Origin of the sequence: Mycobacterium sp. smrl_JER01, from assembly GCF_048513595.2 — a bacterium.
Taxonomy (GTDB): domain Bacteria; phylum Actinomycetota; class Actinomycetes; order Mycobacteriales; family Mycobacteriaceae; genus Mycobacterium.
Map to the genome: position 1 here is coordinate 1 of NZ_JBLXXK020000003.1, position 115343 is coordinate 115343.

Annotated in this window: 90 protein-coding genes, 9 pseudogenes and 1 other annotated feature (1 of these 100 running past the window's edge); of the genes and pseudogenes, 41 read left to right on the forward strand and 58 right to left on the reverse strand. The window is 63.5% G+C overall.

Annotation, left to right across the window (positions count from 1 at the left end):
* Positions 1–524: 524 nt before the first annotated feature.
* Positions 525–821 (reverse strand): hypothetical protein, encoded by a 297-nt coding sequence (locus ACNUDN_RS29480; RefSeq protein ID WP_431961332.1) that lies wholly within the window; start codon positions 819–821, stop codon positions 525–527.
* 438 nt (positions 822–1259) lie between these two features.
* Here ACNUDN_RS29480 and ACNUDN_RS29485 point away from each other — a divergent pair, with 438 nt between their 5' ends.
* Positions 1260–1484, forward strand: a complete 225-nt coding sequence (locus tag ACNUDN_RS29485; RefSeq protein ID WP_431961334.1) for a hypothetical protein — start codon at positions 1260–1262, stop codon at positions 1482–1484.
* Between the two features lie 110 nt (positions 1485–1594).
* On the opposite strand, the gene acs is transcribed toward ACNUDN_RS29485, so the two are convergent.
* The 5 genes from acs to ACNUDN_RS29510 form a co-directional block, all read right to left on the reverse strand.
* Entirely contained in the window at positions 1595–3577 is a 1983-nt protein-coding gene (acs, locus tag ACNUDN_RS29490) for an acetate--CoA ligase (protein ID WP_431961336.1), read from the reverse strand.
* A gap of 103 nt (positions 3578–3680) precedes the next feature.
* A complete protein-coding gene (adh, locus tag ACNUDN_RS29495; protein ID WP_419125389.1) occupies positions 3681–5204 on the reverse strand; it encodes an aldehyde dehydrogenase in 1524 nt (507 codons plus the stop codon).
* Between the two features lie 355 nt (positions 5205–5559).
* Entirely contained in the window at positions 5560–5787 is a 228-nt protein-coding gene (locus ACNUDN_RS29500) for a hypothetical protein (RefSeq protein WP_419125390.1), read from the reverse strand.
* An 87-nt stretch (positions 5788–5874) separates the two neighbouring features.
* Positions 5875–9294 (reverse strand): pyruvate carboxylase, encoded by a 3420-nt coding sequence (locus ACNUDN_RS29505; protein WP_419125391.1) that lies wholly within the window; start codon positions 9292–9294, stop codon positions 5875–5877.
* Positions 9295–9446: 152 nt separating this feature from the next.
* A complete protein-coding gene (locus tag ACNUDN_RS29510; protein WP_419125392.1) occupies positions 9447–11000 on the reverse strand; it encodes an amino acid permease in 1554 nt (517 codons plus the stop codon).
* Between the two features lie 56 nt (positions 11001–11056).
* Here ACNUDN_RS29510 and ACNUDN_RS29515 point away from each other — a divergent pair, with 56 nt between their 5' ends.
* Both ACNUDN_RS29515 and ACNUDN_RS29520 read left to right on the forward strand, forming a co-directional pair.
* Positions 11057–12376: an IS256 family transposase gene (locus ACNUDN_RS29515; RefSeq protein WP_419121378.1), complete on the forward strand. Its 1320-nt coding sequence runs from the start codon at positions 11057–11059 to the stop codon at positions 12374–12376.
* Positions 12377–12854: 478 nt separating this feature from the next.
* Positions 12855–13754 carry a LysR family transcriptional regulator gene (locus tag ACNUDN_RS29520; protein ID WP_419125393.1) on the forward strand — a complete coding sequence of 300 codons (900 nt, stop codon included), beginning with the start codon at positions 12855–12857 and terminating at the stop codon, positions 13752–13754.
* Positions 13755–13852: 98 nt separating this feature from the next.
* Here ACNUDN_RS29520 and alr (ACNUDN_RS29525) read toward each other — a convergent pair whose 3' ends face one another.
* From alr (ACNUDN_RS29525) to ACNUDN_RS29575, 11 genes and pseudogenes are all read right to left on the reverse strand, one after another.
* Positions 13853–14989 (reverse strand): alanine racemase, encoded by a 1137-nt coding sequence (gene alr / locus ACNUDN_RS29525; RefSeq protein ID WP_419125394.1) that lies wholly within the window; start codon positions 14987–14989, stop codon positions 13853–13855.
* Positions 14986–16392, reverse strand: a complete 1407-nt coding sequence (locus ACNUDN_RS29530) for a DegT/DnrJ/EryC1/StrS family aminotransferase (RefSeq protein WP_419125395.1) — start codon at positions 16390–16392, stop codon at positions 14986–14988. Before ACNUDN_RS29530 ends, alr (ACNUDN_RS29525) begins: the two co-directional genes overlap by 4 nt.
* A gap of 68 nt (positions 16393–16460) precedes the next feature.
* Positions 16461–17384 carry an NAD(P)-dependent oxidoreductase gene (locus ACNUDN_RS29535; protein ID WP_419125396.1) on the reverse strand — a complete coding sequence of 308 codons (924 nt, stop codon included), beginning with the start codon at positions 17382–17384 and terminating at the stop codon, positions 16461–16463.
* Positions 17385–17442: 58 nt separating this feature from the next.
* Complete coding sequence (locus tag ACNUDN_RS29540; RefSeq protein ID WP_419125397.1) at positions 17443–18399, reverse strand: PDR/VanB family oxidoreductase; 957 nt, start codon at positions 18397–18399, stop codon at positions 17443–17445.
* A gap of 167 nt (positions 18400–18566) precedes the next feature.
* Positions 18567–19064 carry a Rieske (2Fe-2S) protein gene (locus ACNUDN_RS29545; RefSeq protein ID WP_419125398.1) on the reverse strand — a complete coding sequence of 166 codons (498 nt, stop codon included), beginning with the start codon at positions 19062–19064 and terminating at the stop codon, positions 18567–18569.
* A 2-nt stretch (positions 19065–19066) separates the two neighbouring features.
* Positions 19067–20203 (reverse strand): amidohydrolase family protein, encoded by a 1137-nt coding sequence (locus ACNUDN_RS29550; protein WP_419125399.1) that lies wholly within the window; start codon positions 20201–20203, stop codon positions 19067–19069.
* On the reverse strand, positions 20203–21330 hold the full coding sequence (locus ACNUDN_RS29555) for an amidohydrolase family protein (protein ID WP_419125400.1): 1128 nt from the start codon (positions 21328–21330) through the stop codon (positions 20203–20205). The genes ACNUDN_RS29550 and ACNUDN_RS29555 overlap by 1 nt, the downstream gene beginning before the upstream one ends.
* A 27-nt stretch (positions 21331–21357) precedes the next feature.
* Positions 21358–22833 (reverse strand): aldehyde dehydrogenase family protein, encoded by a 1476-nt coding sequence (locus ACNUDN_RS29560; RefSeq protein ID WP_419125401.1) that lies wholly within the window; start codon positions 22831–22833, stop codon positions 21358–21360.
* 51 nt (positions 22834–22884) lie between these two features.
* Positions 22885–23793, reverse strand: coding sequence for a 3-hydroxyisobutyrate dehydrogenase (gene mmsB / locus ACNUDN_RS29565; protein ID WP_419125402.1), 909 nt, complete (start codon positions 23791–23793; stop codon positions 22885–22887).
* A gap of 182 nt (positions 23794–23975) precedes the next feature.
* A pseudogene (locus ACNUDN_RS29570) lies at positions 23976–24260 on the reverse strand (integrase core domain-containing protein); the annotation flags it as partial.
* Positions 24261–24419: 159 nt separating this feature from the next.
* Positions 24420–25919 (reverse strand): PucR family transcriptional regulator, encoded by a 1500-nt coding sequence (locus tag ACNUDN_RS29575; RefSeq protein ID WP_419125403.1) that lies wholly within the window; start codon positions 25917–25919, stop codon positions 24420–24422.
* A gap of 91 nt (positions 25920–26010) precedes the next feature.
* Here ACNUDN_RS29575 and ACNUDN_RS29580 point away from each other — a divergent pair, with 91 nt between their 5' ends.
* The 3 genes and pseudogenes from ACNUDN_RS29580 to alr (ACNUDN_RS29590) form a co-directional block, all read left to right on the forward strand.
* Positions 26011–27252, forward strand: coding sequence for an NAD(P)/FAD-dependent oxidoreductase (locus tag ACNUDN_RS29580; RefSeq protein ID WP_419125404.1), 1242 nt, complete (start codon positions 26011–26013; stop codon positions 27250–27252).
* 16 nt (positions 27253–27268) lie between these two features.
* Positions 27269–27655, forward strand: a complete 387-nt coding sequence (locus tag ACNUDN_RS29585) for a Rid family detoxifying hydrolase (RefSeq protein WP_419125405.1) — start codon at positions 27269–27271, stop codon at positions 27653–27655.
* A 95-nt stretch (positions 27656–27750) separates the two neighbouring features.
* A pseudogene (gene alr, locus ACNUDN_RS29590) lies at positions 27751–28908 on the forward strand (alanine racemase); the annotation flags it as partial.
* A gap of 11 nt (positions 28909–28919) precedes the next feature.
* Here alr (ACNUDN_RS29590) and ACNUDN_RS29595 read toward each other — a convergent pair.
* Positions 28920–29045, reverse strand: a pseudogene (locus ACNUDN_RS29595) (transposase); the annotation flags it as partial.
* 69 nt (positions 29046–29114) lie between these two features.
* Between ACNUDN_RS29595 and ACNUDN_RS29600 the strand changes: the two are divergent.
* Both ACNUDN_RS29600 and ACNUDN_RS29605 read left to right on the forward strand, forming a co-directional pair.
* Positions 29115–29327 (forward strand): annotated as a pseudogene (locus ACNUDN_RS29600) (acyl-CoA dehydrogenase family protein); the annotation flags it as partial.
* Positions 29328–29435: 108 nt separating this feature from the next.
* Positions 29436–30569, forward strand: coding sequence for a sigma-54-dependent transcriptional regulator family protein (locus ACNUDN_RS29605; protein ID WP_498450175.1), 1134 nt, complete (start codon positions 29436–29438; stop codon positions 30567–30569).
* 348 nt (positions 30570–30917) lie between these two features.
* Here the strand turns inward: ACNUDN_RS29605 and ACNUDN_RS29610 are convergent, their stop codons facing one another.
* The gene (locus tag ACNUDN_RS29610) at positions 30918–32237 is read right to left on the reverse strand and encodes an IS256 family transposase (RefSeq protein ID WP_419121378.1); all 1320 of its coding nucleotides are present in this window, start codon (positions 32235–32237) and stop codon (positions 30918–30920) included.
* 126 nt (positions 32238–32363) lie between these two features.
* Positions 32364–32645: pseudogene (locus ACNUDN_RS29615) on the reverse strand (hypothetical protein); the annotation flags it as partial.
* 269 nt (positions 32646–32914) lie between these two features.
* Between ACNUDN_RS29615 and ACNUDN_RS29620 the strand changes: the two are divergent.
* Complete coding sequence (locus tag ACNUDN_RS29620; RefSeq protein WP_419125407.1) at positions 32915–33409, forward strand: hypothetical protein; 495 nt, start codon at positions 32915–32917, stop codon at positions 33407–33409.
* A gap of 323 nt (positions 33410–33732) precedes the next feature.
* Here the strand turns inward: ACNUDN_RS29620 and ACNUDN_RS29625 are convergent, their stop codons facing one another.
* On the reverse strand, positions 33733–34389 hold the full coding sequence (locus tag ACNUDN_RS29625) for a TetR/AcrR family transcriptional regulator (protein ID WP_419124346.1): 657 nt from the start codon (positions 34387–34389) through the stop codon (positions 33733–33735).
* Positions 34390–34550: 161 nt separating this feature from the next.
* On the opposite strand from ACNUDN_RS29625, the gene ACNUDN_RS29630 reads away from it, so the two are divergent.
* From ACNUDN_RS29630 to ACNUDN_RS29665, 8 genes are all read left to right on the forward strand, one after another.
* Positions 34551–35144 carry a TetR/AcrR family transcriptional regulator gene (locus ACNUDN_RS29630; protein ID WP_419124347.1) on the forward strand — a complete coding sequence of 198 codons (594 nt, stop codon included), beginning with the start codon at positions 34551–34553 and terminating at the stop codon, positions 35142–35144.
* Between the two features lie 100 nt (positions 35145–35244).
* Positions 35245–35679 (forward strand): DUF6188 family protein, encoded by a 435-nt coding sequence (locus ACNUDN_RS29635; protein WP_419124348.1) that lies wholly within the window; start codon positions 35245–35247, stop codon positions 35677–35679.
* A gap of 50 nt (positions 35680–35729) precedes the next feature.
* Entirely contained in the window at positions 35730–38744 is a 3015-nt protein-coding gene (locus ACNUDN_RS29640) for an MMPL/RND family transporter (RefSeq protein ID WP_419125297.1), read from the forward strand.
* An 817-nt stretch (positions 38745–39561) separates the two neighbouring features.
* Positions 39562–40296: a hypothetical protein gene (locus ACNUDN_RS29645; RefSeq protein ID WP_419124349.1), complete on the forward strand. Its 735-nt coding sequence runs from the start codon at positions 39562–39564 to the stop codon at positions 40294–40296.
* Positions 40297–40345: 49 nt separating this feature from the next.
* Positions 40346–41590 carry an ImmA/IrrE family metallo-endopeptidase gene (locus tag ACNUDN_RS29650; protein WP_419124350.1) on the forward strand — a complete coding sequence of 415 codons (1245 nt, stop codon included), beginning with the start codon at positions 40346–40348 and terminating at the stop codon, positions 41588–41590.
* Between the two features lie 26 nt (positions 41591–41616).
* Positions 41617–42825 carry a tyrosine-type recombinase/integrase gene (locus ACNUDN_RS29655; protein ID WP_419124351.1) on the forward strand — a complete coding sequence of 403 codons (1209 nt, stop codon included), beginning with the start codon at positions 41617–41619 and terminating at the stop codon, positions 42823–42825.
* Positions 42809–45043: a tyrosine-type recombinase/integrase gene (locus ACNUDN_RS29660; protein ID WP_419125408.1), complete on the forward strand. Its 2235-nt coding sequence runs from the start codon at positions 42809–42811 to the stop codon at positions 45041–45043. Before ACNUDN_RS29655 ends, ACNUDN_RS29660 begins: the two co-directional genes overlap by 17 nt.
* Positions 45040–45468 (forward strand): DUF6262 family protein, encoded by a 429-nt coding sequence (locus ACNUDN_RS29665; protein ID WP_419124352.1) that lies wholly within the window; start codon positions 45040–45042, stop codon positions 45466–45468. Before ACNUDN_RS29660 ends, ACNUDN_RS29665 begins: the two co-directional genes overlap by 4 nt.
* A gap of 282 nt (positions 45469–45750) precedes the next feature.
* On the opposite strand, the gene ACNUDN_RS29670 is transcribed toward ACNUDN_RS29665, so the two are convergent.
* The 7 genes from ACNUDN_RS29670 to ACNUDN_RS29700 all read right to left on the reverse strand — a co-directional run bounded on the left by ACNUDN_RS29670 (position 45751) and on the right by ACNUDN_RS29700 (position 51311).
* Entirely contained in the window at positions 45751–47640 is a 1890-nt protein-coding gene (locus ACNUDN_RS29670) for an AcrVA2 family anti-CRISPR protein (protein WP_419125409.1), read from the reverse strand.
* Complete coding sequence (locus ACNUDN_RS29675; protein ID WP_419125410.1) at positions 47627–48049, reverse strand: hypothetical protein; 423 nt, start codon at positions 48047–48049, stop codon at positions 47627–47629. Before ACNUDN_RS29675 ends, ACNUDN_RS29670 begins: the two co-directional genes overlap by 14 nt.
* 26 nt (positions 48050–48075) lie before the next feature.
* Complete coding sequence (locus ACNUDN_RS29680) at positions 48076–48528, reverse strand: hypothetical protein (protein ID WP_419125411.1); 453 nt, start codon at positions 48526–48528, stop codon at positions 48076–48078.
* 671 nt (positions 48529–49199) lie between these two features.
* On the reverse strand, positions 49200–49556 hold the full coding sequence (locus ACNUDN_RS29685; protein ID WP_419125412.1) for a hypothetical protein: 357 nt from the start codon (positions 49554–49556) through the stop codon (positions 49200–49202).
* 46 nt (positions 49557–49602) lie between these two features.
* Positions 49603–49902, reverse strand: coding sequence for a hypothetical protein (locus ACNUDN_RS29690; protein ID WP_419125413.1), 300 nt, complete (start codon positions 49900–49902; stop codon positions 49603–49605).
* Between the two features lie 473 nt (positions 49903–50375).
* Positions 50376–50954 carry an HD domain-containing protein gene (locus tag ACNUDN_RS29695; protein ID WP_419125414.1) on the reverse strand — a complete coding sequence of 193 codons (579 nt, stop codon included), beginning with the start codon at positions 50952–50954 and terminating at the stop codon, positions 50376–50378.
* Positions 50955–51098: 144 nt separating this feature from the next.
* Positions 51099–51311: a hypothetical protein gene (locus ACNUDN_RS29700; protein WP_419125415.1), complete on the reverse strand. Its 213-nt coding sequence runs from the start codon at positions 51309–51311 to the stop codon at positions 51099–51101.
* Positions 51312–51996: 685 nt separating this feature from the next.
* Here ACNUDN_RS29700 and ACNUDN_RS29705 point away from each other — a divergent pair.
* Positions 51997–52482 (forward strand): DUF6283 family protein, encoded by a 486-nt coding sequence (locus ACNUDN_RS29705; RefSeq protein ID WP_419125416.1) that lies wholly within the window; start codon positions 51997–51999, stop codon positions 52480–52482.
* A 255-nt stretch (positions 52483–52737) separates the two neighbouring features.
* On the forward strand, positions 52738–53175 hold the full coding sequence (locus ACNUDN_RS29710) for a histone-like nucleoid-structuring protein Lsr2 (protein ID WP_419125417.1): 438 nt from the start codon (positions 52738–52740) through the stop codon (positions 53173–53175).
* Positions 53176–53331: 156 nt separating this feature from the next.
* Here ACNUDN_RS29710 and ACNUDN_RS29715 read toward each other — a convergent pair whose 3' ends face one another.
* From ACNUDN_RS29715 to ACNUDN_RS29780, 14 genes and pseudogenes are all read right to left on the reverse strand, one after another.
* Positions 53332–54288: a hypothetical protein gene (locus ACNUDN_RS29715; RefSeq protein ID WP_431961347.1), complete on the reverse strand. Its 957-nt coding sequence runs from the start codon at positions 54286–54288 to the stop codon at positions 53332–53334.
* 53 nt (positions 54289–54341) lie between these two features.
* Positions 54342–56309 (reverse strand): ATP-binding protein, encoded by a 1968-nt coding sequence (locus tag ACNUDN_RS29720; RefSeq protein WP_419125419.1) that lies wholly within the window; start codon positions 56307–56309, stop codon positions 54342–54344.
* 382 nt (positions 56310–56691) lie between these two features.
* Positions 56692–56862, reverse strand: coding sequence for a hypothetical protein (locus ACNUDN_RS29725; RefSeq protein WP_498450176.1), 171 nt, complete (start codon positions 56860–56862; stop codon positions 56692–56694).
* Positions 56863–57002: 140 nt separating this feature from the next.
* On the reverse strand, positions 57003–57257 hold the full coding sequence (locus ACNUDN_RS29730; protein WP_419125420.1) for a hypothetical protein: 255 nt from the start codon (positions 57255–57257) through the stop codon (positions 57003–57005).
* Positions 57258–57265: 8 nt separating this feature from the next.
* Complete coding sequence (locus tag ACNUDN_RS29735) at positions 57266–57508, reverse strand: hypothetical protein (RefSeq protein WP_419125421.1); 243 nt, start codon at positions 57506–57508, stop codon at positions 57266–57268.
* Complete coding sequence (locus ACNUDN_RS29740; RefSeq protein ID WP_498450177.1) at positions 57505–57873, reverse strand: hypothetical protein; 369 nt, start codon at positions 57871–57873, stop codon at positions 57505–57507. The genes ACNUDN_RS29735 and ACNUDN_RS29740 overlap by 4 nt, the downstream gene beginning before the upstream one ends.
* Positions 57874–58194: 321 nt before the next feature.
* On the reverse strand, positions 58195–59025 hold the full coding sequence (locus ACNUDN_RS29745) for a zincin-like metallopeptidase domain-containing protein (protein WP_431961350.1): 831 nt from the start codon (positions 59023–59025) through the stop codon (positions 58195–58197).
* 13 nt (positions 59026–59038) lie between these two features.
* Entirely contained in the window at positions 59039–59428 is a 390-nt protein-coding gene (locus ACNUDN_RS29750; RefSeq protein ID WP_419125424.1) for a hypothetical protein, read from the reverse strand.
* A 235-nt stretch (positions 59429–59663) separates the two neighbouring features.
* On the reverse strand, positions 59664–60326 hold the full coding sequence (locus tag ACNUDN_RS29755) for a hypothetical protein (protein ID WP_419125425.1): 663 nt from the start codon (positions 60324–60326) through the stop codon (positions 59664–59666).
* 243 nt (positions 60327–60569) lie between these two features.
* Positions 60570–65249 (reverse strand): helicase-like domain-containing protein, encoded by a 4680-nt coding sequence (locus ACNUDN_RS29760; RefSeq protein ID WP_419125426.1) that lies wholly within the window; start codon positions 65247–65249, stop codon positions 60570–60572.
* 257 nt (positions 65250–65506) lie between these two features.
* Positions 65507–65944, reverse strand: a complete 438-nt coding sequence (locus tag ACNUDN_RS29765; RefSeq protein ID WP_419125427.1) for a DUF4192 domain-containing protein — start codon at positions 65942–65944, stop codon at positions 65507–65509.
* A 20-nt stretch (positions 65945–65964) separates the two neighbouring features.
* Positions 65965–66339 (reverse strand): DUF4192 family protein, encoded by a 375-nt coding sequence (locus ACNUDN_RS29770; protein WP_419125428.1) that lies wholly within the window; start codon positions 66337–66339, stop codon positions 65965–65967.
* Between the two features lie 265 nt (positions 66340–66604).
* Entirely contained in the window at positions 66605–67510 is a 906-nt protein-coding gene (locus ACNUDN_RS29775; RefSeq protein WP_419125429.1) for a helix-turn-helix domain-containing protein, read from the reverse strand.
* A gap of 177 nt (positions 67511–67687) precedes the next feature.
* A pseudogene (locus ACNUDN_RS29780) lies at positions 67688–68005 on the reverse strand (transposase); the annotation flags it as partial.
* Between the two features lie 315 nt (positions 68006–68320).
* Here ACNUDN_RS29780 and ACNUDN_RS29785 point away from each other — a divergent pair.
* The 3 genes and pseudogenes from ACNUDN_RS29785 to ACNUDN_RS29795 form a co-directional block, all read left to right on the forward strand.
* Positions 68321–69549, forward strand: a protein-coding gene (locus ACNUDN_RS29785; RefSeq protein WP_419120833.1) for an IS3 family transposase whose coding sequence is annotated in 2 segments (ribosomal slippage) — positions 68321–68633 and positions 68633–69549 — 1230 coding nt in all. Because the reading frame shifts where the segments join, the coding sequence is not laid out codon by codon here.
* Positions 69550–69592: 43 nt separating this feature from the next.
* Positions 69593–70833 (forward strand): IS3 family transposase gene (locus ACNUDN_RS29790; protein WP_419125430.1). Its coding sequence is split into 2 segments (ribosomal slippage): positions 69593–69878 and positions 69878–70833, totalling 1242 coding nucleotides; the frame shifts between segments, so codons are not numbered across the junction.
* Positions 69868–69984 (forward strand) — a sequence feature (AL1L pseudoknot). (Overlaps the previous gene by 117 nt.)
* 24 nt (positions 70834–70857) lie before the next feature.
* Positions 70858–71268: pseudogene (locus tag ACNUDN_RS29795) on the forward strand (transposase); the annotation flags it as partial.
* A 49-nt stretch (positions 71269–71317) separates the two neighbouring features.
* On the opposite strand, the gene ACNUDN_RS29800 reads toward ACNUDN_RS29795, so the two are convergent.
* The 3 genes from ACNUDN_RS29800 to ACNUDN_RS29810 all read right to left on the reverse strand — a co-directional run bounded on the left by ACNUDN_RS29800 (position 71318) and on the right by ACNUDN_RS29810 (position 77834).
* Positions 71318–74734 (reverse strand): pyruvate carboxylase, encoded by a 3417-nt coding sequence (locus ACNUDN_RS29800; protein WP_419125431.1) that lies wholly within the window; start codon positions 74732–74734, stop codon positions 71318–71320.
* A 564-nt stretch (positions 74735–75298) separates the two neighbouring features.
* The gene (locus ACNUDN_RS29805) at positions 75299–76018 is read right to left on the reverse strand and encodes a gamma-glutamyl-gamma-aminobutyrate hydrolase family protein (protein WP_419125432.1); all 720 of its coding nucleotides are present in this window, start codon (positions 76016–76018) and stop codon (positions 75299–75301) included.
* A 448-nt stretch (positions 76019–76466) separates the two neighbouring features.
* Positions 76467–77834: an aldehyde dehydrogenase family protein gene (locus ACNUDN_RS29810; protein WP_419125433.1), complete on the reverse strand. Its 1368-nt coding sequence runs from the start codon at positions 77832–77834 to the stop codon at positions 76467–76469.
* A 377-nt stretch (positions 77835–78211) separates the two neighbouring features.
* Here ACNUDN_RS29810 and ACNUDN_RS29815 point away from each other — a divergent pair, with 377 nt between their 5' ends.
* Together ACNUDN_RS29815 and ACNUDN_RS29820 are read left to right on the forward strand one after the other, a co-directional pair.
* Positions 78212–78985, forward strand: coding sequence for an SDR family NAD(P)-dependent oxidoreductase (locus ACNUDN_RS29815; protein ID WP_419125434.1), 774 nt, complete (start codon positions 78212–78214; stop codon positions 78983–78985).
* Between the two features lie 481 nt (positions 78986–79466).
* A complete protein-coding gene (locus ACNUDN_RS29820) occupies positions 79467–81269 on the forward strand; it encodes a helix-turn-helix domain-containing protein (RefSeq protein ID WP_419125435.1) in 1803 nt (600 codons plus the stop codon).
* Between the two features lie 64 nt (positions 81270–81333).
* On the opposite strand, the gene ACNUDN_RS29825 is transcribed toward ACNUDN_RS29820, so the two are convergent.
* A protein-coding gene (locus tag ACNUDN_RS29825; RefSeq protein WP_419120833.1) for an IS3 family transposase occupies positions 81334–82562 on the reverse strand; the annotation gives its coding sequence in 2 pieces (ribosomal slippage) (positions 81334–82250 and positions 82250–82562; 1230 coding nt in all).
* A gap of 197 nt (positions 82563–82759) precedes the next feature.
* Here ACNUDN_RS29825 and ACNUDN_RS29830 point away from each other — a divergent pair.
* The 5 genes and pseudogenes from ACNUDN_RS29830 to ACNUDN_RS29850 all read left to right on the forward strand — a co-directional run.
* Positions 82760–83479 (forward strand): annotated as a pseudogene (locus tag ACNUDN_RS29830) (transposase); the annotation flags it as partial.
* Positions 83480–83539: 60 nt separating this feature from the next.
* Positions 83540–83950, forward strand: a complete 411-nt coding sequence (locus ACNUDN_RS29835) for a transposase (RefSeq protein ID WP_419125436.1) — start codon at positions 83540–83542, stop codon at positions 83948–83950.
* A gap of 222 nt (positions 83951–84172) precedes the next feature.
* On the forward strand, positions 84173–84421 hold the full coding sequence (locus ACNUDN_RS29840) for an aldehyde dehydrogenase family protein (protein ID WP_431961356.1): 249 nt from the start codon (positions 84173–84175) through the stop codon (positions 84419–84421).
* Between the two features lie 226 nt (positions 84422–84647).
* Complete coding sequence (locus ACNUDN_RS29845; protein ID WP_419125438.1) at positions 84648–86012, forward strand: glutamine synthetase family protein; 1365 nt, start codon at positions 84648–84650, stop codon at positions 86010–86012.
* 177 nt (positions 86013–86189) lie between these two features.
* On the forward strand, positions 86190–86426 hold the full coding sequence (locus ACNUDN_RS29850) for a transposase (RefSeq protein WP_419125439.1): 237 nt from the start codon (positions 86190–86192) through the stop codon (positions 86424–86426).
* A 40-nt stretch (positions 86427–86466) separates the two neighbouring features.
* Here ACNUDN_RS29850 and ACNUDN_RS29855 read toward each other — a convergent pair.
* Positions 86467–87695, reverse strand: a protein-coding gene (locus ACNUDN_RS29855) for an IS3 family transposase (RefSeq protein ID WP_419120833.1) whose coding sequence is annotated in 2 segments (ribosomal slippage) — positions 86467–87383 and positions 87383–87695 — 1230 coding nt in all. Because the reading frame shifts where the segments join, the coding sequence is not laid out codon by codon here.
* Positions 87696–88007: 312 nt separating this feature from the next.
* Here ACNUDN_RS29855 and ACNUDN_RS29860 point away from each other — a divergent pair.
* The 4 genes from ACNUDN_RS29860 to ACNUDN_RS29875 all read left to right on the forward strand — a co-directional run bounded on the left by ACNUDN_RS29860 (position 88008) and on the right by ACNUDN_RS29875 (position 94119).
* A complete protein-coding gene (locus ACNUDN_RS29860) occupies positions 88008–89561 on the forward strand; it encodes an APC family permease (protein WP_431961359.1) in 1554 nt (517 codons plus the stop codon).
* A gap of 858 nt (positions 89562–90419) precedes the next feature.
* A protein-coding gene (locus ACNUDN_RS29865; RefSeq protein WP_419120833.1) for an IS3 family transposase occupies positions 90420–91648 on the forward strand; the annotation gives its coding sequence in 2 pieces (ribosomal slippage) (positions 90420–90732 and positions 90732–91648; 1230 coding nt in all).
* A gap of 78 nt (positions 91649–91726) precedes the next feature.
* Positions 91727–92842: a hypothetical protein gene (locus tag ACNUDN_RS29870; RefSeq protein ID WP_419125440.1), complete on the forward strand. Its 1116-nt coding sequence runs from the start codon at positions 91727–91729 to the stop codon at positions 92840–92842.
* A complete protein-coding gene (locus tag ACNUDN_RS29875) occupies positions 92839–94119 on the forward strand; it encodes a hypothetical protein (protein ID WP_419125441.1) in 1281 nt (426 codons plus the stop codon). Before ACNUDN_RS29870 ends, ACNUDN_RS29875 begins: the two co-directional genes overlap by 4 nt.
* 453 nt (positions 94120–94572) lie before the next feature.
* On the opposite strand, the gene ACNUDN_RS29880 is transcribed toward ACNUDN_RS29875, so the two are convergent.
* The 4 genes from ACNUDN_RS29880 to ACNUDN_RS29895 form a co-directional block, all read right to left on the reverse strand.
* Complete coding sequence (locus tag ACNUDN_RS29880) at positions 94573–96168, reverse strand: integrase (RefSeq protein ID WP_419125442.1); 1596 nt, start codon at positions 96166–96168, stop codon at positions 94573–94575.
* Positions 96169–96513: 345 nt separating this feature from the next.
* Positions 96514–97350, reverse strand: a complete 837-nt coding sequence (locus ACNUDN_RS29885) for a phosphoadenosine phosphosulfate reductase family protein (protein ID WP_419125443.1) — start codon at positions 97348–97350, stop codon at positions 96514–96516.
* A complete protein-coding gene (locus ACNUDN_RS29890; RefSeq protein ID WP_419125444.1) occupies positions 97347–97778 on the reverse strand; it encodes a hypothetical protein in 432 nt (143 codons plus the stop codon). The genes ACNUDN_RS29885 and ACNUDN_RS29890 overlap by 4 nt, the downstream gene beginning before the upstream one ends.
* Entirely contained in the window at positions 97775–98662 is an 888-nt protein-coding gene (locus ACNUDN_RS29895; RefSeq protein WP_419125445.1) for a hypothetical protein, read from the reverse strand. Before ACNUDN_RS29895 ends, ACNUDN_RS29890 begins: the two co-directional genes overlap by 4 nt.
* A 327-nt stretch (positions 98663–98989) precedes the next feature.
* Here ACNUDN_RS29895 and ACNUDN_RS29900 point away from each other — a divergent pair, with 327 nt between their 5' ends.
* The 5 genes and pseudogenes from ACNUDN_RS29900 to ACNUDN_RS29920 all read left to right on the forward strand — a co-directional run bounded on the left by ACNUDN_RS29900 (position 98990) and on the right by ACNUDN_RS29920 (position 103024).
* A complete protein-coding gene (locus tag ACNUDN_RS29900; RefSeq protein WP_419125446.1) occupies positions 98990–99520 on the forward strand; it encodes a hypothetical protein in 531 nt (176 codons plus the stop codon).
* A gap of 56 nt (positions 99521–99576) precedes the next feature.
* Complete coding sequence (locus tag ACNUDN_RS29905; RefSeq protein ID WP_419125447.1) at positions 99577–100035, forward strand: hypothetical protein; 459 nt, start codon at positions 99577–99579, stop codon at positions 100033–100035.
* Positions 100032–100889 (forward strand): RAMP superfamily CRISPR-associated protein, encoded by an 858-nt coding sequence (locus ACNUDN_RS29910; protein WP_419125448.1) that lies wholly within the window; start codon positions 100032–100034, stop codon positions 100887–100889. Before ACNUDN_RS29905 ends, ACNUDN_RS29910 begins: the two co-directional genes overlap by 4 nt.
* Positions 100890–100898: 9 nt before the next feature.
* Positions 100899–101621 carry a Csf3-related protein gene (locus ACNUDN_RS29915; protein ID WP_419125449.1) on the forward strand — a complete coding sequence of 241 codons (723 nt, stop codon included), beginning with the start codon at positions 100899–100901 and terminating at the stop codon, positions 101619–101621.
* Between the two features lie 589 nt (positions 101622–102210).
* A pseudogene (locus ACNUDN_RS29920) lies at positions 102211–103024 on the forward strand (IS701 family transposase).
* Positions 103025–103130: 106 nt separating this feature from the next.
* Here the strand turns inward: ACNUDN_RS29920 and ACNUDN_RS29925 are convergent.
* The 4 genes from ACNUDN_RS29925 to ACNUDN_RS29940 form a co-directional block, all read right to left on the reverse strand.
* Positions 103131–103793: a hypothetical protein gene (locus ACNUDN_RS29925; protein ID WP_419125451.1), complete on the reverse strand. Its 663-nt coding sequence runs from the start codon at positions 103791–103793 to the stop codon at positions 103131–103133.
* Between the two features lie 97 nt (positions 103794–103890).
* A complete protein-coding gene (locus ACNUDN_RS29930; protein ID WP_419125452.1) occupies positions 103891–104265 on the reverse strand; it encodes a hypothetical protein in 375 nt (124 codons plus the stop codon).
* Positions 104266–104296: 31 nt separating this feature from the next.
* Positions 104297–105100 (reverse strand): hypothetical protein, encoded by an 804-nt coding sequence (locus ACNUDN_RS29935; protein ID WP_419125453.1) that lies wholly within the window; start codon positions 105098–105100, stop codon positions 104297–104299.
* Between the two features lie 96 nt (positions 105101–105196).
* Entirely contained in the window at positions 105197–109369 is a 4173-nt protein-coding gene (locus ACNUDN_RS29940; RefSeq protein ID WP_419125454.1) for an FtsK/SpoIIIE domain-containing protein, read from the reverse strand.
* Positions 109370–109444: 75 nt separating this feature from the next.
* On the opposite strand from ACNUDN_RS29940, the gene ACNUDN_RS29945 reads away from it, so the two are divergent.
* Positions 109445–109723 (forward strand): hypothetical protein, encoded by a 279-nt coding sequence (locus ACNUDN_RS29945; protein WP_419125455.1) that lies wholly within the window; start codon positions 109445–109447, stop codon positions 109721–109723.
* A 9-nt stretch (positions 109724–109732) separates the two neighbouring features.
* On the opposite strand, the gene ACNUDN_RS29950 is transcribed toward ACNUDN_RS29945, so the two are convergent.
* Positions 109733–110920, reverse strand: coding sequence for a PPE domain-containing protein (locus ACNUDN_RS29950; RefSeq protein ID WP_419125456.1), 1188 nt, complete (start codon positions 110918–110920; stop codon positions 109733–109735).
* A gap of 123 nt (positions 110921–111043) precedes the next feature.
* Here ACNUDN_RS29950 and eccB point away from each other — a divergent pair, with 123 nt between their 5' ends.
* Both eccB and ACNUDN_RS29960 read left to right on the forward strand, forming a co-directional pair.
* Complete coding sequence (gene eccB / locus ACNUDN_RS29955) at positions 111044–112714, forward strand: type VII secretion protein EccB (RefSeq protein WP_419125457.1); 1671 nt, start codon at positions 111044–111046, stop codon at positions 112712–112714.
* Positions 112715–112726: 12 nt separating this feature from the next.
* Complete coding sequence (locus tag ACNUDN_RS29960; protein ID WP_419125458.1) at positions 112727–113440, forward strand: hypothetical protein; 714 nt, start codon at positions 112727–112729, stop codon at positions 113438–113440.
* A gap of 540 nt (positions 113441–113980) precedes the next feature.
* Here the strand turns inward: ACNUDN_RS29960 and ACNUDN_RS29965 are convergent.
* Positions 113981–114940, reverse strand: a complete 960-nt coding sequence (locus tag ACNUDN_RS29965) for a hypothetical protein (protein WP_419125459.1) — start codon at positions 114938–114940, stop codon at positions 113981–113983.
* 39 nt (positions 114941–114979) lie between these two features.
* Positions 114980–115343 carry the final stretch of a hypothetical protein gene (locus ACNUDN_RS29970; RefSeq protein ID WP_419125460.1) on the reverse strand. Its footprint extends 2030 nt past the window's final position, so the window shows 364 of its 2394 coding nt (coding positions 2031–2394); its start codon lies off the right edge, out of view; the stop codon is at positions 114980–114982.

Consider the following 115343-nt stretch of genomic DNA (forward strand, 5'->3'; position numbering starts at 1 on the left):
CCTTAACCGAGTTGGTGGTTGTGTTGTGTTGTGCGACAAGCCTTTTCGTTGTTACCGTGACTGGTCCGCTTCGGGCTTCGCCCTTCGCTCTGCATGCTCGTATCTGCTTGCATTACAACACTTTTCATACTTGACGTGAATGCGCCTGCGGCGCTACTGAATACCCTTATCTTACTGTCCATTTCGGAGCACCGCTAGGCTTCGCCTAGCTAACACATTGTGTACCAACATATTTCATGTATAGCCCCCAATCTTCGATTGCTCATCAATACGCTTGCCTATCAGCATCTTTCGTCAAACACCTACCAATAGCAGCGAGGTGAGGTGGCCGCGCGCGCCGCAACCACCCCACCACCGCCCCTCAATCCATCAACACACAACAGACCCGGGCTGGCTCACGCCCGACACCACCAGCGCGGCCGCGCTGTCCACATCCCACCGCGGCGAACGCAAAGAGAGAGAAAGCGAATACGGCAATCGTCGCGCTGGAGTGGAGGTTTGCGTCCTGCCAATCCTGACACCGGTCACGACTTGTCGCCGTGCGACCGGCTGCTGCTCCAATGTTGATCGTTTTCAACATCGGATTTGCGGATAGCCGGGTCACCCATTTCAGTGGCAGTGGCCTGCACTCCGGCGAGGACGCTCGTGGTGACTCGATGGGCACCGGCTCGGCTGAAGCCACGGGCGCCCCGGCTTACGAACAGCTGGACCGGGCTGGCGAGCAAAATACCGACGAAAGAAGAGTCGATGGCGGGCAGCTCGCCGCGCTCGATCGCGGCCTGCAGGCGGTCTTCCAAGCTCTTCAGCCGCCGATCGAACACCCGGGGCGCTCCTAGACTTTTCGTGGGCGCCATTTCCCCTGTTCAGGAATGTTTCTGTTGAGCGGCAACGCTATCGGCGGCATGTCTGGGTGAATTGAAGGACGCGCACGCGGTGTGCCTCTAGGTTTCGGGGTTACCACACCAACCGCAACCACAAGGACGATCCGCGTGCGCGTCAGTACTGCATTTAACCGTCTGCTGCAGCTCCCCGGAGCCACGGTCACCAAAGTCACTATCGGCGAGCGTGATTCCACCGCACCCTGGCCGACGAATGGGCCTACGCCCGGCTCTACACCAGCGACGACCAACGCTGGGCTTTCGGTACACGTTGTATTGGACAATCTGTCGGCACATTCCACTCCTGAGATCGCGAAGTGGTTGACGCACAAGGATCGTCGCAGTTGGCACATGCATCCGACCCCGACCTAAAGTTCGTGGTTGAACCTGATCGAGCGATGGTTCAAAGAGCTCACCGACAAGCGTCTGCGCCGCGGAACCTTCACCAGCGTCGCCGAACTCTGCGAAGCCATCACCACCTGGGCGGCCCACTGGAACGCCGATCCCAAACCCTTCATCTGGAAGGCCACTGCCAAGGACATCATCACCAAAGTCCGACGCGGCAGAGCCACACTCCACCAGATCAATACGCAGACGGGCCACTAGGTGACCATCCGCACCGCCCGCTCACGCAGCTCCGGCGGGGGACTCGCCGGGGGGGGACTCAGGTATCGATCATTGCTCCCATCATTCCTTGGCTGCACTCAAATTGAGAGCTATTTGTTGGCGCGGATGGCCTCGAACACTCCGGGGTCGACCAGCGTCGAGGTGTCGCCGAGTTCGCGGCCCTCGGCGACGTCGCGCAGCAGCCGCCGCATGATCTTGCCGCTGCGGGTCTTCGGCAGCTCCGGCACGATGTGGATCTCGCGGGGTTTGGCGATCGGTGAGATCTCCTTGGATACCTCGGCGCGCAGGTCGTCGACCAGCTTGTCCGGCTCGGTCTCGGCGTGGTGCGCCTTGAGGATCACGAACGCGCAGATGGCCTGCCCGGTCTGATCGTCGGTGGCGCCGACGACGGCGGCCTCGGCCACCCCGGTGTGCCCGACGAGCGCGGATTCCACCTCGGCGGTGGAGATCCGGTGCCCGGAGATGTTCATGACGTCGTCGATGCGGCCCAGCACCCAGGTCTCGCCGTCGCTGCCGTAGCGCGCGCCGTCGCCGGCGAAATACCAACCCTTGTCGGCGAACCGGGACCAGTAGGTGTCCTGGTAGCGCTCCGGGTCGCCCCAGATGCCGCGCAGCATCGCCGGCCACGGCTTGTCCAGCACGAGGTAGCCGGTGGCCTGCTCGCCGTGCTCGGCGCCGATCCCGAGTTCGTTGCCGTCGTCGTCGACGACCTTGGCCGAGATGCCGGGCAGCGCGCGCATCGCCGAACCCGGCTTGGCGTCGCTGACCCCGGGCAGCGGCGAGATCATGATGGCCCCGGTCTCGGTCTGCCACCAGGTGTCCACGACCGGCGTGCGGTCGCCGCCGAACACCAGCCGGTACCAGCGCCACGCCTCCGGGTTGATCGGCTCGCCCACCGACCCGAGCAGCCGCAGGCTGGACAGGTCGTGCTCGAAGGCGAGCTCGCGGCCCCACTTCATGAACGTGCGGATCAGCGTCGGCGCGGTGTAATAGATTGTCACGCCGTACTTTTCGATCACCTGAAAGTGGCGATGCTCGTCCGGGGAGGCGGGCGTGCCCTCGTAGACCACCTGCGTGACGCCGTTGGACAGCGGCCCGTAGACGATGTAGGTGTGCCCGGTGACCCAGCCGATGTCGGCGGTGCACCAGAACACGTCGGTCTCCGGCTTGATGTCGAAGACGTAGTGATGGGTGTAGGAGGCCTGCGTCAGGTAGCCGCCCGTGGTGTGGACGATGCCCTTGGGCTTGCCCGTGGTGCCGGAGGTGTAGAGCAAGAACAGCGGGTGCTCGGAGTCGAACGCCTCGGGGGTGTGTTCGGTATCGGCCTTGGCGACGGTCTCGTGCCACCACAGGTCGCGGCCCTCGGTCCACGGCACGTCGATCTCGGTGCGCCGCACCACCAACACGTGCTCGACCGGGCTGTCCTCGCCCAGGCCCTCGATCGCCTCGTCCACCCCGGCCTTCAGCGACACGGCCTTGCCGCGGCGGAACTGCCCGTCGGTGGTGATGACCACCTTGGCCTTGGCGTCGTCGATGCGGGCGCGCAGCGCCGAGGCCGAGAAGCCGGCGAATACCACCGAATGCAGCACGCCCAGGCGCGCGCACGCCAGCATCGCCACGATGGCCTCGGGCACCATCGGCATGTAGATCGCGACCCGGTCCCCGGCGGTCAGCCCCAACTCGGTCAGCGTGTTGGCCGCCCGGCAGACCTCGTCCTTGAGTTCGGCGTAGGTGATGTCGCGGGCATCGCCGACGGGTTCGCCCTCCCAGTGGATGGCCACCCGGTCGCCGTTGCCGGCCTCGACGTGGCGGTCGACGCAGTTGTAGGCGACGTTGATCTTGCCGCCCACGAACCACTTGGCGAACGGCGCCTCCGACCAGTCCAGGACCTCGGTGAACGGCGTCGCCCAGGACAGCCGCTGCGCCTGTTTCGCCCAGAACGCCAGCCGGTCGGCCTCGGCCTCGTCGTAGAGCGCGGCGGTCGCATTGGACTGCGCGGCGAACTCCGGCGACGGTGGATAGCTGGCGGGGTGGCTGGGGGCGGTGTTTTGGTCAAGTGTGCGCGTGTTCACGGCTCAGCAATATCCTTGGTCGAAGTGAGAGGCAATGGTGCGGGGCTAGCTGCAGAACCGCTTAGCGAGCGGCCCGCAGCTAGCCCGTTCTCGGTTGGGCCGGTCAGAAGAAGCCCTGGGCCTTGTCGCTGTAGCTGACCAGCAGGTTCTTGGTTTGCTGGTAGTGGTCGAGCATCATCGCGTGGTTCTCCCGGCCGATGCCGGAGTGCTTGTAGCCGCCGAACGCCGCGTGCGCGGGGTACTGGTGGTAGCAGTTGGTCCACACCCGACCGGCCTTGATGTCGCGCCCGGCCCGGTAGGCGGTGTTGCCGTTGCGGCTCCACACGCCGGCGCCCAGTCCGTAGAGGGTGTCGTTGGCGATGCCGATGGCCTCGTCGTAATCGGAGAACGACGTGACTGCGACGACGGGACCGAAGATCTCCTCCTGGAAGATCCGCATCTTGTTGTTGCCGGTGAAGATCGTGGGCGCCACGTAGTAGCCGCCGGCCAGGGCGCCGCCGAGTTCGGCGCGTTCGCCGCCGGTGAGCACCGTCGCGCCCTCGCTCTTGCCGATCTCGATGTAGGACAGGATCTTTTCCAGCTGGTCGTTGGAGGCCTGCGCCCCGATCATCGTCTCGGTGTCCAGCGGGTCGCCCTGCCGCACGGCCTTGGTGCGCACGGCGGCCATGGCCAGGAAGTCGTCGTAGATGTCGGACTGGATCAGCGAACGCGACGGACAGGTGCACACCTCGCCCTGGTTGAGGGCGAACATGGTGAAGCCCTCGAGCGCCTTGTCCTGGTAGTCGTCGCTTTCGGCCAGCACGTCGTTGAAGAAGATGTTGGGGCTCTTGCCGCCCAACTCCAGCGTCACCGGGATCAGGTTCTGGCTGGCGTACTGCATGATCAGCCGGCCGGTGGTGGTCTCGCCGGTGAACGCGATCTTGGCGATCCGGGGGCTCGACGCCAGCGGCTTGCCGGCCTCCACGCCGAATCCGTTGACGACGTTGACGACACCGGCGGGCAGCAGGTCACCGATCAGCGACATCAGGTACAGGATCGAGGCCGGGGTCTGCTCGGCGGGCTTGAGCACGATCGCGTTGCCCGCGGCCAGCGCGGGGGCCAGCTTCCACACGGCCATCAGGATCGGGAAGTTCCACGGGATGATCTGCCCGACCACGCCGAGCGGCTCGTGGAAGTGGTAAGCGACGGTGTCGTCGTCGATCTGCGACAGCGACCCCTCCTGCGCCCGGATCGCGCCGGCGAAGTAGCGGAAGTGGTCGACCGCCAACGGGATGTCGGCGTTCAGCGTCTCCCGGACCGGCTTACCGTTGTCCCAGGACTCGGCGACGGCGATGGACTCGAGGTTCTCCTCGATGCGGTCGGCGATCTTGTTGAGGATCAGGGCGCGCTCGGCCGGCGAGGTCTTGCCCCAGGCCGGGGCCGCGGCGTGGGCGGCGTCGAGGGCCTTGTCGATGTCGGCCTCGTCGGAGCGGGCCACCTCGCAGAACACCGCACCGGTGACCGGGGTGGGATTCTCGAAGTACCGGCCCGCCGCCGGCGCCACCCACTCACCGCCGATGAAGTTGCCGTAACGCGACTCGAAAGCCATCAGTGCATCAGCCGCACCAGGCCGGGCGTAAACAGTCATGCATTTCCCCCTTAACGGTAAGTGAACTGATTGGTGTGGGTCAGCCATGGGCTTCACGTAGGTTACGCCAACACACGTTGCGAAAAGGTTGCGTTAGACGGCGTCTCTCTGTGTCAAGAGTGTGGCCTTCCCCCGTGACCGTGGAGGCATCAGCTATAAGGGATCGAGATGTCAGAGAAACGGAAGAAGTACGACCGGGAGTGCGTCTACATCCGGGCGTCTTCTGCGGTGAGTCGATCGATTTCGGTGATGCCCTTGTCTCTCAACGAATCTGCGAGTCGGTCCCACTCTTCCTCGTTGAAGTCGCGGGCACGGGGATGGTGAATCGCCTGTAAGGCGATTCACCATCCCTAAGCTAAAAGCCGCCTCTGCGGAGTTCATGCGCCGCCCGCAACAACAGCGCCCGCTCCGGGCGAGGTACATAGGCCTTGAGCCGTCCTTCGACGATCTCGGCTACTCGATGTAGGAGCAGCGTGCGAGACATGCCGAATTCAGGCAGCACTTCATCTTCGGGCGGTCCACCGTAGGGCGCCCACATCACGAAGAATTCGAGCATCGTTCGGTCGAATGCATCAAGGACCATGGTCGCTGGGTTCCGTCATCTCGCGCTATCCATTCGAGTTAAGGCTGCGTAATGCGCACGTGATCAAGGCTTCTCGCAGCGTGACCGTCAATGGTGCAGGGTCACCAGCAGGTCGCCGCCCTCGACCTGGGTGGTGGTCGATACCGCAACGCGTTGCACAGTGCCCGCCGCCGGGGCGGTGATCGCGGCCTCCATCTTCATCGCCTCGATGGTGGCAATGGTCGCCCCGGCCGCCACGGTGTCCCCGGCAGCCACCGCAACGGTGACCACCCCGGCAAACGGGGCCGCCACATGACCAGGATTATTGCGATCGGCCTTCTCCGCAGCCGGAACCTCGCTGGCCACACTGCGATCACGCACCGTGATCGGACGCAACTGCCCGTTCAGAATGCACATCACCGTACGCATGCCCCGCTCATCGGCCTCAGAGATCGCCTCCAAACCGATCAGCAACTGCACCCCACGATCCAACTCGACCCGATGCTCCTCGCCATAACGCAGCCCGTAGAAGAACTGATTGGCACTCAAACCCGAGGTGTCGCCGTACTCCTCGCGATGGGCCTCGAACTCCTTGGTCGGCCCCGGGAACAACAACCGATTCAACGCCGCCTGCCGCTTACGCCCCGGCGCCGCCAACAACACCTCATCCTCGGCCGAGAGCTCCTGCACCGGCTTGGCCGGGCCCCGACCCTCAAGAGCCTTGCTCCGCAACGGCTCGGGCCAGCCACCGGCCGGCTCCCCCAACTCCCCACGCAAAAACCCGATCACGCTGTCGGGAATGTCGACGCGCCCCGGATCGGCAGCAAACTCCTGGCCACTGATCCCCGCACCCACCAACGCCAACGCCAAATCCCCAACCACCTTGCTCGAGGGGGTCACCTTGATCAACCGGCCCAGCACCGCATCGGCCCCGGCATACGCGGTTTCGATGTCCTCGAACCGATCCCCCAACCCCAACGCGATCGCCTGCTGACGCAGATTGCTCAACTGCCCACCAGGAATCTCATGGGTGTACACCTGCCCCGTCGGAGCCGGCAAACCAGATTCAAACGGCGCGTACACCTTGCGCAACGCCTCCCAATACGGCTCCAACTCACACACCGCACCCAGATCCAACCCGGTGTCGAACTCGGTGTGCGCCGCGGCAGCCACAATCGAGGACAACGCCGGCTGACTGGTCGTCCCCGCCAACGGCGCCGCCGCCCCATCCACCGCACTGGCCCCGGCCTGCCACGCCGCCAAATACGTCGCCAACTGCCCACCCGCGGTGTCATGAGTGTGCACATGCACCGGCAAATCAAACCGCGACCTCAAAGCACCCACCAACGTCGCCGCCGAAGCCGGACGCAACAACCCGGCCATATCCTTGATCGCCAACACATGCGCACCCGCATCAACGATCTGCTCGGCCAACCGCAGGTAGTAATCCAGGGTGTACAGATCCTCGCTGGGGTCACTGAGGTCCCCGGTGTAGGACATCGCCACCTCGGCGATCGCCGTACCCGTGGCGCGCACCGCATCGATCGCCGGCCGCATCGAGGACACATTGTTCAGCGCATCGAAAACCCGGAAAATATCGATCCCGGTCCGAGTGGCCTCATCGACAAATGCGCTCGCCACCAAGTCCGGATACGGCGTGTACCCCACCGTGTTGCGGCCCCGCAACAACATCTGCAAACAAATATTGGGCACCGCCTCCCGCAGAGCGGCCAACCGCTCCCAGGGATCCTCCTTCACAAACCGCAGCGCCACATCATAAGTCGCCCCACCCCAACACTCGATGGACAACAACTGCGGCATCATCGCCGCCACATACGGCGCCACCTTCAACAAACCAGTCGACCGCAACCGGGTAGCCAACAATGACTGATGCGCATCACGAAACGTCGTATCGGTAACCCCCACCGCCCCGCTGTCACGCATCCACGCTGCAAAACCCTCGGGGCCCAACTCGATCAGCCGCTGCTTGGAACCCGGCGCCGGCACCTCAGTGAGATCCAGCGGGGGCAACTTGTCCTGCGGATACATCGTCGACGGGCGTTCCCCATTGGGCTTGTTCACCGTCACATCGGCCAGATAATTCAAGATTTTGGTGCCGCGATCGCCCGGGGTGTGCGCGGTCAGCAACTGGGGCCGGTCATCGATGAACGACGTGGTGACCCGTCCGGCCCTGAAATCCGGATCCTCGATCACCGCCTGCAAGAACGGGATGTTCGTCGACACCCCGCGGATCCGGAACTCCGCCAACGCGCGCCGAGCCCGTGACACCGCCGAGGAGAAATCCCAGCCCCGACAGGTCAGCTTCACCAACATCGAGTCGAAATGCGCCGAGATCTCCGCACCCAGATTCGATCCACCATCCAACCGGATACCGGCACCACCGGGCGAGCGGTACGCGGTGATCCGGCCGGTGTCCGGGCGGAAACCATTGGCCGGGTCCTCGGTGGTGATCCGGCACTGCAACGCCGCCCCGCGGATCACCAAGCTGTCCTGGCTCAACCCCAGATCGGCCAGGCTCTCCCCCGCCGCGATCCGCAACTGCGAACCGACCAGGTCCACATCGGTGATCTCCTCGGTCACCGTGTGCTCCACCTGAATCCGCGGATTGCACTCGATGAACACGTGATGACCGCGCTCGTCGAGCAGGAACTCCACCGTGCCCGCACAGCTGTAACCGATCTGGCGGGCAAAAGCCACCGCATCCGCGCAAATCTTTTCCCGCAGCCCGGGACCAAGATTCGGCGCCGGCGCCAACTCGATCACCTTCTGATGCCGGCGCTGCACACTGCAATCCCGCTCGAACAGGTGCATCACATTGCCGACGGTGTCGGCCAGGATCTGCACCTCAATATGGCGCGGATTGATCACCGCCTGCTCCAGATACACCGCCGCATCGCCGAACGCCGACTCCGCCTCCCGCGAAGCCGCCTCGACCGCCTCAGCCAGCGCAGCCGGATCGCTCACCCGGCGCATACCACGCCCGCCACCACCGGACACCGCCTTGACGAACAACGGGAATTCCATATCCCGTGCCGTCGCGACCAATTCATCAACCGACGACGACGGCGCCGAGGACGCCAACACCGGCAGCCCCGCCGCCTTCGCCGCCTCGATCGCCCGGGCCTTGTTCCCGGTCAACTCCAAAACCTGCGCCGACGGACCCACAAACGTGATCCCCGCCCGCGCACAGGCATCAGCCAGCTCCGGGTTCTCCGACAAGAAGCCATAACCCGGATACACCGCATCCGCACCCGAATGCCGTGCAACCCTGATGATCTCATCCACGGACAGATACGCCCGCACCGGATGACCGATCTCACCGATCTGATACGACTCATCGGCCTTCAACCGGTGCACCGAATTACGATCCTCATACGGATACACCGCCACCGTCGCGATGCCCATCTCATAGGCCGCACGGAACGCACGGATCGCAATCTCGCCACGATTGGCGACCAGCAGCTTGGAAATCCGTTGGTTGCCGTTGGAGTTCACATATTCGGTCATAATATGTCTTTCGTATTCTCTCGTGGCGTCGTGCACCAGCACGTGTCGGTTGAGCCTGGTACACATCCACGCCGGCCCGACTACTCGGCGCGCAGTCGTCAGCCCTGCGCCTCCGGGACTGCCGAGGCACAGGGCTGACGAGACTTGCGTGGCTATCTGATGATGGTGGTGTCGATCGAGTCGATTTCTGCTTCGATCGTCGCGTCCACCTGCGACCCGAACGACAGGTCCTCCGGTGTAGGTGGCGTGGTCTGCCTCCGCTTGAGAAGTTGATATCCGACCACGAACACCGCGGCCCAGATCGGCAGGGCAAACAGCGCGACCCGCTGAGAGCTGTCGAATCCCAGTAGCACCAACCCAAATAGCAGGAAGCACAGGGTCGCCCAACACAATGGCTTGGCAAACGGTAGACGGAAGGTAGCAGCAGGCACCTCGCCGCGGGCTACCCGCCGACGGTAGACGAGGTGACACGAAATGATGACTCCCCAGGACCATAGTGCGCCGAGGGTGGCGACAGCGGAGATGTAGGCGAAGGCCTTGTCCGGCACCATCGCGTTGATCACCACCCCTATCAACATCATGGCACCGGAGGCGATGATCCCGATGGCGGGCACGTGCCCCTTATTGGTCTTTTCGAACCGCTTCGGTGCCACCCCATCGGTCGCCAGCTTCTTGAGAAGCCGGCCGTTGCTGTAGAGCCCAGCACTACACGACGACAGCGCCGACGAAATCACCACGAAGTTCATCACGCTGGCCGCAGCCGGCAGGCCGATCTGAGTGAAACCCTTCACGAACGGGCTCTCTGCCTCGCTGAACTGACCCCAAGGGAACAGCGACAGCAGGACGACCAAGGTTCCGATGTAGAAAATGCCTATTCGCCACGGTACGGAGTTGATCGCCTTGGGGATGACCTTTTCCCGGTCCTGAGCCTCGGAAGCCGTCATACCGAGGATCTCGACACCTTGGTAGGAGAAAATCACAATCTGGAAGGCCAGGAGAACTGCCAAGAGTCCGTGCGGAGCGATGCCGCCGTGATCCCAGAGGTTGCTAAAGCTGCCCTGCGTGCCGGCCTCTCCGATGTTGAATAGGAGTGCGGCAAGCCCTCCGAAGATCAGCCCTAGGATGGTCACGATCTTGATGGACGCGAACCAGAACTCGGCTTCACCGAAGAACCCGACCTTGGCCATGTTCAATGTCACGATCATGACTAGCGCAATTAGTGCGGTGAGGTACTGCGGAAGATCTGGCCACCAGAACTTCATGAAGATGCCGACAGCCGTCAGTTCGGCCATACCGATGATAGTCCAGGTCACCCAGTAACCCCAGCCGGTGACGAAACCGTAGAGCGGGCCCAGGAACTCCCTGGCGTACTCGGCAAAGCTGCCGTTGACGGGGCGGTACATCAGCAGCTCGCCGAGCGCCCGCATGATGATGAAGATGAAGACGCCGGTGATCGCGTACACGCCGATCACCGCGGGGCCCGCAAACGCGATGCCCTTACCCGAACCCAGGAACAGTCCCACACCGATCGCGCCGCCGATGGCGATCATCCGGATGTGGCGGGTGTTCAGGCCCTGCGCCAGCCCATCCTCGTTCACTGGCCCTTTCGAACCATCTGCTGTCATGCGAGCAATGATCGAAACCTGTGGATGAGCCTCGGTGGGGCGGCGTGAAAGTGGGCGCACCTTCCCGAGGATGATCTTCACGGAATCAGGTATTCGATCAAGACCGGCGTTGGCGCGCTGGTTGGGAAGGTACGCCCATGCTCACGGTAGTTCACGATGCCCAGGACGCCAACGGCGATGCCGGCGGTGCTGGTCGGTCGTTGTTGGATGAGATTGTCCGCGACGGGGCTCGGCAGATGCTGGCCGCGGCGTTGCAGGCCGAGGTCGCCGCGTATGTGGCGCAGTTCGCCGATCAGCTCGACGACAACGGCCACCGCCTGGTGGTGCGCAACGGCTATCACAAGGCCCGTGAGGTGCTGACCGCCGCCGGCGCGGTCGAGGTGAAAGCGCCTCGGGTCAACGACCGCCGTGTCGACCCCGACACCGGCCAGCGTCGGCGGTTCTGCTCAGCGATCCTGCCGGCCTGGGCGCGTAAGTCCCCGCAGATCAGCGAGGTGTTGCCGCTGCTGTACCTGCATGGGCTCTCGACCAGCGATTTCACCCCGGCGTTGGAGCAGTTCCTCGGCTCGGGGGCGGGGTTGTCCGCGTCAACGATCACTCGGCTGACCAGCCAGTGGCAAGACGAGGCCCGCACGTTCGCCGCCCGCGATCTCTCGGGCACCGATTACGTGTATCTGTGGGTCGACGGCATCCACCTCAAGGTCCGCCTGGACCAGGAAAAGCTGTGTCTGCTGGTGATGCTCGGGGTGCGCGCTGATGGCCGCAAGGAGCTGGTGGCGATCACCGACGGGTACCGGGAATCCACCGAGTCGTGGGCTGATCTGCTGCGCGACTGTAAACGGCGCGGCATGGCCGCCCCGGTGCTGGCTGTCGGTGACGGTGCGCTCGGGTTCTGGAGGGCGGTGCGGGAGGTGTTCCCGGCCACCAAAGAGCAGCGCTGTTGGTTCCACAAGCAATCCAATGTTCTTGCCGCACTACCGAAAACAGCGCATCCGTCTGCGTTGGCGGCGCTCAAGGAGATCTATAACGCCGAGGATATCGACAAGGCGCAGCTTGCGGTCAAGGCGTTCGAAGTCGACTTCGGCGCCAAGTACCCGAAAGCGGCCGCCAAGATCACCGACGACCTCGACACCTTGCTGGAGTTCTACCATTATCCGGCCGAGCATTGGATCCATCTGCGCACCACGAATCCGATCGAAAGCACCTTCGCCACAGTGCGTTTGAGAACCAAGGTGACCAAGGGGCCGGGGTCACGGGCGGCTGGTCTGGCGATGGCCTACAAGCTCATTGACGCTGCCCAGGCTCGATGGCGCGCCGTCAACGCCCCACACCTGGTCGCTCTCGTCCGCGCTGGCGCGGTCTTCCACAAAGGCAAACTGCTCGAACGTCCCGCCGACATCACCCCGCCAACAGCACCGTCAGACGGCGATCAGCACACCGGAACGGAGGTCGCCTAAAACACCCCGATCCACAGGTATTGACAATTCCTCGTCATGCATGTGTCCTTTGTTTGAAGCGCAGCGACGATGGACGACCCCCAAAGCCGCGCCATGTCGTGCTATTTGCTTGTTGAGCGCCGCTACCGGATAGCGGAGCTGGCGAACGAGGAACGTCAACTACATCGACGGTGCAGGCACCTGCAGAACGAATACCCTGCTGATCGGTCAACAGTGACAGCTGACGGAGACCCATCTGGAGTCCTAATTGGGCTGGGCCGCAGACTATCTCACCGCGATAGCAGCTGTCGCTCCGCTGGGGCCGGGCTTCGTATCAGGGATGCGTGCGGAACACCTCCTGCTTCGGTTGCGAACAATGGAACTAGTGTTTGAACCTTTGTCAAGACCAGCCGCCATTTGTGTCCGAAACCACTATCCTGCGTACGCCATCGCACAAGCAAGATGGAAAGACGCCCCCACGCCGTGCAAGAATGCACAGGTGGATTTGGGTGATCTTCGGTACTTTATGGCCCTCGCCCGTTACGGTCGATTGTCGGCAGCCGCCGACCGGCTGGAGGTCGAGCACACCACCATCAGGCGGCGGGTTTCCTCCCTGGAAAAATCCTTGGGGACACGACTTTTCGATAAATCTTCGAGTGGTTGGACGCTCACTGTCGCTGGTCAGCGACTGCTCCCCTACGCGACCCGCATCGAACAGGAAGCTGACGCCGCGCAGTGCTCACTCAGAGACGGACAGGAGAGCATCAAGGGCACGGTTCGGATCGTGGCAACTGATGGTTTTGGCAGCTTGGTAGTTGCCCCCGGAATCGCTTCGTTGCAAGCCAGGCACCCTTCCATCGAGGTAGACTTGGTTACCACGAGCCATGTCTTGAGCTACGGGGTCGGCGAGTTCGACATTGCAGTGACAATCGGAGATGTCCCTGAGCGGCGCGGGTTTCAGCAAACCCACCTGTGCGACTACGAGCTCAGGTTGTACGCGACGAACGCTTACCTCCAGAGCAATCCGCCGATAACTTCGCTCGACGATCTGTCAGCTCACAAGATGATCTGGTATGTCGAATCGCTGCTGCAACTGCCGGAGCTTCGCGAACGTGAAAACCAGGAAATCGCGGCTCAAACGAAGATCCTGTTCCGCACTACCAATCTGTTCGCGCAACTGGAAGCCACTGCGGCCGGCGTTGGGCTGGGTTTGCTGCCCTGCTTTGCCGCCCAACACGATTCGCGGTTGCTGCCGGTCCTGCATGATGAAGTCCGGCCACGGCGCAGCTTCTGGATGGTGATGCCGTCCCGGCTGCTGAATGCGGAGTTGATAACCACCTTTGCGGGGCATCTCTTCCAGACTGTGCAGCGACAAAGTCAACGCTTCATCCCAGATTGATCAAGTGAACCTGTCCAACCGACATTCGTCGGGTGCAGGCTGACCTGACGACAGGCTTCATGGGCGCAATTGGCTTGGCCGCCTGACGCATTCGACGATCATCGGTCCTCCGCGCCTTTGTAACGCTTGGCTATGCGGCCCAACAGGGTGACGGCGACTTCCAGCGGACTGCAGCCGAACCACGCTGCCCAGTCCTCCAGCGACACCGTATGCGCACCGGATTTCCCGATCAGAACAACCTCGTCGCCCAGATCGGCGTCGTCGATGCCGTCGAGGTCGACCACAACATGCTCCAACGACGTACCGATGATCGGAGCTCGGCGACCCCGCACCAGCACGTGCATCTGCTGTCCCTCAGCGGGGGCTCGCATGCCTTCTGCGGTGCCCAGCGCGATCACCCCGGTGCGTTCGGCGCACCCGAACATGTAGGGGTTGGTGGTCCCCTCGCCACCCACCGGGTGTCGACCGATGTGGATCAGCCGGGCGTTCAGCCCGGCGATGACCGGGGCGAACCTGCCGGCCGAGGCCAGCTCCGCCGGCAGCGGCGTCAGGCCGTAGAGCAGCTGCCCGACGCACACGGCATTGGTGGGGTCAGGCAGTCCTGCAAGCAATCCCGAGGATCCCCAGATCTGAGTGATCTCCGGGCGGATCCCGTCGAGGGCCAGCCCGTCGATCAGCCCGGTGAAGGCCGCGCTCTCCTCGCGTGCCCAGTCTCGGCCGTCCTCGTCGCCGAACGGCAGGTGGGTGTAGACGCCTTCCAGATGGACCCCCGGCTCCGCGTTGATGGCGTGAGCCAGGTCGTGGGCCTCCGAGACGTGCACCCCGAGCCGACGCAGGCCGCAGTCCACCTTGAGGTACACCGGCACGACCCGGTCCCGCCGGCGCGCCACCTCCACGGCCGCAGCCACCCCTGGACGGTCGTAGACCGTGGGGATCAGGTCGTGCTCGACGAGTTGGTCGAACTGCTCGGGCAGCGGACCACCGAACATGATGATCTTCGCGGTCACACCCGCCTGCCGGGCCGCCACCGCCTCTTCGATGTTGCCGGTCCACAGTCCGTACACGCCGGAGCGCTCCAGTGCGCGGGCGACGCCGACAGCACCGCAGCCGTATCCGTTGGCCTTGATCGCGGCGATCACCCGCCGGTCGGCGGCCAACCGCGCGACCTCGTGGACGTTGTGTTCCAGGGCGGCCAGGTCGATCTCGACCCAGGTCGCAGCAGCTGCGCTGCTCACTGCGCGTCAGCCGCTGCTCGGGCCCGCGGGGATGCCGGCCGGCCCCACAAATCGGTGCCTAGGTGCTCCCCCAGTTCTGCCACGGCTGCGCGCAGCTGTGCCGGATCGGCGTCGGCCTCGGCCAACGCCCGACAGGCGATGTCGGCCAATGCTGGGATGACGGCAATCCCGCCGCCGCGACGCACGAACTCCTGGGTACCGAACCGCAGCGCCGCCGACGGGGACTCCGCAGTCTGCCAGGGCAGCCGACAGTGACCTGCGAAGATACCCGCTGCCTCAAGCCGACGGATCGCCGCCCAGGCGCCGCCCAACCGCCCGGCGTCGATAACCAGTTGGTGGGAGCGGGTATAGCCGCGGTCTTCACCGACCACATCCAGACCGCGGGCCCGCAGCTGGGTTGCGAACTCGACCGCACATTCGATGGTAGGAGCCGCCCAGGCGGGCCGCTGTTCGATCGCTTCGGCCGCTGCCACCGCCAACGGCCCGAGGCGCGACGGGTCATAGTTCGACAGCAATGCCGGGTAGGCGGCCAGCGACATCCGCTCGGCATACTCGGGATTGTTCGTCACTGCCGCCCCGCCGGGAGGGCCGGCGAAGGTCTTGTAAGTGGAGAAGGTGACCACATCCGCGCCCTCGGCGATCGGGTCCTGATAGAAACCGGCGGCAATCAGCCCGGCCGTGTGGGACGCGTCGTAGACCAATACCGCACCCACCCGATCGGCCGCGGCCCGCACCGGACCGATGTCGTGCGGGAACAGGGTTACGCTGCCGCCGATCACGATCAACCGTGGCCGCACCTCGTCGACGAACCGTTCCAGCGCGCCTGCGTCGACATCGAAGTCATACGGTGCGTACGGAAGGTGCGCCACGGTGAGGCCGCGGATACCGGCAGCCCCACCGGAAACCTGGTGACTGATATGCCCGCCGGCCTCCGGAGACAGCACCGCGATGGTGTCCCCGGGCTCCGTGAAGGCAATGTAGGCAGCTAGGTTCGCCATCGTCGCCGACAGATACCGCACTTCTGCGTATTTGCCGCGCAATGCCCGCGCAACCTGGTCGATCGCCAGAACTTCGAGTTCCTCGATCTCCTCGACGGCTGTCTGTTCCTTCTCACCTGGCCAGCCCTGGGCCGGCCGGGTCGACAACGAACCATCATGCAGCGCCGTGACCTCCGGCGACATGATGTTGGTACCGCCGTACAACATCACCCCGTGGTCGATCCGGGACCGGTGGCCGTGCTGCGCACTGGCGACTGCACCGGCCACCCCGGCGGCACCGTCGAGCTTCAACTCGTGCTCCAGCTGCGCCAATCGCTGCTGGGCGGCCGGCGAGGACCACGGCACCATCGCCGACCGGGGCTGCACAGCGCTGGGCGAGTGTAGGCGTGAATCGACGACAGTCATAAAGCTTTCCCTGAGGTGAAATGGATGAGCCGCGCGGCTGCGCGGCTCATGGACAACGACTTCGGATATCAGGCTTCAGCCCCGACTGGCTGGTCGATTTCGGCCGGTGCGGTACGCAGCCGAATTCCGGTGAAATCTTCATAGAACTCGACGACGCTGGTGAAGTCATGATTCCCGCGGCCATCACGTTGACCGATGCTGAAGAGGTCCCGCACCACATTGGTCACCGGGGTGGGCAGCCCCATCCGCGACGCGGATTCCAAGAACAATCCCAGGTCCTTGTGCATCAGATCCAAGGCGAAACGGGTCGGGCGCTCCTCGGTGAACAGCGTTTTGGGGAAATACCCGCTCAGGACTGTGCTGTTCGCAGAGCTGGTGGTCAGTACTTCGACGGCGGCATTGAGATCGACCCCGGCCGAGACTGCAGCACTGAGCCCTTCCCCGAGGGCGGCGATGATGGCGGCGGTGATCTGGTTGTTGGCCAGTTTCAACGCCTGACCGCTGCCGGACTGCCCCACGTGAAATACGTTGGCGGCATAACACTTCAACACCGGTGCCGCTTTCTGCAACGCGGTCTCGGCGCCGCCGACCATGACCGACAGGGTGCCGGCGTCGGCACCTTGGGTGCCGCCCGAGACGGGCGCGTCCAGGAACTCTGCGGCGTTGGCGGAGGCTCGCTTGGCCAGCCGGCGGACGGTTGCGGGGTCGATCGTGCTGTGATCCACGATCACTCGACCGAGCACATCCTCATTGAGGATACGAGTGGTTACCGCTTCCACGATCTTCGGATTCGGCAAGCTCAGCAGCACGATCTCGGTGCCGCGCGCGGCCTCGGCCACCGAGGCCACGGTTTGTGCCCCCGCCACTCGGGCCCGCTCCCCGGCGGCGCCGTCGGGGTCGTGGACCACGACCCTGTGGCCGCCATTGACCAGGTGTCCGACCAGTCTGCCACCGATGTTTCCTGCACCGATCAATGCGACGCGCTTCGTCACCGACCTATCCTTTCTGCCAAAGATTATGAGCGCGCGGGGCGCTCGTGATGTGTGCCGATCAGAGGTCGAGAACCAACGACGGCGTTTTGGCCCGTGCACAGCAGGCCATCAGCACCTCGTTGGACTCTTGTTCCTGCGGGGTGAGGTAGGAGTCGCGGTGGTCCGGAATCCCGTCCAGCACACCGGTTTCACAGCTTCCACAGGTGCCCTCTCCGCAGGAGGTCGGGATATGGACTCCGGCGGCCTTGCAGACCTCCAGGATCGACTGTCCGGACTCGACCCGCAAGGTCAGGTTGGAACTCTCCAGGACGATGTCGAACGGATCGTCAGCACCGTCGAGGGCGCCATCCTTCGGCCGGAAGCGTTCCAGATGCAGGGTGCCGACGGGCCAGCCGCTGGTGGCCTGCTCAACGGCATCCAGCAGAGGGCCGGGTCCACAACAGTAAATGGCCACTTCGGGACGAGGTTCGCCGAGCACCGCAGCGAGGTCGATGATCCCGCGCTGGTCCTGCGGCCAGGTGTCCACCCGGTCGCCGTAGCGCTTCAGCTCCTCGGTGAAGGCCATCGAGTCGGCCTTTCTCCCTCCGTACACCAGCCGCCACGGCGCGTTGCGAACTTCGCAGGCAGCGATCATCGGCAGGATCGGGGTGATGCCGATCCCGCCGGCGATGAACAGGTATTCCCGGGCATCGACCAGCCCGAAGTTGTTGCGCGGCCCACGGATTCGCAACGTGTCGCCCACGGTGAGCTCTTCATGGATCCACTGCGAACCACCCCGACTTTCGGGTTCGCGCAGGACCGCCACCCGGAGCCGCTTCTCGTCGTCGGGGTCACCGCACAACGAGTACTGCCGTTCCAGTTCGGAGCTGATCACGACGTCGATGTGGGCTCCGGGTTCCCACCGTGGCACCAATGCGCCCGTCGGCGAGACCAGGTCGATTGAGACGACGCCATGGGCCTCGGTGATGATTCGGTCGACGAGAAGTTCGATCTCGCTCGTTGCTGAGGTACTCATTCTTGGTTTTCCTGTGCTAATGGTGATGTGCGCGGGTCAGCCGACCCGGACGGCATCGACGCCGATTGAAGCAGCCGCCGCCGATCCGGAGCCGGTTCGGCGGCGGCTGGGGTGGGTGGCCACGATTCCGGCTCCGGGAAGCCGGAATCGTGATTGGGTCACTGCCGCTAGGCGGTGGCCACCGGCTTCTTTCCGGCTGCGGGTCCGACGCCGGCGCGCCTGCGGCTGGTGTCGACCACGATCAAATCGTCTTCGATCTCCACCGCATAGCCTTCGACCACGTAGCCGTCCTTCGCGTCACAGCTGTCGCCGCCCTGGACCACATCGGCGCCGGGCACAACCGCGACATCGTATTTCCGGACCCGATCGTTGGCGGGATCGTGGAACGACTCCCCCGTACGGATGTCGTACTCCCACTGATGCCACGGACAACGGAGCGTGCGCTTCCGTTCGTAACTGATGTCAGCACCGGGGACTTCGGCGTAGGACGCCCCAAAGATGGTTCCGGACGAGCACAGGTCAGCACCCTTGTGGGGGCACTGGTTCAGCAGTGCGAAGAACTCCCCGTCCACGTTGAACACGCCGACGGAACGGCCCGCCAACTCGACGATCTTGCGTTCGCCGACCGGAATGTCCTCGATCTTGCCCACAACATGTTTCGACACAGCTACGCCACCCGGTCAGAGATGCCGAAGAACAACTTGCCGTTGTCGCGAAGGATCTTGTCGCGCAGGGCGGTTGGGAAACTCCGCGGGAATGCGGTCTCCGGGTCGTCGAAGTCGAAGTGCGGGTAGTCCGTCGCGAACACCACGTTGTCCGCGCAGAACTCTTCGATCATCTCCGCGAGATGTTCGGGTTTCTCCGGCTCGTCGATCGGCTGGGTGGAGGTCCAGATGTGATCCTTGATGTACTCCGAGGGCTTGCGCTGCAGGTCGGGCAGCTCGCTACGCATCGTCTCCCAGGTGTAGTCCATGCGCTGGATCAACGGCGCGAAGTGCGCGACGTTGCCCTCGACGAACATGATCTTCAGCTTCGGGAATCGGTCGAACGTGCCGGACAGCACCAGGCTCAGCAGCTGCGACTGAAAGCTCTGCGTGTGACCGGTGTGGTACTCGGTGTGGTACGAGGTCCAGCCCGTACCGGTGTTGGCATGTCCGCCACCCTGCGACAGGTGAAACTGGATCGGCAGGTTCGCCGCCACGGCCGCTTCGTAGATGGGCCAGTACTTACGGGTGCCCAGCGGCTCCAGCGTCTTGCTGGTGCCCAGGATCGACACCACACCAGGGTCCGAACCGATACGCTCGATCTCGGCCACGGCGTAGGCCGGCGACTCCAGGGTCACCGCGATGGCCGCCCGCATCCGCGGATCCGGGTACACCAGCTGCTCCAGCTGCCAGTCGTTGGTGGCCGTGCACAGGGCAGCGGCCAGGTCCTGGTTCAGGGCTTGCGAGGCGGGGTTCAGCGTCTGTCCGCCCGGTGCCAGGCACTGCAGTACACCGAGCTGGATGTTGTGCTTGTCCAGCAGCTGGGTCTGCAGCAGCCCCAGGTCCGATCCGGGGTAGCCCTCCTCCGGCCAGGAGTCTGCACGCATGGCACCGCCGTACATCTGCGGGTACTCAGTGATGTACTGCAGTCCTGTGGTGCCTCGCACCCCGAACTCCTTGATGTACTGCTTCCAGCGGTCGTCCAGATAGGCATCCAGCGCCCCGTCCCGCGGCACCGGATGGATGTCGGCGTCGACGATTCCAGTGTCGACCACCGGCGTCGGCAGGGTTCCGATACGGGTGTTTTCAATCGTTGTCATTATCTAACCGACCCTTCCATTTTTGCGGGTTCCATCAGGTTGTAGAGCTCAAATGCGTTCTGCCGGTATATGCGTTCCAGCAGAGCCGGGTTGTCGGTGCCGTTCTCGATGTCACGCGGCGCCGAATGGTGGCGGTGCGGGTAGTCGCTCGAGTACACCAACATCCGGTCGGACCCCAAACGATCCACGATCGAGTCCAGCCGGCCGGGCTGTTCGGCACCGTCCGACGGCGCCGTCGTCGCGTAGAAGTGCTCACGGATCAGCGAGAGTGTCGACTCCTGCACCCATGGGATGTCCGGACGGTAGCTCTTCCAGAGCTTCTCCAGCTTCCACATGAACGGCGGCAACCAGTTGAACCCAACCTCGCTCAACAGGATTCGCGTCTTCGGGAACTTCTGCAGCACACCTTCGGAGATAATGGAGTTGATCTGCGCTTCCAGGTTGGCCTGCTGCCCGGTGTACCACTCCAGGTGTGTAGCCGGCCAGCCGACCGAGGTCGGGGCTTGCCGGAACACGCCACCGATGTGCAGTGCCACCGGAAGTCCGGCCGCCTCGGCCGCTTCCCATATGGGCCAGTTGATTTCACGGCCGTACAGCAGTTCGGACTGGCCGAGCAGCAGCACCTGCTTGAAGCGCGGGTCGCCGGCCCAGTGGTCGATCTCTTCGGCGGCCGCACGCGGGGTGCCCTGCGGAACCACGATCGAGCCACGCAGTCGCTCGTCCTTATCCAGGAATTCCTCGGCCAACCAGTGGTTCAGCGCACGTGCGTGGGCCATCTCGCGGCGCGGCTGGTGAATTTGCTGAACCGCGTACAGGCAACTGACGATCGCGTAATCGGTGAAACCGTCTGCGAAAACGTCGGCGATCAGGTTCTCCGCGTTGGTGGCCGCGCGACCTTCATCGTCGGTTCGGGCTTCCGGGCGTTGGGCGATGGCCGAGCCGCGGGGGTGGTAGTTCGGCTCATAGGAGGGCGCCAGCTGAGCCACGAGCTGGTCGCCCCAGTACTCGTCCAGGTACGGCAGCAGCGAATGCGGCGAGGGCAGGACCGCATGCACGTCGCAGTCAACCACTGCGGCAAGGGAGTTGGTAACGGTGTCACCGCCAGACGTGAGAACTTGGGTATTCATGGTGGGCTGTTTCCTTGTTCGGTGTTTCTAGTGACTGATGTCGATCGATATGTGCTTGCGTTGGGTAAAGCCCTCGATCATTCCCTCGACGGAGAATTCCCGACCGATACCGCTGCGCTTGAACCCTCCGTATGACTGGCCGAGCACCTGCGCGCCGCCCTGGTTGACCTGCACCCAGCCGGCCTCGACCGCATTGGCGGTGCGAATCGCACTGCCCAGGTTGTTGGTCCAGATGAACGCCGACAGTCCGTAGCTGGTGTCGTTGGCCATCTCGATGACCTCGGCTTCGTCCTCCCACGGGATGACGCAGAGCACCGGGCCGAAGATCTCCTCTTGGGCGATGCGCCACTGGTTGTCGACGCCGACGAAGACGGTCGGCTCGACGAAATACCCCTCCGACAGCGGGCCATCCGCCGGCGGCTTGCCGCCGAGCACAACCTTGGCCTCGGATTGCTGCATCCCCTCTTCGATGTAGCTGCACACCCGGTCGAACTGCTTCTTGTTCACGATCGTCCCGATATCTGAGTCCTCGTGCAGCGGGTCACCGACCTTCAGCTTGCTCAGATGCTCGATCAGCCGCGGCACGAACGAGTCGATGATGCTGCGGTGCACGAACAGTCGCGACCCTGCGGTGCAGGACTGGCCCTGGCGGGCGAAACGCATACCGGCGATGACGCCCTGGGCAACCCAGTCCTCATCGGCATCCGGGAACACGATCTGCGGGTTCTTCCCACCAAGTTCCAGCGACACCGGCACGATCCGGTCGGAAGCGGCTTCCATCACCCGTGAACCGACCGCGGAGGAACCGGTGAACGAGATCTTGCCGACATCGGGATGCGTGATCAGTGCCTCGCCGGCCTCGGTGCCGTAACCGACGATGACGTTCAGCACGCCCGCGGGGATGAAGTCGGCGCAGATCTTCGCCATCTCCAGCACCGCCAGGGGTGCATCCTCCGCGGCCTTGAGCACCAACGTGTTACCGGTGGCCAATGCACACGCCACCTTCATCGCCGCCAGCTGTACCGGCGCGTTCCACGGCACGATCGCGCCGACGACGCCGATCGGCTCCCGGCGGGAGTAGTCCAGGACATGGGAGTTGAGCGGTAGCTGCTCGCCCTTGGCCTCGCTGGCGAGCGAACCGAAGTAGCGGAAAACGTCGACGGCGTACCGGACTTCGCCGCGAGCCTGGGTTTTGATGGCATTGCCGTTCTCGGCCGCGATGATCCGGGCGATCCGTTCGACGTTCTTTTCGAGGACGTCACCAATCTGCTGCAGCAACCGGCCGCGAGCCCGAGGTGCGGTGTCACGCCAGACCGGGAATGCCCGGCGGGCTGCGCCCACCGCGTCGTCGATGTCCTTCTCGTCGCCGCGCGGTACCCGCGCGATGATCTCAAAGTTTCGCGGGCTTTCCACCTCGATCCACTGGCCGTTACGGGATGGAACCCAGTGGCCGTCAATGGAATTGAGGTACTCGCTGCTGAGCGTGGGGGTCAAGATCGACATCTGGTCAGTTCCTGCTTCTATCGATGTGAGGGCTACGGGCTTGAGTCGTCGTCAGGAGACCGACTGCACGACCTGCTCGGTCTCGATCACCTTGATGACCGCCGAGCAGTCCAGTTCGGGCGTGCTGGCGGCCAGATCCTCGACCAGCTCGCGTGCCGCCTTGGCCACGTTCAGCTTCATATCGGCGGTTTGAGCAGCTGCTTCCGCCAGGCCGAGGTCCTTGGCCAACAACGCCGCGGCGAACCGAGCCTTGTAATCGTGGTTGGCCGCAGCGAAGCCGGCCAGTCCGGGGCGCGGGCAGAAGTTGTTGAGAACCCAGCTGTTTCCGGACGAGGTGCTCAGCACGTCGAAAAGGGTCTGGTCGGACAGCCCCGAACGCCCGGCCAGGACGAAGGCCTCCGACAGGGCAACGAGGTTGCTGCCGAACACCAGCTGGTTGCAGATCTTGGCGACCTGCCCGGCTCCGGCGTCACCGCAGTGCACGGTCTTGGTACCCATGACGTCCAAGGCGAACTCGACCGACTTCAGCGCATTCCAGGCGCCGCCGACCATGAAGGTCAAGGTGCCCTCGGTGGCGCCGCCGACACCACCGGACACGGGCGCATCGAGAACCTCGATGCCCAGCCCGGCCCCGGCAGCGGCAACCTCCCGGCTGGTGGCCACGTCGACGCTGGAGCAGTCGACGATGACGCTTCCGCGCTGCAGCACAGTCATCGGGCCGTCCTCAGCCAGCAGCACCTGCCGGACGTGGTCACCCTTGGGCAGCATCGTGATCAGCACATCGGCGTCCTGCGCGGCCTCGTTGACCGACAACACCGGTGTGATGTCGTTCTCACGTGCATGGGCAACCTGGTCGGCGGACACGTCGAATCCGCGGACCCGGTGTCCAGCCTTGGCCAGGTTGATCGCCATCGGCAATCCCATGGTTCCGAGCCCGATGAACCCGATCGTGCTGCTCATTTAATTCCCTGGCCTTTCTGTGATTGACACTCACGAGCCATCATGGATGTGCAATCAACGCACAGGCAACCGTAACTTTCGCCGACTGGCCGTGCACATTTGCACAGCGATGGGCAGCTGATCGATTCCGCCGGTCCGGCGGTCCCTCAGCCGATTAGCTGTTGTGACCTGAGACGTTGTTGTCAGGCGGCGAGCCGGCTGATGGGTGGGTGTCCGCCGAGGGCGGAGTGGCCCCGTTGAGTGTTGTAGCGGTGCAGGAATCGGTCAAGTGCTCGGGTGCGCAGGTTGTTTGAGGTCCAGGGGCGGGCGTAGGCCCATTCGTTGAGCAGGGTCCGGTTAAATCGTTCTGCTTTGCCGTTGCTCCAGGGGCAGCCGGGCTTGATGAATCTGCGTCGCAGGCCCCAGGCGGTACATACCCAGCCCCAGTTGGTGCCGCGGCGGTAGACCAGGGCGTTGTCGGTGAGTAGCCGTCGTACGGGCGTTAGCGTGGGACACGAGGACCTCCTACGGATTGAATGCCAGACACATCCACTCCGTCAGGAGGTCCTCCCCATTTCAAGCAGGCACGCCGTCAACGACCTCTCAGGTCACAACAATTAGCCGGGGCTGAGCACGACCCGTGGCCGTCACGAGTTCCGGCTGCGCAACAGCAGGAAGGCGGCGAGGCGCTGCGCCGGGGTATCCAGACTCGCGCCCACGATTCGCTCGGTCTTCTTCATCCGCATTCGTACGGTGTTGGGGTGCACGTTCAGCGTTGCCGCGGCGGCATTGACGTCACCCCAGTTCTCCAGCCAGGCCAGCAGGGTAGCCGAGAGCTCGGTGCCTTCGGCACGGTCAGCGTCGCGCAATCGCTGCAGCTCGACCTGCACCACAAACTCGACTGCCGTGGCGGCGCGACGCAGCACGATGGTGTCCCACACCTGTTCGTGCGTCGCGGCGCGGAGGTCGAGTTCACCCGCGGCTGCCAGCACCTCGTCTGCCTGCAGCCGGGCCGCGGCCAGACCCGCGGTGCCCGTCGTGATGCCGCTCGCCCCGACGGATCCGGGCGACGAGGATTCTGCGAGATCACGCAACCAGGGCCAGCCTCCCGGCCCGGCTTGTAGGCCCACGATCGCGTAGACGTGAGTACCCACGTCTACCAGCACCGGGTCCTCCCAGGACTTTTTCCGCAGAAATGTCCGCCACAGACTGATGTCTTCGCGGGCCTCGGCGGTTGAGAGCCGTTGCAATGCCACGACTCTGACCGGCCCGGTCGACAATGGGCCGTCGCCGGAATCTTCGCTGACCTCGCCGGAGAGGGCGGCTCGCAGTCGGGCGGTGGAGTACCTGCCGGCCAGCTCCAGTTCGGCGGAGAACCGCACGAGATGCAGCGCGACTGCGGTGCTGACCGCGCTCAGCCGCGCTTCGAGGTGCGGATCGAGGTCATGGTCTGAGATGGCCCAGATCGACCCGATCAGTTGGCCGCCGACGCGCAGCGGGATCACGAGCCGTGGGGCAAATCCGGGTTCTTTCACGCGCACCAGGAACGGGCGCGTCTCGCGGGCGAGTCTCTTCAAGACGCCGCTGGCGCGCAGACGGTTCAGCACATCCGAGGGCACGGCCCGGCCCATGATCGTCGAGGTGCGGGTGTCATCGGCGCGCTGGGTGGTCGCCGAGTAGGCCACCACCCGACTGTGCGCGTCTTCGATGGTGACCGGGGAGTCCAGGATCGTCGCCACGACTTCGGCCAGGCCGAAGAGCCCTTGCTGTTCAGAACCGGCGTCCCCGCCGGCTGGGGTCTGCCGGTCCAGCAACAGTCCGCGCGCGTACCAGATGAAGTGCGACCACTCCAGTTCCGCGTTCAGCGCGGCCAGCGTGACGCCCATCGCGGCACTGTGGGCGCGGGCCTCGGGGTGGATGGGCTGCGGAAGGACGACTGCGGCCGCCTCGGCGCTCGCGGCCGCGTCGACCACCTGCAGCTGCGCAGGGAGGTCGTCGGCACCGATACCGGCGATCAGGGCACCGGCGACCGGCGGTTGCTGATCCCCCCACAGATGTACCGCCGTCACCGTATGCGGACGGCCTTCGACCAAGAGCTTGACCACGCCGGGGCCGAGCGCCTCGCAGAGGTCCACGCCTTGGAACATGACCGGATTGTAAATCCCTCACACTCGGGCGTCAGTGCGGTGTCAGTTCCCAACATGGCCACAACGAACTGCAGGACAGAGGATTTGAGCCGTGAACACGCACAACTCCGTCCCGTTGAAGCGAGTCGCCGTCATCGGAGCCGGCATGGTCGGTCTGTGCACGGCCTGGCATCTACAGCAACGTGACGTCGAGGTCACTGTCATCGACCGCGACGACGTCGCTGCCGGGTCAAGCTGGGGAAACGCCGGCTGGTTGACACCCAGTATCGCCACCCCATTACCTGAGCCCGCCGTCCTGAAGTACGGCGTCCGCGCCCTTTTGAGCCACTCATCGCCGGTGTACGTGCCGCCCAGTGCGAACCCCAAATTGCTTCAGTTCCTTCTCCAGTTCGCCCGCAACAGCACCGCCAAGCGGTGGGAGAAGGCCATGAAGGCCCTCATCCCACTCAATAACGACGCCCTGGCGGCATTCGATGAGATGGAGCTCGATCTGACCGAAAAGTCAGCTCCCGCACTCCCTTTCATCGCGGCCTACCGAAGCGCGGCCGACCGCGAGGTGTTGGTGGAGGAGATCCGCCACATTCGGGCGGCGGGCCAGACGGTCAACTTCGAATTGCTGGACGGAGCCCGCGCACGGGCGCAGGAGCCCGCGTTGTCATCCGACATCACGGCCGCCATCCAGATTCTCGATGAGCGGTTCCTCAATCCGTCAGCCTTCGTTCACTCGGTCGCAGACGCCGTCATCGCTCGCGGCGGCACCATCCTGCGCGATACAGCTGTCGATCACATCGACGCCAGTGCCAGTGGCGTGCGGATCGCCGGACGGCCCTACGACGCCGTGGTGGTGGCGACCGGTGCCCGGATCAACAAACTGGTCCGGCCCTACGGCGTCAAACGCCTGGTGCAGGCCGGCCGCGGATACAGCTTCACGGTCAAGGTCGACAACCTGCCCCGGGGCCCGGTCTACTTCCCCACCCAGCGGGTGGCCTGCACGCCGGTCGGTGACCGTCTGCGGATCGCCGGAATGATGGAATTCCGCGACGTCGAAGCCCCCTTGGACCCTCGGCGCATTCGGGTACTGCGTGACGCCGCCGCCGGGTTGCTGACCGGCGCGCATCTCGACGAGCGTGAGGACGAGTGGGTCGGAGCACGTCCGTGCACCGCTGATGGTCTTCCGCTGATCGGGCGGACGACCAGTCCCAGGGTCTTCATCGCCGGAGGCCACGGCATGTGGGGCATCACATTGGGCCCGGTCACCGGAAAGCTTTTGGCCGAACAAATGACGACCGGCCGCACCCCGGGCGCGCTCAACGCCGTCAACCCCCTCCGCTAAGAGGAAGTCAACCCCGATGACCGAACTTGTCAGCATCGCTTCGACCGCCGCTCCCGCAGCGGTGGGCCCGTACGTTCAGGCCGTCGCGCACCGCGGTGTCCTGTACTGCTCCGGTTCCCTACCACTGAACCCCGCCACCGGCACGATCGACGCAACCGACATCGCCGCCGAGGCCCGTCAATGCCTGACCAACCTGGCAGCGGTGTGCCAAGCCGCGGGAACTGATCTGGACCGAGCGTTACGGATGACCGTATATACAACCAAGTTGAGATCGTTCGCCGATATCAACACCACATATGCCGAATTCTTCGAGGCGCGCTGTCCAGCTCGGACCACGATCGAAGTTGCCGCATTGCCGTTGGGGGCCACAGTGGAGATCGACGCGATCGTCGCACTGCCCTGACGATTCCGATGAGCCGGCCAGTTGTCCAGAAACAGCTGGCCGGCACAGCAGTTTTCGCGATTCGCGACTAGTTAGATTGGCATGATCCCACCGCAATGAACGCCCACGCGAGCCGGCCGCCCGCGCCCCTCATCGAAGCTTCGGGACCACATATCGACGTCAACCTCGACGCCATTGCGCACAACGTCGGCCTGTTGCGCGAGCACGCTGGCTCCGCCGCGGTGATGGCGGTCCTCAAGGCCGACGGGTACGGTCACGGCGCTGTGCGAGTGGCGCAGGCCGCACTGACGGCCGGCGCCGGCAGCCTTGGCGTCGCCACCCTCGGCGAAGCCTTGGCGCTGCGCCATGGCGGAGTCACCGCCCCGGTATTGGCCTGGCTGCATCCTCCCGGCCCGGATTTCGCGGCAGCGCTGCGTGCGGATGTGCAGGTTGCGATCTCCTCCGCTCGCCAACTCGACGAGCTCTTGGCAGCGGTGTACCGTACCCGGATCACGGCGTCGGTCACGGTGAAAGTCGACACCGGTATGAATCGCAACGGCGCTGGGGCAGCAGAATATTCGACATTGTTGACTGCGGTGGCGCGGGCTTCGGCAGCCGGGGCGATACGAGTACACGGATTGATGTCCCATTTGTCCCACGGCGACGATCCGACCCATCCCGCCAACGACATTCAGGCCCAACGCTTGGTCGAGATGCGCGCGCAAGCCAAGCGCCTCGGGGTGAACTACGAGATAGTCCACCTGGCGAATTCAGCGGCCACTATGAGTAGACCGGACCTGGCGTTTGATCTCGTCCGCCCCGGAATCGCCGTATATGGTCAGACACCGCTCCCGCAACGGGGTGACATGGATCTGATCCCGGCCATGACCCTGAGTTGCCCGGTCGCGCTCGTCAAGCCGATGGCGGCGGGAGAGGGCGTGTCCTACGGCCATGCCTGGATCGCTCGGCGGGATACCAATGTTGCACTCCTCCCGATCGGCTACGCCGACGGCGTCTTCCGGAGCCTCAGCGGTCGACTCGAAGTCCTGATCAACGGCAAACGACGGCCGAGCGTCGGCCAGATCTGTATGGACCAGTTGGTGGTCGACATCGGCACCGACCACGATGTGGCCGTCGGCGACCAGGCGATCCTGTTCGGGCCCGGCGATGCCGGCGAACTACGCCCGCAGGACTGGGCGGATGCGTTGGACACCATCAGCTACGAGATCGTCAGCAGTCCACGGGGGCGGCTAACTCGCAGATACCGGGGAGGCGGTTGCCCCGGTAAGGTGCCCTCGTTGATCCCCAAATCTCGCGCCGTAGCGGCGATCGATTTATCGGGACAATCCAATACCAGCTTCACCGCCTCGTCCCGATACTCAGGCGAAAACTTTCGACGTGAATGAGACACAACTTCCTCCTGCAGTAAACAAACCCTACGAAGGATCACTGTCCGTGACGACCCAGGCACCCCAGACCGCCGTGGCCGGTGATCCAGGAAGCCGCCAAGGTGGGCCTCTAGTCTCTCTCCCCCCCCGAACTGTTCGCTCAGCAGGCCGCTGAACCCAGCGGGCTTGGCATGTTGACGTGTTCGAGGAACCGTTCTGGGGTGACGCGGGTATCGCGCTGTCCATCCTGGGCACCGGCCCTTGCTGCAGCGGCCTTGACGGGCACCGGAACTCCCGAGCCGATTGAATCGCCTGTAGGCGTTACGCGGCTGGCTTCGTCTTACAATTGCACGATGAACAGCGGCTGCGGATTTCACGTGGCCGCAAAAGCTTCGGACTAATCAGGAAGTGGTATGCAGGCCCGTCCCATCGATCGATCGTTCGTGGTCGACAGTTGGCGCCGGAGTCGCGCCGCTGGCGTCGATCCCGCCGGTCGCGCTCCTGAGTCGCTCACCACTGGTGACCTGTCCCCGGAACTGCTGCAGTTGGCGAAGCCAGTGGTCCGGACCTTGATGCTTGACGCAACCGCCGACGCGCATATCATCGTGGCACTCTTCGCAACTGATGGCACAATGATGTGGGTAGAAGGCGACGCTGCTACGCGCCGACGTGCCGAGGCGATGAATTTCGAGCGCGGCGCGAATTGGAGTGAGACGGCCGTCGGAACCAGTGCGCCAGGCACTGCTCTCCTCCTAGATCGTGAGGTTCAGATTCGCGGCACGGAACACTACGTGGAGACGGCGCGGACGTGGACTTGTAGCGCGGTACCGTTCCATGATGTTAGGACAGGTGCTCAACTAGGAGCCATAGATGTCACGGGCGATTCAACGGCGGCATCGCCTCTGATCATCGCGCTCCTGCGGGCCACGGCCCTTGCCGTTGAAGGGCGCATTGGCTTGCACTCATCTCCTGCAGCGGTCAACCCTTTGTCGGACCCTCGCATCGAGGTACTGACAGGCCGACCATGTTGGAAGGCGACTGACTCCCAGGGCAATCGATTAGTGGCTCCGCTGACTCGGCGGCACGCAGAGATGCTCCTCTTGTTGAGCCGACATGACACTGGGCTCAGCGCTGAAGAGTTCGCTGTGTTACTGGACGAACGCGACCTCGACCCGGTGACCGTCCGAGCGGAGATGTCGCGCCTTCGTCGCATCGTGGGAGCGAACATCATCCGGTCGTCTCCGTACCGTCTATGTCGCCCAGTCGTAAGCGACATAGACACCGTCCTCAAGGCGTTGACGCTTGGTGAGGTGGCGTACGCGCTCTCCCATTACTCTGGCCCGCTGCTGCCGCGCTCTCAATCTCCTGTCATTTCAGAACTGCGTAATGAGCTCTCCCGAACCATCCGTGACGCCGTAGTAGCGTCCGGAGATGTCAACCTGCTCCGTCGGTGGCTCGAGCTACCTGACGCGCGCAACGACGCCGCCGCTTGGCGGGCGCTGCGGATGCGCGCGCGGTCTAACTGGTCCGCTCCCGGGCCCCCGTAACTCACCTGACGCTCCGTACAGCCAGCCTTGCTCCGATGAGGCTCTGTTGGCCATCGCTGTGGATGAGGATGTCGGCGTCATCGGCGTTGATGACGATGTACTGATGAGAACGCCCCGCTCGCCTGTGGCGAGCGGGGCGTTGGTGATCTTGGTGACGGGTTCCTCGCCTTGTTGACGTGGTGGTCGTCGTGGTGATGCGGATTGGGTTCAGTCGGTTGCTGTTTCGCTGATGGCGATGCGGGCGGACTTCTCCCCGACGATGGAATGCCCGGAGGCGAACGCGGCAGTCAGGGCGTGCAGGGCGAGGTTGTTGACGAGGAATTGTCAATACCTGTGGATCGGGGTGTTTTAGGCGACCTCCGTTCCGGTGTGCTGATCGCCGTCTGACGGTGCTGTTGGCGGGGTGATGTCGGCGGGACGTTCGAGCAGTTTGCCTTTGTGGAAGACCGCGCCAGCGCGGACGAGAGCGACCAGGTGTGGGGCGTTGACGGCGCGCCATCGAGCCTGGGCAGCGTCAATGAGCTTGTAGGCCATCGCCAGACCAGCCGCCCGTGACCCCGGCCCCTTGGTCACCTTGGTTCTCAAACGCACTGTGGCGAAGGTGCTTTCGATCGGATTCGTGGTGCGCAGATGGATCCAATGCTCGGCCGGATAATGGTAGAACTCCAGCAAGGTGTCGAGGTCGTCGGTGATCTTGGCGGCCGCTTTCGGGTACTTGGCGCCGAAGTCGACTTCGAACGCCTTGACCGCAAGCTGCGCCTTGTCGATATCCTCGGCGTTATAGATCTCCTTGAGCGCCGCCAACGCAGACGGATGCGCTGTTTTCGGTAGTGCGGCAAGAACATTGGATTGCTTGTGGAACCAACAGCGCTGCTCTTTGGTGGCCGGGAACACCTCCCGCACCGCCCTCCAGAACCCGAGCGCACCGTCACCGACAGCCAGCACCGGGGCGGCCATGCCGCGCCGTTTACAGTCGCGCAGCAGATCAGCCCACGACTCGGTGGATTCCCGGTACCCGTCGGTGATCGCCACCAGCTCCTTGCGGCCATCAGCGCGCACCCCGAGCATCACCAGCAGACACAGCTTTTCCTGGTCCAGGCGGACCTTGAGGTGGATGCCGTCGACCCACAGATACACGTAATCGGTGCCCGAGAGATCGCGGGCGGCGAACGTGCGGGCCTCGTCTTGCCACTGGCTGGTCAGCCGAGTGATCGTTGACGCGGACAACCCCGCCCCCGAGCCGAGGAACTGCTCCAACGCCGGGGTGAAATCGCTGGTCGAGAGCCCATGCAGGTACAGCAGCGGCAACACCTCGCTGATCTGCGGGGACTTACGCGCCCAGGCCGGCAGGATCGCTGAGCAGAACCGCCGACGCTGGCCGGTGTCGGGGTCGACACGGCGGTCGTTGACCCGAGGCGCTTTCACCTCGACCGCGCCGGCGGCGGTCAGCACCTCACGGGCCTTGTGATAGCCGTTGCGCACCACCAGGCGGTGGCCGTTGTCGTCGAGCTGATCGGCGAACTGCGCCACATACGCGGCGACCTCGGCCTGCAACGCCGCGGCCAGCATCTGCCGAGCCCCGTCGCGGACAATCTCATCCAACAACGACCGACCAGCACCGCCGGCATCGCCGTTGGCGTCCTGGGCATCGTGAACTACCGTGAGCATGGGCGTACCTTCCCAACCAGCGCGCCAACGCCGGTCTTGATCGAATACCTGATTCCGTGAAGATCATCCTCGGGAAGGTGCGCCCACTTTCACGCCGCCCCACCGAGGCTCATCCACAGGTTTCGATCATTGCTCGTTGTTGACCGCACGGGCGTCCTCGGCAGGAGTGAGGTCGGTGATCGAGAGCTGACCGGCAACCTGGTCGCCGTCGGCGTCGGTTCCGTAGAGGGCGTGATAACCGATACGTTCGTCCTCACGCAGTTGCTCATGATGGGCAGCGGCGGTCAACGCCAGGTAATCAATCCCTGTCGTTGGCGGTGGGGTCTCGACGGTCTCGGGTCGGGCTTTCGGGTGTGCGCGGCGGGTGATGGTGTGCGGCACCGCAAACCCGAAACTCTGCTCGCGGTGGTGGGGTTGCCCCCTGATGGTGGACACCTGACTGGTGGGACTGCTGGTCCCGCGGGAAGGATGTCCGTATGTCGGGCAAGCGGAAGAAGTACACCCCGGAGTTTCGGGAGCAGGCGGCCCGCTTGGTGATCGAGACGGGCCAGGCTCCCGCTATGGCGGTACGCCATCACCTGGCACAAAACGAAGTAGCAACACACCACCCCTTCCGTTCACCGAATTAATGGTCAGGTTGGATGAGATGAGTACGCAGTTCATCAGGGAGGAAAACAGTGTCTGACAGTTCTACCGCCGCGACGAACAAAATGGCGTTGTGGAAGAAGCTGCTCATCGGTGTGGGCGTGTTCTTCGTCGCCATGGTGATCCTGGGACTGCTCGTCGGTGAGGACACCGCCGAAGACGAGGGAAAGGGCACGTTCACCGAGCCGACGACCAGCGAGCCGACCACCAGCGAGTCGGAGACCCCTGAGCCCGCTACTCCGCTTCAGCCCGAGCCCGAAGCCGCCGAGGAGTCGGAAGCCCCCACCACCGAGGCGGCACCCGAACCCAAGGGGTTGACCGACGCTGACATCGCCCGCGAGGCAGAGGCATACATCAAAATGAACTGGGGCATGGGAACCGACCAATCATGGCAGTCCTTCGAGTGCACGGCGGGAATGACGTGCTGGCAGCCCTACGTCGTCGGCTTCGAGTTCGCCAACGGCATTCTGCGCCCCACACTTCAAATCGACCGCTCGTCAGCAGTTATCTGTAACGGGCCGCGCTGATCGGGATGTTTGAGCAGTTCGATCCGTTGAAGACATGTGTAAGCCGCGGAGGACGCGGCTGTTCCTTGGTGTACATGTAACCGACGGCGCTGGTGGCGCTGCGTGCTGTCTCATTGCCCAACTGACGTCGGAGATTCGGGACAATCGCTGTGAGACAAGAAACGAGACGCTCCCTGACGCGCCCTCGATCTGGGGCGATGGACCGGAGGGCTGGTCGCCGATTGGCTGTCTCTTTCTCTAGAAACGAGACGGATAGATTGCCGCCGCTACAACTCACAGTCGCCAGGCGCGAAAATCACGGCCTGGCGTCTGCGTTGATCTGTCTACTTTGGTGAGGAATCGCGGGCTGAGGCTGACTGGCCTCCGGGGCGCACGCGTCGATGTGCTTTGAGGAAGTCATCGACGATGTGTTCGCAGTGGTGCCGGCTCATGGTGTGGAGTCCGGTCATGCGTGCGAACGCGAGTGGTCCGACGAGTTGGCACATAGCGAGTTCGATGTCGAAGTCGTCAAGCTCGTCGCGCGTTTGGGGGCTCTGGAGGATGGCGTCGAACGGCTGTCGGTATTGGTCGACGACCTTCGTTCGCAGTGTGTTGGTGTGGCCGGCCTCGTCCCCACTGCTGGGCGTAGGCCCCAGGGATAGCCAGGCCAGGGTGGTGAGGTGAAGGGGCGCGTCGGCGAAGAGCGATGCCTGACGGCTGAGCAGTTCGATCAGCTGCTCTCGCAGAGGAACTGAGCGGGGAGGCGGTGGGGTGACCTGGGGCAGGAGTCGCTCGAAGGTGGCAGCGAGAAGATGGGAGGAACTGTTGAAATGGCGGTAGAGGGTGGTTCGCGCGACCTTCGAGGCCTTGGTGACAGCGTCGATCGTGACCGCCTCGACCCCGCCCGTGCTGAGCAGATGAGCCGCGGCGTCGAGCAGACGGGTTCGTGACCGCGCGCGGCGTGGATCGGCGTCGTCGTCGGGCGATGCGTCTTCGCTCAACGCCGTATCCGTCGACTGAATTGTATGGCCGTTCCGACTCGCATCAGGTTATGGTACCAACGGTAGCGTAGCGATACTGCGCGTCCCATAATCGTGGCTGGTCGCGTCGGCGTGCGCCGCACCCTCGACTGGCCCGCCCCGCGAGAGGCCGAGGACCGCCGATGACGACAGCCGAATCGATCAAAGAAGATCGCTTCGCCGAGGCGCTCCGTAAGCGAGAGATCATCCTTGACTGCACCGCGACGATCGCTTCCAGTGGCGGATACGACGCGGTGAAGATGCGCGCAGTTGCCGATAGCGCAGGGATCGCGGTCGGCACCCTCTACCGCTTCTTCCCGTCGAAGCCGCACGTACTGGTAGCCGTCCTGGCGCGTGAATTCGAACGTATTGGCGCTGAACGAGACTGGACCGCCACAGCGGAAACATCACGAATACGTTTGGCGCAGTTGAACACTCGCCTGTGTCAGGAATGGCGCGCTCGGCCTGCGCTGACCGAGGCCGTGACCCGCGCATTCGTGTTCGCCGATGACAGCGCAAGCGCGGAGGTGGACCGCGCGGCAGGGGTCATCGAGCACCTGATTGGGCTGGCAATCGCTGGCGGGGAACCGAACCCAAGACATCACAGGCTGGCCGCCCTGGTCAGTGATATCTGGTTGGCCAGCCTAATCGCCTGGGTCCGGCACAGCATGTCCGCCGAGGACGTCGCGCTCCGACTGGAGCGCAGCGTCGCGTTGGTCGTCAGCGACAAGGAGTAGCCGTGCAGAACGCATTTCGAAGCGATGTTACGAGAACGATACTATCGGTAGCGTACCGATACTGATAGTATCGTTGCCGTTGCTCGGCGAGAGAGGTCTGATGATCACCCAGTGGATCGAAGCCTGCGAGGTCCAGCGCGTCAGCTTGGTCGGCGGTTTGGTGCTCAATCTCGAGGACTACAACGAGTTGGTCGTCACACGGCCACTGAGGTTGTCACTGCCCCCGGTGGGGGCGTATCCGGCCGAAGACGTGATCGTCGATCCGAATGACGTGCCGGATCATCAGCGTCCGTTGCTGAATTTCGCCGGTAGCGTGTGCACGCTTGCCAGCTGCGACGATGACGGCACCCTGCGTGTCGAGTTCTCCAACGGCTACGGCGTCACGGTGGCTCCCGATGAGTGCTTCACGTCGTGGGAGCTGTACGGCAAACGCCACGGTTACATGGCCTGTCTACCCGGTGGCCGGGTCCGCGTCGTGCGCCATGATGTGCCCGAGAATGACCTGGTTGCCGACCGCCCTGCGGTGCGCCCTTGAGCGTCGACGGCAACGAAGCGGACGCGCACAACGACGACGCCGCTACTCGGTTGCGCGAACGCGCCATTTCGGCTGCCAAGACCTCCGGCGAATACAGCGAGCGTCTCGGCGCGTTGGCTCGTTTCACTGTGCGGCACAAGGCGTTGGTGATCGGCGCCTGGGTTGGACTGGCGGTGATTCTGGCCCTGCTGTTCCCGCAACTGGAAACGGTGGTGCAGAAGCAGTCGGTGCAGCTGATCCCGCAGGATGTCGGGTCCTTCCAGACCCTCGACCGGATGAGCGAGGCCTTCGGCGAGCAGGGCTCCAAGACCATGTTGTTTGTGGCGATGGAGGACCAGTCGGGCATGACGCCGTCGGCGCGGCAACGCTATACCGACCTGGTGTCGCGGCTGCGGGCCGACACCGAGCACGTGCTTCTCGTTCAGGACCTGCTGGCTGATCCGGTGACCGCCGCTCAGGCGCTCAGCGAGGACGGCAAGGCCTGGTATCTGCCGGTCGGGGTGGCCGGCACGCTCGGTGACCCTGCGGCCGCCGAGTCGGTCACCGCGGTCCGCGCCATCGTCGCCGAGGCCTTCGACGGCTCGTCGACGACGGCGAAGGTCACCGGGCCGCCGTCGACGTTCAGCGACCAGATCGCCGAGGCCGAACACGATCTGCTGTTCATCTCCATCGCCACCGCGGGGCTGATCGCGCTGATCCTGCTCATCGTCTACCGGTCGGTGTTCACCGCGCTGTTGCCCCTGCTGGTGATCGGCATCAGCCTGGCCGTGGGGCGCGGACTGCTCTCCGCACTCGGCGAGCTGGGTATGCCCGTGTCGCAGTTCACCGTGGCCTTCATGACGGCGATCCTGCTGGGCGCCGGCACCGATTACACCGTCTTCCTGATCAGCCGCTACCACGAACAACGCCGGGCGCAGGTCGCCCCCGATCAGGCGGTGGAACACGCCACCGCCAGCATCGGCCGCGTCATCCTGGCCTCGGCCGCCACGGTCGCGTTGGCGTTCGCCGCCATGGTGTTCGCCAACTTGAGCGTGTTCGCCGGGATGGGACCGGCCTGCGCGGTAGCCGTCCTGGTCGGATTCGCCGCCACCGTGACACTGTTGCCACCGGTGCTGTCGCTGGCCGCGAAACGCGGTATCGGCGAACCCAAGTCCGACCGCACCCGGCGTTACTGGAACTCGGTGGCCGTGGCGGTGGTGCGCAAACCGGTGCCACTGCTGCTCGTCAGCTTGGCCATCCTGCTGGCACTCTCAGCGGTCGCCATGACGATCACGTTGAGCTACGACGACCGCAAAGGACAACCCGACACCACCGCCAGTAACGAGGGCTATCAGCTGTTGGACCGGCACTTCCGCAAGGACATCGTCATCTCCGAATTCCTCCTCGTGGAGTCTCCGACCGACATGCGCACCGGCATGGGACTGGCCGACCTCGACGAGATGGCCTCGCGCATCGCGCAGATCCCCGGCGTGTCCAAGGTGTCCGGGGTCACCCGCCCCACGGGAGCCCGCCTGGAACAGGCCCAACTGGGCTGGCAGAACGGACAAATCGGCGACAAGATGGCCAGCGCGGTGGACGACGGCAACGCCCGCAAGGACGACCTGGCCAAGCTCACCGGCGGCGCCGACCAACTCGCCGGCGGCCTCGCCCAACTCGATACCACCCTGCGGACCGCCCTGACCCCACTGACGGGAATCCTCGACCAGGCCCAGACCGCCGGACAACAGGTGGACCAGTTCCGGCCGCTACTGAACCAACTCTCGGCCACCGCACCGGCGGTCGACCGGGCGCTGCGTTCTGGTCCGGGGCTGCGCCCCCTCGCCGAGCAGGCCGACGGCGCCATCGCCACCATCGACCCCCTGGTGGGCGCCCTGAACACCTCGCCGTGGTGCGCGACCACACCGCAGTGCGCCCAACTCCGTGACCAAGTCCAAGTCCTCGCGACGCTGCGCAACGCCGGGTTCTTCACCCAGGTCGCCGGGCTCGGCGATCACCTCGGCGAGAACGCATCCGTGGCCGACACCGTGGCCAGCTTCCAGACCGCGGTCACCTCGCTGGACAACGCGTTCGGCGCACTCGGTGACCCCGCCGACCTGGCCGGTAACATCCGCCGACTCCAAGACGGCATCAGCCAACTCGCCTCCGGCGCCCAAGCTCTGGCCACCGGTGTGCACACCCTGGCTGACAGCAACATCGAGATGCTCAGCGGGATGAGCCAGATCGCCACCCAGCTGCAGAACTCGGCGCGCGCCAGCACCGGCTCCGACTCCGCCAGCGGCTTCTTCCTGCCTCCCGACGCCTTCGAGAATCGACAGTTCGCTGACGTCGCCAAACAATTCCTCTCCCGTGACGGCAAGACCGCCCGGTTCCTCATTGAATCCAGCAACGACCCCTACAGCGCGGCCGCCGTGAACTTGTCCCACGAAATGGTCGCCGTCGCCGAGGGCGCCCGGCCCAACACCTCGCTGGCGGAGGCACGAATCTCGGTTGCCGGATTCCCGGCGGTCAACTCCGACATTCAGCGCCTGCTGACCGCCGACTTCATCCAGCTGGCCGCCTCCACCCTCCTCGTCGTGGGTCTGATCCTGGTGTTGCTGCTGCGCGCACTGCTCGCCCCGCTCTACCTGCTGGGCACCGTGGTGCTCAACTACGCCGCATCGCTGGGCATCGGGGTGCTGGTCTTCCAATGGGGACTAGGCTACGAAATCGCCTGGCCCGTACCACTACTGGCGTTCATCGTCCTGGTCGCCGTGGGCGCGGACTACAACATGCTGCTGGTGTCGCGACTCAAGGAGGAATCCACCCGTAACTTCCGCGTCGGGGTCCTTCGCACCGTGGCCACCACCGGATCGGTGATCACCTCAGCTGGCATCATCTTCGCGGTCAGCATGTTCGGGCTGATGGTCGGCTCCATCGCCATCATGATCCAAGCCGGATTCATCATCGGCTGCGGCCTGCTGCTGGACACCTTCATCGTGCGCACGCTCACCGTCCCCGCCATCGCCGTCCTGCTCCGCGAGGCCAGCTGGTGGCCACACCGCCCCATCACCATTCGATCCGGCTAGCCCCCGACACCGAGGCCTACAGTGTGCAGCGGTCGAGGAACTCGGTGACCCACGATGCTGCCGATGGTCGCGACGTTCGCCTCGGCGGTGGTGGGCCGACGACTGTACGTTCCTTCAAGCTGATCTAGTGGACTTTTATGCATCTGGTGATCGTGCTCGGGCGCAGCCGTCGCCTTGTGGGACGGCGTGAGAGACCTTAAGAGCGGTTCGTCGTCGAATCGGTCGCCACGCCAAGCGGCCTCACCCATCGATTTTTCAACCGGGTAGCGACCGTGCAACTGCGGGCGTACACGCAAGGCGCGGAGGTGACCCTACCCGGCAGCCGAGACAGGCTGTGATCACTCTCGTTTCTTTAAAACAGACGGACTTGCAACGACCTGAACGTGGTCCTCATTAGAGGGATGGCTCCGAGGTCGTCTGACCGTCGCACCTTCCAGGCGACGTCGTAGCGGTCGAGATCCTGACGGCACCGCTTGAACTCATCGCCGACGCCTTGCCTCGCACCGCTACCACGACACACGTAGCCAGCTCCCGGGCAACTAACGTCCCATGCGTCACTATCTTCACTGTGGCCACAGTGAAGGAACACGCCCTCCGACCCACGCGGACCGATGGGGGCCATTCGAGTCGTCGGGACGCGGAGCGGCATGCGCGCAACTCGCCCCAGGGCCAGAGTAGGGCGCGACACGCATCATATCGGCAGTTCAGAACCATTTACACATGTATACTTGCAACATGCTAAGCAACGCAGAATTGTCGACCCGGCGCACGGCGCGCCTCCGTAAGGGTGTAGGAAAAACCGTGCAGTATTTCCGCCATGGTGGTTCCGGTGGAGCTGGCGAGACAGCTCGTGGCCCTGCATCGTCTGGCGTTGGCGAGGCTGCTCGGCGAGATTGGCGTGGCGTTCGATGCGTCGCTGGCGCGGTGGTATCCGGTATTTCCCAACCCGATGCAGATTCAGGGCGGGACGTTGTGCCAGGACGTACGCAGTCACGTGCTGGCGATGAACGGCATCGACGCGCAGAGCGCGAAGGCCCCGGCGCCGCCACTAGCGCCAAAGGGCGCCTCATGCGGGCCGGGGTCGACGTTGCGGATGTCCACAGGACCGAGTTCGTCGGTGCGCATCGGCGATGCGGGGATGGCGTGGGCTCGGGTGCGCCACATCAGCCCGCAACGAGCCGCCGATATCGGCGCGTTACCCCCGCAGTCGATGCCCAAGTCCAAGCCGGGCAAGCAGATGTCGCTCGACGCCGGCGAGCCCGTGGACCAGCGGGTGTTTGGTCCGGCGGGGATCGGCGACGATTACGAGCTGATTGTGTACTGGTGGGAGACCCCGGGCCGGTTGTCGGTGGGTGGTGCCATCTTGGCGGTGGTGGCCGATCTGGACACCAACGAGGAGCGGATCCTGGGGTTCGAGCCGTTGCCGCTGGCGATTCGGCCGAAGACCGTTGCCGAGCAGCAGATCGTGGCCGAGGACGACGAGGAAGTGCACGACGACTTCAAGAAGTTCTTGCCGGGGAATGCTCCCGAGACCGGGGAAGCCGAGGCGTAGACGATGAGCTGGTACCGGCCGGGCGCGTGTGGGGACGAGGTGGTCGGTGATGGCGTCGGTAGAGGTGTTCGGCACACGGGTCCGCCAGGCCCGGGTGTTGCGGCGTCTGTCAGGCACCGCGGTGATGGATCATCTGGGTTGGCGCTCTCCGCGCCAGACGCGGTTGGAGCAGTCCGAGACCGCGGCCCTGCAGTCCGCCGATTTCGATCGGCTCACAGCGTTGTTGCGTTTCCCACCAACGTTTTTCACGACCGCCCCGGCGTCGCGGGTGACGGCGCGGGATTTGCTGTTCCGGGCGCCCAAGTCCACCACGGTCACCGAGAAGGAGTACCTGGCGGTGTTCGCCAACGTCGTCGGTGATCTGCTCGGGCAGCTCAATGCGGTGGCCAAGCTGCCCCCGGTGCTACTGGAGCCATTGCCGGCGGGCACCGATGTGGTGACCGCGGCCGCGCAGGCCCGGCGCTGGCTGGGGGTGGCACCCGGGGTGCCGATCAAGTCGCTGACCTACGAGCTGGAAGCGGCCGGGGTGCCGGTGGTCATGCGGATGAAGCACTCACGCTCCACCGGCGTGGTGGACTGGGACACCGATGAGGACGGGCCGGCCGGGTTGTTGACCGAGAAGCATCTGGGGTGCTCGGCGCGGACCGGGGAGTATCGGGAACGGCCGCTGGTGTTGTTGCGGGCGTTGGATTCTTGGGAGCGCACCCGCTGGACGGTCGCCCATGAGATCGGGCATTTGTTGTTGCACCGTTATGGCGATGTCAGCGATGACCAGGAGCGCGAAGCCTCCCGGTTCGCCTCGGAGTTGTTGGCGCCGGCCGAAGTGCTGGCCCGGGAGGTGCCGCCGGTTCCCACGCTCAGCGATCTGGTCGATGCGAAGGTGAGGTGGCGGATTTCGCTGGGGGCGTTGATTATTCATCTTCGTGAGTCGAAGCTGATTGATGAGGTCCGGGCCGATACGTTGCAGCGTCAGCTCTACACGCGGATCAACTCCGAGACCGGGCACACCTGGGGCAAGACCGAACCGGGCTGGAATGCCCGCACCCCGGAGCGGCCTCGGCTGCTGCGCCGGTGGATGGAGGAATGCTATGGCTCGGTCAGCGTGGAGGCTTTGGCCGCCCACGACCTGATCTATCCCACAGACTTGTTGGCCGACATCCTGGCCGGCCAGCGTGAGGCCCCCGCCAGGGTTGCCGCGGCCCCGGAAACCGCTTCGGCGGTGCTCGATGACGAGGCGATCCTGGACCGCGGGGACACGGTGGTGCAGCTGCGCCGGCCTCGCCGGCAGGCCTAGCACGGGATTGCGGGGGCGGATCGGGGATGGCACGGACACAACGGATCGCGCTGACCGATGCCCCGGACACCTACACCGTGCTGGGCCCTGATCACCTGCCGATCGAGGCGGCCGAGGAGTACCTGCAGTTCCTGCGCGATGACGGGTCCTCGCCGAACACGGTGAAGGCGTATGCGGCGGGCCTGGCGGCGTGGTGGACGGTGCTGGAACACACCGGCACCGACTGGCAGGACATCAGTACGAGCTTGTTCGGGCAGTTTCTGGCCTACCTGCGCACCGGGGACCTGCCGGGGACCGCCCGGATCGGGGCCCCCGAGGTGTGGCTGGGCACGGCGAGCACCCAGCTGCGGGCCGCGGCGGTGCTGGCGTTCTACCGCTACCACGCTGATGCCCATGGGCTGGCAGGCCCGTATCAGCGGCTGTTCACCAGCCACGGCAAGCGATCACGGTCACGGTATATCCCGATGCTGGCCGGGGTCGGCGCACCGCGCTCCAAGGACCGGCCCATCTACACGGTGCGCAGCGGAAACAAGTCCGCCACTCCGGTGCTGCTGCCCACCCAAGTGGCTGCGATCCTCGATGGCTGTGCCACCCAGACCGGACAGGACTGGTCGGGGCCGCCCTCGGGGCTGCGGGACCGGCTGTTGTTCGCGGTGCTCGCCGAGACTGGGATGCGCCTGGGTGAAGCGCTATCGTTGCGGCACCACGATTTTCATATCGGTGCCGGTGGGACACCGTTCATCGACGTGGCCTCCCGTCAAGATCATCCGCGCGGGGCCCGCGGCAAGACGCTGCTGGCCCGGCGTATCTACATCGGTGACGACTTGGAGGCGCTGTATTCGGCCTACGTGTGGCATCTGGTCGACCAGGGCGCCGATCTGGAAGTGCCCGACCTGGACACTCACTTCGTCTTCGTCAATCTCACCCACGGGCAGCGTTTCCGGCCCATGCGTGCCGAAACCGTCTACGCCAAAATCGATTCGGTGACCAAACGTGCCGGCGGGCTGTTACCCGACCGGTGGTCACCGCACTGGCTGCGCCACACCCATGCCACCGCGCTGCTGCTTTCCGGGGCCCCGCCGCACGTGGTGATGCGCCGCCTGGGCCACGCCGATATCCAGACCACGCTCTCGACCTACGGATGGGTCACCGAGGACGCCGAGATGCGCACCCTGGCGCAATGGCGCAGCTACGTCGCTGGCTGGAAAGGGCTGCACCATGACCACACCGACTGACCCGCCCGCACCCACGCTGGCCCCCGCCCCCGCGGCGGGGTCATGGGCGATCCAGTGGGCCCAAGTCCCCCCGCCGTGGCACCGACCGGTCTATGCGATCTACAGTGCTCCGTTCGATCAGGTGTTTCTGCGCAACCAGTTCTACCTGCAAGCACACCGCGCCGGAGCCGCGCACGATTTCGCCCCGGACGCCCCTGCTCGGTTCGGCGACGAGATCGCCTGGTGGGTCTGGACGTGCTGGGACCAGCAGCTACGCAAGATCGAACCCTCCCTGCTGGCCTGGCTGACCCGCACCCTGCCGGCCGCGATCGACGAACACCGCACCCGCACCGGAAGGGCACCGGTTAGCATCGCCGACCTGGACCCCAACGCCGTGCTCCGCCAGGCGGTCTTGACCTTTCAGCGCCGCAACATGCGGCTACCCTCGGCGGGATCGCGGCGCAACATCCGCCACGTCATCGAGCATCTGCACCTGTGGGTATCGGTACGCTGCACCGATACCCCGTGGTGGGAACACGACATCTGGGATCTGCGCACCGACCCGCGCATCCCGCGCCGCGACCACGAACCCCGCCACGACACCGCCGTGCGGCTGCGCGATATCGAACCGGCGTGGCTACGCGAAGGGCTGCGGTTCTGGCTGCGCAGCGCGTTGACCTACGACCTGCTGGTCTGGTCCTCGGCCGCCGACCGGGCCCGCAACTTGGGCTCGCAACTCGGCCGGTTCGCCCGTGACCACGGCCATCATGATGATCCGCTGATCAGCACCGATCCTGATCAGCTGCGCACAGTGTTCCTCGACTATCTCGAGTACCTGCGGTCCCCAGCCGCGGCCACCCAGTCTGAGCGCCTCACCCCGGATACCGTGGCCACCCTGCAAGCCCAAACCCAAGCGTTCTACACATTCATGCACGACAATGCCGCCGACGCGGCGACCGCGACGGCCAACCCCCGCTGGCGCGATATCACGCTGACCCACACCGCGCTGTGGTCACCACTGCACGCGCCCAAACAGCGCCGCCGCGAACGTGAACTCACCTGGTATGCCACCGCAGACCTGCAGCGCATGCTCACCTATCTCGACGTCCTGGCGGCCCCCGCCGGGCACAAAGTGGTGCTGACCAAAGCCGACGGCACGATCACCATTGCCGCCGGCCTCGGTGACCCCCAGGCTGCCCGGATCTGGCTGCTACAGGCCCTGACCGGGCGCCGGGCCTCGGAAATCCTGATGCTCGACCATGATCCGTTGCAAGCCATCCCGGGCCAGGAACGCCCCACCGACGCCGATCCAGACACGTTCGTGGCCCGGCTGCGCTACCAGCAGACCAAAGTCGACGACGTCATTCCCACCATCCTCGTGGAGCAAGCCATCGTCGATATCGTCACCGAGCAGCAGAGCTGGCTGAAGACGACATACCCCGACCTGGCGCCCCGATACCTGTTCCTCGGCGTGAAGAATCAGCACCGCGGCCAGCAGCCCCGTTCCTACAACACCTACCGCACATCGCTGGCCAAGCTCGACGACTGCCACGACCTCACCGACAGCGCCGGGCGACCACTGCGCTTCACCCAAACCCATCGGTTGCGCCACACCCGGGCCACCGAACTGCTCAACGACGGTGTCCCGTTCCACGTCGTGCAGCGCTACCTCGGTCACAAGAGCCCTGAGATGACCGCTCGCTACGCAGCCACCCTGGCTGCCACCGCCGAAGCAGAGTTCCTCAAGCACAAGAAGATCGGTGCCCACGGCACCGATATCTCCATCAGCCCCAGCGACATCTATGAGATGACGCAGCTCGGTGCCCGCACCGACCGGATCCTGCCCAACGGTGTCTGCCTGCTGCCGCCGCTCAAACAGTGCGACAAGGGCAATGCCTGTTTGGGCTGCGGTCACTTCGCCACCGACGCCACCCACCTCGATGAGCTGCGTCAGCAGCACGCCGCGACCGAAGCGCTGCTGGCCGCCCGCCGTGACCAGTATCGCCGACGAAGCGGACGCGAACTCGGTGAGGACAACATCTGGGTGATCGAACGACGCCGTGAACTGCGATCGTTGGAAGCGATCATCGAACGCCTGTCGGCTACCGGAGACGAAGAGGCGGTATCCGGAGCCGGCACCGGGGTGGGAAAGCGCCTGCCGCTGCTACAGATCCAAACCCGTGGCGCCCATCAGTCCGCCCTCGATAAGGCCCAGCAACCCCGCACCACGGCTCAATGACCGCTGCCCGCTCCACCGCCGGCCTCAGAAAAGCCAGCGCCAAAAGCCGCAACGACGCCCGCCGCAAGATCAGAAAAGCGCTACGCGAGATGCAACGCGCCGGAATGACGATCAACCCCAACGCAGTCGCCCGCCACGCAGGGGTCGCCCGCAAAACGATCTACAACCACACCGACCTCTTCGACGAAATCCGCGCCGCCTCCGCGATACCACGGCCAACGATCGCCGCAACCGAATCCGAGGCGCCCATCCGCGGATCCTCGGTGGATGCCGCTCTGCGCCAACAACTGCGGACACAGAAGCGCCAATACGACAACGACATCGCCGCTCTCAAAGCCGAAATCAAGGAACTCAACCAGCAGCTCGCGGCCGCTCACGGCGAGATCCACCGCCTACGCGGCAATGGCACCGCCAACAACAGCTGATCGAGCCACATCATCGAATCGCACAGCAGCCCGCCAAACCGCCGTCACGCCGGTTACACCGTTACCGATAACAATGTGTCACTCGGTGATCCTCGCCCTCAAAACCCCAATCGGTAACTGTCTTACACATAGCAATTCCCGTTACAGATAACGCAGAAAGCCCTCGGAGAGAAAGCATCCGAGAACATGGCATCGTTCATCGGCTTCTCTGATGAGCCGTGGGCACAGGAAGTGGATTGGGTGGAAGTGATGGACGGTGCGGGCGTGCATGTCGCCCAGCATTCAGTCACGCGGCGCTAAACCTAGCCTCGGTGATCTGTGTGGCCGGTGTGTGACCATCCCGTCGATGGCCGAGTCCGATTTCGTGGGGGCAGGCAGGCGATAGATCTGCGGCCGGTCGGCTCCCAGCCGGCCGGCGTTGACCATCGCCGGTGCGATCCGGACCCGGCGGGTCTGCGTGCGCCCAGGCCCAAAATGCTGGCGTCGCCAGTGACCGCGGCGTCGATGCGGAGCGGTCGTGCGCCCGGTCGGCTCCCCTTTGGCTGTCTGCTTCGGATCTGCCGTCGCCGTCACGTTGAGCACGTGCACCGCATCGTCAGTCCGTTTCCCTGCGCCTGGTCCGGCCGCAGCCGATTCCTGCTCGTCGTCTCCGCGGGTGTGTCCGGGACGGTGCCAATCCGCCCACGCTGCTACGGCTGCAGCGTTGGCGACGAGATTGGCGTAGCTCGTCGTGTTGCGGGCTGCCGGGATCACCCAACGGCCCAACACGCCACCGGCTGACCTCGACGGGATGGTCACACACCAGCCAAACAGATCATCGAGGCGGCCGTGTGCGTCGGCAAGCAGCAGGACGGCCTCTATGTGCGCGCCGCGCGCGGCGATGGCATCCCACAGGGTCGGGAGCGGTGACTGGAAGTTGTTGGTGGCGCCGATCATCATCTCGCGGCCGTCCGGCAGTTTCTTTGACGAGCCGACCAGGTGATCGATCCACCGCATCCGAGGATCGTCACGCAGCACGCCGTTGTCGATGGCCGGCAGCCGCGCCGGCTCGGCGAACGTAACCAGCACCTGAGCGAACGGCATTCGCAGGTCTTCGACATCCTCATCCGACAGAGGTTCGGAGTCCAGGTAGGCGATGGTATGCCCCGGTGGCAACCAGAATGGCACGGCAGCGGCCGCCGCCACGGCGAGCCGGCCGTTCGTCACAGTCCGGTGCCGGCCCCACGCACCGACCGCCGACACCGCGTACCACGACTGCATCGCGGCGGCGTCAGCCGGCGACGGATACGGCGAACTGCCGGCCACCAGAGACGGAATCTGGGACTGCGCCGCCGACGTCACGTTGTGCTGCAGACTGTCCATGAACGCATCGGCAACCATCTGCGCCCCCGCCGCGGTGGCCGCCTCGCGAAGCGCTGCAGAACCGGTCGACAACTCGGTCGGCGTCGGTACTGCGGTCGGCGCATCGACGGTCACCGCCGCATCCTCGGGACACCCACCCAGCATCCGGGATACCGGATGACCGGGATCGGCGGCGATGTCTAACCACGGCGGTGGTGACTTGAAAGCGATCAACGCGGCCGTGTCTTCCGCCACGATCTCCATGTAAGCGTCCCACTCTGGGCCGTCGACATCGGTCACATCGTTGGGCAACACCGTGCCCATCGCGTAGGCGACCGAATTCGCCAGCGCCATCTTCTGCTCGACCGTAAAGTCCAAGGAGGCACCTTGCCGGATGCCACGCGCCCGCTGAATCGCCTCGGTCTGAACCGAACTCAGACGTGTGGATACCACCCCCTCGGTCAGATACGCACGGTCGCCGGACAGGATCGCGTAGAACGACTCCGGCCCAAACCTCTCCCAACCCCAGTCAGCGATCCGCGACCAGTGACGAGCCAACTCCTGGGCAGCCTCGTCGAGCTGGCGCGCCGCCACGCGAATCGCATCGCGGTCGGAGGCGATTCGCTGCAGCTGCGGCGCGCACACCGCATCCCTGGCGCTGATCGCCGCACTCAAGTCTGCACGCAACCGGGCATCCAACTCGGCGCGTTCGCGCATCGTGACCAGCCGCGACTGCTCCTCCCTCAGCTGGGCTCGCACCCGCGCCAAATCGGTCGCCAGCCGCGCCGCATCCTGATTGTTCTTGCGCTGCTTGTACTTACCCCTGGCCATCGGCCACGCCTTCCTCAGGCAGAATGCTGTGCAACCCCGCCGTTGTGAGATCGCGAGCCACCTCGAAGCGGCGCGCTCGGATCGCGGGCAGTCCCTCGACGATCGCATCACGGTGCGCGAGCACGTGCGCCGGTGCTTCATCGAGCAGCTCCGCCACGCGCTCCACACTGCGGGCGATCGTGTCGATGTGCCGCCAGCGCTCGTGGAACTCCGCGATGTCGGCACTCACCTTCTCGCGAGCCTCCTCCAACAGCGGATTGGTAACGGCATCGCGGTCGCGGAGGGCCTGCGCCGTAGCCGACCGCAGAGCGTCTGGATTGGCGAGACGCTGCTCCAGATCGGTACGTTCCTTGATGGTGACACGCACCTGCTTCTGCAGCTGCTGCAACTCTTCGCCGCCTTCTGCCATGGCTTCCCCTCCCAACACCCACACACCTATTTGTCTGTGGAAAACTCGAATGGGCCTAGCCGCTCGCTCTGGCCCCGCCAATCACTGACATCACTCGCCCGCGCGTCTTCACCGGAATCAGCCACGGCTCCATAGGTGCGGCTATGGTCGTGGTCAACGTCCGGCAGGGCCGCAATCTGGTCGCAGATCCGGCGCTCAGCGGCGTAGGCGGCTTTCAGCGCGTCGGCGCTGAGTCTGTCCAGAGCGGCCTGAAGCTCCGCGACACCATCCCCTGACTGGTCCGCGGAGGCTTCCTCGGCGGTAACCGGCACACCGAACGCCATATTCGTCTCAAGCACGATCGTTTGGAGTTGTTCAAACGTGAGGGACTTCGCGTCGACCTCGCCCGCTACTTGCGACAGCTTGCGGAACGCCGCGGCGCGTGCCGCTTCATATGCCGGCGTGCCGGATTCGGCCGCCAGGTCATCGTCGTAGCTCACGGCTATCAGTCCTCCTCGTACCTTTAACGGGATGCCTCGTTGCGGAAGAGGTGGAATGAATGTCCGGCCATCAACGGCTTTTGCTTCCTCGATACACAGTTGCGTGCATACTGTTCGGCGTCACTGAGTTGGTCCTGGCTAGCCCCTGCGGCCGCCGCATGCTCTCGCAACTTGGCTGCGAGCGAGGCCGGCTCACTGCTCGTCTCGGTACCGAGACAACTCCAGTAGACCGCAGCTCCGTAGAGGTCGAGTGCCCGTTGAAAGCCTGCGAGGTTACCCATTTTTCTATTCCATTTCTGCCGATATGCGTTGAGCGCCTTTGCTGAAACGCCTGTCCTGTTCATCCCTCTGATGAAGTCCTCCGCAGGTTACGCAGTAGCCGTTCTGGACGGCGTGCTCAACTCCGTTCGGGCTCAGCCATGTCCCGGTCCACGGATCACTGTTGTTGCGCAACTCCATCTCCCTGCGTTATCTTCCTGCGTTGTGTGGACGGTAGTCCTGGCTTATTGGGTCACCGGACGCGTCGGGATGCACTCGGCATCGGCTGCACCCCTCGGTGCCGGCCTTGGGGTTCGTGTGCGACTTCACGCCCGACCATCCGCAGGAAGTCATCGGATCATCGTTCTGCGATTGTCGCACCGGGAGCCGACAATCTCCCGGCTTCAGCCGTGCTAGTTGTGGTGTTCCGCAGCGCTGGTTACGCGACCGCTTCCTGACGCGCGAGCCGGGCGGTATCCGGAGATGGTTCGTTCTTCGAGGATCCAGTGGCGTGACGGATAGGTCGCTCGGACGGCTTCCAGCGGTCCTGTAATGCCGACGACAGCGGCGAACCGCTCGTCTTTGGGGGTCGCCCGGTACTCAACGAGCGCGGCATCGGGGGCATCGCTGGATTGGGCGTACCGCACCAGCTCCCGCCGAATAACTGCTGTGAGGGTCTCGCCGTTGCGGGATGCTGCAGTGGCTGCGGCATCCCATTCACTATCAGGCACGCGCAGCGATCTGCGCGGTGTGTGCTCGTCGGCTGGCATGGCAAACAGTGTTGCATCTGTCATGACACAAAGTTGTCTCGGGTACTCAGAGATCGAAGACACACATATCCGATCTGCGGGTGACGTTGACCACCTCTACGGGCCTCTCGCAGCCATGCGGCCGCGGTAGGGCGTGGCGGGCGTCGCCCCGTAGCTCGCCCATGTTCTTGGCGGTGGACAGAAACGTCTTGTCAAGGCTGAACATGACAAACCTGCCGTCCTCGTCGACCTCAATGACGTCACCGACCGCCTCCAACTCCTCGATGACGATGTCCATAGGGACGGCTCCGTCGAGGTGGTAGCGCCCAACGGCGTACCAGTGCATGTCTTCCGCCGTCAGGGCCATGATTCGGCGTCCCCTCTCCCATATCGCGCACTGTTTGTCATGACACATTAGCACTGTTTGTCATGACACTTGATCGCAGTTCCGTGCAGATTGTCATGACAGCTCGAATCTTGCGGAGACGTAGGCGGGGCTTAGCACCGAGCTTTGTGCAGCGGGGCGGACCGCCAAGGACGCGGCGGTCGATCTCGCCCACCGCAGTGGCACGACATCTTTCGCCCACAGTTCGTCAACGCCGGCGTTGCGCCTCCGCCGCCGCATTGCGCAACCCGGTTGCAATCACCGTGTGAAGGCCGTCCCCATCCAACTTATCTGCGTAGTTTCGTGCCTGCCTGGGCGTCAGCACAACATCGTTCGCAGTTCCCAGCGCCTCGTCAGGACCGCGGACCGTAACGCAGCCCGGGCGGCATCTAGATCAATAATCAAGCACCCTCCTCGTCATTCCACACCGGCCGATGACCGGAACCTCCTGGCGGTCAGCCACACTCGGACTCGCTCCTCATCTTCATGGCCATGGCGTTGAGGACACGGCAAGACTGCGCGACAAGGATTGCGCCCGATTGTGTGATGGCACGATGGACGGGATGGTCAGGCGCGTATCTCGCGAGCACTTCGCCGATGCGGTCGGCCGGCTGCACCATCGCGCCATCAGGGCCGGAGCACAGGTCCGCGCAACTTAGTATGGACAGCTTGGTTGCATCGGGCACTGGGTAGCCGGCCAGGACGGGCCCCAACCCGCGCTCACGTGCTTCGAAGGCGGCGCCCGAGTGATGTGCGACAAGGCCTATAACCGATTCTGGAATAACGTTCCGAGTAGACCTGTGCCGTCGCAGATAAGCAGCTCCATCGAGCGGGTGGAACCCTGTATCCACAAGACCAGGGGCGTACCCGATGTCGTGCAGCCATGCAGCACAGATGATCTCAGTGGCGGCTTCCGGCGCCAGCGCGATCGCCAGACGGGTGGCTGTCGCAGCAACGGCCATGGTATGCGACCACCGCCGCGGCAAGGAGTCCGCGAGAAGCTCTTCGGCGATCCGCTTCGCCATCTCGCTCATCGCGCCTGGATCCTTCTTCATCTCTCGCCTTCCGAGGTCACCGCTATCTCACTTATTGCAGGGCGGACGCCATACCGCGGAGGCACGTCACCCATTCCCGCAGTAGCTTCTGTGCACCGGCGTCCCGCAAGCACCCACCAGCGGCTATTTGGCAAAGATACGGACTCCGTAACCGTGCGCGCTGGCGTCGGCAGATCCATACCCGGCCGCGGCAACCGCCGCTGCCACATCGCTTGCGTCCTCCCCAAGACGAAGCAGCTCTCGGGTCGCATGCTGCTCCGCGGCGCGCCGATCCGGAAACTCGGAGTAGCCGAAATACTTACCATTGCTGATCTTGCAGAACTCCACCACAACCATCGTGCGCTCATACCTTCCTCGACCCGCACTGGGTCACCATGTTCGACCGAACTTGACTCTCTCGCGATTGCGGTATCCCCGTGCGCACGCGTCACGCACTTCTGAGTGAGAGCAGATCACTCAACTTGCCCACCACATCTCGGGATAGGCACCTGGATATACCTGCACCCCAAGGCGTTCCCTCGGTCGACCGCTACAACTACATCGCTGCTCTTCTACGTGATCACCCCGGCCGCCCCAAGGCGGTGGGCAACACTTCTCAACTCAGGCCCCGACCACACCCGCACCGGCGGCGATGGGCCGGCCCCAGCCCGGCTTCACCTGTGGGAACCGGAATCTATAACGGTCACTTTCTTGGTCGCAGGCCACGAATGCCAACCAGTTGACCCCAGCGAGATCCGAACTCGGGACTTACTCGGATTCCACTCAGCCCCTGGAGGATTCACGCCTCGTACTTGCATATGGGTTCCGTTGTCCGCCACGATCTCATCACCGACCTGCAGTTGGTCGGCCCGCTTCACAATCTCCATGCACATTCGCCTCGTCTGACTCGATCGGCGTCAATACTCGCGTGTGCACCGAGAACGCGGTGCGACACGCCGGGCGAGATTCATAGCCGACCTTGAGCCAAACCAGCGGAGCGATACGCTGCCAACCTAGAACTGGCCGATTGTAGAGCTGGTGTATGGCCGCTTCGCCCACCCACACGCCAACCGGCCACAGCACAGCGCAGGGACACACGTCGCAGAAGACCGAAGGCCCGTCCGGCATCTCTGCGGACTCACCGCGTCAGCTACCTCACTGCCTCCGCCCCTGCGGGAATTGCCCGTGGCGGCGAGATTCCCCCGCCGGCGAGTTCCCCGCCGAACGCTACGCCGCCTTACGCTCCACAACCGGGCTCCCAGGAAACGAAGCGGGCCTGGGCGCTCCCATCTTTGCGTGCCACAAATCCCGCCGCGGGCGCGATCGTGCGTGCGCTGGCTGGCTGGCAGTTGCTGAAGTTGACCACCTCGGCGTTCGTCTCGCGGTAGTGCTCGGCCGCCTGCCAGCCAGCGCTCTGCAGCCCGACAACGATTGGCCTGCCCTGTTCGGCTCGTTCGACGAAATGGCTGAGCGCAATGGACTGCCTTCCGGCACCGACGAGACACCCGACCAATACCCCATCGAATGAGTCGAGACAAAGCCATGGTGGCACTACGCCCAGGCGCAGTGGTTGTTGTTGGCGTTCACCTCATCCCCTTCCAGATGGCTACTTCTCGTCCACCGAAGTGTCAGCCCCCAGATCAGAGCAGTCACGTCCATTGGTTCGCCGGCCTGGCAACCAACACCGTTAACCAACGTCAGGCCCAGAGACGGGCACCGCAGCAATCCAGTCCGTGACACGATAGGGTCGAGCAACCCGACGTCACGGACCTGGAGGACCCACATGGGGAAGATTGTCACCATCGAGTACGTCGACGACCTGGATAACGTATCAGTAGATCCGGCTTCGGTTGACACCGTGGACTTTTCGTATCGCGGCAAGGATTACTCCTTAGTCCTGACCGCCCAGAACGGCGCCCAGTTCGACAAGGACATCGCTCGCTACATTCGCGCCGCAAAGAAAGCGCAGACTCGGGCCGCGAAGTCGGCCACCAGAATGCCCGGAGCCACCTCCAAACCCGCAGCACCACAGCCACGGACAACCCAGCAAAAGGCGCCCTCCGGCACGACGCGAACCCGCGGCAAGAAAACTCCAGCCGTCGCAGCAGTACCAGAACGCAACAGAGCAATACGCGAATGGGCCAAAGCCAACGGTCATGTCGTTTCACCTCGCGGCCGGATCTCCCAGAACGTCATCGACGCATACGACGCCGCGCACTGACTCAGCCTCAGCACGACCGCCAACACCTGGCCCTTCCCCCTCGCGCTTGTGTCCACCTCCACCCCACTCAGGCATCGGGTGGGGTGGAGGTGGACACGGAAGATTCCGTTTGCTTGTCCGCCGTGTCCACCACCCGGCCACCGCCCGGCCACCGCCCTACGACATCACACCCTCCGCGCCGATAGCGTCCGCTTCGTCTACGTCATCGGGCAGTCTCAGCCCCGTTGACACCCCGAACATCAGCCGGCGATTGTTCTCTGGCCGAGATGTGTACTCCTCGGTGGCATCGAGATCCGGCACTGTTCGAATGTGCTCGATCACCGCATCCGTGATCTGGACGCCGTCGTAGCGGGCTGCGACATACAGCCTGCACACTCGCATCTTCTGCGCATGATGATCCGCAGGGACAGCCACAACGTCAGCCGGATCAACAAGCACAACCAACGTCTCGTCGCTGAACGTACTCGCGTAGCTGAGCGTGCCCACGTGGATGCCCACCGAGCACGCCGAGTTGCGGTCATCGTCAACCATCTCGCGCGGCATCCAGATTGTCGCGCCGACTGGGTAGGGCACACGGCCCACAACCGTCTGCACTGACCCGTCCTGACTCTGGACAGTGACCGGCTCACGGCCTGCGTGAGCGGACAGCCCGTCCGACCGGACAGACTTGTAGCCGACGATGTATCCCTGTGTGGTCAGGGTGAATCCGCCTGCTTTCAGCCAGCCGAAAAGCTGCGACCGCGAGGCGGCAGACGGGTTGCGTTCCAGCCTTCGCAGGAACCCACCCAACGGTGCCAGATCGGAGTCGCTGTTGGTCAGGCGGATAGCCGCTGCCAGCATCACCTCCTCTACAGGGTCGCCATGTTCCAGCCGATACGCGAGCTGCGCTTCATCTCCGCAGTCGCCGTCCACGACCGATACCGCTTCTGCGGTAGTAGCTTTCACACCTACCCGGAACCTTTCGATCAGATCGCGTACTACTGCGAAATCCTCTCCGCGCTCATCGACCAGGTAGCGGCGCACCGGCCCGTAGGTCGGGTCGGCCGCTGCGATACTCACGCGGGCCGAGCCTTCGGTCACAACGATGGAATGGTCATCAATCAGTGCATACATGGCAATTGTCCTTCAAGTCGCTTTGTTTGATAGTGGCTGTACGGCAATGCTTTTCATTCCGGCTCCGCTACGTATGCCGGGGGCGTGAACGCCACATAGTTGACGTAGTGCCCGTTACCTTCACCGCTGTACCGGGTGTACCGCAGCAGCGGATATGCTCGGATCAGTTCTGCGTGCAGCGAACCGATATGCGAGCGCAAAGCGCGTGCCGAGGCGCTGTCCTGCCACGCTTTCACCGTTGCTCGGTGATCATCGGTACTGCTGTTTGCCGCTGCGGTGATCTGCGCGCACTGTGCGAGCAGCTCCCGTCTCGGCTCGTCTGGGCTGACAAGCTCCAGCGCGGCGGTGGCGATGTCGAACTCCGAGCGGTTGGGCCAGTGGCTGGCATACACAGCTCCCAGTGCCTGGGTACGCGACCACTGCACAGTTGCTGCCTTGAACCGTGCCTCGGCCCACTCCTCACGGCCCATCGCGTGTGGTGCCTCTGCGAGCAACGGCCCGCTCTTGCGGCGGCCCAGATACACCGTCACCGACGCCGGACCACCGCTAGCGCTCATCGACGGCCGGTCGCCCTCGACATAGTTGACCGGCAATCCGCGCGCACCGACCTCGACGGCGGTCAGTGTTTCCACTGTCGGCAGGGCACCGTCGGCGGAGATCACGACGCACTCGTATCCGCTGTCTGTGCGCCGCTGGGAACGTCCGGCAGCCAGCACAGCACACCACCGTTCAAAGGTGTAATGCACACCCACGTCCGCCGGGCTGATCTGCCAGGTTTGGCTGGTAGATCCACCTCCGTAACCGAACACGGTCAACGGCACCATTGACTGGCCTGCCGACAGCGCGATGACGCGCCGGACCCTCGGGTGCTCCCTGGCGAGGAACTTGGCGAACCGGGAGATGACCCGCCCGGCAGGGACATCACTGACGATCAGCGTGCTGCTCAGCGCGGCAGCGGCGGACACCGCTTCAAACGTCGCATCGCGGCCAGAGCCGGTGCGCTCCCAGCGGTTGCGCCCCGAGCTGCCCCCTACCGTCCACTCTTGGCACCCCGTCGGGAATCCGAACCGGAACGGGATCGGCAACATCTGTGTGCGACCGACACTGCCCAACGTGTCCGCGCGCAACGTGGTGGCCGCACCCGCGTCGGTGTCCGCCAGCGCGGCGATGCGCTTGGCAAGTTTCTCGAACTGCACCTTGAACTCTGCCACCGCAGCGTCCACAGCGGCCCGCGTGCGATCCGTGGCGATGATCGACTCCCGGCTCGGAGTGTGATCAAAGGAACCGATGGGCAACTCGACGACGCACGCAAACAACCCGGTGCCTTCCAGCACCCGGTCGGTGATGTCCGGCACCGAGGAGAACAACGTTCCTCCCGAACGCACCACCACAGTGCTGCGGTCCGAGCGCAGGATGCGGCGGCACGCTACCGGCCCGATCCACTCCGGCCCACCGCCGATGCTGTCCACCGGCTTACCGTCCACGACGACCGTGCCCGGATCGTGCGCCGTTGCCACCTCCTGCACGACCCGCTGCCACGCCTCAGACTCCTGGCCCACTGCCACCGGAACGATGATCGTGGTGCCGTTCGGCAGATCACTCGGCTCCCCAGCCACCATCACCTGGTGTTCCAGATTGCTCGCAGCGCGTACGGTGGTACGCCGCCCGTCTTTGACGGTATCGACCAGAAACGACTCAGACAGCGCCCACGCCGACTTCGCGCCAACGCCGAGCCCACCGATCAGATCATCGCTGTCACGTTTACTCGACGCTGCGAACGCCAGGAACGTCGCCTCCACTTCAACCAACGACATTCCAGTACCCCGGTCTGTCACAACGAAGTTCGGGTCGAGCAGGGTGGGGGTAGTAACCTCTACCGGGTACTGGCTACCTGCGACGCGGCTGGCATCGACCGCATTCGACACATACTCACGCACCACGGCCAGCCGCCGATCCGCGTAGAGATTGACCAGCATTTCCATCATTCGCCGTGCCCCTTCGGGATCGACGCGACTGGTCATTGTCGGCAACTCAACGCCGGTAGGAACCAACGTCGAAACAGGCTCAGCAATACGCATAACATTCCCTTTCCGGGACTCCGGGGCCTGCCGGAATGGCCTGCCCTACAACATCAATCATACCTCCCAACACTGACAGACAGGTCGATTCGCACCACCTGAGCCTCGCCGCAACCTCAACCACAACCACCAAGTCCCCGACACTGCCACCCCGCCCCTCGCCCGGCCTCATATCCGAGCCAAGGCAGCAGAACAAGCACCACCACCCCACCCAGGCATCGGGTGGGGTGGTGGTGCGCTCAAGAGTGATGGTCACGGTACTGCGCGGCCCCGCAGTGTGGTTTCCTGACGGCCGGGGCACAGGACACACCCCGGCCGTCAGTCATTAGCCCGCCGGCTCCAGCTCCGAGGCAAGGAACCGCACCTCGATGCCGACCAGCTGACCCGAGCGCGGATCGACCCGACGAACATCCCGCAAGTCGCCCTGCACACCCACTACACGGCACACCGAGCCCGCAAGTCCTTCCGTAACCGTCACGCCGTCACGGACTTTCACACTTTCACCTACTGAGAACACGCTCTCCCCTTCCCGGGGTTCGCGGGCCCGCCCTACTGGCTTGCCCTACATCTGAGAACTCTACCGACCACCACCGACAACATCGCTGCCGCGACGCGTGAACTGACCGCTCATGGCGGCTATCCGGAGCCGGGACCGCCCCAGTGGCGGCTGGAACCCGCCCACTCGTCCAGTACGGCCAGCAACACCGCCGCCTTGCTCCCGATGTCTTCCCGCACGTCAACGTTGCGCTCATCGTGGTACCTGTAGGCAGCCGGACTACCGCTGTCCCGATCACAACCGACCGGGCACGCCAGGGTGCACTCGTGCATCGTGTGCAGCTCACTGAACGCGGCACGCAGATCGCCCATCGCCGCCAGTACCGGCTCTGGCACAGCCCCATTCATGCGCCGACCCATTCGTTGCTCTGCCCCACAATCTCGGCGATCGCCGGACATGCCACCACGGTGATCGTGTGGCAGTACCCCAGCTTCCCGGCGGCGTCGTGCCCGTCTCCGGTGTACTCCGACAGGTCCTCCCACAACTGGTCGAGATCGCCGCATGATGCCACCTCCACGTCCTGGACCGTCACAGACTCGTGCCCATCGCTGTAGGCGCACTCCACCTTGACCACCAGCCCGATCACCTCACACCCCCGATCCGCACAGTCAGCCCATCGGCCAGCGCCGCAACCGACATCTCGGCAAGACCCTGAACTCGCGCAAGCTGATCAGCACTCAGAGCCACCGACCGCTCACCATTGACCGCCGCGACCACCGCCGCTCCGAACACCGGCCCCGGCCGACCCAACCGGTTCGCAACCAACGTCGCCACGACATTCAACGCCTCCGACAACGCCGCCTCATCACTGAAATCGACACCGACGATCGCCTCGTCATCAACCCACATGTCGAGACCCTGATCGAGCCGGATCACATCGAACCACGAGCAGCCGATCTGCTCCCGAAAAAGCCGCCCCGCACCGCCCCGCACATCACTCACAAACGGCACCCGAGCAACCTCGCCATTCATACCAATTCGAAGCACAACCGGCATACCACCATCACTCACGATCAATTCCCCTCTCCGGGATCCGAGGCCCGCCGAAATGGCTTGCCCAACACTGCTAAGACTACCTCTCACCACCGACAGAACTCCCGACAAGATCCGCTGCGGACACCGCCGCTCACTACCGACCGGCCACCCCTACAGGGACTCATCACCACCCCACCCAGGCATCGGGTGGGGTGGTGATGAGTCGGTGATCAGCCTTTGCGGAAGCGGGGGTTGGGGTGCCGATCGCCTGGCCAGCACCCCAACCCCCGCCCGGGCCTACGCCGCCGCGGTCTTCGCGGCTCCCGTCTCATCCGCCGGCGTCCGCCCGGCCGCGAGGATCTTGTCCACCGCGCTGAACACCGCCCTGATTTCCCGGTCGCCGATCTGCTCATCGCCCAGCCACCCCTGGATGTAGGCGCGGGACTCCTCCGGGGCCCACTGCGTCAGACCCGTCTCATGGGCCAGCAGATAGGCCGTAGCCTCCGCCTGAAACTCCGCCACACCGCGGCACAGCGTCCCCTGCTCCCCTGAGTCGTCGGCAGTTGTGTGCCCGAGCACGACGTGAGCGAGCTCGTGAAATCCGGTCTTGGCCGGATACACCGCTACTGGCGAGATGGCCACCGTACGACCAGACGAATAGCCCTGAGTGTTCCCGTCGATCAGGGCGAAGGGGACCTGTTCGATGTCCAGTGCAGCCAGTGCCCGTCGCCACTCCCATTCCGGCAGTTCTGGCCACTGGACCTCCGGCCCCTCAGTGTTGGAGTACGGGAACGTGGTGCGCTTCAACCTGAACCGGCACACGACCACTTCCTCCTCGCCGGTCTTCTCGTTCGTCTTGCGAAACGGCAACGGATGCATCACATAGCGACCCCCGCCTTTGACCGGGATGCGGCCCAGCCCTTTCCACACGCTGAATGGCGCGCACGGCTCGGTGACTCCTTGCGACCACAGCAGGATCTGGTTCTGCAGCGAGTACTGGTAGAAACGGCAGTAGGTGTTGCCGAGCTGGCCGGGCATCGTCAACGCTTGCGTGAGCAACGCCGACCAGTCGACGTCCCCGTTGCGGGAGACAGCTGGCGAAATCCGCTCTGCAGTGTCTGTAGTCACAACCGATTCCCTTCTAGGATTCTGGGCCCGCCGAACGGCTTGCCCTACACAACAACTCTACAACGCGATACTGACAAGAATCGGCCGAACGCTCCGATAACCCGTTCACGCTCGGTTCGATCCGGTAGGTCATCCCTTCCACTGTGAACAGCTGCGCCGCACCCGGCGACCCCTCTAACTCGAACGAAACCTCCTCGGCGCAAGGCCAATACAACCACGACGGCTGGTCGGTGTCCTTACGGATCGACTCGAACGCGATCGCCCTGCTCTTCACGCGCACTATCCGCCGCGGTATCCCCGTCGCGTCGTGCCCGCGCAACAGTGGCGGATGCTCGCGGCGCACCAACGTCACCACAGTCCCCAGCGCAAGCGCTCGCTTCAGCGCCGCCAACGAAGTGATCATGCAAACCACCCTCCCTCTCAGGGAAACCAGGGCCCGCCCGGATGGCTTGCCCCACAGCGCCGATCGTACTACCCGCACCCGCAGTCCAACAGCGCCCGGCACCTATGCGCCCTCGTCGTCGAGGCACACCGTGCAGCCTCACCACCACCCCACTCAGGCATCGGGTGGGGTGGTGGTGAGGCTGCACGAGGGCGGCTGCGGGGATGACCGCACGCTCATCCCCGCAACCACACCGTCACGCGTCCTCGGTGTCGATCACGTCGTGGTCCTGCAACGCGTCCGTCAAATGCCGTCCAGCCAGACTCACCAACTCGTTGCGCACCGTCTCGTCATCGACCAGATTCGCCGCGGCCTCCGCGCTATGCGCGGTGGTCCGCAGACGAAGCCGCAACGTGACATCAACGTCGTGAATGTACTCATGCTCTCGCGCGGGCAGTCCCTGGCTCACCATGAAGTCGTCGAACACAGTGCACAGCGAATTCTCGTCGGCGTAGGTATGTGCCGCATCAACGATCTTCTCTAGCCGCTGCTCATGTGCACGCAGCGCATCGCGCGCAGCATCGCGTTCCGCGCGCGCCCGACGCGCCTCCCAGGACGCAACTGCCAGCGACACAGCCCACGTCGGCATCTCTCGATCAGCCGGCATCGAGTCCCCGCCCACCTGGACCTCCGAGACCGACCCAGTTGCGACCACCCCGAACAGTTCGGAGACGATCGCGCACTGGCGTTCAGGCCCCGACGCGGCACTAGGTTCGACCACCAGCCAGCCGAGCACCGATCCACTCTGGGATTCCGTCCCCGCTCCGAACACCATGCAACCCTGCTGCACCCCCGCGTCGATCAGTTCGGCCACCGTGCGCGTCCGCGAACCGGTCGAGACCTCAACAATCGTAGTCATAAGCTTCTCCCTTTCCGGGATCTCGGGGCCTGCCGGAATGGCCTGCCCTACACCATGAATCATACCCGAATCACCCGACAACCCGAAGCTCCGGCCCGCATTCTGGCCGCACCAAACAGGCGCGATCCATCCCGTGCACCACCACCCCACCCAGGCATCGGGTGGGGTGGTGGTGCACGGGATGTCGACACCCTCGGCCGGGGCCGGCAGACGTCGCGTCTGCCGGCCCCGGCCTCGAGCCTGCTACGCGGCCGCGCGCTGATCGTCGGCGCTGAGCGCCGCGTCGATGGCCGCGTTGACCTCCGCGAGCTGTTCCTTGGCGGCGGTCAGCTCTGCGGGCTCGCTGATATCGGTTGCCGCGGCGGTCGCGCGGGTGTCGAGTGCCCGGCGTTGCGCTTCCGCTGCACGCGCTTGAGTGGCCACGATTTCGCGGTCCAGCCCTGCCACCCATGCAGCTACCATTGCCTGGGCCCACGCAGTGACCGCTTCCGGGCCGCGGCGGCGTACCTTGCCCGGCAGGGGCTCGCTCCACAGCGCCCGGTGCCCGGACACCAGTTCAAGGCGCTGCCCGGGGTCAGTGCTCACGATCCGCACGGATACCGCTCCCCGCGACCACGCCGACCCGTAGCGCCTGCCGTAGGACAACCGCGAGTCGTCCGAGTCGCTGCATGCGTCCCGGCCCACAGCGCCCAGATCCATGGCCTCGGTGAGGTCGTGTTGCTCGGCGAACTCTTGCAGCCGCTCTACACGGTCGTTGGCAGCATCGGCGGCGTGTTCGCTCTGCGCGGCCTGGTGCAGCAGTGTCCGCACGTTCTGTGTGACCGTGACGTGCGCCAGCCGCAGGGACCGCACGCGCGATTCCAACTCATGCTGGCGCAAAAGCAGATCGTTGCCGGCGGCGGCGGCCTTGAGCTCACCGAACGTCAGGCTCACCTCGCCGATGTCTTCGATCTCGCGGGCAAGTCCGTCCATCCGGTACAGCTGCGCGAAGCCACGCGCTTTACGTTCAATAGTGCCAAACATGAACGCATCGAACGTCCCTTGCGCCACGTGGGACACGACTACGACGTCGTCATTCTGGTTACCATTACGTTGAATTCGCCCGTTGCGTTGCTCCCATGCCGCCGCGGTCCATGTCGGGTCTACATGGTGCAGCTCGATCATGCGGTTTTGCATGTTGGTGCCGATGCCCACCTTGGGGGTTGAGCCCATCAGGACCGCGACTCGGCCATCCCGACACGCGGCGAACAGTGCTTCACGCGCCTTGGGTGTGGTCGCCTCGTGCACAAAACGGATCTCATCAGCGGGCACACCACGGGCGATCAACCCGGCGCGGATCCGGCCGTAACTCTGAGCGTCAGAGCTGTGGGGCGTCCCCAGATCGCACATCACCAGCTGAAAGGCGCCCGGCCGGGCCGATCCGGCGTAGATACGGTCCTTGGTGCTGTGATAGGTCTCAGCGACGCGGTCGGCGACACCTTCAAGCTTGGAGGCGGACTCGCAGATCCCGACCAGGTTGGGATCGAGGGCCACTTTGCGGCCGTCACCGCAGATCGCGAGCATGTTGTCCGAATCAGCAGAGGTCTCGCGTCTGCGCAGCGCGTCGGCGCGGGCCACCAGCGTGGCCATGAACGCGCGCTGCGCTTCGGTCGGTTCGCTGATGTGGGTGACGGTGTTCACCTGTGGGCGCGGCAGCCCGACGCTGTCAGCACGAACCATAGACATGAACTCTGAGAGCATAGTTCGCAGCTCGGGCACGTTCTGAATGGTGCTCGGGCGCCGCTTGGACCGGAACCCCGCCCCGTCCGGGCTGGTCTCGATGAGCACCTTGTACCGCACGAACTGGGCAGCCCACGCGTCGAAGTGCGTGAGCCCAGTGCGCTCTAGTTGCGCTGGTGCGAGCATGGTTTGCCACACAAAGGCCTCGGCCAACGTGTTGGTGAACGGTGTTCCGGTCATCAAGCAGGCATGCGGGCGATCGGGGGTGTCCCGGCGCAGGAGCGATAGTTTCAGAAACATGTCCAGCGCCCGTTTCGAGGACCCTAAGCTGAAGCCCTCCGCGCGAGTGGTTACCGGCATTCGACGGAATTTGTCTGCCTCATCGACGATGAGATAGTCAAGTCCAAGGCTCTTGAACGTCACCGCGTTCGGGTCATTGACTGCATCCCGCAAGCGCTCGATGCGTCCCTGCAGCGATCGAACGGCCGCGGCGACTCTCTTGCCGGTGTAGCCCGCAGTGCGCCCATAGTTCTCCAACTCCGCGAGCTGATCATCGAGCCAGTGCCGTTCAACGGTGGTCGGTACCGGCAGAGACGAGAATGTCTCGTGTGTCATGATCACCAGATCCCAGTCGCCGGTGGCGCACCGCGCCACGAAACGCCGCCGTGCGTCGCCGTGGAGGTCATCGCGGGTGACGATCAGGAACCGTCCTGCAGGCCACGCCTGGTAGCACTGGCGTGTGGCTTGCTCGATCAGATGTAGCGGGACGATAAAGCCGATCCGGTTCGCCAATCCGAACTGGCGCAGTGTCATCGCTAATGTGATGGCGGACAGCGTTTTACCGAGCCCTACCTCATGGGCGCAGAACACTGCCGGGGTCGAGACCGCGCGATCAACGAAGTCGCGTTGCCAGGGCCACAGGTCGATACCGTCGGCCAGACCGGGAAACGTCAGGTGGGACCCGTCATGACGGCGTAGTACGTGAGCGTTCATCGTGTTGTTGTAGGTCTCGACGATGCGCTGTTCACGTTCGGCGGACTCCCACACCCACAGCGAGAACCGTGCTCCGATCGCGGCGAGCTTCTGTTCTGCGGCTTCGGTGGCGTCGGCGTTGCGTACCCGGCGGTTACTGCGGGTGTGCTCGTCGTAGACCTCATCCCACACCACCGGCGCCGAGCCGTTGAGACCGATCTGCAGTAGCTCGAATGCGTCTAGACGGGTGGTGCAGTAGGTGATCCGCGCCTCCGGCGAGATCCGGCCCCGCGCGGTGATCTCCCACGCCGCCAACGGGGCGATGTGTTCAACACCCGCTGAAGCGCCGAAGACCTCCCGGCAGAAGTCCCCGATATCGTCGGCTGTCATCCACGGTGACCCCAGTTCGATACGGATCTCTTCGCGACCGAGCCAGGGCGGCTGCACCGATTCCAAGGCCGCCACGTTGCGCTCATAGCGAGGATCGACCACCGCGGCCGACAGTGCATCGCGAAGCTTCACGCGTACATCACCGGCCAAGTAGTCCCGGGCGATCACCGCCTGCCCGTCCGACGGGTCGCGGTAGACCAGCGCACCCAACGCAGCGAACACCTCTTCGGGGTCATCCATTCCCAGCAGCTCCCCCGCACGGCCCAGATCTAGTCCTCTGCCCTCCCCCAGGCAGATCGCCAGCGCTTCACCAGGTGTGTCGGCACTGGTGGCCGGCTCCGGACGCTTGTTGACGCGGCGGTCCAGGATCGGCGCCGGCGACGCTTGCCCGCTGTCTGGATCGAACAGCTCTAAAGCCAGCACAATCGGGGCGTCCGGATCGCGCCGGAATCCTCCGAGGTTCGGTGTACGCCACCCGATTCGAGGCAAGCCCGTCTCAGGATCCGGCTTACCCTCGGTAACAGTGCCCCGGTTCAGCGCCCCGTATCGCTGCACATAGGACAGGTAGGTCTCACGGCATGCCGAGCGCAGCGGCGCCACGTCCGCGTCGGGGCGATCCCAGTCCGATTCCGCCTCGACCAGTGCCACGGCCTGATCCCTTAACGCGATCAGCGCGCGCAGTTCCGCGCTCGGCCGCGCCACTACTGACAGTTCCCCATCAATGACCCGCACGACGTGGCTGTCCACAACGTGAAACGACCCCTCTTTGCGTCCCTCATCGTCGACCAGGCGGACATCGGCCCAATCCTCGGTCCCGGCGTCTGCGGGCGCGTAGGGCACCAGCAGCGGCACCGTAGCGGCGAACGCCTTCTCAACCGCTTTTGCGGGATCGGCGGTGACAACCGCCAACGGCTGGCGATCGAATCCAGTCAGGCGCATGGTGCCGGCGACCAACTGCGGATGCAGGTCCCAGAATCGGCTCACCTTCTCGCGGACGTGACGGCCGCCCACCTGGCTTTCGATGCTCGTGTGTTCCTGTCGTGGTTCGGGGTGCCACCCCAGCCTCACGGCATCGTTGTCACGTATCCGCAGAATGAGCACGTCGGCCACCACTTCGGTACCCGATGCTCGGAAGTATCCCGACGGAAGCCGGACAGCCGCCAACAGATCAGCATGCTTGCTGATCGACGACGACAGCCCGTGCGCCCCGTCGAGTTCATGGCGAGACGTCACCACGACCACGTAGCCACCGGGACGCACCGCCGCCGCGGCCCGGGCCACAAAGTACTCATGCAGCGGCCCGTAGAACCCGATCGCCCCGTCATGCACACGCGACGCCGAGAACGGCACGTTTCCTACTGCCACGTCAAACCTCTTGTGCGGCAACCCGACCTTCTGCAACTCACCGATGACGATGTTGGCGCCCGGATGCAACGCCCGCGCGATCCGCCCTGAAGTCAGATCAGCCTCGACACCGGTGTAGCGGACCGGCAGATCAGATGGCACGTGCTGCAGGAATGCCCCGGCGCCGCATCCCAGATCGAGCACAGACCCCCCACTGAAGCCGACCGAGCGCAGCACCTCCCAGATGTGGCCGACCAAGGCCTCGGGTGTGAAGAACGACGTGTCCACCACGCGCCCGGCGCAACTCATCGCCTCCCCGAGTGCATCGTCGAGCTGGTCGGCCAGTTCAGCCCACACGCCCGAGGGCTGAGGATCGAACAGCTTCCCCACCGGGCCCCAGCCCGCAAAACCCTCCAAGGCCTTGAGTTGTTCACCATTGGGGGCAGCACCACCCACCTCGGACAGGGCTTCAACCGCAGCGATAGCTCCACGCGCCAACTCCGCACCGCGCGCACCCACACGCGATCGACCACCAGCATGCTCCAACGACATAACAAATTCCCTTCCCGGGATTCGCGGGCCCGCCCCAAATGGCTTGCCCTACCAAGACACATACTACAACGTGACACCGACACTACGACTGCGACCGTGCGACCGAATACCCATTGACGTCAACGCATCTCACCACCACCCCACCCAGGCATCGGGTGGGGTGGTGGTGAGATCACGGGTCAACGTGTTCTCACCACCACCGCCTACAGGCCGATCGACTCAGCCGCACGAATGAGCGCTCCACGCACGGCGTCTGGCGGAAGACCATTGTCCAGCGCGACACCAAGCAGCGATGCCAGTCGATGCCCCGGGGCCTCTGACAGCACCGCCTCGACTGCGACACGCGCCATCGGTCCATCACCTCGCAGATAAGCCGAACATCCCAGGGGCGTCAATGCCTCCGCGCGATACGGATTCGGGACAACGCGCGCCACCAGCGACCACAACGCCTCCGCACCGCCGTCGCAGTCCACGCCGAGCACAGCGTCACGCACCCGCTGATCCACCAACGACGACGCTACGGCCGCCAGCTCGCTATCGGGGATCGCCTCCCCGGCGGCCACACTCCCAGCAATCCGAACCACCCTCTCGACCGCCGCAGCCCGATCTACCGGCCGCGACCCATCGATAAGCGGCGTCACCTGCGTGCACCGTTCGACGTCTACGCAACCGTGGCCGCCAACTCCGCAGGACTCCCGCAGATCCGTCGTCCCGACACCACAGCCGCCACCGCCGCCGCCGACGTAGCCGGATCACCGAGCACACCGCACACCTCGGAATCATCCAGACACGTCCAGCGTGAACCCGCTTCCAGGCGATCCACCATCACCGCCGCGACCACCCTGCATCCACGACCGGCAAGCTCCGCATCGACCTCGGCCACCATTTCGTGCTGTCTCTCGCGATCAACGCTTTCAGACACAATCACAGCGACGGCACTATCGACGCCCTGGCGCCCAACCACCTCTGCCCACCTGGCTGCACCACCGCCCAGCTGGCCGGCAATGATGTCGACCCGTAACGTTGCGACAGTCACCCAGCGTGGCCGAGCACCAGCACCAACGACTCGACCGGGACAAACCCAAGCCGCCCCGAGATATTGGCGACAAACTCACCGAGCGCACGAACCCTACCCATCACAATTTCCCTTTCCAGGAACCGTGGGCCCGCCGAAATGGCTTGCCCTACAACGCACTCATTCTATCTACCGACACCGACACCTCCAAGCAGAGCGAAAGCACCACCACCCCACCCGGGCATCGGGTGGGGTGGTGGTGCTTTCGCTCTGCGGCGCTTACCGGTTAGTTTCGGACAACGACGCGGGCTGGTTGTCCAGTGGCGGCGAGCTGGCCGGCGCACCGGCCGGCCGCGACCCACAGGACGTTCACCGGATAGGGGTTGCCTGACCGCTCCACGACGGCTTGTGGGTAGGCCTTCTCAAAGGCGGCCTGGCCGTCGTAGATCGAGATGGTCATTGCGCCCGCATTGTCGGTGCTGATGTCGAGCTCGCCGGCCACCATGTCGATGAAGTCGTCGATTTCCTGCAGCTCAACCATCGACTTCTCAAGAGGATCCCGCGTCCCGCGTTCGGCCCTGTAGTAGGTCTTCTCGTTCAGGTCCAGCAGGTAGGCGGCCTCGTTCTTGCCGAGCCCGCACGCCAGGCGCGCGGCGGCCATATCGAAGCGCCGCTCACCTCGCAAGACCACTACATCGCGGTCGCGCCGGGTGAGTTCGGCTGCAGCTCTGCCGACCGCGACATGCTGCAGCGTGATCGGGTACTGCACTCGATCTCTTCGTGTGCATGCGTCGGGGTAACTAGCGCCGAACTCAAGGTCGTCGACCACCGCATGCAGCACCACGGTGCCCTCTGGATGTGCCTGCTCAACCATCGTGTGAGCCTGGCCGGCGACGAACGCCTCCATCGCCATCAGTTCACTGATCAGGCCGGCCGGAGCAGTTTCAGAACGACCGCCAGATTCGTAGGTGCGATACCGCTGCAGGGTCATTCCGAAGACCGCGGCGAGGTCCTCCTGCCGCAGGTTCAGCGCCGCTCGGCGCGCTTTCAAGTCTGACCACAGATACTCGACGTACGGCAGATCTTCCCGGTCCACGTCGTCAGGTGAGTTGGTCGGTTGATCCACGCCAAGTACCTCCTCCAGGCACACTGCTGGCCACAGGTCTTCCGCTAGTGCCATGCTCATGGTCATCTCTCCCTTTCGGAGGTCCTGGGCCCGCCGGTCTGGCGTGCCCCATCCGCTCATCGTAGTGTAGGTTCTCAACTTTCGCCGCACCTACGGGGCCCGCTGGCCTGGGCTTTACCAATTCGTCTCATGGCTACTGCACCGGGGTGTTTGTTTACGAAACGCTTCATTTCCTACGTCGCGGATCCCCGAGGAGAACCGCTTGCGTGCGCCCGTGTCCGGGTCGAGGCGGCGGTCGTTGACCCGCGGAGCTTTCACCTCGACTGCGCCGGCTGCGGTGAGCACCGCACGGGCTTGGCGGTAGCCGTTACGCACCACCAGCCGGTGACCGTTGTCATCAAGCTGGTCGGCGTACTGAGCCACGTAGGCAGCGACCTCGGCCTGCAACGCCGCAGCCAGCATCTGCCGAGCGCCGTCGCGAACGATCTCATCGAGCAACGACCGACGATCACCGCCGGTACTTTCGTGGGCCTCCTGGCCATCGTGAACTACGGTGAGCATGGGCGTACCTTCCCAACCAGCGCGCCAACGCCGGTCTTGCTCGAATACCTGAATCCGTGATGATCATCCTCGGGAAGGTGCACCTGTTTTCACGCCCCACGGCGAGGCTCAACCACAGGTATTGGCCATCGCTCCGCCGGGGCGGGTCGTGACGGATGTTGGAATCGGTCCGTGATGTCGTGGGCAGCCGCTAGCGTTGTGGCGATGGACGGCGTGCAGGTACAGAAGAAGCTTGAACTCTCGGGGCCCTGACCCCAGGTGTTGGACACGCTGAATCCCGCAAGATTGGCGGGGGAAGCGAGATGATCGACACCGATGGCAAGGAAAAATTATCCCGAAGAGTTCAAACGAGACGCGGTAGCGCTGTACCGGGATACCGAGGGCGCGACGGTCACCGAGATTGCCGCCGAGCTCGGTATCAGTGGGGTGACGTTATCGGCGTGGTGCAAAGCGGCCGGGGTGCCGATCCGGCACCGCAACCTGACTCCGGCAGGACAGCCGGCGCCGGGTGCGGAAACCCCTGATCAGGAGCTGGCCCGGCTCCGAGCCGAGGTGCAGCAGCTGCGTGCCACACAGACTCGGTTGTCGACCGAGCGTGACATTCTGCGGTCGGCGGCCAAATATTTCGCCGGGGAGACGAACTGGTGAGCCGCTTTCAGTTCGTCGCCGACCACCTCGACGCCTATCCGGTGAAGTGGCTGTGCGCGGTCGTCGAGGTCGCGCGTTCCTCGTTTTATGCCTGGTTGGCCGGCGCTGGCGGCCGTGCTGCGCGTCAGGCCGCGGACGAGGCACTCGAGGCGCGTATCCGCACTGTGCACGATGCGGATAGCACCTATGGTGCGCCGCGGATCACCGCTGAGCTCAACGACGGTGTCCCCGACCAGGAGCGGGTCAACCACAAGCGGGTGGCACGGGTGATGCGCACCGCCGGGATTGCCGGCTACCGCCGCCGACGACGGGTGAAGACCACGACGCCGGATCCGGCGAACCAGAAGGTTCCGGACCTGCTCGGCCGGGATTTCACCGCAGCGACACCGAATGAAAAGTATGTCGGAGACATCACCTACCTACCGTTGGCGACCGGGTCGAATCTGTATCTGGCGACGGTGATCGACTGCTTCTCCGGCCGAGTCGCCGGGTGGGCGATCGCTGAGCATATGCGCACCGAACTGGTCGAAGATGCACTCAAAGCCGCCGAGGCGCTGCGCGGCTCGCTGGCCGGTGCAGTGTTCCATTCCGATCACGGAAGTCAGTACACCTCAACCGATTTCGCCGAACTCTGCGCAGATCTGGGCGTCGTCCAGTCTATGGGCGGGGTGGGGTCAAGTGCCGACAACGCACTCGCTGAGTCGTTCAACGCCTCCCTCAAACGCGAGATCCTGCAGGACCGCAGCAACTGGCCCGACGCGCCCACCTGCCGCCGCGAAGTGTTCTGCTGGCTGGTCCGCTACAACCTGAAACGGAGGCACTCCCGCTGCGCCTATTCCAGCCCGGCCAGCTACGAAAACACCCACACATCCACTACGCTGCCACAAGCCGCGTAACCACAAATCCCGTGTCCACTACACGGGGGCAAGGCCCAGGAGCATGCCCCGTCAATATTCGCCGGAGTTTCGTCAGCGTGCGTTGCGGTTGTTGGACACCACGATGGAAGCCTCGGATGTTTCTGAGTTCGAGGCCATCAAGTCGGTGGCCAGCAAACTCGGTATCTCAGAGGAGTCGGTGCGCCGGTGGCGGCGCAAGGCCCAGGTCGATGCCGGTGAGCGACATGGTACGACGAGCTCTGAACATGCCGAGATTCGTAAGCTCAAGCGTGAAGTCACCGAATTACGCAGAGCCAATGAGATTTTGAAGTCAGCGTCTGCGTTTTTTGCAGCGGAGCTCGACCGCCCCGTGACGAAATGATCGCCTTCATCGACACCTACCGCGATCAGTTCGGGGTCGAGCTCATCTGCCGCATCCTGCGGGCAGCAATCCCGGGGTTCCTCACTTCGCGAGGCTACCGTGCCGCGCGGGCCCGCCCGGCCTGCGATCGCGAGATCCGCGACGAACAGCTGATCGCCGACATGCGCACCGTGCACAAGGACAACTTCTCGGTCTACGGGGTCAAAAAGATGCACGCCGCGATGACCCGACGCGGCTGGCAGGTTGGCCGCGAGCAGACGAGGCGGTTGATGCGCAAAGCCGGTCTACGGGGCGTGCAGCGGGGCAAACCGGTGTTCACCACGATCACCGACCCGGCCGACCAACAGCCGGCCGATCTGGTCAACCGCCAGTTCAAGGCCCCTGCACCCAACCGGCTGTGGGTTGCCGACATCACCTTCGTGCGGACCTGGCAGGGGTTCTGCTACACCGCGTTCGTCACCGATGTCTGCACCCGGACGATCGTCGGCTGGGCAGTATCGGTGACGATGCGCACCGAGGATCTACCGTTGCAGGCATTCAATCATGCTGTGTGGCAGTCGAATTCAGATTTATCTGGGTTGGTGCATCATTCCGACCGCGGATCCCAGTACCTATCGCTGGCCTATACCGACCGACTGGCTGAGCTTGGGATCGCGCCCTCGGTCGGATCCCGCGGCGATAGCTATGACAACGCCCTCGCCGAGGCGGTCAACGCCGCCTATAAGACCGAGTTGATCAACCGCTGCAAGCCGTGGCGGTGCGTCGATGACGTCGAACTGGCAACCGCCGCCTGGGTGGCCTGGTACAACCAGGAACGCCTGCACGAAGCCCTCGGCTACGTTCCACCAGCCGAGTACGAGGCCGCCCTCACCGGCACCTCACACCCCGTGAGCCAGCCAACCCCGGCCCTCACAACCAACTAGGAACAAAACCCGGGGTAGTTCAGCAAGGTCACTGCCGATGCCTGCTACCCGCGGCACACCAACGCCGAGTTCCTGGCCTTCCTCAAGCTGGTCGCCAAGGCCCATCCCCGGGTGCGGCTGTGTGTCATCTGCGACAACTACGCCACCCACAAGCACCCCAATACCCAAGCGTGGCTGGACAAAAACCCGCGAATCACTCTGCATTTCACCCCGACGAGCTGTTCGTGGCTGAATATGGTCGAGATCTTCTTCGGCATCATCACGCGTCAAGCCATCCGCCGCGGCACCTTCACTGATGTCGCCGATCTCGAAGCCGCGATCCGCGCCTACATCGACAGCTACAACGAGCGCGCCACGCCGTTCGCCTGGACCAAAACCGCTGACGAGCTCCTCGGCAAAATCAAACGTAAATCAATCAAAAACACGCGACAGTAGTGACCAGAAATTGCAAGCATTGTGTGACGGATCTCGGCGGTGATACAGGTCAGTTAGCAACCACCAGGAGGTCGCCGCCTTCGACTTGTTCCATCGCACAGACGGCGACGCGTTGCACGGTGCCGGCGTGGGGTGCGGTGATGGCGGCTTCCATCTTCATGGCTTCAATGGTGGCGACGGTTTGTCCGACTTCGATGGTGTCGCCTTCTGTAACAGTGACGGTCACGACGCCTGCGAAAGGTGCGGCAATATGGTCGGGGTTGGCGCGATCAGCTTTCTCCGCCGTCGTTACGGTCACGGCGATGTTGGCGTCGCGCACCACAACGGGACGCAACTGGCCGTTCATCACGCACATAACGGTGCGCCTGCCATGTGTGTCAGCTTCGGAGATCGCTTCGAGCCCGATGAGAAGCTCGACACCTTTCTCCAGTTCGACTCGGTGTTCTTCACCTTGCCGTAAGCCATAAAAGAATTGATTGTCCGACAGTTGGCTGGTGTCGCCGTAGTGGAAGCGGTGCGTTTGGAACTCCGTGGTCGGGCCGGGGAACAACAACCGGTTAAGCAACGCCTGACGCTTTGGCCCGGGTTGCTCGAGCGCCGCCCTGTCCTCATGGGACAGTTCAGCTTCCGGTTTGGTCGGGCTGCGACCCTGCAAGGCTCTGGTGCGCAACGGTTCCGGCCACCCGCCCGCGGGTGTGCCAAGTTCTCCTCTCAGGAACCCGATCACTGAATCCGGGATGTCGTACTCTGCGGGGTTAGCGGCGAAATCCTCGCCACTTATACCAGCTCCCATCAATGCAAGCGACAGATCGCCAACCACCTTGGAGGAGGGCGTGACTTTCACCAGACGCCCGAGGGTTCGGTCGGCGGCAGCGTAGTTGGCTTCGATCTCTTCAAAGCGATCCCCGAATCCGAGCGCGATCGCCTGCTGCCGCAAATTGGACAGCTGCCCGCCTGGGATCTCATGGCTGTAGACCCGGCCCGTCGGGGCTGGTAGCCCTGACTCGAACTGTGCGTACACCTTGCGTACTGCTTCCCAGTACGGCTCCAGCTCACACACCGCTTCCAGCGACAATCCGGTGTCGTGCGCAGTATGCGCGGCAGCGGCCACAATCGAAGACAATGCTGGTTGGCTCGTCGTCCCCGCCAACGGTGCGGCTGCGCCATCGACAGCGTCCGCGCCAGCCTGCCAGGCCGCCAGATAGGTGGCCAACTGTCCGCCCGGGGTGTCGTGGGTGTGCATATGCACAGGTAGATCAAAACGGGACTTCAACGCAGCCACCAGGCTGGTGGCCGCCGAGGGGCGCATCAGTCCAGCCATGTCCTTGATTGCCAATATATGCGCACCCGCCTCGACGATCTGCTCGGCCAACCGCAAATAGTAATCCAGCGTGTACAACGATTCTGCTGGGTTGGACAAGTCCCCGGTGTAGCAAAGCGCGACTTCGGCGACCGCGGTACCCGTAGCGCGCACCGCATCGATGGCCGGGCGCATTGATTCGACGTTGTTCAGCGCATCGAATACCCGAAAAATATCGATCCCAGTGGCTGTCGCCTCGTCGACGAACGCTGCGGTGACGATGTCCGGATACGGCGTGTAACCGACGGTGTTACGCCCGCGCAGCAGCATCTGCAAGCAAATATTCGGCAACGCTCGCCGCAATGCGGCCAACCGCTCCCAAGGGTCTTCTTTCAGGTACCGCAACGCTACGTCGTAAGTCGCGCCGCCCCAACATTCGACTGACAACAACTGCGGCGTCATCCGCGCAACATACGGCGCAACCGTCGACAAACTCGTGGTGCGGATCCGGGTCGCCAACAACGACTGATGCGCATCCCGAAACGTTGTATCCGTGACGCCGAGCGTGGGAGAATTCCGGAGCCACTGGGCAAACCCGGCCGGGCCAAGCTCGACCAGTTTCTGCTTCGACCCTGCTGGTGGTACCCCGCTCAGGTCGATAACTGGTAATTTTTCGCTCGGGTACACGCTGGACGGCCGCTGCCCGTGCGGCTTGTTCACCGTCGTGTCCGCCAGATAGGTCAGAATCTTGGTTCCGCGATCAGCACTGGACCTCGCGGTCAACAACTCCGGCCGCTTGTCGATGAAACTCGTGTTGATCCGCCCCGCTACAAAATCCGGATCGTCAAGCACCGCCGCCAGGAACGAGATGTTCGTCGAAACCCCTCGAATCCGGAATTCCGCTAACGCCCTACGGGTCCGGCGCACTGCGATCGCGAAATCGCGGCCCCTACACGTCAACTTCACCAGCATTGAATCAAAATGCGCCGATACCTCCGCGCCAAGCAACGATCCGCCATCGAGGCGGATCCCTGCGCCGCCCGGTGATCGATACGTGCTGATCCGGCCGGTATCCGGGCGGAATTCATTCGCCGGATCCTCGGTAGTGATCCGGCACTGCAGCGCCACCCCGTGCGTAACGATCAATTCTTGGGACAAGCCCAGATCGGCCAACGATTCGCCGGACGCGATCCGGAACTGGCTCGAAACCAAGTCTATATCGGTGATCTCCTCGGTCACCGTGTGTTCCACTTGGATCCGCGGGTTCATCTCGATGAACACATGATTACCCCGCTCATCAAGGAGGAATTCCACCGTCCCCGCACACGAATAGCCGATCTGACGGGCGAATGCCACCGCATCGTCGCAAATGCGCTGCCGCAAACCCAAATCCAGGTTCGGGGCCGGAGCGAGTTCGATCACCTTCTGATGCCGGCGCTGCACTGAGCAGTCCCGCTCGAACAGGTGGATCACGTTGCCGTAGTTGTCGGCGAGAATCTGCACCTCGATATGACGCGGGTTGATAACTGCCTGCTCCAAGAACACCGTCGCATCCCCAAAGGCCGACTCCGCTTCCCGGCTCGCAGCCTCGATCGCCTCGACCAAACCCACCGGATCAGCAACCCGCCGCATGCCTCGACCACCTCCCCCGGCGACCGCCTTGACAAACAACGGAAACTCCATGCCACGTGAAGCGGCCACCAACTCATCCACCGATGTCGACGGCGCCGACGACGCTAACACCGGTAGCCCCGCAGCCCGCGCCGCCGCGATCGCCCTAGCTTTGTTACCGGTCAATTCCAGCACGGCGGGGGACGGCCCGACGAAAGTGATGCCCGCGGCCGCACACGCTGCAGCCAATTCCGGGCTCTCCGATAAGAATCCGTATCCGGGGTATACGGCATCGACGTCCGCAGCCACCGCAATTCGCACCATCTCATCAACCGACAAATACGCCCGCACCGGATGGCCGATCTCTCCGATCTGATACGCCTCATCGGCCTTGAGTCGGTGCACCGAGTTGCGGTCTTCATGCGGATACACCGCAACTGTGCCGAGATTTAGCTCATGCGCCGCCCGAAAAGCCCTTATCGCGATCTCGCCGCGATTAGCAACCAGCACCTTCGAAAATGTCGTCTTCGGGGTGTACTTCGATTGTCGAGTCATTACGCATCTTTCGTATGTTCACCGTGCCGGGGGGTATCGCGTTGCGCGCCGATCCATGGCCGATCTGCAGTCATCTCGACTTTCTTTACGCGCAGCCGTAGCCGAAATCAGCCACCGGAATCGGAATCTGGACCAGTGCCATTGCCAGACCGCACCGCGGCTTAGCCGCGCCAGGTCCCGCTTCGGCCAGTTCTCGTTATCAGGAATGATCGGTTCCGGCTACTGCAATGGTGGACTCGTGAATGCACGACTCCAGCACAACCCCGACCAAACCAAATATCTTCTGACCTAGCCGTAAGCGGATTAGAATCACTGCTTGGCTGGGCGAGACCTATTTAACGGACTATCCGCAAGTACACCTCCCATAATGAGGTTTAATTAGAGATGGCGCCGCGGCAAGATGGGCGCTTAGCGCAATGCATGCCAGGGTCCACTATCGAGCAGAAGTCCCCTCGTCAGCAAGGGCACACAACAGTTGATTAAGCGTGGAGCTATGCGCACACCCATATAGTGTCATTTCTGTAGGTTCGGCCGAATGCTGCGCAGGTCCTCCCTGTCCTCGATTCAAGACCGTTCCCGAGCTGCCTCGACAAGCGCCCGGAACAGCCGGCCGTCGATGCCCTCTTCCGGATGCCACTGGACGCCAATCATGAAACGCCGATCAACGCCCTCGACCGCTTCGATCACTTCGTCTTCAGCTCGGCCAACGACAACTAGGCCGTCACCAAGAACGTCGATTGCTTGGTGATGATGCGAGAGCACGGGCGCGGAAGGATCGTAGTATCCGCGGCTAAGGTGTTCGGAGTCGAAAACCACCGGGTGCTCGTTGAATGTGCCCCGTGTCAGACGGTGCACGTCCGACGCACCCGCACTCGGCAGGTCTTCGATTAGAGTGCCACCCCGCGATACGTTCAACACTTGGAGTCCTCGGCAGACGCCCAGGACCGGTAGGTCAGCTTTCCAAGCAGCCTGAATCAGCGCGACTTCGAAGCGGTCTCTTTCATGGCTGTGGTCGGCATGGCTTTCCTCGGACTCTTCCCTTCCACTCCAAGTACCACACACGTCCTCGCCACCGATTAAGACGAGTGCGTCAACCAAATCAACGACCGTTTGAATTGCGCCGACATCGCTGATCTGCGGAGGAAGAAGGATCGGCACACCCCCGGCATCACTAATCTTGTCCACATAGGTCCGGGGAGTCAGCACGCAATTCGCCTTCCAATCGACCCAATCCGCGTATACGGCATACGTACTGATACCGATCAGTGGCGGTTGTGACATCATTGAGTGTCACCAGTCGATCCGGCACATATCCGTAGTCCCGCCGTTTTGGAATTGCTGCCGAAGGGCGCCACTCCCGCAGAGTGCGCGTTGAATTTCCTAACAGGGGGAACAGTCCAAAAGATGATCACAAGTAAATCCTCAACATAACTTCTCAACTCCTAATCGGTCACAGCTAGCAGGTGTCGTTAAGTCCCCGGAGAAGCTGCACGTCGAGCCGGCCCTCACGTCGGCGACACCATCCCGCATATCTACCCTGACGACAGCAACCGCGGCAGCTTTTCGTGATCATGGGTTGTCACATATCCTCGTTCACGTCCTATACGGCCTATCGTATCCGACGTGCAATTGCATCGGTCAACTCGTGAAGACCAGCCCGGTCGTCAGTTACATTTGATCGCGCGTTCCGTTTCCCAGGTTTCCGACGCCGCCGGCGGGTGCCGCGACAGGGTCAGGCCTTTGTCCTGATGTAGACGTTCTTAAGTTCGGTGTATCCGTCGATAGCTGCCATGCCCATCTCGCGTCCAAATCCGGATTGTTTGAAGCCCCCGAACGGTGCTTGGATACGAACGGAGGAGTTCGTATTCACCGATAACGTTCCGCTCTCCACCCCTCTAGCGACCCGCAGGGCCCTACCGATATCAGACGTCCAGATGGACCCGCTGAGACCGTAGATTGTCGAGTTCGCTTTACGAATTGCGTCCTCTTCATCGTCGAATGGCAGAATCACCGCGACTGGTCCGAAGATTTCTTCGTTCACGATCGCCGATCCAGGGTCAGGATCGATGACGACGTGCGGCGCCAGCCAGAAGCCAGGGCCATCTGGTACGTCGCCGGAGACGATCGACTGGCTCGTCCCGTTCAGATAGGACTGGACTCGTTCACGGTGCAGTTGGGACACTAGCGGACCGAGTTGTGTCGTTTCATCGCCGGGATCCCCGATGCGCAGAGTGCGCGTCTTGTCGATGAACCCTGCGATGAACTCCTCGTAGACCGATCTTTGAACGAGGATCCGGCTCCGGGCGCAGCAGTCCTGGCCCGTGTTGTCGTACACGCCTAGGGGCGCTTCGCTGATAGCACGCTCCACATCTGCATCGGCGAACACAATGCTTGCTGATTTTCCACCTAGCTCCAACGTCAATCGCTTCATGGAGTCGGCCGCGGAGCGCATTACCTCTTTGCCGGTCTCGGTGGAGCCAGTGAAACTAACCTTTGCCACTAGCGGATGGCTAGTTAGCACTTTGCCGACCGTCGATCCCGGACCCGATATCACCTGCACCAAATTGGGCGGCAAATCTAGTGCCGCAACCAACTCGCCAAACCGGCGCGTTGACATCGGAGTCTCATCAGCAGGCTTGACGACAACCGCATTGCCTGCGGCCAGCGCAGGAGCGATGTTCCAAGATGCGATCGGCAGCGGGAAGTTCCACGGCGCGATGACAGCCACGACACCCAAGGGCTCCCGGAAAGTCAGATCCACACCGTCGTCGACAGGAATGGTGTCTCCAAGAATCTTATCGACGATCCCAGCATAGTAGTGAAAAGTTGCTGCGACACCGCTGATTTCAGCTCGAGCGTTGCTGATCGGCTTCCCAACATCTAAAGATTCCAGCCTCGCAAGCTCCTCGAGATTCGCTACTACGGTGTCTGCAATAGCTCTCAGGGCCTCACCACGGGCCGAGAGCGGCAGATTGACCCACGCACGTTGCGCCACCGCTGAGCGCTGAACAGCCGCGTCGGCATCAGCAACGTCAGCGACGACGAACTCATCGATTACCTCCTCCGTAGCCGGGTTTATGACGGTGTTCACAGTAGACATACGGGTCCTTGTCCTATGCGGCGCGCCCATCCCGGATATCACCAGGGAGCGCTGATCAACTCGCCTTACAGTGTCGTGAGCCAGCGCCCTGCCGCAAAGGGCGCGGAGCACCCGGATAGGTGCAACACCGTGCATCGCGCACATACGACGGCCCGCCTCACCTCGTACAATCATTGCGGTTGAACTAAGCAGGGCAAGACTCAACCCGGAAGCTGATTCCGGTCTCACCGACCCGCTCACATACAGCGGGCGGCGGTTCGCGGTGCGCACATGCCTGGAAGTCGCACACACGCAAATGCCGGCATGGAGCGCAGCCATCTAGCGCGCTGTGGCCCTCGAGCGACACACCGACATCCCGACACAAGGAGAAACACACCATGTCTGATAGCGTCGCGCAGAACGCCATCGTCACAGGAGCCGGTTCCGGCAACGGAAAGGCGATCGCCGAACTGCTTCTCTCCCAAGGAGCTAACGTCGCACTACTCGATATCTCGCCAGAATCCCTCGCAGACACAGCATCCCGGTTCCCCGCTGCGGTACCCATCAGCGTGGACGTCGCAGATCCAGAATCAGTGAGCCGTGCGGTTGCTTGCGTGAAGCGAGACCTGGGGCATGTGGATCTACTGGTCAACAATGCCGGGATCGTCCGATCGACCAAGTTCACAGAATTATCCTTGGACGAGTGGAATGAGGTATTCGCCGTGAACGCTGCCGGCCCGTTTCTCGTGAGCCAGGCAACGATGCCGCTCCTTCGCGCCGCCGCCGCAGCACGTGGTCCGCAATCAACTGCCGCGATCGTGAATATCACCTCAGTTGAAGCACACATTGTTATCTCCAGCAGCGGACATCCCCAAGTCCATTACAACGCGTCGAAGGGCGCGTTATTGCAGTTCACCCGCGCACTGTCCATCGACTGCGCCAAAGATCGGGTTCGTGTCAATGCAGTGGCGCCCGGATTCATCGAAACACCCTTCACGCAAAGCACCCTCGACAATCCAGTGGTCAAGGAGTGGCTCTTGGAGCGCACACCCTTGGGGCGCATCGGCAAACCTTCAGACGTAGCGGAAGCAGTGGCGTTTCTAGGTGGTGAGCAGGCCAGTTGGATCACCGGCACCACCTTGTTCGTCGACGGTGGGTGGACAGTGTACTGAGGAAGGTTCGTCCGGTGGTCGTAGCATTCGCTCAGCGACACCACCGTCGGCCCCGCCTTCCGACCAAACACCTCGCGACACCGAGACGGTGGCTACCACAGCATTTACGAGCGCATCGACACCAAACCCCGAGTGTTTTCACTATCATGGTGCCCAGAGTTGGACCGCGACGATGCGCCTGGCGGTACACACTCCTCAGATGCGTGGTTGCCAGCGCTGGTAGGCGTAGACGGTGCAGGTGTCAGTTGCACAGAAGGTGGTGCCCTCACACACGGCGTCGGGGGCCTCTGCAAGGGAGCAAAGCCACGTCGCGCGGCCGCAGGTGCCGAGTCCTGGGAGATATCCGACTAGATGTCGGCTGCCGTGTCAGCACTCCCCCCGAACAGACACAGCAGCTAGTCCGCTGTGAAGGTTCGAGCGGTTTTCAGATTGATACTGAATCATCGGGCAACCCATCGTGGATCGTACGATCGGTTGCCCGATGACGATGAACCCTCGGGAAGTGTGTGAGCACAAACTCCTGCTCGACCAGGTGACGCACAACTTGGTCGCAGCTGAGAGAAGGGCGAAGACGTTAGCGGAGCTGAACCGCCTACTCGCCCACGGCTGGGATCCTCTGGAGCTCGCGCAGTACGCAGTTGATCTAGTCATGCGTGCGACCGGGGCTTCGGGCAGCTTTGTTTATTTGTGGGATCCTGGCACAGAACGATTAGTACTGCGGGTGGCAACCACTGGGCGCCAGTCAGCCCACGTCGGTCAGGTTCATTTACGACTCGGCGAAGGAGTCACCGGTTGGGCCGCATTGATGCGACAGACCGTCGTTATTCAGGACGACATCTCACAGGATCCTCGGTCTATCAGCTTCCCATTTCTGGACGAGGACAGATTCCGGTCGATGGTGTCGGTGCCCACTGTCGCAGGCGGGTCCGAACTCATGGGCACATTCAATGTCGTCTCGGTCCACCCAGGAGCTTTCGATTCTCACGATATCGACTTAGCGACAGAGGTCGGCAGACTCCTCGCCTCTGGGTTGGTCCAGGCAAAAACAATAGAGGACCTTCGGCGTCAGTCTGCCGCCGCCCGATTCCTCATGACGGTTCCTCCTGACGCCACCAGCTCACTGCAACGATGCATTGACGTGCTGGCGGGTTCCATCCGAGAACAGGTAGGCGCCTTACTATGCACGATTGAGCTAGCTGAACGCGATTCCGTCGCCGGTCCGATCCGTCCCGGTATCGCATTTGCCCCTGACGTCGACCACGCACTGATCGTCCTCGGCCGCTCAGTGCGGTCTCGAGCCGAACTAACGGCACTTGTGCGCGAACTGGATACCGACAAAGAGAAGTTTGCCACGTCATTCGGTCCCTTGGTACCTTTGGGCGTTGTCACGTGTTATCGCAGCCAGGCGTTTACCGATAATGACACGCGCATAATCGAGGCGTTGAGTACCCAGTCGGCAGCTCTCATCGCTTCGGTAACAAACTCTGTGGCCACCACCCCACTCGCGGGGCGTCTGTGCGCGCCACCGACGCTCGATCTTGTCGAAAGGGCGCTTCTCGAACTCGGTTGGCGTCCTGGACCAACACACCCGATCATTTTGAGGATGCCGGCGTCGCAGTTTCGGTCAAATGCATCGTTCGACCGAATCGTCGATGCCCTGAGGAAGGTGTGTGACTCATTCGAAGGTGTTGTGATCGTGCCATCGGCACCTACGGTAACGCTGCTCGTTCGTCATCAGCCTGATCAGTGGCCAACGTTTCTGCAGACGTTGCGACTTGCAATCAAGTCTCTGCCGTCCGACTCGCAACAACCCCTCTCCGTCGGGGTCGGCCCTCTGGCGGCGGACCCGCTAGACATCCGAGACAACCTCGCGCACGCGGAAACAGCCTTGGTATGGGCAGAACTACTCGGAGAGACCGCCGTGCAATATGACGACATCGCACACCTGCTCAATGTGCCCAGCGCCATAGTCAATACAGGGCCTGCCCTCCGGGAGGCGCTGCTGAGGATGCGGGAAATCGCTAGGTACGACCTTAGATACGGTACCGAACTCTCCCACACGCTTGACACGTATATTTCGAATGGCCGCTCGATGACCGACACAGCAGAAAAGCTGTTCATTCACCGAAATACTTTGCGCCAAAGGCTAGCCCGTATCGAGGATGTCATGGGCCAACCCATTGCACCCACAGACGACTGGACAGCATTCGCGGTGGCAGCACGACTCAACGCTGCCCGCGGTGGAATCCTTCACATTGGCCCATCCGGACCGCGTCTAGGATAGCGTCCCGAGAAATGGTGGACTTCGGATGGGCCTTGCCCCCGTGTAGTGGACACGGGATTTGTGGTTACGCGGCTTGTGGCAGCGTAGTGGATGTGTGGGTGTTTTCGTAGCTGGCCGGGCTGGAATAGGCGCAGCGGGAGTGCCTCCGTTTCAGGTTGTAGCGGACCAGCCAGCAGAACACTTCGCGGCGGCAGGTGGGCGCGTCGGGCCAGTTGCTGCGGTCCTGCAGGATCTCGCGTTTGAGGGAGGCGTTGAACGACTCAGCGAGTGCGTTGTCGGCACTTGACCCCACCCCGCCCATAGACTGGACGACGCCCAGATCTGCGCAGAGTTCGGCGAAATCGGTTGAGGTGTACTGACTTCCGTGATCGGAATGGAACACTGCACCGGCCAGCGAGCCGCGCAGCGCCTCGGCGGCTTTGAGTGCATCTTCGACCAGTTCGGTGCGCATATGCTCAGCGATCGCCCACCCGGCGACTCGGCCGGAGAAGCAGTCGATCACCGTCGCCAGATACAGATTCGACCCGGTCGCCAACGGTAGGTAGGTGATGTCTCCGACATACTTTTCATTCGGTGTCGCTGCGGTGAAATCCCGGCCGAGCAGGTCCGGAACCTTCTGGTTCGCCGGATCCGGCGTCGTGGTCTTCACCCGTCGTCGGCGGCGGTAGCCGGCAATCCCGGCGGTGCGCATCACCCGTGCCACCCGCTTGTGGTTGACCCGCTCCTGGTCGGGGACACCGTCGTTGAGCTCAGCGGTGATCCGCGGCGCACCATAGGTGCTATCCGCATCGTGCACAGTGCGGATACGCGCCTCGAGTGCCTCGTCCGCGGCCTGACGCGCAGCACGGCCGCCAGCGCCGGCCAACCAGGCATAAAACGAGGAACGCGCGACCTCGACGACCGCGCACAGCCACTTCACCGGATAGGCGTCGAGGTGGTCGGCGACGAACTGAAAGCGGCTCACCAGTTCGTCTCCCCGGCGAAATATTTGGCCGCCGACCGCAGAATGTCACGCTCGGTCGACAACCGAGTCTGTGTGGCACGCAGCTGCTGCACCTCGGCTCGGAGCCGGGCCAGCTCCTGATCAGGGGTTTCCGCACCCGGCGCCGGCTGTCCTGCCGGAGTCAGGTTGCGGTGCCGGATCGGCACCCCGGCCGCTTTGCACCACGCCGATAACGTCACCCCACTGATACCGAGCTCGGCGGCAATCTCGGTGACCGTCGCGCCCTCGGTATCCCGGTACAGCGCTACCGCGTCTCGTTTGAACTCTTCGGGATAATTTTTCCTTGCCATCGGTGTCGATCATCTCGCTTCCCCCGCCAATCTTGCGGGATTCAGCGTGTCCAACACCTGGGGTCAGGGCCCGATCGGCGTGATTCATGTAACGCGATCAACGAGTTGAGGTGAGCCCCCTGTAGTGGTCCAGTCGTTGTGGGACTCTGTTGCCCGGTGTTCGGGCAAGGGAAGAATCGACAACGACTGGACCACTACAGGGGGCTCACCTCACAGGTGTCAGGCAGATCGCACGTGATTTGGGTCGTGCCTCATCGAGACATCGCGGGAGCTCCGCCGCAATGCTGCCACGCGGTGCGGCAAGCTCGACTACCGTGCCTCGGTTGCGCAGTGGAAGGCGACCTGGTCGCCCAGCGTCCGAAGTCCGCGAAGCTAGTCGCCAATCCTCGGGTGCGTAAGTATGTCCAGGACAGGCTGAGCGGCCGGATCAGCCGGAGCGACGGCACAACGGTACTTGGGCCCAGAAACGGAGCAATGGACCGGACACACCAAGCCGCACCGCGGAGATCGCACGGGTGCTCTACATCCAGCGCCGAGGTGCGCTCAAGCTCGAACTCATCCTGTGCCTTCGTACTGGTCGTGCGCTACGGCCGCCGCGGGCCAGGTCAAAGCGCACGGCGTGGGCCCACGTCACACCCGAAGTCCTCCTCAGCGAGCGGCCCGCTGAGTTGGACGACCGCGCCGTCCCCGGCCACTTGGAAGGAGACCTCCTGATCGGATTGGAACGCTCGGCGATCGGCGCAACTTGGTGGAACGAAGACCCGCTTCACGCTGCTGATTCACTTTCCCCGCGAAGAGGTTACCGACACGGACACAGCGTCAAGAATGGCCCTGCCCTCGCAGGCTATGGGGCGACTGCGATGAAGAACGCCCTTGCCGCAGCCATGAGCACGCTGCCCGAACAGTTGCGACGCTCGGCTGCGCGAGCTGCTCTCGATGTTCATTGACACCCTGATGGGTGCTGAAGCCGATGCATTATGCGGGCCGGCTACGGCGAGCGCAGCGGGGATCGAACCAACCACCGCAACGGTTACCGTCGCCGTGAATTCAACACGCGGGCAGGCACGTTGGATGCGGCAATCCCGAAACTGCGCCACGGTTCGTACTTTCCGGACTGGCTAGTGGAGCACCGCATGTGCGCCCGAGCGGGCCCTGACCACGGTGGTGGCTACCTGCTCGGAGTGTCGACGCCGCGGATGGACAAACTGGTCGGCATCTTCCCCGACCGAGGCGCCCTGATCCGCCTCGCCGGAGCCGTCCTGGCCGAACAACACGACGAACGGGCCGAATCCCGGCGCTCCCTCGGCCTCGACGCCCTCAGCAAATCACGAGCCGTCCAGAATTCACCGACAGAACCGAAGGTCACCCCAGAGGCGCTCACCGCCTGAACCGTCAACCCTAAGAATCACACGACGACCGAATACCACGTCCCTGGACTTGAACCGATGAGAGTGCACATATGTGCACTGTGCACGGTGCACGGTGGCGAGATGTTTAGAGTGCTTCGCGCACTTTGCGGCACTGCGATGGCTCATCACACTGTTAGGTGGGGCGACCGGTGCCCCCTGGTGATATCCGAGATGGGCGCGCCGCATAGGACAAGGACCTGTATGTCTACTGTGAACACCATCATAAACCCGGCCACTGAGGAGGCTATCGACGAGTTCGACGTTGCTGATGTCGACGCGGCTGTTCAACGCTCAGCGGTGGCGCAACGTAAGTGGGTTAATCTGCTGCTCTCGGCACGTGGCGAGGCATTGAGAGCTACTGCAGACACCGTCGCAGCGAACCTCGAGGACCTTGCGAACCTGGAATCTCTAAATGTTGGTGGCGATGTGGTGTATCTCGGGGATCTTTAGTGGTAGCCAGAGGTCTATTCGGTACTTGTATAAACGCGGCTGCACTATGAATTTTTGGAGGCTTATTCCGAGGTAGCGGCCAATTCATGAAGATAAGAACAGTTGCCGTCGGCCGGTGTTTGCATTTTTGAACGTGTGGTTGGCATTGGCAAACCGACGCCAGTCGCAGCGCGGGCTGGCGTCGGTGGGATAGCAGACTAAGTGAACAGAGCATAAGGATTATTTGATGACCATGCTGACAGCAGTATCAGTCGCAGACCGGCTTTCTCAGTTGCAATCGTCCGGTGTCGACACTCTCGTGATCGGCGCTGCCGACGTCAACGGCCTTTTCCGGGCGAAGCGGTTTTCTTTGGACTTATTCTCGCGGGAGAACGTGGAGATTGCCTTCAGCGACTATGTGTTCGCTGCCGATCTGCAGGACGCCATGATGAGCCCGCGGCCCGGATACCGCGGTTACTTTCCGACGGAGTCTCTGGGCCTGCCCGATGTATATGTCAGACCTGACTGGGACCTGTTGCGCGTGCTGCCGTGGGATCCGCGTACAGCTTTAGTCCTTGGCGACTTCTACCACCGCGATGGCGATGAGGTCGCGATTTCGCCGCGAGGAGTTCTCAAGCGGGTGATCCGGCGTCTGGAGGAAATGGGACTTCAGGCAGTGGCAGGCTGCGAGTACGAGTTCTTTATCTTCCGCGGCAACCCTGAGGAAGTTCGCGCCCATCCGTCCGAACTTGCCCCCCTCAGCGTCGGGCCGTCCTACAGCTATGGCAGGGGGGCTGAAGATGAGGCATTGCTCGGAATCGTCAGGCGGATGATGGAACAAGCAGGAATTCCAGTGGAGACCGCCCACCCGGAAGCTGCACCGGGACAAAGCGAGATCACGATCCGCTATGCGGACGCGCTGGCCGCTGCCGACCATGCGTTCCTCTACAAGCAGTTTGTCTCCGAACTCTTGGCTCGGGAAGGGATGACAGCCTCATTCATCGCCAAGTTGTCGCGGAGTGGGTTCGGATCGAGCGGACATATCCATATCAGTCTTCGTGATGAAGCGGGGGAGCCGATGATGGTTGACAGTGACGGCGAGTTCTCGGAGACGACATTTCACGCCATCGCTGGTTTCCTGTCGACACTACCGGAGTTCACGGCCTTCTACGCGCCGACGGTGAACTCATATCGCCGCTACCAGACGCCCTACGGTCTCGCCGGAGATACCGTTGCTTGGGGGATCGAGAACCGTACGTGTGCGGTCCGCCTCATCCAGGCTGGGCGGTCCGGAAGTCGTTTCGAGACTAGGACGCCCGGAGCGGACATAAACCCGTACATCGCGTTGGCCGCTGCTCTGGCTGGCGTCGGTCATGGGATCGAGTGCAACGCGTCCCCGCCGCCCGAGACAGTGGGCGACGCGTATCAGGATCCTGTTGTAGGGCGAGTCCCGAACGACCTTCAGACATCTACGATGTTGCTTTCCAACAGCGCAATTGCTCGAGACTGGCTCGGTGACGAATTTGTCGACTACTACGCCGAGACTCGGTTTTGGGAGTCCGAGCAGCACCGGCTGGCGGTCACTGATTGGGAGTTGCGGCGCTACCTCTGACCAGTGTTCTTGGAGCCGAGGTGGGTGAGGGTTCTCGCTGAGCGTCGGGTATCTCGGGTGGGAATGTCTGGGTGGCGCCTGCGAATCCGCCACCGCTGGCGTGTTCCCGCTGAGTGAGTCCGATCAGTTTTAGAGTCCTGTGGCCCGATGTCGGGCCGAGAACGGGCGATGAAACGTATGGCTGGTCGGAAGCGGCATTCCGCGGAGGACATCGTGCGCAAACTGGGTCGCGCGGACGAGCTGACCGCGGCAGGCAAGACCGGCGAGGAGATCGCCGCGGAGCTGAGTGTCTCGGTGGCGACGCTGTACAACTGGCGGCGCGCCTATGGCGGGATGGACACCGACGTCGCCAAGGAACTCAAAGAGCTGCGCGAGCAGAACGCCCGACTGAAGCGGCTAGTGTCGCGCGTCTGAATTGGGCCTTGCCCCCGTGTAGTGGACACGGGATTTGTGGTTACGCGGCTTGTGGCAGCGTAGTGGATGTGTGGGTGTTTTCGTAGCTGGCCGGGCTGGAATAGGCGCAGCGGGAGTGCCTCCGTTTCAGGTTGTAGCGGACCAGCCAGCAGAACACTTCGCGGCGGCAGGTGGGCGCGTCGGGCCAGTTGCTGCGGTCCTGCAGGATCTCGCGTTTGAGGGAGGCGTTGAACGACTCAGCGAGTGCGTTGTCGGCACTTGACCCCACCCCGCCCATAGACTGGACGACGCCCAGATCTGCGCAGAGTTCGGCGAAATCGGTTGAGGTGTACTGACTTCCGTGATCGGAATGGAACACTGCACCGGCCAGCGAGCCGCGCAGCGCCTCGGCGGCTTTGAGTGCATCTTCGACCAGTTCGGTGCGCATATGCTCAGCGATCGCCCACCCGGCGACTCGGCCGGAGAAGCAGTCGATCACCGTCGCCAGATACAGATTCGACCCGGTCGCCAACGGTAGGTAGGTGATGTCTCCGACATACTTTTCATTCGGTGTCGCTGCGGTGAAATCCCGGCCGAGCAGGTCCGGAACCTTCTGGTTCGCCGGATCCGGCGTCGTGGTCTTCACCCGTCGTCGGCGGCGGTAGCCGGCAATCCCGGCGGTGCGCATCACCCGTGCCACCCGCTTGTGGTTGACCCGCTCCTGGTCGGGGACACCGTCGTTGAGCTCAGCGGTGATCCGCGGCGCACCATAGGTGCTATCCGCATCGTGCACAGTGCGGATACGCGCCTCGAGTGCCTCGTCCGCGGCCTGACGCGCAGCACGGCCGCCAGCGCCGGCCAACCAGGCATAAAACGAGGAACGCGCGACCTCGACGACCGCGCACAGCCACTTCACCGGATAGGCGTCGAGGTGGTCGGCGACGAACTGAAAGCGGCTCACCAGTTCGTCTCCCCGGCGAAATATTTGGCCGCCGACCGCAGAATGTCACGCTCGGTCGACAACCGAGTCTGTGTGGCACGCAGCTGCTGCACCTCGGCTCGGAGCCGGGCCAGCTCCTGATCAGGGGTTTCCGCACCCGGCGCCGGCTGTCCTGCCGGAGTCAGGTTGCGGTGCCGGATCGGCACCCCGGCCGCTTTGCACCACGCCGATAACGTCACCCCACTGATACCGAGCTCGGCGGCAATCTCGGTGACCGTCGCGCCCTCGGTATCCCGGTACAGCGCTACCGCGTCTCGTTTGAACTCTTCGGGATAATTTTTCCTTGCCATCGGTGTCGATCATCTCGCTTCCCCCGCCAATCTTGCGGGATTCAGCGTGTCCAACACCTGGGGTCAGGGCCCCTCCTCCGGATCCACCAATCGAAGGAATGCCATTCGCCGGAATTAACGAAGAGAGGCGTCGTCAACTCTGTTGATTTGGCTTACTCGCTTCGGACCGGGCTTCAAAAATTCTCAATTGCCACCTGCACACTCTAAAAACTGAATATATGCGTCACGCACATGTCCGGCGGTTGCAGCCAAGGCTAACGTCACCTCCAGTCTTCTGTTGACTCCAGCCGACCGTCTGCTGGCCTATTCCACGTGAAGGTGCGCATGATACCGAGTTCCCCTGTTGCAGTTGCGAAGTCAGGTTCGTCGACTTCGACTAACCTACTACGAAGTTCGATCAACTTCCTCCACATCGCGCTTATGGTGACGGCCACGGCGGCTCCCCTGGTCGTGGTTTCGACGTACATCCCGATTTCAATCTCAAGCGGAGCCGGCATCGCCACACCCCTGACCTATGCGGTGACTACCGTGATTCTGTTGGTCTTCGCAGTGGGTTTTGCACAGATGGCGAAACGCATTACGTCAGCCGGCGCGTTCTATACTTTCACGACACAGGGTCTCGGAAGACCGCTAGGTCTCGCCGCCGGACTCCTTATCCTTTCGGCATACAGCATGATCGCCGCCGCTATCTCGGGAGGGTTCGGATACTTCACCTCCGCGTTGCTGATCAACTACTTCGGCATCAAGGTCGCCTGGTACTGGTGCGCTATCACCGCAATGCTCGTCATGTTTGCCATCTCGTACTTCAAAGTTACGCTGACTGCTCGGATTCTGGCGGTCCTCTTGGTTCTCGAGGTGCTGATTGTTGTCTTGGTGTGTGTATTTACGATCGGTAAGGGCGGCGCAACGGGACAGATGCCAGCGGCGTTTAATCCGGCAGAGTGGGTTGCAGCCCCTGCAGTGGGAATCGGGTTCTTCCTCGCGTTTTGGTCGTGGATTGGATTTGAAACGACTGCCATCTATGGCGAAGAAACGAAGGATCCGAAGCGAAGCGTGCCTAAGGCTACTTATATCGCCGTGATAACGCTGGGCGTCTTCTACACGTTCGCGGCGTATACCGCGGTCATCGGATTCGGCACCGACGCGCCAGAGCAGGCCGGAGTTTTGGTCGGAGACTACTTTTTTGTGATTGCCGATCTCTACACATGGCACGCCGTGCGAGTAGTCATGGACTTCTTGGTTGTGTCAGGGTTTTTCGCATGCGTATTTGCGTGGCACAATAACGCTGCACGGTACCAATACTCGTTGGGGCGTGACGGGGTTCTGCCCCGCGTCCTTGGGCGGACGCACCCTATTCACAAGTCGCCCTACATTGCGGCTGCGGTGCAGGCCGTAATCGTCATTGTTGTGATCGCCCTTTTCGCCGCAGCCGGCGCTGATCCCCTGCTCGAACTCGGGACCTGGTTGGCGATCTTTTGCACGCTCGCCGTGATCGTAGTCCAGCTGCTGGTCTCAGTAGCGGTGATCGGTTACTTCAACCGGGTCGGTCGTCAAACGCCAGCTGACTACCTAAAGACGTTGGCCGCTCCTGCCATCGGGGCTGTGGGGCAGCTTGTGATCCTGGTTCTGTTGCTCGAAAACCTGACATTCCTCGCGGGGGACGATTCGGTAATTGTCGGGTTGATCCCCCTCTACGTGGCGGTGATAGCGGCAGCATCGATCGGCTATGCCCTCTGGTTGCGCAAGCGAGACCCAGTCCGGTACACGGCAATTGGACAGATGCATGAGGACGAGCTAATCGACGTTTGTTGCGTCCACGAAGGTGAGGAGGAGCCGAGTTCCGGCGTGTCGTTGCCGAATGATTGAAAGCCATCGCGTGATCTTTCGCGAGACCGTCGAAAGTCACTCCAGCAAAGGAATCTTCGCGATGACCACCTGCGATCTGTGCGGTTCCAGGTCATACGCAACCGGTCGTCATCGGGATATGGTTACCGTAGGCCGGGGGCCCGGTGGGCGTTGAAGTTGCGGATGGGCTTGTGGTTGTGCCCGGGCGTGTAGTGACACTTCGTTGATGCCGTCGAGGACGCGGAAGTAGTGATCTTCAACGACGACGGTAACGATAGTGCCAGCGTATAGTGCGCCGATCCCGCCTGCGCTGTCCGGCCACCATGATCGCGCCACCAAATCCATTCAACCACAAAGAACTCCAACAAACGCGCGGGGTTCGTCCCGCGCGGTCACCGCTTCCACCGCCACCGCTGGCCGGGCCACAAAGCGTGCAGCGAAGAGTCCGTAAAGACGGCCCTTCCGGCATCAATTCTCCGTCTCCGTCCACGAGGAGCGTGGTCGGCGGGCGCCTCGGTGGGCACCGACACCCCGCTATGAGAAGTGGTCCGCTCCAAATGGTACCGGCAATGGTGAGATGAGAGCGACGCAGTCAGACGAAGGGAACGAGACATGGTTCAGGGGTGCAGGGGCGGACCGCCAGGCAGCGATCCGATCGGGGCGAACCCGTTCTCCAACGACCCATTTGCCGCGCCGTCAAACACAGCAAGCGCACCGAACATGCCATCCGCGCCTGCGAATCCGCCACCGCTGGCGTGTTCCCGCTGAGTGAGTCCGATCAGTTTTAGAGTTCTGTGGCCCGATGTCGGGCCCTGACCCCAGGTGTTGGACACGCTGAATCCCGCAAGATTGGCGGGGGAAGCGAGATGATCGACACCGATGGCAAGGAAAAATTATCCCGAAGAGTTCAAACGAGACGCGGTAGCGCTGTACCGGGATACCGAGGGCGCGACGGTCACCGAGATTGCCGCCGAGCTCGGTATCAGTGGGGTGACGTTATCGGCGTGGTGCAAAGCGGCCGGGGTGCCGATCCGGCACCGCAACCTGACTCCGGCAGGACAGCCGGCGCCGGGTGCGGAAACCCCTGATCAGGAGCTGGCCCGGCTCCGAGCCGAGGTGCAGCAGCTGCGTGCCACACAGACTCGGTTGTCGACCGAGCGTGACATTCTGCGGTCGGCGGCCAAATATTTCGCCGGGGAGACGAACTGGTGAGCCGCTTTCAGTTCGTCGCCGACCACCTCGACGCCTATCCGGTGAAGTGGCTGTGCGCGGTCGTCGAGGTCGCGCGTTCCTCGTTTTATGCCTGGTTGGCCGGCGCTGGCGGCCGTGCTGCGCGTCAGGCCGCGGACGAGGCACTCGAGGCGCGTATCCGCACTGTGCACGATGCGGATAGCACCTATGGTGCGCCGCGGATCACCGCTGAGCTCAACGACGGTGTCCCCGACCAGGAGCGGGTCAACCACAAGCGGGTGGCACGGGTGATGCGCACCGCCGGGATTGCCGGCTACCGCCGCCGACGACGGGTGAAGACCACGACGCCGGATCCGGCGAACCAGAAGGTTCCGGACCTGCTCGGCCGGGATTTCACCGCAGCGACACCGAATGAAAAGTATGTCGGAGACATCACCTACCTACCGTTGGCGACCGGGTCGAATCTGTATCTGGCGACGGTGATCGACTGCTTCTCCGGCCGAGTCGCCGGGTGGGCGATCGCTGAGCATATGCGCACCGAACTGGTCGAAGATGCACTCAAAGCCGCCGAGGCGCTGCGCGGCTCGCTGGCCGGTGCAGTGTTCCATTCCGATCACGGAAGTCAGTACACCTCAACCGATTTCGCCGAACTCTGCGCAGATCTGGGCGTCGTCCAGTCTATGGGCGGGGTGGGGTCAAGTGCCGACAACGCACTCGCTGAGTCGTTCAACGCCTCCCTCAAACGCGAGATCCTGCAGGACCGCAGCAACTGGCCCGACGCGCCCACCTGCCGCCGCGAAGTGTTCTGCTGGCTGGTCCGCTACAACCTGAAACGGAGGCACTCCCGCTGCGCCTATTCCAGCCCGGCCAGCTACGAAAACACCCACACATCCACTACGCTGCCACAAGCCGCGTAACCACAAATCCCGTGTCCACTACACGGGGGCAAGGCCCCGGCAGACGAGGATTTTGTCCTTACGGCATGGCAGTACCGGATGATGCAGCGCGATATCGCGGCGTCGGCGGGGAAACACCTTGCGGCGAAGCGGGATGTTCGAAATGCCTTTCGTATTGCCGCAGTCCGGGGTATTGAGGGCCGATCTGAGGACGACTGGTCATATCCGGTTGCTGAAGTAGTCCGTCGAATTACGGCGCCTGGGGATGGCCCCGATCTTGAGGCGTTGGAGGATGCAGGCCCGCAAGTCTCAGGCGTGGTAGCGAAACGGTCCCGGGCGCTGCTGGTCCTGATCGATTTATATGGTTTCGAGCCGTGGGTGGATGGCAAGTGGGACAGCGGAGTCCGAGCCCGAACCCTGTCTGAGGCGCATCAGGCACTGGACCAGCTGCACCCCGAAGATCTCAAGGCTGTGGAAACAGCTTACAGGGACGCAATCAAGAAGCTGTCCTCGGTAGGTTCATGGACGAAGTACGCACTCCTGGCTGGTGCGGGGCTCGGCCTGGGGCTACTGACCGGAGGGCTCGCGGCGCCCGCAATCGCAGGAATCTACGGTTCCCTCGTCCTTGGCTATTCAGGCGCAGTAGCGACAACTGCCGGCATGGCAGCCCTCGGCGGCGGGTCAATCGCCGCGGGAGGGTTCGGTATGGCTGGCGGCGCAGCACTGATCACCGGACTCACCGGTGTGGCTGGCGCAGGTGCGGCAACGCTCAGTGGTCGCATGTCGGGAATTACTCTCGCCTGTGTCGCTGCCGATGCCGTACGATTGCACGTCGTCACCCAGCTTGTTTTGCGTGACGTCGATGGCAACGAAGAAGCCGCAAAGGCCGTCATTGTCAGCTTCCGTGAACGTGTCGACAATCTGGGAAAAATTGTGGTGACGCTCAGTGAGCGGATCGAACAACTTCGTGTCCAGCTCGAATCGAAACAGGCGCAGGTTGATGCAGAGCGGGAGAAGCGGCTAGAGGACGAAGACCGCCTCGCGCGTTTCCGCGCTGTCACTGACAAGCTCATCGAGCGGGTTACCGGCCCGGAGGACACCGATCTTCAACTGATCCTTGCAGAAATAGAAGAACTCAATGACGAACGGGGTGCGGCGGAAAAACTTGCCGAGGGGGTTGCCGCTCTCGCTGATGACCTCGAGGAAGCAGCGTGAGCGCCGATCACCGTGAGAGCGGCGACCCGAACCTGGTGGTCGACGCTGATTTTGTGGAGAACCTTGACGCCCTGCGGCGAGACCTCAACGACATTGAGGCCCTGGCGAAGGCTGCCCTGGACGGACAATCGCTGGCTCATGATCCAGCGAAGCGCGTGTCGCAAGCGCCAACCGGCCTCAGTTACAACGCTCTCACTGAGCACAACCGCGAGCGCCGCGCGACTGAGGCATGGGGCGAGGCCGATCTCATCGACATGATTGATCCCGTCGCCGCCGAGCAACTCACAAGATGGCGGTCGGCTCAGCGAATTGACTGGGAACCTGGCGATTTCGCTGTCGTCGGTATCGCAGGTTTTCTCGGCGCCCTCGCGAACCTCTACGACCATCAGATCGATTCGGCCGTTCTCGGTGGCCTGTCTTGGCTGAAACAGACCGACTTTCTCCGCAGATGGGAGAAAGAGGCCGCGCGCCTGCCCATCGATTACACCGGACCAAAGTTCGGGGGACCCGCCCACCGAGTGCGATCAGCCGGCCACGATATCGGACGCTTCCTCGAAGGACTCAACCAGATCCGCTCCGGCACATTCAGGGGCACCGTGTGGGAAAACGGTGAGCGCATCACCGCAGTCGTGACCACGACCCGTTCTGGTATGCCGTTCGTTCAGGCAACAGAGCTCCATCTTGCAACCGCCCTGCTGCTCAAGCACTGGGCAGCAGACTTCGTCACCCCGATGAGCCTTCCCCTCCCCGGCTGGTCGCTCCTCTACGACATGCCAGACCGGGATCTACGGAAACTCGCCCACGATGCCTATGCAGGAACAAACTCAGGTGACGGACTTAACCTCCGCTCGGGAATACTTACCCCTGGTCTCGGCATGTTCGCAACCGAACTGATCATTCGCACCCACGTACATCTGACAGCTTATTGCGACGGAGGCAGTCCTTGCCTTTCCGAGGCGGCCACAGCCAAGCGCACCGAGATGTTGCTTGCCGCCCATGCCGTGGCTGGTGCGGCTAGTCTGTCGAAGACAGTGGCCGCGGCGATTGCTGGCGAAACGATCCTGGCAGTGAGACATCTCAACGTTCCCGTGCTCGTTCGGACAGGGATCTTGGCGCTGAAAGTACGGACAGATGCCGCTCACCGCGCAACCGCTGAAGCGCCCTCGTGGTTGCAGATCCTTGCTGACGAGGCATCAACTTGGACAATGCCCGAAGCGATCGCTATCGCCGATCTATTTGGAGACTCGCAAATGCCTCTGAGCGACGGCGAGGTCTGACACCACCTATCCCTGTCACACAGGGCCGGCCTCCACGACACGGCTGTCCACCGGCGTGGAGAGATACCTCCCGAGGACCTCACCTCAACGGCCTCGCTGCGTGCAGGAAACACGGCGTGTCTCACGTCGGCTCCACAAGTGCAGCGGTGGTGCGATCAAACGTGAGAAAGTGCAGTCAAACTTGAGAACCTACACGTAGTATGTAGGTTCTCATGTTGAGCTGCACGTAGCCGCCGCTCTGACGTGGGGTTATTCGACTTGTCTCACGGCAGCTGCACCGGCGGTTTCTCACGAAGTGCCGCACTTCCTACGCAGAACCGGTAGAGCGCTTGGTCGCTCGCGCCGGACACTCCTGGCCTGATTCTGCGGGTTCGGGATCCCTCGGGCGCGAGGTGCCCACCGGCTCATTACCTTCAACGCCTCGCCTACTCATCCACCGGCAAATGATACGTACTACGAACCTCCGAGCAGGTCCACGACGTCGAATCCCATCTCTTGATCGGACGCCATTGAGATCGCTAGATCGGCGCGGGTCGCGAGCTGGAGCGGTTCAATGCCAAGTACAAGATGGGCGTGAGTCAGTCGGTCGAGTGTCGCTCCCACTAGCGGTGCGACCACCCTCAGAGTTGAGTCCAGCACGTCGCCTCGTGTGGAACCTCCATGCACAATAACGTTGCGGCACCGGTACATTCGACGGAGGGATGCTTCGACGTAGCCGCTGACCTGTTTCAGAGCCTTCGCTGGATCAGCAAGGAGACCGTTCATCCGAGCTATGGCGGCGATGTCGCTTTGGAACCTCCAGGATCGACGCAGTGGCAGACCGTTGTCTCGGCGCAACTGTGCTGCGACGATTTCAGAGCGATCGCGGTTGGTCCCCACTCCCTGCAACCTGCTCGCAAGTTCCTTGCCAGTCGCGGTGCGTTCATCAACCTGGTATGAAAGCGCGGTCAGCTCGGCCCTTGGCCACGAGCATGCCGCGAGGCGGGCCGCTCGTACCGCGGCGGCGACCTTGCCCTCCTCTTCGTCGCTGTCCTTTGCATCAGTCAATAGCGCTTCCAGTGCTGCCCAGGATCCTGAAATTCCCGGTGCGAGAGCTCCTGTGTTGAGTGGGGCGGCCAATTCAAGAGCATCGTCGATCGCGTGGCGTTGCGCTGCATAGGTTTTGGCGGGGTTAACGTCGAAGAGTTGGCCTTCGCTCACGAGCGACATTATTTGGGCGCCACGATCTGGCGTGCGCAGTTCGATAAAACGTCTCTCGGTCGCTACGTATGCCGCTCTGGCAACCACGACCTGTCCAGCTACGCCGGCGAATCGGGCGCGGGCACGCATCCGTTCCACGACTTCGAGCACTACCTCCACTGCCCGCTCCGCATCGCGTGCTTCGATGTCGTAGCTGAAGGCTCCGAGCAGCGGTCTGACGCTGCTTTCCTGCAGCTGGACGGCCGTATCCGGATCGAGGTCAGACTGTCGCGTGAAATTGGGTAGAGGGTCGGCCAGACGCTCAGGTTTTGGAAGACCGATGACCGGAACCCATACGCGAAACTGCTTTGGGCTCAATCCTGCCAGTGATGCTGCTTCAGTGAGTAGGTCGACGGCCGACAGCGTTGATCGGTCAGTTAGCCACCGATGCAGTCCGGTAAGGCTGTGACCTGAGTCCAGCAAGTGTGTTGCGGCTGCCCTGGCGACGCGCTCGGCTCGCGGTGGCTCTGTCCGGGCGGCTTCGGCTGCCCACCGTTCGAGGTATCCAGTCCGGGTGAGGTCAATGATCTGGCGAAGTCGCCGTCGGCCGTCGGAGCGGATTGTCAGGTCGGATTTTACGCAGACGGTTAGCTGCTGGCGGAGTTCTTTCGTGCCGAAGGCGGCGTCTTGGCCGAGTTGTATTTGCAGGTCATGCTGGAGCCACTTGACGGCCGGCGGGCTAAGCACCTGCCGGTCCAGCCATACGCCGGCGTCGTAGAGTTCCTCCAGCGCCAAAAAAGAACCGAGATCCCATAGTCTGCGCGCCCAAGGCGTCTTGGGACTGGTGAAGTCAAGGAAACGGGCGGCCAAGTGTCGACTGTACGGAGAAGCCGGATCCAGACCAGGTGCGGTCATCTCGTGCCTCTCGCAGTATGAAAAGGGGCGTGACCCGTAGGTCACGCCCCTTAGGGGGCAATCCGCCCCTGGTTAGTTCATAAGCTGGGGGTAAGCCAGCACGTTTACATTACCACGGGGTGCGCCGGGGCGGACGCCGCAAGTCGAGGAGCAGACAGCGGGAAGTACGAAGATGGGCAGGCCCCGCACGTACCGTCGGGCGTGTCTCAAGTTCGCCGCACAAGTGCAGTCCTAGTGCAGCCGAACTTGAGAAAGTGCAGTCAAACTTGAGAACCTACAACGTAGCAACGATTGATCAGATCAGGTCCATTCCGGCAGTCGTGGCAGTACTGTCGCCAGTCGCGAGTAGATGTCGGGCCACCCTTTCTGCAGCCATGCGATGTGTCCGTTGGACAGTTTGGATGCGTCGATGATCGAGTCGACCCGGATCTGGCGCTCCGGAACCCCGAGCGCCGAGAGCTTGCGGTACAGAGGGTTGGGTTCGATGCCACGGCCGGCGAGATACTCGAAGACCTGCCGGGTCTGCCAATCCCAGATCGGTCCGTACGTCACGGTGCCGTCCTTGCGCTGCACCACACCTCCAGCACTGTTTCGGACAGCTTCCCGTGAATCCTTCTGCCGGGCAAGGCTTTGCGCGCCGAGTTGCTGTCGGTACAGCGCTGCGCGGCCTGACGATTCCTGCGCCCGCACACCCCACAGCGACCCTCGGCCGTGCTGGTCGTGTGCGCGCGCAGCGGGTCCGGTGATCATGATCTCAGCCAGCTCGACGCCGAGTCGGCGGTCCGGGGCGTGGTGGTCGAAGCCACCGAGGGCCACCATCACGGTCAGCAGGTCTGGCTCAGCCTTGATGACTTCGAAGTTCAGGCGCCACTGCGTCGACAGTTCGTCGAGGTAGCGCAGTGTCTCGGGGAACTGCAGTCCAGAGTCGTAGAACACAACGGGAACGTTGGGATCGACTTGACGGGCGAGGTCGACCACGACCGTGGAGTCTTTACCGCCTGACCACGCCACGATTCCATCGTGAGTGTCGAGGTGTTCAGCAATGCGGTCAAGCAGGTGTTGGTAGCCGATCGACCCGCGCCGGCGCGACGCGATCGCGCGTAACGCGGTGATGTCCAGGCCGGGGGCGGTGTTCACCGGCCGTCAGTCAGCACGAGGTTCATATCGGGGAAGAGCTGTTCGAGGAACTCCTGCACATACGCCTCGGCGTCCGGCCCTTCCAGGATCGATTCGTCCGTGGTCGTGCCGTCCCACCACCACCACTTGCCTTTGTCCTGGTAGCCGAAGGGGGGCGGCACGTCGACCTCGGTGTGAAGTCGGGCGAATGTGTACGCGACACCGACGACGAAATGCCAGTCGTAGCCGCTGAAGGTCAGAGATCCGTCAGGGCTGCCGTGATGGGACAGTTCGGTCGGCAACTCGACGCGAGCCAAGCACATCGTCGCCGCCTCCGCGGCGGTGGGCGCCGTGGGCTGGCTCACCGGACGGAAGTGTCCGTTGCGGCCCGGCTCGTCGTCCCCTGGCTCAGATCGGTTCGGGTGGACTGTCCATTCGCTTCTGTTCACGAAGTCTCCTCACTGAGTTGCGCGACCAGTCGGGTGCCGTGACCGCCGTCGATGTGGTACAGAGCTTGGCCAACTGTGTGCACACGTAGATTCATGCCGCGAGGCAAGATGTGTGTGGTGTCTTCCACGGTGTCGGAATGGCCGAAATACATTCCGCGGCTGGTGGTTACTTCGAGAACGACGTGGCGGTCGCTGTCGTGTCCGTGGGTTTCATGCATGCTGTGCCGGGCGATGGTGAACTGATCGAACGCTACCTTCGCTCCAGGCTGCAGGGTCGACGGCAAGTCCAAGGGACCCCTCACGCTGGGGTGTGTATCGGGCAGCTTCACTGACACGTACACCGTGTGGGTGCGGTCGTTCTCGCGTTCATAGCTTTGGATCAGCCGGTCCAGGCGCTGCACCTGCGCTCGATCCTTTTCGTCGAGCTGGTGCACATCGCCTGCGGCGTAGTGCAGCGCGCCGTTGATGCGCCGCCATTGCGCTGGATCTTCCTGTACCAGCATGTCGCGAGCCGCTTTTCGTTGCGACGCGGGAGCTGTATCAAGCACTCTGTTCTTCGTGGCGGAACGGATCTTGCGTTGCCTGCCGGTCAATGGACGACGAAACTGCGACGTAGCCGGCGGCTGCGTTCGAAGCCGCGGGGAGTCGACATGGCTGACATCGCGCGGTGTGGCCCGATCGCGATCACGTGTTGCGCGCGTCAGCGATGTATCGCTGTCACGGGCTTCGTCAATGATCCGGTTTGCCAACCTCAGGAAGTCGCGGTCGTCCATCGCGGATTCGACAACTTCACGGGCTACCTTGATATCCCGCGCCGAGATAACGCCGCCCTCGACGTCGACGACGGTCGGTTCCCGGTTCGGTCTTGCTGTCTTAGCGCCCATACAGTTTGCGTGACTCCTGTTGCTGGTTCTTCAGGCAGTCTACGAGTTGCGGCGCTTCCGTGGTGTTGAGAAACGAGGGAGGCGGGCCTTGAAAGCTTGCTGTTGCCAGCTGCTCCCGCGGCCCGCCCCAGGCGACACCATCACCCAACCCATGCATGTGTTTCGTGCCCGCCACGATAGCAGCCGCGGCGCCACCGCTGTCCGTAGTCTGTCGACGTGCTTTCTGATCCCGCTGCCGCCGCATGGGTCGCAGCCGGCCGGCCCTCGGTAAACGCCCCCGCCCCGATAATTGGCATCTGCGGCCGCTGCGGCGAGAGCGGGCCCACAGTGACCAGCTCTCGGATCATTTCCGAAAGGTTCGCCGATTTCGACACGTGGCCATTCGGGTCCCGCCGGTTGTGTGTGCCCTGCGCATGGTCCTATTCGCATCATCTGCCCACTCAGCCCGCACTTTTCATCACCACCACCGCCACGACCGAGTTCGTCGACGCCGCTGGTCTGGGAGCAGTTCTGAGCGCAGGTCCGCTGCAGACGACCGAAGCCGCGATGATGCCGGGCCGGCACCGGCGATTGCGCCACGTCCTGCCGAATATGCGGTGGGGCCATCTGAGTACTGATCGGCTTGTCATCGCGTGGGACGCCGTTGCTGCACATCGGCTCGCCGACCAGGTGTGGCTGCGCGCAACCATCGGCGCTACCTGGACACAATTGACCGCACCCGCACCCCCGGCGCCCCTGATCACCGCACAGCCGCCCCGGCTCTGGCCCCGCGTGCTCTCGGCGTGGGAGTCGTTGCAGACATGGCGGGCTATCCCGGCGCTGTGGATCGCCACGAAGGCGCTGAGCAACCAGCCCTAAAGAGACACGCCGCTGGCCCGACATCGATGAGACGCTTCATCACTAGCGTGAGGACCATGGCGTCAGCAGATCCACTTACTCCCACCCAGAGCTGGCAGGCGCTCGTGCCCGAACTGTGCTCCCTAGGCCTGAAGGGCTCTGCGACGCCTGCTGACTCAGCGGCTGACACCGCTGAACGCTTGTTGCTATTGCTGCACTACAGCATCGATTGGAACACCAGCTGGATCGCCGAGCCCAAGCGCCGCAAGACCTACTGGGATGACCTTCTACCTAGCCGTGTCCGCCGCGCCGCCTACCAGTGCGCAACACTCGATGAATGGTGGTCGGCGATAACACGACTGCTCGACATATCCAATCCCGGCCAGCCCCAACGTCGCCTTGAGCTGGCCGCTCTGCTCCGTGAGCCGGCACTACCCGTCCTCAACGCGTTGCAGACCAGCCTCCCCGCCTTGCTGCTTCGGGTGCGCATCATCACCGAAGCCGTTTCTGAGCACCGGAAGGCATCTCAAAGTTGACCCTGACCAGCATCACCTGGGATATCGATATCCTGGCCCGCTCTTCGATCGTGCACCGCGCAGATTACTCCGACTCACACAAATCGAACTTCACGCTTTTCCGCCGCGAAAAAATTGTCGCCGCAGACGGACAGGTCACCTCGGTACCGATCGTGTCGGGCAGCAGTTTCCGCGGAATCCTACGCCGCATCGGCGAGGAACTCACCGCAGCAGCTCTCGGCTACGAGGACGTCTCGCTACCAGTTCCAGCGGCCCACCTACTCACCAACGGCGGCCGCCTCGCAAAATCCAAGGCCCCGATTACCGACGAAGGTGAACGCCACCTCAAGGCACTCATACCGCTAATCGCTGTGTTTGGAGGTGCCGGTTCGGGCCGACTCATGTCGGGGCTGCTGACGGTGTCCAAAGTCCTGCCTGAAGTCGCTGAGCTAGCCCACATCCTCTACCGCCCAGGCATTCTCCCAGAAGCGCCGCTGTCCTCGGTCAGAGCGCTATCAGAAGAGTCGTTCACACACTTGGCCGATTACCGGCCGTCCCTAGCCCTTCCGCCGGCGTCCGATCCCCACAGCGACGACAGTCCCCTTAACCGGATCAGCGTTGAGGTCCTGCCGGCCGGCATGCGGCTGCAAGCCTACGTCCGGATCAACAACGCCACCGAAACCCACATCTCCTTCCTCCGTGATGTCCTGGACGTCTTCGCCGCCAGAGGCCACCTCGGCGGACGCCGCGCCGCCGGATACGGCCAGATAACCGCATCGCTGCATGCCCAACTCCCACCTGCCCTACCTGACTGGCAGTCTGAGTTGCGCGCACGCCGCGACGAGGCCATCGCTGCACTCTGCGAAATCACCTGAGCACCACCGATGATTCCGCTGACGGTTACCGCCACCACACCGCACGGCATCGTGCTGTCCCGCCCCTGGGGTATCGCGCTAGACGGCCTGCTGGCCTCAGTGGTGTGGCATCGCCGCAAATGGGCTGCACGCGCCGCCGGTGAGTATCTGACCTATCAGCGCGACGCGCCGCCGGCGGTGCTACCGCTGCCCCTGGCAACCTGCGGTGACCCGGCGCGCGACAGCGATTGGCACTGGATGGCCACTTTCGCTGACCTGCACCCCCACACTCAAGCCGTCACCGAACCCGATATCCGCTGGCGGGCATCACGAACCGATCGGAACCGCCTCCAGCACCTAGCGCCCGTGATCGGTTCACAGGTAGTCTCCGACGTCCGCGGTCGCTACCAAAATCGCGTCATACCGGTCATGGCTCACCCCGCTACCCACCTCACGTGGCGTGCCGTGGGCGATCCCGAGCGCGTCGAGGAGCTCCTTTCTGACCTGCCGGCGATCGGCAAGCACACCGGCGTTGGCGAAGGTCGCGTCACCCGCTGGGAAGTGGCCGAAGCCCCCGACGTCGAGGTGTGGCAGGCCGGCCACGAACACGAACCCGGTGTTCTGGGGCGCACCACCCCGCCGCGCTGCTTGCAGAGCCGGAGTACCGTTGCGGGGCCCCGCGGCATCGGTGCGCTGCGACCGCCCTACCTCAACCCTGCGAGTCGATGCGAAACGTTCGAGCCCGCACGCTGACTGCGGCCGCCAACCGGCTCCCCGTCTGCTGGCACTCGCGTTCGGCATTCACCACAGAAGGAGGGTCGTCAGCAGGTTGGTGAGAATGCCGACCAGCTCCCCGAAGCCTCGACTGTCCGCCCCGGTGGCAGTAGCCGAGGCGGCCGTGAGGCCACCGCCTGACAAGGCGGCTACCGTCACAGTAATCGCCACGATTCGCCGCCAACGCCGGCGCATCCTGCGTAGGGCTCTGCCGAACACTGTGCCTCCGAACATGTACAGGAAGGTCGTCTGTGCGAGTTCGCCTCAGGGACCGGTGAAGGGATTCCCGCCTCATTCTGCGTTGCGGCCGGCGACGGCCACGCCGTTCAAGTGGTGGTGCTACTTCGGGGTGGTCAGAGGTGTTGCTTCGGCGGGGCACTGGGTAGCGAGACCCTGGGGAGGGACAGGGTTTCGAGCAGCGCCCCGCCGAAGCAACGGCTATAGGTGGGCCACGTGGACAGCGTCCGTTACGGAGCGTGGATGACGATCCCTGTCACTAGTAGTACTTTGTTAGGTTGTTGTGGCGTGTCGGCTCGAGTTTTGTCTCGATTCTCGAGAGCTTGTAGTGGTGGATGCAAGGGAACTGGCCGGTGTCGGTGAGCAGTTGGATTCTTTTGTCGGTGAGGTGTTCTCGTCGCTCAAGCGTGATGATCAGCGAGCCAAGGCGGGGTTGTATGCGCGCGGGCTGATGCTCGATGGACACCGTAAATCGATGCAGCCCATGGCCGCGCGCCTGCAGGTGGACCATCAACAGTTGCAGCAGTTCGTGACCAGTTCGCCGTGGAGCGTGGAACCGGTCCGCAACACGTTGTCGCGCAAAGCGTGTGCTGTGATCGGCCCGGAGGCGTGGGTGATCGACGACACCGGGTTCGGCAAGGACGGGGCCGGCTCGCCGTGCGTGGCCCGACAGTACTCGGGCACGCTGGGCAAAGTCGGCAACTGTCAGGTCGCGGTCAGCGTGCACGCCGCCTCCGATGCGGCCTCGGCACCGCTGAACTGGCGACTGTATGTGCCGCCCAGCTGGGACCCGGACGCCGCCACCGACCCCGACGCGGCGGCCGCGGCCGCGTCCCGCCGTGCCCGCTCGGCGATCCCCGAGGGCGAGAGGCATCGTCCCAAATGGCAGATGGCCAGCCGAACCCACCGACTACTGGATCTCCACCCTGAGCCCCGACACACCACTGACCGACCTCGTGCGCCTGGCCAAGATCCGCTGGCGCATCGAACACGACTACCGCGAACTCAAAACCGCTCTCGGCCTCGACCACTTCGAAGGACGATCCTGGCTCGGCTGGCACCACCACGCCACCCTCGTCACCGCCGCCCACCTCTTCCTCACCACACTGCGGCTGACCCACCCAAAAGCGGATGGGCAGGGCTGACCCTCTACGGCATCCTGCGCAAACTCCAACGCGCACTGGCTGTTTGGATCGGCACCTGCCCACTATGCCACCACACCTTCCCAACCTAACAAAGTACTACTAGGCGTTAGGCGAAGAACGACTCGATGTCTTCGCTTGGCTGCGCGGCGACCTTCTTGGTTACCGAGGCGGACCTGGCCTCCGGGTCGGGCGCCGCGTGCCGGGCCCGTGGCGCCGTGTCGTTGTCGTACCGCCACGACTTCAGGTCAGGGTTTTTCTCCTTGGCGGCTTTGATTTTCAGGGCATAGCCGAAGACCTCGGACACCAAATTGGGGGTCGGCACGAAGGCGTCCAGCGGCGGGTAGCGCCCATCATCGAGAATCAGATTATCCGGCTCGTACCGCTTGAATACAGCCGCCATGTCGACGAGATCACTGTAAGTGATGTTCTCGTACGCGGCGAAGACCATCAGGCTGTCATAGGTTTCGCCGTTGAAGTTGTGCCGCATGATGCCGGTAGACCATACGTCGTAGGGCTGACGCGCCTTTACTTCCACCGAAATTCCCGAGATCCAGGAAATCAGCCGCTTGCTGGTGTTTTCGTTGATGCAGGAGGTGGAGTCGTCGGTGGCCGGGATGTAGATCGGCTTGAGCACCGCGACCGGATACCGCTTGAACACAAAGGCCTCGGGCGTGCTCTTGGTCAGCGGTGGGGCTTCCACACTGATGCGGCCATCCCCTGCCTTGTTGTCGACGGTCGATACGACGTCAACATAACCGTCTGTTGCCATAACGCTCTGCCTCCTGTTCTAGGGGTCGTTCTGGCTCAGACACTATTGCCGGCCAAAATATCCATGTTGCGACACGCACCCGATCCTGGGACGCGGCCTAGCTGCGTGAGTTCTCTTCCAACTCTTGCCTAATCTGCTGACGCGCCATGGGGTCTACGGACAACCGATGCGAAGCGTCTACGATTAGCCGGTCGTAGTCCTGGCGCCACACACGAAAAGCGTTCATGATGACTGCATTCACGGTGAAACTCACAAACTCGGTGTCTGTCTCCCTGGCGTAGCTATCCGCTAGGGACAACGAGAACAGCTTTCCTTCCAGCACAGTGGCGATGCACTCTGCGTCATCGGGATCAGGTGCGTCTGCAAACTGCCCGAACGCCATGTGGTGCGCGTAGCTTGCCGCGAGTTCGTCAGCCTTCATCTGTTCGAGGAGGGCCAGAAGGTCGTCCAGGTTCTTGGTTGTACTACTCATATCTTCCCCACCTCCAACAGTTTGGCGCGGCCTACGGCGCTGGCTCGGCAGCCGTCGACGGCGCAGGCTCCTCGTCAGACGGTGGGCCTTGAGGCTGTTCGACAGCCTCAGCGGGAACCGTGACGGTGAAACCTGATTGCGTATCGTTCACGGTCGCCACGCGGGCTGCAGCCGCCTCACGCGCGATGTCGGCGATCTTCTTCACGGCAGTGTCGCTATCGTCAACGGACAGGGTGTAGTCGGTTCCTTTGAACGTCACCGATTCGACCTCGCCGTCACGCAGTCGAATGATCGTTCCACCTGGGTAGGTGTACTCGTTACCGACGTGACTCGACGGGCCAGCGGCGACGTCGGCCACCATGGCCGCTGGCTCGAAGACGACCGGGGTCTCACCGAGCAGCCGCTCGGGGGTGAGCGCCCACCCTTGAAAACTGCTGGCAAGGCCCAGCGAAGTCCACGCCCCTGGATTGACCCGCACGAACAACGCCCGCCGCGACACCGTGTAAGTCACATCGGTTCCTGCTGCCGAAGCCCAGGTCCCCAGCGCGTCTCCAGTGTCGGTGTTGATATCTACGGTGAACGGGTGCTGCACACCGTCTTTGGTGCGCACAGTGCCGGCGGCGGTGATCACGGGTGCAGACATCAAGCGTTGCAGCGCCGTAGCACCGTCCCCGCTGCGGTCCGGAGGCGGCGGGTCCCTGAGAAGCAACACCGCTGCCGTCACCGCGGCGGCCAACACGATGCAGAGGGCCCCGATGAGAATCCTGGTGCGGCGAATCATCTTGTGCGTCCGTGGCGGGGCGTAGGCGCCGCCAAGGTGTTCACGGGTGTTCACTGGTCAATCCTCATCTGATCGGTTCGATCGCCTACACTGCCGATGATTTCAGCGTTAGCGGATTCGTGTGTGCGCCACGCGTACTGAGTTTCCGGGCTATTGGACAGCTTCTGAGTTTGCGATCTGGATGATCTGATCGTCGGATCCGCCGGGCCTGTGCCAGATCGCCCGCCCTGCCGGCATCCTCCGGAACTTCACACCCTCATGGGCAAAGATCTTGCCTTCCTTGGTGTTGCCGTTGAGGAAGACGTTGCGCACGTTCGACCGTGCGGACAGCGCCGCGGTGAATTTGTTCATGCCGACCCACCGAGACAGGCCGGCGCCGTCGGTGCCGACGAAGAAGTGCACGCCGACATCCATGATCGGAATTCGGGGCCCGAGCCATTCCAGGGAACCTGGTGCGGAGTTTCCCGCTTGCAGCGAACGCAAGGTGTCGAACCCGTCGATCACCACGAACACCTCTTTGCCTTTGACGTATTCGCGGTTGCGTATCTGCTCGGTGTTCTCTTTGCCTGTCGGCCGCCGACTCGCCATGAGTTGGTCGATCCTGCCGATGAGATCAGCGGCGTCGTCGGTGTTCGAGGCGAAGCGGCCAGGCTGCATGTAGCCGCGATTCTCTAGAGGGCTCACCATGTCCACCAGACCCATTCGGCCGTCGATGATCACCACGGTGGCTTCGTCGGAGGTGTACATCGCCGTGACAGAGTTGATGGCGGTTCGCAGTGTGGTGGTCACACCGGCATGTCCAGTGCCGGCGACGAACATGTGCGACGCCTGAGCAAGCTCCAGCGCCAGAGGTTGGCTGGTTGCGCGATCGACGCCCATGGGTAGAACCCGCGCTCCCCGCCGCACCTTGGAGTAATCGATGTGCTTGTAGGCCTCGATCAATGTCGAGTAGGCGAAGATGTTGGGGACTTGGTGAATCGCCGGCGCCTGGGTCGCAGCAGCTATACGTGCCTGCACGCCGACTTCCTCGATCCTCGCACTGTAGTCGCAGATCTTGAACGACGGCATCCCGTTCGCCTCGCCGTCGGGCTGTATGCGCTCGGAGATGGGGACGAGCACGCGAGACCGCAGGATCTGCGGTCGGTTATTGGAGTCAACCCGATCGGCGTTGATCGACCCGCCAGGCATTGTGATCGGAATCGCCTTGATCCCGGCGCGTAGCGCCGGATCGGTGACCTGGGGGTCCTCCATGTTGTGGAACACCCGAATGTTGGTCTGGGCAACGAGTTTCGGCATGCGCTCGGTGATCGTCCGGGTCGTGTACACGACGTGCACGCCTGCCCTCGGCGCATTCGCCAGCAGTTGCACCCACTCGTCGCGCGGTTCGATGTACTCCATGCCAGCGTCGTCAAGGATCCGGTCCAGCCCATCCACCGCGAAGAAGATGTGCCCGTAGGGGTCGCCTTCGACTCCTAGTTCACCCTTCTTGGCCAGGTACTGCTCGAATGTGCGAATGCGGTTGTCCCCGATGACTCTGGTCCGCAGCTCGATGATCCGGTGAATCTCTCCCCAGAGCCGGGAGAACATATCCTCGTCAGTGCGCGTCGCGTACCCGCCCACGTTCGGCCAGGTCGACATGCATGCCATGTCGGTGTCGGCGTAGTCGTAGATGTACCACGACACGTAGTTCGCCGGGTAGAAGCGGGCTGAGGCTGCGATCATGGCGCGCAGCGTGTTTGTCTTTCCAGTCCTGTTCCCGCCGGCTATCAACGCGTTGGACTGAGACCCAGAGAAGTCCACAACCATCGGTTCACGCCTGTGTTCGAGCGGCACGTCGACGTCGCCGATCCGCAGCTGCAGCTTCCCCGGTTCGGGCGTCCAACCTGATTCGATGTGGTGCAGCGACAGCGGGTGACGTAGCGGCTCTGTCCACAGTTCCCGTGACCTGTACGCCCGACTGCAGCGTTGCACGAGGCGGATACCGGCTTCGGCGACGGTCAACCCGGTCTCTTCGGTGCGGCGCTGGACCTGGGCCTGCTCGACCTCCTCACCCTCGACCTCAGGGACGTCGGGCCGGTGGTACATGCCGAACTCGGTGACATCTTCGGTGTGCACCTCGGCGCCGAGTGCGCGCGGAGTGGCTTCACCTGGCGGCGTCGGCTGATCGGTATCCGAGATCGGCCGCATATACGGCTTCTCCCAGTTCCAGGCCATCACCCGCTGGTAGATCAGATCCTGCTTGTTCACCGTCTTGGCGTACAGCGCGACCATCGCCGCGGGAAGCCGGATCGCCCCTTCGTTGCCTTTGAGGACCGTCTTGGACTCCGAGGGCTTCGTGACCTTCAGGCTGATGCCGTACATAGCGTGTTTCACGAAGTCGCCAACGGTCCCCTCATCGAGGTACTGCGAGGCCAGAAGGACCAGCAGGCCCAGCGAGCGTCCGACCCGGCCGAGTTGTTCGAACACGGCCTTGTACTCCGGGTGAGCCCCAAGGAACTCATGCACTTCGTCGGCAATGAACAGCAGGAACGGCAGATTTTCCATCTCGGGATGGACTTTCTGCAGCGCTCGGTAGTCTCCGATCTTGTCGACGTCGGGATACTTATCGAAGAGCCTCTGACGATAGTTCAGCTCGCCGGTCAGGATGTCTTTCATGCGCTCAAGAAGGTCGAGCGCGTTCTCCAGGTTGGTAACGGTCGCCACTTCGTGTCCGATGCGCCCACGAAACTTCTTCCATGTCGCACCGCCTTTGAAGTCGGCCATGATGACGCGCAGCTTGGAAGGAGAGTTCGCCAGAATCAAGCCCAATAGGATCGCGGTCATCATGAAGGACTTGCCGGTGCCGGTACCGCCGGACATCATGCCGTGCGGACCTGTGCCGCCGGCCGCGACCTCGAAGAGGTCCAGCTTGGCTAGTTCCCCTGTGGGCGTGTCGTTTTCGTCGAGGACATAACCGAACATTGATTCCAATGTCTCGGTGTACTCGTTGGGATCCCACACTCTGCTTTTCAGGTCGAAATCATCGACGTTGCCGATGTTGAGGTAGTCCATGATTGCCGGCAGTGACGCGACATCCACGGCAGCGGCCTTGGGCGCGACGTCAGTCCGCTGGTCCGCGCTGTAGCCAAAGCCGCGCGGCCGGATCGGAGCCATGGCCCGGGCGGTCAGTTCGGCATCAAAGCGTGTCACGTAATCGGCTCGGGCGGCCCCGGATTGATGCAGGAGCAGCCTGTGACCTTCGACCCGCATCCGGTGTTTGCGGTCGGTGACCTCCGCATCGGAGTGGACGCTGGCCGCCAGCAGGGTAACTCCTGGTATTCCCTCGACGTATCCTGCCGGGAATCGCAGGGTGACATCCGGGTCGTCGACGACGACATACATTCGTGTCCCGGCGGAGTGCAGCGCATCGAACTGGCCGGCCATGTCAGCGAGGAACTCGTCATAGCTGCGCCATGCCAACTGCCGGTAGCCGGCCGGACCAGGCTCGCGCAGCCGATCCCTACTGTGGGGCAACCACTTTGCCCATCCCCACTCCTTGGTATCGCGGGAGATCACTCCGATGAGGATCTTGTTGGGCGAGTACTTGAAGCTTGCCGAGACCAGAATGCTGCGGACGAGACCGTTGATCCGCTCTTGGTCCGGACCGCGAAACCCGTAGGCGGGCGCACTCATCTCGCGGGCCAGCGGGACCTCGGGCACGACCGACATCAGGGAGCGGAACCGGCTAACCGCAACTGCGCTGTATTCCTCGTAGAGGTGCTCTTGAGATTCGTCCAGGCCACCTTCGGCAGGATTGAGATCCACGGACAACCGCGCCGTACCCACACCGATACGCAGGACTGCCTGCTCGGCCTCGGCTGTGACATCGCCTGACCAGAACGTCGCAGCGCGCTGCTCGATCAGTCGACGAACATTGCCCGGGTTGGGGTGGAAATGCAGCGCGGCGGCCTGTTGAACGCTGGCGGTTTCGTGAACGTCGATCGCGGACTCGGCGAGCTGTAGGTCGATGTTCTGGCGTTTGCGGTCCAGTTCGCCATCGCCGCCGCCCAAACCTTGCATCAGGGCAGCGCCGACGCCGCCGACCATCATCACGAACATCATCGTGTAGCCCATGAGCATCATCGGATTGGGCTGGCGCCCCATGACGACAAACATCAGGATCAGGAAAAACACCATCAGCACGCCGATGGCGAGACCGAGCACGATCTTCAGGGGGCTGACTTTGCCTTTCTCTTCCCGCTTGATCGGAGAGGCAATCACAATGTCGCTGCTGGGCGGACGCAACGGTTTGGCCTCGCGCGGGTTGTATTCGACAGTGCTCACAGCAACCGACTGTATGGCTGGATCTGACCCCTGGGTTTGACACGCCGAGAGCAAGTTCGGGCTAGCATGGCACCCATGCATTCAGCCCGCACCCGCTCCTGGACGCGCCTAGCCGTCGCCGGCGTGGCGATGGCGGTGCTGTCCGGGTGCGCGCCGCAGATCGTTGACGGCGAAGCCGTCAAGGATGCGACGTATCAGCCCAGCCGGCAGGGCGAAGCGGCCGCCAATCGGACGCTGCCGGAGCCTCCCAAGGGTGCGTATCCCAAAACTGATCGCCCCACGGAGAACCCTGGGGTTGGCCTTGGGGTGTCTACGCATCCACCCACGGACTTCTCCTTGATCCCAGGCAGCTAAACCCCGGGGTCAGTCGAACAGGGCGTCCTCTTCGGCGTTCGATGCAGCCCGCTCCTGTTCCTCACGAGACTTCGAGCGGTAGATGTGGTCTCCACCTTTGTATTCGGTGCCGCCATGGCTCTTGTCCTGGCTGCGGCGGGGCGGAATAGCTCCGCCACCCATACCGCCGGCGCCAGAGGACAACGTGGTGGCGACCGCTTTCTCCATCGGGACCCCGGAGAATGCAGGGCCGCTACGCACAGCTGTAGAAGTGGGCTTCATGAGCTCGCCGGTGATCCCGCCGGATCCCCCGGTCGCCAGCCGGGAGCCCAGGCCTCCCATAGCGCCGCTTCCGCCGCCGAGAGGCAGGCCGCCGCGCACCGGCGCCGCTCCGCGTGCCGCCTGCCCCAGACCCGACCCCATCCCCGTGCTGCCCGTACCCAGCCCGTTGCCCAGCGCTCCCGAGAACGGAGCCATCAGCTGGCCCATGACTTGCTGGACGGGTTGGAACATCTGCCCCAGCTGCGAGGACATCATCTGAGCAAACTGTGCAGGCAGTTGCGCAGCCTGCGGAATCATCTGCATCGCCTGGGGCAACATCTTGGTCATCAGGTCGCCAGGATTGCCCGCACCGGATAGCTCCTGCGCTGTCTGAACAGCGCTCTCCAGCGAAGTCTGCCCCGGCATCGCAGTAACCAGCGGCGGCGGCGGCGGAGAGGGCTTGAACACCGTCGCGGTCGTCGCTGCGGTGTCGTACCCCATCATCGTGGCCGCGTTCTGGGCGTGCATCTGCACGTACTGCACCTCAAGGGCGACCGCTGTCGGATCAGCTGGCCCGAGTATCGACGATCCCACCGCCGCTGCGTAGGCCGCGCGGTTGGCCAGCACAGCCTGCTCGGGAACCATCGTGGACTTGCCCATGCTGTAGGCCGCAGCAGCGCCGTCGAGTGCCACGGCATGCGCATCGGCCAAACCATGCATCCCGGCCATCCACGCCCCGTACCCGCCGGCAGCCGTGAGCTGGGCTGCCGAGGAAACCCCGAACACCTGCGCAGCTAAATCCGCTTTCTGCGCGAAGAACGTCCCCAGGGCAGTGGCCGCATTGACCGCCATCGCTCCCCACGCCGCTGATGCACCCAGCCACGGGCCAGGACCGGTCCCGTTGTAGCGAGCGGCATTCATCTCCGGCGGGTAAGCACCCCACGGCTCCACAGGCATACCGGCGTCCCCTTTTAGTCGCATGCCGAGAAGTCGGCTATCTGTTCCCAGCTACACAAAGAATAACGGGAAAGCTACGGCGTGGCGGCCGACGCGGCATCAATCGACCATATCCTGCCCCTTGTGACATCACCACGGATCGACCAAGACACACACCGCAAGGTCACAACAGCCGGACAAGCCAACGCGCGCAACTACATAGCGCGCATGACGCGACTAGCTGCGTTCCGTCGAGACGAAGTGGCGCTCACCAGTCCCTTCGCGATGGTCAAGACCTCGGTCATGTTGTCAGTCGCCGCCGTCGCGGTGATCACGATCATCGCCTTGCTGCTGGCGTGGCTGAAACCTCAGCCGGACACAGGAATCGGAAAGTTCTTGATGGGCCAGGAGGGCGGGCTGTTTGTCCTCTACACCGGCCAAGATAAGGTCGACCGGCTCCACGCGGTACCGAACGCGGCCTCTGGCTACCTCATCGCCAAATCATCCGACCGTCCCAAGATCGTCAAAGACGAGGTACTCGGCAAGTACCCCAAAGGTATGCCGATGGGAATCCCGGGCGCACCCAATTCCCTACTGCATCACACAGAGACTGAATCAGCCTGGCAGGTCTGCGATTGGCACGACAGCCGCGCAAATCTCTCTTTGACCAAGGCCGGGTCACTGCAGACCACCGTGATCGCCGGCAACGAGCCTCGCGAAGGCGGAACATCCCTGGGACCGGACAAGGCCGTCATCGTCCGCGCACCGGAGGATCCCCAGCCGTGGCTACTCTTCCGGAACACCCGCGCCCAAATCGGTGCGACCGATTACACCATGCATTCGGCGCTGGGCATCCCGACAACATCGGTCACCGATCCCATGGTCGTATCGGCTGGACTGCTCAACGCAATTCCCCCCGTACCCGCGCTGAAGCTTCCCGACGTCGCCGACGCCGGGCGTCCATCGGCAGCGGTACCCGGATTCGTCAACGCAGATGTGCTGGCCTACAAGGATATTGACGGATCAGACCGTTACGCAGCGGTCCAAGACACCGGCGTGCAGGATGTCCCCCTGCCAGTAGCCAGGATGCTCATAGCAGCCGGCGGCGCGCAGAAGAACATCGAAGACTCCGCGGCGGTCGCGCACATGACTCGCTCGGCCGAGATCCCGTTGGACCACTATCCACCAGCTGTTCCCTCGATCATCACCCCGGACACGCTGTGCTACTCGTGGAACCGGCCGGCGGGCGCCAACACCGCCACACTGGACATTCTCACCGCACCGTCCATCCCCGTCACTGACGAGGCCCGCGCTGCCACCGTCAGTTTGCTGCGCCCTGCAGAAGCGGAACTCGCCAGCAAGTACATCTCCGCTCCTGGCAAAGGTTGGTTCGTCCGACTCACCGCCGACGCTCCCTACACCGAAGCCCGCGAGCAGATCGGCTACATCAGCGACTCCGGAATCTTCTACGCCATCATCCCCGAGCCCGACGGCAACTACATCCCGGCCGCCAGCGCGCTCGGACTGACCGGAATGCCCAATCTGATCCCTGAGTCGGTCGCCAGCCTGCTGCTGACCGGACCCGACCTATCCTCATCGGCGGCATTGAGGGAATCCGTCCAGCCCGAGTCCGCCACCAACGCGGCGGCCGCGACCCCGACCCAGGTCCCCGGCGGGCAAGAGATCGACTTGCCGCCTCCTCCGCTGCCGACCGTCACGGCCACCGCCACCGTACGGCAGACGGCCACCGCCACGGTGACTGCGCCGCCGCCTCCCCCAGCACCGCCCGCGGAGGAACCCGCTCCCGGCGGATAGCCTTACCGAATCGTGAACGCATCGACCGCCACACCGCAGCAAATTGAAGCGATCAACACGCTTCAACGCCGCCTGGCCACCGACTGCACACCACCGGAAGTTCTTGCCACCTGGCCCTCAGGCAAGGCCGACCGCCAAATCGCCTACCTGACTTCCCTGGTTGACGCTCGACGCGAACTGCCGCGCCTGCGCGCCCAGTGGGTTTCAGCGATGCGCCTGCTTGCGCAAACCGGTGCTGACGTCTCCACTATCCCGTCGTTGCCGCCGATGGCCACCCCCGATCAGATCGAGCAGTCCATCCACATGCTGGCCACTGGGATCGATATCGCCCGAGGCGGCAACGGCACCGATGGTCTGTACGCCGTTCAGCGTGAGATAGCGCGAGCCGGCCGAGCGCTGCGCGACCGCGGCGCGAACGTCGATGCCGGCTTCTACCTCTACGAGGGCCAACTTATTCGGATTGTGCAGGCCCCTGAGGGCGATCTCTACGCCACGTTCCGAGATCCCGCCACCGAGCACAGCTGGCAGTACCTCAAGGTCAGCATGTACCGCGTCTACCTGCACGCCAATGTGGCGACCAGCGACGATCTCGCTAGATGGGGGCGCGGTACAGGGATGTGTTTTGTCTGCGGCCGCCGACTGGGGCACGCCCGTGCACAGGAGCACGGCATCCATGCCACCTGCGCGACCGGTTTACGTGCCCGGCCGGAAGATGATCACCGCTGACCGGCCTCCCGTGCACCTGACCATCTCGGCCGCCGGCGCACAGTCCATCGTGTAGTCCCGCTCTTTGACTTCGGAGTACGCCACAACGGTGGCCGGCTGACACCGCCGCGATTGCGATGTCGCCGCGTAGGCCTCTCCGACAGCAAGCACAAATTGGCGTGAGACGTTCTCGGCGTCGACGGCCGTCACAGAACTGCACGACGGCCCGGGCGAAGCTGTCACGCTGCTCTGGTGCGGATACACCGCGCTCGGAATGCCAGGAGCGCTCACCGTGATCGATGGTGGGGGCGGCGGGCCGGGATCGGGCGTCGCTGTTTCACCGCTGCGGCTCGTCACAACCCCAGCTGCGACTCCGCCGCTGAGTATCAGCGCGCCGGCGACATAGAACGCCCATACCCGCCCCTGCGAGAGAGTCATGGTGGCCAGCTGGTCCCGCGGTCGAAATCTGCCCCGCCACCGCGGCGTCGGCTGGGGTGGCGGTCGATCGGGTCGAAACCGTCACCGACAGCGGCCGTGGACCTCCACTGAGTTACCACCGGCTCACACCATGAAGATCGCGTCGAGGAGCTGATCGGCGAACTGCTCGTGCTTGGAGTACGCATCCGGATAGGCCGATCGTTGCACTGCCTGTGCAGCTGCACCCATATCCATCTGATCGCGACCCGAAATCTTGAACAGCTCGTTGAAGAACTTCTCGGCACTGGTAGACGGGTCCATCAAATCCGCTGTCGCACCCCAGGATTGCCGCTGCTGAAACGGGCCTGTGGAGTCGTGGTCGTGGCCGACACCATCGTTTTCGATCAGCATCGACTCCGGCACTGAATCGTTGGCCAATCGTCGAATGTTCGATTCGGTCATGGCGGTCATCAAGGCGATCTGGATGTCGTCACGACTGGCACCCATCCTCAGGCCTGTGTTGACGATCTCCTTCGCGTTCTTCATCTGCTGCGCATCGAGCGGACCGAACACCGCGGGACCACCAACCTTGGTGAGCGCTGACTCCCTTATCCCCGAACCGCTTTGACGGCCTGCTCCGGCGGGGCCGGCACTTGCGAAGCTAGGCAAGGAGAACCCGCCACCACCCGAGCCACCACCCATACCGCCGCCAGCGGCGCCCATCGCTGCAGCAGGCATCGCCATCTGCTGCGGCATGGCCGTCCACATCGGCTGCTGCGCTGCTGCCGGGGCCACCGGCACTGGGGGCTGCTGGCCCAGCATAGGACCGCCGCTGACATTCCCTGAGGACAACTCGGTCTTGGCGTCGACCCCTTCGATGTCGGCAGCCGATTCCCGCGCGCGTTCCTCGACGTCCTCGGTGAACTCCTCGCCCGTGTCGGAGGCTTGTGCGCCGCGATCAAGCTCGCGCCGCGTTCTCTCGTGCGACTGCTTCACCGCCTCACTGGTGCTTGGATCGATCCCTTCGGCAGGGACTTCATCGGGCATGGCTTCAGCGGCCCCGCGGAACTCGTTGCCGACCTTGTGCAGCGCGTCGGTCAGCACCCCGCTGACTTGGCACTTGTCACTGGACACCCCAGCCTCCTACGGAAGGATGTTCGTCGGGTCGATCGGCGCCATCCCGGGGACAGACCCCGGCGCCGGGGGGTCAACAGGCGGCTGCCCGGATAGGCCCGCGTCGGGCGGCACGATCACGGGCGGATCTTGTGGGGATGCTGCGGCCGGGGTCGGGGCGCCGGGCACCTCGACAGCGGCCAACTGAATGCCACCGTCGTCAACCCCCTGTGGTGTCCCCTGATCGTCGACGAACCCTGTGTCGAGGCTGAACAGCCCGTCGGTGCTGCTATCGAAGACGGCCACCTTGGACAGTGGGTAGATCTTTTTGTCCTCGCCGAGCACTTGGTCTTCGCCGACGTAGATGTAGTCCTTGCCATCGGCGCTGGACACG

Excerpts from the sequence above, each read along its gene's own strand:
- ACNUDN_RS29775 (WP_419125429.1), bottom strand. The coding sequence starts at position 67,510 with ATGACCATGAGCATGGCACTAGCGGAAGACCTGTGGCCAGCAGTGTGC.
- mmsB (WP_419125402.1), bottom strand. The coding sequence starts at position 23,793 with ATGAGCAGCACGATCGGGTTCATCGGGCTCGGAACCATGGGATTGCCG.
- ACNUDN_RS29835 (WP_419125436.1), top strand. The coding sequence starts at position 83,540 with ATGCGGGCCGGCTACGGCGAGCGCAGCGGGGATCGAACCAACCACCGC.
- ACNUDN_RS29650 (WP_419124350.1), top strand. The coding sequence starts at position 40,346 with ATGGCGTCGGTAGAGGTGTTCGGCACACGGGTCCGCCAGGCCCGGGTG.
- ACNUDN_RS29540 (WP_419125397.1), bottom strand. The coding sequence starts at position 18,399 with ATGAGTACCTCAGCAACGAGCGAGATCGAACTTCTCGTCGACCGAATC.
- ACNUDN_RS29850 (WP_419125439.1), top strand. The coding sequence starts at position 86,190 with ATGGCTGGTCGGAAGCGGCATTCCGCGGAGGACATCGTGCGCAAACTG.
- ACNUDN_RS29690 (WP_419125413.1), bottom strand. The coding sequence starts at position 49,902 with ATGGCCCTGACGGCGGAAGACATGCACTGGTACGCCGTTGGGCGCTAC.
- ACNUDN_RS29845 (WP_419125438.1), top strand. The coding sequence starts at position 84,648 with ATGACCATGCTGACAGCAGTATCAGTCGCAGACCGGCTTTCTCAGTTG.
- ACNUDN_RS29820 (WP_419125435.1), top strand. The coding sequence starts at position 79,467 with ATGACGATGAACCCTCGGGAAGTGTGTGAGCACAAACTCCTGCTCGAC.
- ACNUDN_RS29515 (WP_419121378.1), top strand. The coding sequence starts at position 11,057 with ATGCTCACGGTAGTTCACGATGCCCAGGACGCCAACGGCGATGCCGGC.
- ACNUDN_RS29710 (WP_419125417.1), top strand. The coding sequence starts at position 52,738 with ATGGGGAAGATTGTCACCATCGAGTACGTCGACGACCTGGATAACGTA.
- ACNUDN_RS29555 (WP_419125400.1), bottom strand. The coding sequence starts at position 21,330 with ATGAATACCCAAGTTCTCACGTCTGGCGGTGACACCGTTACCAACTCC.
- ACNUDN_RS29755 (WP_419125425.1), bottom strand. The coding sequence starts at position 60,326 with ATGACTACGATTGTTGAGGTCTCGACCGGTTCGCGGACGCGCACGGTG.
- ACNUDN_RS29665 (WP_419124352.1), top strand. The coding sequence starts at position 45,040 with ATGACCGCTGCCCGCTCCACCGCCGGCCTCAGAAAAGCCAGCGCCAAA.
- ACNUDN_RS29575 (WP_419125403.1), bottom strand. The coding sequence starts at position 25,919 with ATGTTCCAAGGCGTGGACCTCTGCGAGGCGCTCGGCCCCGGCGTGGTC.
- ACNUDN_RS29805 (WP_419125432.1), bottom strand. The coding sequence starts at position 76,018 with ATGATGTCACAACCGCCACTGATCGGTATCAGTACGTATGCCGTATAC.
- ACNUDN_RS29675 (WP_419125410.1), bottom strand. The coding sequence starts at position 48,049 with ATGGCAGAAGGCGGCGAAGAGTTGCAGCAGCTGCAGAAGCAGGTGCGT.
- ACNUDN_RS29700 (WP_419125415.1), bottom strand. The coding sequence starts at position 51,311 with ATGGTTGTGGTGGAGTTCTGCAAGATCAGCAATGGTAAGTATTTCGGC.
- ACNUDN_RS29645 (WP_419124349.1), top strand. The coding sequence starts at position 39,562 with ATGGTGGTTCCGGTGGAGCTGGCGAGACAGCTCGTGGCCCTGCATCGT.
- ACNUDN_RS29705 (WP_419125416.1), top strand. The coding sequence starts at position 51,997 with ATGGCCGCTTCGCCCACCCACACGCCAACCGGCCACAGCACAGCGCAG.
- ACNUDN_RS29930 (WP_419125452.1), bottom strand. The coding sequence starts at position 104,265 with ATGAGTAGTACAACCAAGAACCTGGACGACCTTCTGGCCCTCCTCGAA.
- ACNUDN_RS29715 (WP_431961347.1), bottom strand. The coding sequence starts at position 54,288 with ATGTATGCACTGATTGATGACCATTCCATCGTTGTGACCGAAGGCTCG.
- ACNUDN_RS29560 (WP_419125401.1), bottom strand. The coding sequence starts at position 22,833 with ATGTCGATCTTGACCCCCACGCTCAGCAGCGAGTACCTCAATTCCATT.
- ACNUDN_RS29550 (WP_419125399.1), bottom strand. The coding sequence starts at position 20,203 with ATGACAACGATTGAAAACACCCGTATCGGAACCCTGCCGACGCCGGTG.
- ACNUDN_RS29840 (WP_431961356.1), top strand. The coding sequence starts at position 84,173 with ATGTCTACTGTGAACACCATCATAAACCCGGCCACTGAGGAGGCTATC.
- ACNUDN_RS29505 (WP_419125391.1), bottom strand. The coding sequence starts at position 9,294 with ATGACCGAATATGTGAACTCCAACGGCAACCAACGGATTTCCAAGCTG.
- ACNUDN_RS29530 (WP_419125395.1), bottom strand. The coding sequence starts at position 16,392 with ATGACTGTCGTCGATTCACGCCTACACTCGCCCAGCGCTGTGCAGCCC.
- ACNUDN_RS29695 (WP_419125414.1), bottom strand. The coding sequence starts at position 50,954 with ATGAGCGAGATGGCGAAGCGGATCGCCGAAGAGCTTCTCGCGGACTCC.
- ACNUDN_RS29810 (WP_419125433.1), bottom strand. The coding sequence starts at position 77,834 with ATGTCTACTGTGAACACCGTCATAAACCCGGCTACGGAGGAGGTAATC.
- ACNUDN_RS29610 (WP_419121378.1), bottom strand. The coding sequence starts at position 32,237 with ATGCTCACGGTAGTTCACGATGCCCAGGACGCCAACGGCGATGCCGGC.
- ACNUDN_RS29815 (WP_419125434.1), top strand. The coding sequence starts at position 78,212 with ATGTCTGATAGCGTCGCGCAGAACGCCATCGTCACAGGAGCCGGTTCC.
- ACNUDN_RS29630 (WP_419124347.1), top strand. The coding sequence starts at position 34,551 with ATGACGACAGCCGAATCGATCAAAGAAGATCGCTTCGCCGAGGCGCTC.
- ACNUDN_RS29720 (WP_419125419.1), bottom strand. The coding sequence starts at position 56,309 with ATGACCAGTCGCGTCGATCCCGAAGGGGCACGGCGAATGATGGAAATG.
- ACNUDN_RS29925 (WP_419125451.1), bottom strand. The coding sequence starts at position 103,793 with ATGGCAACAGACGGTTATGTTGACGTCGTATCGACCGTCGACAACAAG.
- adh (WP_419125389.1), bottom strand. The coding sequence starts at position 5,204 with ATGACTGTTTACGCCCGGCCTGGTGCGGCTGATGCACTGATGGCTTTC.
- ACNUDN_RS29905 (WP_419125447.1), top strand. The coding sequence starts at position 99,577 with ATGGCGTCAGCAGATCCACTTACTCCCACCCAGAGCTGGCAGGCGCTC.
- ACNUDN_RS29895 (WP_419125445.1), bottom strand. The coding sequence starts at position 98,662 with ATGGGCGCTAAGACAGCAAGACCGAACCGGGAACCGACCGTCGTCGAC.
- ACNUDN_RS29605 (WP_498450175.1), top strand. The coding sequence starts at position 29,436 with ATGCAGGCCCGTCCCATCGATCGATCGTTCGTGGTCGACAGTTGGCGC.
- ACNUDN_RS29800 (WP_419125431.1), bottom strand. The coding sequence starts at position 74,734 with ATGACTCGACAATCGAAGTACACCCCGAAGACGACATTTTCGAAGGTG.
- ACNUDN_RS29635 (WP_419124348.1), top strand. The coding sequence starts at position 35,245 with ATGATCACCCAGTGGATCGAAGCCTGCGAGGTCCAGCGCGTCAGCTTG.
- ACNUDN_RS29945 (WP_419125455.1), top strand. The coding sequence starts at position 109,445 with ATGCATTCAGCCCGCACCCGCTCCTGGACGCGCCTAGCCGTCGCCGGC.
- ACNUDN_RS29670 (WP_419125409.1), bottom strand. The coding sequence starts at position 47,640 with ATGGCCAGGGGTAAGTACAAGCAGCGCAAGAACAATCAGGATGCGGCG.
- ACNUDN_RS29655 (WP_419124351.1), top strand. The coding sequence starts at position 41,617 with ATGGCACGGACACAACGGATCGCGCTGACCGATGCCCCGGACACCTAC.
- ACNUDN_RS29585 (WP_419125405.1), top strand. The coding sequence starts at position 27,269 with ATGACCGAACTTGTCAGCATCGCTTCGACCGCCGCTCCCGCAGCGGTG.
- ACNUDN_RS29500 (WP_419125390.1), bottom strand. The coding sequence starts at position 5,787 with ATGGTCCTTGATGCATTCGACCGAACGATGCTCGAATTCTTCGTGATG.
- ACNUDN_RS29660 (WP_419125408.1), top strand. The coding sequence starts at position 42,809 with ATGACCACACCGACTGACCCGCCCGCACCCACGCTGGCCCCCGCCCCC.
- ACNUDN_RS29750 (WP_419125424.1), bottom strand. The coding sequence starts at position 59,428 with ATGATCACTTCGTTGGCGGCGCTGAAGCGAGCGCTTGCGCTGGGGACT.
- ACNUDN_RS29915 (WP_419125449.1), top strand. The coding sequence starts at position 100,899 with ATGATTCCGCTGACGGTTACCGCCACCACACCGCACGGCATCGTGCTG.
- ACNUDN_RS29950 (WP_419125456.1), bottom strand. The coding sequence starts at position 110,920 with ATGCCTGTGGAGCCGTGGGGTGCTTACCCGCCGGAGATGAATGCCGCT.
- ACNUDN_RS29870 (WP_419125440.1), top strand. The coding sequence starts at position 91,727 with ATGATGCAGCGCGATATCGCGGCGTCGGCGGGGAAACACCTTGCGGCG.
- ACNUDN_RS29685 (WP_419125412.1), bottom strand. The coding sequence starts at position 49,556 with ATGCCAGCCGACGAGCACACACCGCGCAGATCGCTGCGCGTGCCTGAT.